Genomic DNA, 115343 nt, shown 5'->3' with positions numbered 1-115343 from the left:
CGCCGAGTAACCCGATTGCAAATACGCGATTGCAAAGAAATTAACATTGGCATTGAGCTTGGGATTATTAAAAATCTCTTGCCCTATACGAAACGTCAGAGGCTCTGACTTGGCGACACCCATCATCGAACTAAGCAGCGTATCGCTGTATGAATTAAAACCAAACAGTGAAACAAAGCTATCCACCGCCCCCAAAAGCGTCGAAGGCACTATGAATGCTCGCCGCACGAAGTAGTCGTTCAGGTAAGAGTAGCCAAAAACCTCATGTTCCATCGCACCCAGCAGCAAAAATGCAATGGCCCCACCAAGGAGCCAGGACAATTTAACGCCTCCATAGCGGCGAAAGTACTGCATGAGAAGATAGATTAACACTAACACCATAAATGGGTATTTCTGGCCAAACGCCCCCCATAGAACCAACGCATTAGCTACGCCCAACAGCACATAGGCACGGGACTTCCGATACACACCCCACGCGAACAAGACGGGGAAAAAAGCCTGAGTCCCGATCGATGCCAAATAGCCAGCTCCCGAGCCTGCCTGAAAGACATCTCGTGCCAGGGCCCTTCGCACATACTGCTCTGAAAAATTAAAAGAAAAGTAACTAGCGCTTTTTAAAAAAATAAACAAAAGAACCAAGACGTTCAGCAGCGCAAGCATAGCCAAACAGTGCCTGCTAAGTGAGTCACTTTGCCTATGTTGACTTTCATAGAACCTGAATTTATTCGCCGATGCGACAATCAGCACCCCAACTAGCACGCCTAGTGAAACGCCCCCCCAAGGCACTGCATCAGGTGCAAACTGATTCGCGGCTTCCAATACCAAAGCATGGGGAACCACCACGAGGAATAACAAAGTGACAATCAGATCACCTGGCCTTTCGACCCTGGTTCCACACAAAAACGAGCAAACGGGAGCCAGAACCGCGAGGTAAATGATCAGCCCGACGCTGACAGGTTTAACAGCCGCCCCCATGTACTCATGCAGAACATATACATAACTGTTGTTTACCCACACCAGGACTAAGAAGTAGGTAAAGAACAGTAAGGCGTTTAAAAACACCGATCTATCGAGTCGGGCTGATAAGTACATGGGCTTACCCTGCAATAACTGCAGAAATCTGCCGAATCGACGCCTCTTCGAGGTAAGGATGCATCGGCAGGCTCATCACCTGTGTCGCAACCTCATCTCCAACCGGCAAGGATACCGCCGCATCTGCGACAGCTGGCTGCTTGTTCAAGGGAATTGGATAATGCACAGCTGTCGGAATACCCGCAGCCTTCAGCTTCGCCTGTACGGCGCCTCTGTCCTGTACAAGCACCGTATACTGGGCATAGGCGCTGATATTTCCCGCAGCGATATATGGCGTTGTCTCAATACCAACGGCTGCCAGTGCTGTGTAATACCACTTCGCGACCTGCTGACGCTGCGAAATCTCCTCCTCGAAAATCTCAAGCTTGGGCAAGAGAATGGCTGCCTGCAGGGTGTCCAGCCGGCTATTTACCCCCACACGAATGTGGTGATAACGACGATCCTGGCCATGCCTCGCGATTTGCCGAATCACGGTCGCCAGGGCCTCATCATTGGTAAAGATCGCTCCACCATCGCCATAGCAGCCCAAAGGCTTGCTTGGGAAGAAGCTGGTACAGGCCACAGTTGTAAGGTTGCACGAGCGCTTGCCTTTGTAGGAGGCACCGAAACTCTGCGCTGCGTCCTCGATTACAGGAATACCGTGTTTGGCCGCGATGGCGTTGATCGCATCGTAATCGGCGCATTGACCATACAGCGAAACCGGTATGATCGCCTTGGTACGCGGAGTAATCGCCGCTTCAAGCAACTGGGGATCAAGATTGTAGGTGCGCGGGTCGATATCCACATAAACCGGCTTCGCGCCCAACAGCGCGACAGTTTCGGCAGTAGCAATGTAGGTAAAGCCCGGGGTAATCACCTCGTCGCCCGGGCCGATACCCAGTGCCATCTGCACAATTTGCAGAGCGTCAGTGCCATTGGCGCAAGTGATGCAGTACTTTGCACCGACGAAAGCAGCCAGGCGCTCCTCCAACTCAGCTACTTCAGGGCCAAGAATGTACTGGCCATGGCTCAAAACACGCTGGATGCCAGCATCGATCTTGTCTTTGATGCGTGCCTGCTGGCTTTTCAGATCAATGAATTCAATCATGCTCAAACATCCATCTTGTTCAGTTGTTTGCCGTTCAGGACGTAGCGCGCCCCGGTGTGCGAGCAGGTGGCTTCGCCTTGCTCGTTCAATTGCAGCTGCTCGCCAAATTCACTCATCCAACCGATCTGCCGAGCAGGCACACCGACCATGAGTGCGTAGGCAGGCACGTCCTTGTTGATGACTGCGCCAGCGCCCACGAAGGCGTACTCGCCAATGGTTATGCCGCACACGATTGTGCAGTTCGCCCCGAGTGTCGCACCTTTCTTGACGAGAGTGTCGCGATACTGGTCCTTGCGCTCAATCAGCGAGCGTGGATTGTAGACATTGGTGAACACCATGCTGGGGCCGCAAAAGACCCCCTCTTCCAATGTCACGTTGTCGTAGACCGATACGTTGTTCTGCACCTTGCAGTGGTCACCAATAACGACCTTGTTGCCCACGAACACGTTCTGACCAAGCGAAACGCCGGCGCCGATCCGAGCGCCCCCACATACATGGACAAAGTGCCAGACCCGGGAGTTTTCCCCGATCTGTGCGCCGTCGTCGACGATGGCACTTGGATGCTGATAGTAATTCATGGTTTCAGACTCACATTGGACTGAGGTTGATCAAAAGCTCGCTGCAATTGCTGCGCCGCGTAGTGGCCATAACGGCTAGCCCCCACTTCGTTGAGGTGGTGGCTGTCACGGTAGATCAACAACCCGTGCTCGTAGGGCGCAGCAGCAAAGAAGCTACTGCTGGAAAAATCTAGAAACCGCGCCCCTGGGGTGCGATCGGCAATTGCCTTGACCTGCTGGTTAGCTGCCTGCCATTCACGATTGAACGTGAGTGGTGCCGACAGCCCCAGTTCGGTAAACCGCCTAACCCGCTGTACGTCTGTCTCGAACATCGGCACCTGGGCAAGCACTACTACATTTTTATGGGCCCCGGCCGTTGTGGTCAGGAAATCAGTCAGCGCCTTGGTGAATGCCTGGCTCTGCATCTGGTACTGCCACATACCAGCAACGATTACTCGGTCTACCTCCGGCAGCGCCTTGGCTACCGCTGCAACCTGGTCACGGCAAGCTTTCTGCGCCCAGGTGGGTAGTCGTTCGATATCAAAACCGGGGATAGGTACACAGCTGCTGGCAGTGAGCACCCGGTATGCAACGCCCTGCTCATTGCCCACCTGATCGAAAAAGTGATTCAGTTGAGCAGCATGACTATCGCCTATGACCAGGGCGGAAACATCAGCGTCTGGCTTGCCTCGTTTGCAGCTACCTATCTGGGTACCATGGCAAATCGTTTCTGGCGCCGCATAGCGGGTCAGTTCTACCGGCAGAGGGTCAACCAGCGATGCATTGATACGCACCGCCCCCCACGCTACCAGCACAACCGCCGCTGCAGCCATCGCCCACTTGGGAGCGTGGCGCACAAAGCCTCTTGCCTTCCTGACGGGTGTCTCTATGAATCGGAAGGACAGCCAAGCCAACGCCACAGAGGCAACCGCAAAGACCAGCAACCAGGCCATCGTCAATTCATGCTGCCCGGTGTAGTACCGAATCAATGCCAAAACCGGCCAATGCCAGAGGTAAAGCGAGTAGGAAATTGCACCAACCCAGACCATCGGCGAGGCAGCGAGCAATGTACTCACAGGGCCGCGGCGAGCAGCAATGATCATCCCTGCCCCAACGCAAGGCACGATCGCCCAGAAGCCCGGAAACTCCTGCTTTTCAATTGCAAGTAGCGCCCACCCCAACATCAGCGCACCGGCTATGCCAAACGCACTGCCGAGTGCCTGAGGCAACTCTCGCTGGCGCATCAGCAACGCAACAACAGCGCCGACCATGAATTCTGGCGCGCGTGCCAGCAGCGAAAAATACATTTCGTCTCGTTGCCCACCGAGGGTTTGGTAGCCAACCCAAGCAAACGCCGCAATGGCCACCAATGAAAAAGCAGGGAGGCGCCAACGCGCGGGGACGCCGATAACCATGATCGGGAAGAAAAGGTAAAACTGCATTTCGATGGCAAGCGACCAGGTATGCAGAAGCGGTAACTCATCGGCCCGCGGCGCAAAATAACTACCAAAGTGGGCGAAATAATGGTTACTGGTAAACCATGCGGAAGATTTCAGGCTATCAAGAAAGAAGGCGAAATCGTCCGGGACGAAAAGTACCGCGGACAGCGCCGCGACCACAAACAGCATCAAAAAATACGCGGGAACAATCCGTTTGATCCGGCTCGCATAAAAGGCAGCCAGATCAACCTTACCGCTACGCTCGGTCAGCAATGCGGTGATGATAAAACCTGAAATAACAAAAAAAACATCGACGCCCACGTAACCGGCTTTCAACCAGCTGTCATTGGCGTGATAGAGCAAAACCGCCAGCACCGCGACCGCGCGCAAGCCTTGAACATCCAAGCGGATGCTACGCTCTACGCGTTGTGCACCCGCATCGTTCGGCTTATTGAAATTATCGTTCGACACGCTGACTGGCGACCCTGGGAAAAATAAAAATGGGTGGCGGCGAGCCACCCGTGTTGCTATCTGCTTTTAACGCGAAAGCGCCATCACGAACGGGTGCCCCTCATTATCCGCCGCTGCAACAACTGGAGCGCTACGAATGGTATTCACGGTTTCGACACAGTGACGCGCATCCTCGATACCGTAACCACGGCCAGCAAGAATTTCTTCATAGCTGGTGGTGTGCAGATCGGTGAAGCCTTCGGAGAATTCCATTTCCTCACCATTGACGGTGATCGAACGGTAGGTTGGCTTCTTGCCCTTCACCGACTCAGGTAGGTCGTTGGCGTCTACAGACAGGAACCAGCGTACGCGTGCTTTCTCGTACTCCAGGTAACCGGCGGCCTTGTGCTCGGAAGTGAAGTGCACAACGTTGCGCTGCAGCTTGCCGAAGATGAAGTGCAGCATGTCGTAGAAGTGCACGCCGATGTTGGTGGCCACACCGAACGACTTGCGTGGGTCACCCTTCCAGCTTTGCAGGTACCACTTGCCGCGCGAGGTGATGTAAGTCAGGTCGACTTCATACTTGTGTGGGTTGTTCTCGCGGGCGACCTTCTCCTTCAGCGCAAGGATTGCCTGGTGATGGCGCAACTGCAGGATGTTGTACAGGCGCTTGCCGGTTTCCTGCTCGACCAATGCCAACTCGTCCAATTGCTGCGGGGTCGGCACCAGCGGCTTTTCGCAAATGACGTCACAGCCCAGGCGCAGGCCCGCGGCAATATGCGGGTGGTGCAGGTAGTTAGGCGAGCAGATCGCAACGTAATCCAGGGCAGTGGCCGGGTTGCGCTTCAAGCCATGGGCATGGTCGAGGAAGAACTCGAACTCGGTGAAGAACTCGCTCTGCGGCGAGATACTGTCGATGATACCTACCGAGTCATTGATATCGTACGCGGAGACCAGACGGTTGCCGGTGTCCTTGATGGCGCGCATGTGGCGAGGGGCGATGTAGCCTGCAGCACCGATGAGAGCAAAGTTTTTCATGAGGCTTCCTTTGAAGACGAATGAATCCGCCTGCCCCCTCGAGGGCCAGGCGGATCAATTTGCTAGCGACGCCGATCAGGCCTTGATGATGTGCGCGGTCGGCGTGCGGTACTTACCGCGGCTGTCGACAATGAGCTTGGCCTTGGCTTCGATCAGGGCATAGTCGAACTTGTCGTGATCGGTGGCCAGAACCACGGCGTCGAAGCTTGCCAGGTTCTCGGCGGTCAGCGGCTCGCTGCTCAGCTCGAAGTGGTGCTCGCGCATCTTCGGGAACACCGGGACGTGTGGGTCGCTGTACGCAACCACGCCACCCTTGGCCTCGATCAGCTCCATGATTTCGACAGATGGCGACTCGCGCATGTCGTCGACGTTCTTCTTGTAGGCGATACCCAGCACCAGTACACGGCTGCCCTTCAGTGCCTTGCCGGCGTCGTTCAGGCCATCCATCAGCTTGCCTAGCACGTACTCAGGCATGGCCTGGTTGACTTCACCGGAAAGCTCGATGAAACGGGTGTGCAGGCCGTATTCGCGCGCCTTCCAGGTCAGGTAGAAGGGGTCGATCGGAATGCAGTGGCCACCAAGGCCCGGGCCCGGGTAGTAAGGGGTGAAGCCGAAAGGCTTGGTCGCTGCAGCATCGACCACTTCGAAAATGTCGATACCCATGCGGTCGGCGACGATTTTCATTTCGTTGACCAGGCCGATGTTCACCGCACGGTGAATGTTCTCCAGCAACTTGGTCATTTCGGCAGCTTTGGTGGAGCTTACCGGTACGACCTGGTCGATAGCCTGCTCGTACAGTGCAATACCCACTTCCAGGCAATTTGGGGTGTGACCGCCAATAACCTTGGGAATGGTGCGGGTTTCGAAGTTCGGGTTGCCTGGGTCTTCACGCTCTGGCGAGTAGACCAGGTAGATGTTCTCACCGACCACCAGGCCGCCTTCCTGCACACGTGGCAGCAGCTCTTCTTCGGTGGTACCTGGGTAGGTGGTGCTTTCCAGCGAAACCACCTGGCCTGCACGCAGGAATGGCTTGATGGCATCGGTGGTGTTGATCACGAAGCTCATGTCAGGCTCGCGATATTTGTTCAGCGGGGTGGGCACGCACAGGATCAGTGCATCGCACTCGCTGGCACGCTTGAAGTCGACGGTAGCCTCAAAGCCGGTTTCGCGCGCCTTGCTGATATTGGCAGCCGGGATGTGCTCGATGTAGCTCTGACCAGCATTGAGTTTATCGACTTTCGATTGATCGATATCAATACCCAGCACATTAAAACCAATGGCGTTATAACGCAGCATCAGCGGCAACCCGACATAACCAAGGCCCACGATACCAATCAAGGCCTGCCGGCTTTTGAACTTTTCTACCACCGCATTCATATCTGTCATGCTTCCCAACTCACCTTGAATATACCTGCCCGTTTCCACGGCTGAACAACGGGTTATTGAACCTTCTTCGATTCATTCGTCAGTCGAGTGAATCCATTCGGCGCCAGCATGCACTGCGCATGCTGTCGAGCAAAAAACGCCCACTTACATTTGCCCGGGGAGCGGCCCGGTGGCTGCCATCAATGAGATGCGCCACAATCATATGCGGTTAGGCTGCGGCAATCCATCGGAGTTTTCCTGGGACCTAGAACCACCAAATGCCACTAAAACAACATCATAGAATTGGGCGCTCAAGCTTGCGCATCTGCCAGCCTGGCAGGGTTCTGCCCTGCCAATTCATCAGGTATGACGCGATGTGCCGAACCCTCGATTGCAAGTACGCGTTGCAGCCTCGCGTGGTCTTTGAACGCACCTCGCAGCAGAGCAATAACCGTTCCGAGCAGCAGACCGCCGATAAATGCGATGAGTACGATGAGTGCTTTACGCGGCTTCAAAGGCTTGCTCGAAGGCACCGCGCGCTGGTCAATATTCACCAGGTGCAGGCCCTCCAGCTGGGTATCGATGGCTTGCAAGCGCGCACGCTCCACGCGAAGCGCTTCAACCCCCTCCAAAAACGCAGCTTCGCTCGCACGGGCCTTGATTGCCTGGACTTTACGGTTGGTCGAAAGCAGAATGAGCTCTTTGCGGATCTGGCCGATTCTCGGCTCGACGAAGTCATCTGACGTACGTTTTCGCAATGCAGCACGCTCAGCCTCAAGCACCTCAGTACCCATAAAGTACAGCGGCACCGGCCTACCGTTTACTTCGGTACGAATGATATTGCCAGTTGCTGCGCCATCATCAGCCATCAGCGAGGGTGTCGAAGGCTTCTTCAAACCGAGGCTTCGCGCAACACTAATAGCCTCATCAAGTTCGGCCAGGCGCGCCTCGCGGCGCAATTTCAACTGAACACGCAAAGCCTTGAGTTCATCATTCAGCTGCGCACGCTTGATTGCATCGGCCTCTTCAAGGCGGGCAATACGGCTCTCGTTTCCAGCCTTGTACTCCGACACCGCAGAGTTCAGCCTCTTGTCCACCTCCGCCAAGCGGTTGGCCAAGATAATCTGCATATCCTTGGACAACTGGCTGCGCTCACGCTCAACGGCATAATCAACGAAATCGTTGAGGATGGCAGCGCCATTCACGCCTTTTTCATAGCGCATCTTCAACCCGACAAAATCGCTTAGCGAATCGCTCTTTTTCGGGTCTGCCAACACTACGCTGAGGCCGTCGCGGTTGAAGTCTTCAAATGCCTGATCGACACTTTGCCCTTCATCCTTGAAAGCATCGATGAGATCTGGCCTGGACCGGAAGAAGTCCAACCGGGTGGTATAGGAATCCAGCGATGCCCCCACTCTCTTGAGCGCTTCAGCCGGAGGCAATGAGTAGATTTTTGACCGATTCAAAGCATCCAACTGGTTCAAGGCAACCGGCCTTAAACTTGTGGACGCTTCATAGACAGGGGTAATGTTGTAGGCAACTGCGGCGCCGACAAGTGCACAGACGCCACCCACAGCAGCGATGAGGAACCGCCTACGCCAGATAGTGCGCAGTACGTTGAAAAGATCGATTTCGCCAGAGCCGGCCATGGAGGGGGGACGCACAACGCTATTCACAAAATTTCCCTGTCTGAAACGGGGTTAACCAAGACAGGCAGGGCAGATCAGCGTGTCGTGCTCGCTCTTCCAGCTTTCCATGTCATCGGCGACGAAAGGCTATTGTTACACCTTCCGCAACCGACAACAACGCTTAACGACGCCTTGCAATCAGGTAAGTTCCCCTCCGTTCGTCGCTTTGCGCCTGCACCAGATATCCCGCCCCAAGGCAACCAACACACCAAGCCCTACTCCCACCAGCGCCGATAGCAACATGATCACGGCTTTTCGCGGCTTGATAGGCTTGTCAGGCTGGGATACGGCGCCATCTTGTTGATACATGGCAACAAGGGAAGGGTCGACCTTCAACGCCCGCAAGAAACTGAGTTTCTCCTGCTTTTCACGCAAATTCCGGATGAATGGATCGTCCGATGAGCGCGCCTCCAGGTTGGCGATTTCTGCCTCCAGCGCCTTGGTGCCGCGCATGTAGGTGAGAGCCCCATTCATGCCAGCGGACACTTCACTGGACAGGGTTTCGGAAATGATCGGCGGCTTTTCCAGGCCAATCGACTGCGCTACGCGCAACGCCTCCTTCAGTTTGGCAATCTGGTCCACGCGCTGATTGCTGGCAGCGGCTCGCGCAGCCTTGATTTGCTGGTCAAGGTTATCAGCCATGATCGATATGTCACTGCGGGTACCGCTCAACAACTCGTTCTTCGCTCGCTCAGCAGCCAACTCTGCGTAATTCGACACCCAGGTCGCCGCAAGACGCGGGTCTTCAAGATTCGCGGTCAGCACGTAGCGATCAGGCATGTCTTTGCTAGCGAGGGCCACTTTCAGCATACCGTTGAACTGAGCATACAGGGCATCACGAGAACCGCCCCGCTCCTCTTCGGTCAGCATGGGCAGGAAGGCGCTGCGAAAGAATTTGTCTCGTACTGCTTCAGACTGAAGGGACTTGAGGTAGATGCTGTACACATCCTTGGCACTCAGTGGCGCCAGGCCCGTCCCCTCACCACGGCCGTAGTTCAGCTGGGCAATCTCGCTCTGGGAAGGAGGCTGTATATACAGCTTCGCTTCATACACCGGCGAAACCATCATCACATACGCCAAACCCAAAGCAATTACCGGTACTGCAACCAGCCCTACCCAGATTTTTTGGCGCCAAACACCCTGCACAAGCTCAATCAGGTCAATCTCGTCGCTACCACTCAGGCGCTCGCGTTCATTGCGCATTTAGTCTTTTTTTCCTTGGGTCTGTCTTATTGCATCATCTCGGGGGCAGGCTTCCAACCTAAGCAACTCAACACCCTTCGAATCAAGCGTAGCGGCTATTCGCCACTCTTTCTGCCACGCTTCTAACTTTACTTCAAGCAGTAGTAGAAAGACCCGCCCCGCAAAAGTTCCTCACTATCTGACAGACCTCAACCTTCCCGCCAGAAGGTCATGTTGCGACTGTGACGCACACCTCATGCCCAGGCTGCGTAAAACTTACGCGCAGCGCGTTCGCAAGCGTTTGCTTCGCCCTTTTCTCGCCATGCACCAACATTATCCGCCGTGCATTGCAGCCGCGCGCGAACGCCACCAACTGCGCCTGATCCGCATGGCCCGAGTAGCCGCCCAAGGTCATCACCTTCGCTCGCACCTCATACATCTGCCCATCCAGATCAATCTGCACAAACCCTTCCGCCCCTTCGCTGGCCTGAATCACCGCCCCCGGAGTGCCCTTGGCCTGATACCCCACAAACATCACCTCATGCCGGGGATCACCGAGCATGGCCTTCAGGTAATTGACGATGCGCCCACCGGAACACATGCCATTGCCTGCAATCACGATCGCGGGGCGCCCGGTACTCTTGAGGTAATTGACTACCTGCTGGTGGCGGGCATGGGTGTCGATACTGATCAGCTGGTCGAACCCGAGCGGATCACGCCCCTCGGCAAGCCGCGCCCTGGCCTCTGCGTTCCAGTACTCGTGCAAGTCGCGGTACACACCGGTGATGCGCTGGGCCAAGGGTGAATCAAGGATGATGGGCAGCTGCGACCAGTCGAGTGAATCGCCTTCAGGGGCCGAGGCGGTCGTGCTGAGCAGCGCCTTGCGGTGGAGGATGGCTTCGAGTTCGTACAACAGCTCCTGGGTGCGACCGAGGCTGAACGCCGGAATGAGGAGAGTGCCCTGGTCAGCCAGGGCGCGATCAATCGCGGCTTCCAGCCGCTGCTGACGGTCGCTGACCGGAGGATGCAGGCGGTCACCGTAAGTGCTTTCCAGCACCAGCACATCTGCACGCTCAGGGGGCTGCACGGGGCGCAGCAACGGGTTGCCACAGGCACCCAGGTCGCCGGAGAACACGTAGCGTGTATTGGCCTCCTCATGCTGCATGTCGCATTCGACATAGGCCGATCCCAGCAGGTGGCCAGCGCGCTGCAAGCGAATGCGACAGGTCAGGCCCGGGCGCTCGACCAGGGTGTGCCACTGCTCGAAAGGCAGCGGCACGATAAGGCCACGGATGAAATCCAGGTACCGCGCCACTTGGACGGGGTCGCTGCTGATGCTGAGCTTGTAGGCGTCTTCCAGCACCAGCGGCAGCAGCCGGGCCGAGGGCTCGCTGCACAGGATGGGGCCGCGGTAGCCGGCTGCCAGCAGCGCCGGGATACGCCCGACATGGTCAAGGTGCACATGGGTGATGACCAGAGCCTGGATGCCCTGCACGTCGAAGCCGAGCGGCGCAGTTTCGGTGCCCGGTGCTGCATCGGCACCCTGCTCCAGGCCGCAGTCCACCAGCAGGCTGACAGAGGGGGCGAGGTGCAGCTGGTGGCAGGAGCCGGTGACGCCGCGGGCGCCACCGTGATGGGAAAGGACGGGATATTCCATGCTGCGCACACTCACCTGGGCCGAAAATGAAGTGCGCTATTACTCCATGAGGGCCGGTGCAGGCATAGGCGAGACTTTCCCAAATGGGCGTAGGAAGATTCCTTAATTGCCGCTCAGTGCTGCCTGGCGGGCTGAAGCCTTGATCTTGCGCTTACTGCGCTGCACGCCGTAGGCACCTAGCAATGGCCCAACGGCGAGGCCGATGACCAAGGCGGCCAGCACCAGCACGGCTACTGGCACCTCAGGCGCGACCCAGCCAAACAGCACCAGAGACACGGCTTGCTGATTCTCCAGCACGAAGAAGAGCACCACAGCCGCCAACAGCAGCACGAACACCGCCGCCAGGGCGCGCTTGAGGTTACGCATCAGATTGCTCCTTGATTGATCAGGCTTCGGCCTCGTCTTCTTCATTGACGCGGTCGCGCAGTTCCTTGCCGGGTTTGAAGTGCGGCACGAACTTGCCTTCGAGGCTGACCGACTGGCCGGTCTTGGGGTTACGGCCTACGCGTGGGGCGCGATAGTGCAGCGAGAAGCTGCCAAAACCGCGAATCTCGATGCGATCGCCGGTAGCCAGGCATTGTGACATCTGTTCAAGCATGGTCTTGATGGCCAGCTCAACGTCCTTGGACGATAGCAGCCCCTGATGGGTGACAATACGTTCGATCAGCTCCGACTTCGTCATATTTTTCCCTTCGTTATCAAGCAGCTAGATCATTGCTTAACCAGTTTGTAGCACGCTGGGAAGGATTTGAACAGGGTGGTTCTTGACTTAATAAAAAAATTCAAGATTGAAGTTTTACGGGAATGGTCTACATGCGAGGGTTGGCAGGGTTGGCTTGATTAGTGACAGGCCGGCAACCACAGGGGCCTGAGGGTATGACTGCGCTCGGTCTCACTGGCGATAAACCCCTTCCGGGGAACCCCCCACGCCACCAGCAGAAGCACAAAAAAAGGGCGACCCGAGGGTCGCCCTTTTTACCGATCAAACAGAACTCAGTTCTGCTTGGCCATTGCTTCGCGCAGCAGCGCAGCCATGGTGGTGTCGGCAGCAGCTTCCGGAGCGTTTTTCAGGCTCTGGATAGCTTCGCGCTCTTCAGCGTCGTCTTTCGATTTGATCGACAGGCTGATAACGCGGGACTTGCGGTCAACGCTGATGATCTTGGCTTCGATCTCTTCGCCTTCCTTCAGAACGTTACGCGCGTCTTCAACGCGGTCACGGCTGATTTCGGAAGCCTTCAGAGTAGCTTCGATGTCGTCGGCCAGGGTGACGATGGCGCCTTTGGCGTCAACTTCTTTCACGATGCCCTTGACGATAGCGCCCTTGTCATTGACAGCAACGAAGTTGGAGAACGGATCGTCTTCCAGCTGCTTGATGCCCAGGGAGATGCGCTCGCGCTCTGGGTCGACCGACAGGATGACGGTTTCCAGCTCGTCGCCCTTCTTGAAACGACGTACGGCTTCTTCGCCGGTTTCGTTCCAGGAGATGTCGGACAGGTGAACCAGACCGTCGATGCCGCCGTCCAGGCCAATGAAGATACCGAAGTCGGTGATCGACTTGATGGTACCGGTGATCTTGTCACCCTTGTTGAACTGGCCGGAGAAGTCTTCCCATGGGTTGGACTTGCACTGCTTGATGCCCAGGGAGATACGACGACGCTCTTCGTCGATGTCCAGAACCATGACTTCCACTTCGTCGCCAACCTGAACGACTTTCGACGGGTGGATGTTCTTGTTGGTCCAGTCCATTTCGGAAACGTGTACCAGACCTTCAACGCCTTCTTCCAGCTCAGCGAAGCAGCCGTAGTCGGTCAGGTTGGTAACGCGAGCCTGTACGCGAGTACCTTCTGGGTAACGGGCAGTGATAGCTACCCACGGATCTTCGCCCATTTGCTTCAGACCCAGCGAAACGCGGTTGCGCTCGCGGTCGAACTTCAGAACGCGTACGTCGACTTCGTCGCCAACGTTAACGATTTCCGATGGGTGCTTGATGCGCTTCCAGGCCATGTCGGTGATGTGCAGCAGGCCGTCGATACCGCCCAGGTCCACGAATGCGCCGTAGTCGGTGAGGTTCTTGACGATACCTTTGACTTGCTGGCCTTCCTGCAGGGTTTCCAGCAGGGCTTCGCGCTCGGCGGAGTTCTCGGCTTCCAGCACGCTGCGACGGGAAACGACAACGTTGTTGCGCTTCTGGTCCAGCTTGATGACCTTGAATTCCAGCTCTTTGCCTTCCAGGTGGGTGGTGTCGCGCACTGGGCGGACATCAACCAGGGAGCCCGGCAGGAACGCACGGATGCCGTTAACGTCGACAGTGAAGCCGCCCTTAACCTTACCGTTGATAACGCCCTTGACCACTTCTTCGGCGGCGAAAGCTGCTTCCAGAACAATCCAGCACTCGGCGCGCTTGGCTTTTTCACGGGACAGTTTGGTTTCGCCAAAGCCGTCTTCGACCGCGTCCAGCGCAACGTGAACTTCGTCACCGACCTTGATGGTCAGTTCGCCAGCTTCGTTGTAGAACTGCTCGAGCGGGATGACACCCTCGGACTTCAGGCCAGCGTGTACGGTAACCCAGTCGCCGTCGATGTCGACAACGATACCGGTGATGATGGCACCCGGCTGAAGATTGAGGGTTTTCAGGCTTTCTTCAAAGAGTTCTGCAAAGCTTTCGCTCATTTTAATTCCTGTAGATTCGGGCGAAACAAACGCCCCTCGCCACATTCCAGACAATGTGGGTCTGTTTTAAGTAAAGGAGGGCCGGCAAGACGTTGACTGGTGAACCTGCCTGCTCTCCTGGTGATCAGAGAAGGTCGCGCTGGGCGATCTCGCTCCTGATACGTTGCAACACCTGCTCGATGGACAACTCGGTAGAGTCCAACTGAATGGCATCTGCCGCTGGCTTCAGCGGGGCCACTGCACGTTGGGTGTCACGCTCATCACGCGCACGAATCTCATCCAGCAGACTCGACAGACTAACATCTTCACCCTTGCCCTTCAACTGCAGGTAGCGCCGACGTGCGCGCTCCTCCGCACTGGCGGTAAGGAAGACCTTCAACGGCGCGTCCGGAAACACCACGGTACCCATGTCGCGGCCGTCGGCGATCAGCCCAGGCAGCTCACGGAACTCGCGCTGGCGAAACAGCAGCGCATCACGCACGGCCGGCAGCGAAGCCACCATTGACGCACCGGCACCGACGGTCTCGGTACGGATGACGTTGCTGACGTCCTCGCCCTCCAGGATGATCTGTTGCAGCTTACCGGGCTCGGCAGCGATGAACTGCACATCCAGATGGGCGGCAAGCCTGGTCAGCAGCTCTTCGTTGGTCAGGTCGACGCCATGGTTGCTGGCGTTGAACGCCAGCAAACGGTACAGCGCGCCGGAGTCCAGCAGCTTCCAGCCCAGCTCGCGGGCCAGCAGGCCGGCGACCGTGCCTTTGCCCGAGCCGCTCGGCCCGTCAATGGTGATGACCGGTGCCTGCGAATTCACGACTTGCCCTCTTCCGCCACGCGGATGCCGACTTCGGCGCACAGTGCCAGGAAGTTCGGGAACGAGGTGGCGACGTTGGCACAGTCATGAATGCGAATCGGCGCGCTGGCGCGCAGCGAGGCCACGCTGAAGGCCATGGCGATGCGGTGGTCACCGTGACCATGCACTTCGCCGCCACCCAACTGGCCGCCGTCGATGATGATGCCGTCCGGGGTCGGCTCGCACTTGATACCCAGGGTGATCAGGCCATCGGCCATGACCTGGATGCGGTCGGATTCCTTCACCCGCAGCTCTTCGGCGCCACGCAGCACGGTACGCCCTTCGGCGCAGGCAGCGGCCACGAACAGTACCGGGAATTCATCGATGGCCAGCGGCACCAGCTCTTCCGGGATATCGATACCTTTCAGCTTGGCACCGCGCACGCGCAGGTCAGCCACCGGCTCGCCACCGACTTCACGCTGGTTTTCCAGGGTGATGTCGCCGCCCATCAGGCGCAGGATGTCGATCACGCCGGTACGGGTCGGGTTGATGCCCACATGTTCCAGCACCAGCTCGGAGCCTTCGGCGATGGACGCGGCCACCAGGAAGAACGCCGCCGAGGAAATGTCGGCCGGCACTTCGATGCGGGTCGCGGTCAGCTTGCCGCCAGATTGCAGCGACGCTACCGGGCCATTGCTCTCGACCGGGTAACCGAAGCCGCGCAGCATGCGCTCGGTATGGTCACGGGTCGGCGCCGGCTCGGTCACGGTGGTCTTGCCTTCGGCATACAGGCCAGCCAGCAACAGGCACGACTTGACCTGGGCGCTAGCCATCGGCAGCGTGTAGGTCAGCCCCTTGAGCTTGTGGCCACCGCGAATGGTCAATGGCGGGCGGCCTTCCGGGCCGGTCTCGACCACCGCGCCCATTTCGCGCAGCGGGTTGGCCACGCGGTTCATCGGCCGCTTGGACAGCGAGGCGTCACCGGTCATGGTCACGTCGAACGGCTGGCCGGCCAGCAGGCCCGACAACAGGCGCATCGAGGTGCCGGAGTTGCCGACGTACAGCGGCCCGGGTGGCGGCTTGAGGCCATGCAGGCCAACGCCATGAATAGTCACGCGGCCGTGGTTGGGGCCTTCGATGACCACACCCATGTCACGGAAGGCCTGCAGGGTCGCCAGCGCGTCCTCACCTTCGAGGAAACCTTCGACCTCGGTAGTGCCTTCGGCCAGCGAGCCGAGCATGATCGAGCGGTGGGAAATCGACTTGTCGCCCGGTACACGGATCCGCCCGTTCAGGCGGCCACCCGGCTGGGCCAGGAAAATCAGATCGTTGGCGTTCATAGCGTCCACATAGGCCCGACGGGCCAGGATTTTACTGAAATGCTCGCGGGCAACCCGTGCGCGGGTGAACACACCCAGCAGCTGGTGCCCGTCCCCTTCAGCGATCGCGTCGCGCAGGGCGTCGAGATCGCTGCGATATGTATCAAGTGTGCGCAGGACAGCGTCGCGGTTGGCGAGGAAGATGTCGTGCCACATGGTCGGGTCGCTGCCGGCGATTCTTGTGAAATCGCGGAAGCCTCCCGCAGCGTACCGGAAGATCTCGAGGTTTTCATTGCGCTTGGCCAACGAATCGACCAAGCCGAAGGCCAGCAAGTGCGGCAGGTGGCTGGTGGCGGCCAGCACTTCGTCGTGGCGCTCGACCGACATGTGCTCCACATCGGCGTCCAGCGCTCGCCACAGGCGGTCGACCAGGGCCAGTGCGGCAGGGTCGGTTTCGGCCAGCGGCGTAAGGATGACCTTGTGCCGACGGAACAAGGCGGCGTTGGAAGCCTCTACTCCGCTCTGCTCGGAGCCGGCGATGGGGTGGCCGGGAACGAAGCGTGGCAGGCGTTCGCCGAAGACCGAACGCGCCTCACGGACGACGTTGCCTTTGGCACTGCCGACGTCGGTGATGATGGCGGCACCCAGGTCGAGCACGGCCAGGCGCGCAAGCACCTTTTCCATGGCCAGGATCGGCACGGCCAGCTGGATGACATCGGCCCCCACGCACGCGGCCGCGAGGTCTTCTTCGCAGCGGTCGACCACGCCCAGGGCCACGGCCTGCTTGCGCGAGGGGGCGTCCAGGTCGACACCGACCACTTCACGGCACAGGCCGCTTTCACGCAGGCCCTTGGCGAACGAGCCACCGATCAGGCCGAGGCCGACCACGACCAGGCGGTTGATGATGGGTGCGGGTTTGGTTTTTGCTGCTTTTACCACTGGTGCGAACCCTGTTCAGAAATCTAGACAGCCTGTGAGGGCCATTGGGGCCGCGGCGCGGCCCTTCGCGGGCTCGCCCGCTCCCACAGAGATCGGCATCACATGCTCACTGAGGGAGCGGGCATGCCCGCGAAGGGCTGCAAGGCAGCCCCAAGGGCCCTGTATCAAAGCACTGCCTTCGGATAAGAGCCCAGCACCTTCAGCGCCACAGCTTCCTGGCTGATCTGCTCGAGTACTGCCTTGATCAGCGGGTCACGGTGGTGACCAACGAAGTCAATGAAGAACACGTAGGTCCACTTGCCGCTGCGCGACGGGCGGGTCTCGATGCGGGTCAGGTCGATGCCGTTCTGGTGGAACGGTACCAGCAGCTCGTGCAGGGCACCGGGCTTGTTGCTCATCGAAACGATGATCGAGGTCTTGTCGTCGCCGGTCGGCGGCACTTCCTGGTTGCCGATCATCAGGAAGCGCGTGGAGTTGTCCGGGCGGTCCTCGATCTTTTCAGCCAGGCGGGTCAACCCGTACAGGTTAGCCGCCATATCGCCGGCGATCGCCGCGGAATTCCACTCGCCCTTGACCCGCTTGGCCGCTTCGGCGTTGCTCGAAACGGCCACGCGCTCAACGTTCGGGTAGTGCGCATCCAGCCACTTGCGGCACTGGGCCAGCGACTGGGCGTGGGAGTAGATGCGGGTGATGCTGTCGGTCTTGGTGCTCTCGCCCACCAGCAGGTGATGGTGGATACGCAGCTCGACTTCGCCGCAGATCACCATGTCGTGCTCGAGGAAGCTGTCCAGGGTGTGGCTTACCGCGCCTTCAGTGGAGTTTTCCACCGGCACCACGCCGAAGTTGACGGCACCGGCCGCCACTTCGCGGAACACTTCGTCGATGGCCGCCATCGGCCGGCTGATCACCGCGTGGCCGAAGTGCTTCATGGCCGCGGCCTGGGTGAAGGTACCCTCAGGGCCGAGGTAGGCGATTTTCAGCGGCTCTTCCAGGGCCAGGCACGACGACATGATCTCGCGGAACAGCCGCGCCATCTCTTCGTTGCCCAAAGGCCCCTTGTTACGCTCCATCACGCGCTTGAGCACCGCAGCTTCACGCTCGGGGCGGTAGAACACCGGCTTCTCGCCTTCTTTCAGCGAGGCGGTCTTGACCCGGGCGACTTCTTCGGCGCAGCGGGCGCGGTCGCTGATCAGCTCGAGAATTTTCTCGTCGAGGCTGTCGATGCGTACGCGCAGCGCCTTGAGTTCCTGTTCGGACATCAGCCGTGCTCCTTCTCGAATTCAGCCATGTAGCCTACCAGCGCTTCAACCGCTTCCAGGCCCAGGGCGTTGTAGATAGAGGCGCGCATGCCGCCCACCGACCGGTGGCCCTTGAGGTTGAGCAGGCCACGGGCGTCGGCGCCGGCGAGGAAGGCCTTGTCCAGGCGCTCGTCAGCCAGGCGGAACGGCACGTTCATCCACGAACGGGCGTTGACGCTGATCGGGTTGGAGTAGAACTCGCTGCTGTCGATAAAGCCGTACAGGCGGTCTTTCTTGGCGCGGTTGCGCTGCTCCATGGCAGCGACGCCACCCTGCTCTTTCAGCCACTCGAAGACCAGGCCCGAGAGGTACCAGGAATAGGTGGCCGGAGTGTTGTACATCGAGCCGTTGTCAGCCGAAACCTTGTAGTCGAGCATGGTCGGGCAGCTGCTGCGGGCATGCCCCAGCAGGTCTTCACGCACAATCACCACCACCAGGCCACTTGGGCCGATGTTCTTCTGCGCGCCGGCGTAGATCAGGCCGAACTGCGACACGTCGATCGGGCGCGAGAGGATGTCAGACGACATGTCGACCACCAGCGGAACGTCACCGGTCTGTGGCACCCAGTCGAACTGCAGACCACCGATGGTCTCGTTGGACGCGTAGTGCACGTAGGCGGCGCCCTTGGTCAGGTTCCAGTCGTTCTGGCCCGGGATGGCCAGGTAGTCGTAGGGCTTGGCGCTGGCAGCGACGTTGACGTTGCCGAAGCGGCGCGCTTCCTCGATGGCCTTTTTCGACCAGATGCCGGTCTCGATGTAGTCGGCGGTGCCGTTTTCCGGCAGCAGGTTCAGCGGGATTTCGGCGAATTGCTGGCTGGCACCGCCCTGCAGGAAGAGCACCTTGTAGTTGGAGGGGACGGACAGCAGGTCACGCAGGTCCTGCTCGGCCTTTTCGGCGATGGCCACGTAATCGTCGCTGCGATGGCTCATTTCCATCACCGACAAGCCCTTGCCGTTCCAGTCCAGCATTTCAGCCTGGGCGCGCTGCAATACAGCATCAGGAAGCGCGGCAGGGCCTGCGCAGAAGTTAAAGGCTCGTTTGCTCACATCCACTCTCGCTCTGCCAAATAGAACTTGTGGGAGCGGGTTCACCCGCGAACAAGGGCAGCCCTTGCCAAGCACCGCGGTGCCTTCTTCGCGGGTGAACCCGCTCCCACAGGGTTTTGCATTGCCCTCTGGGGCTTTGCCATCGCTAGTCAGTCAAACGGGGCGACCTTGGTCGCCCCGTTCGGGTTTTACGCTTGTTTACTCCTGCGGGGCCTCTTCGGCGCCTGCAGCTTCATCATTGTCTGGCGCTTCGGCCTCGACGCCCTCCTCGTCCGCCTCGATGACCTCATCGAGTTCGTCCTCGGACGGTTCCTGGATCCGCTCCAGGCCCACCAGCGTTTCGTCAGCGGCCAGCTTGATCAGGGTCACACCCTGGGTGTTACGGCTCAGGCTGGACACCTCGCCAACCCGGGTACGCACCAGCGTGCCCTGGTCGGAGATCAGCATGATCTCCTCGCCTTCCTGCACCTGGATAGCACCGATCAGCAGGCCATTGCGCCCCTTGGTACCCATGGCGATCACGCCCTGGCCACCGCGCCCACGACGCGGGAACTTGGACAGCGGGGTGCGCTTGCCAAAGCCACGTTCGGAGGCAGTGAGGATCTGCGAACCGGATTCCGGGATCAGCATCGAAATGATCTGCTGGCCTTTGCCCAGCTTCATGCCGCGCACACCACGGGCATTACGGCCCATTTCGCGCACCACGCTCTCGGCGAAGCGGATGACCTTGCCGGCGTCGGAGAACATCATGACTTCCTTGGCGCCGTCGGTGATGGCCGCGGCGATCAGGGTGTCGCCTTCCTTCAGCTTCAAGGCGATCAGGCCATTGGAGCGCGGACGGGCAAACTGCACCAGCGGGGTCTTCTTGACGGTACCCGAAGCGGTTGCCATGAAGATATACGCGCCGGTCGGCTCTGCCACCCACTCTGGGGTATCGCCGTCTTCTTCGTCGACTTCTTCCGCCTCTACCAGCTCACCTTCGAGCACGGTGTCATCGGCGTCTTCCAGCTCTTCTTCAAGGTCGGCGTTCTGCTGCAGCGCCTCAAGGTCGATCTGCAGCATGGCGGTGATGCGCTCACCTTCTTCCAGCGGCAGCAGGTTGACCAGCGGGCGACCACGCGCAGCACGGGACGCTTCAGGGATTTCGTAGGTTTTCTTCCAGTACACCTTGCCCTTGCTGGAGAACAGCAGCAGCGTGGCGTGGCTGTTGGCGACCAGCAGGTGCTCGATGTAGTCCTCGTCCTTCACGCCAGTCGCCGACTTGCCTTTGCCGCCACGGCGCTGGGCCTGGTAAGCGGACAATGGCTGGGTCTTGGCGTAACCGCCGTGGGAGATGGTCACCACACGCTCTTCTTCCGGGATCATGTCGCCGTAGTTGAGGTCGTGGCTGGCATTGAGGATTTCGGTGCGACGGGCATCGCCGTACTCGGCACGAATGGCTTCCAGCTCTTCGCGGATTACTTCCATCAGGCGCTCTGCGCTGCTGAGGATGCGGATCAGCTCACCGATCTGCTCGAGGATTTCCTGGTACTCGGCCAGCAGCTTCTCGTGCTCCAGGCCGGTCAGGCGGTGCAGGCGCAGGTCAAGGATGGCCTGGGCCTGTTCCGGCGACAGGAAGTACTTGCCGTCGTGCAGGCCGTACTGCTCCGGCAGGTCCTGAGGGCGGCAGGAGTCGGCACCGGCGCGCTCGACCATGACCTGCACCGCGCTGGATTCCCACGGCGTGGAAACCAGGGCTTCCTTGGCTTCGGACGGGGTTGGCGAGGCCTTGATCAGGGCAATGACCGGATCGATGTTGGACAGCGCGACTGCCTGGCCTTCAAGGATGTGGCCGCGTTCGCGGGCCTTGCGCAGCTCGAATACGGTGCGACGGGTCACCACTTCACGGCGGTGACGGACGAACGCTTCGAGCAGGTCCTTGAGGTTGAGCAGGCGCGGCCGGCCATCGACCAAGGCCACCACGTTGATACCGAACACGCTCTGCAGCTGGGTTTGCTGGTAGAGGTTATTGAGCACCACCTCCGGCACCTCGCCGCGACGCAGCTCGATGACGATGCGCATGCCGTCCTTGTCGGACTCGTCGCGCAGCTCGGTGATGCCTTCGATCTTCTTCTCTTTGACCAGCTCGGCGATCTTCTCGATCAGGCGGGCCTTGTTCAGCTGGTACGGCAGCTCGGTGATGACGATCTGCTGGCGGCCGCCGACCTTGTCGATGTCTTCGATCTCGGAGCGTGCGCGCATGTAGATGCGGCCGCGGCCGGTACGATAGGCCTCGATGATGCCCTGGCGGCCGTTGATGATGCCGGCAGTCGGGAAGTCTGGCCCAGGGATGAACTGCATCAGCTCATCGATGGTGACTTCCGGGTTGTCGATCAGCGCCAGGCAGCCATCGATGACTTCACCGAGGTTGTGCGGCGGAATGTTGGTTGCCATGCCCACGGCGATACCGCTGGAACCGTTGACCAGCAGGTTGGGGATGCGCGTCGGCATGACCGCCGGGATCTGCTCGGTGCCGTCGTAGTTGGGCACCCAGTCGACAGTTTCCTTGTGCAGATCGGCCAACAGCTCGTGGGCCAGCTTGGTCATGCGCACTTCGGTGTATCGCATGGCCGCGGCGTTGTCGCCGTCCACCGAACCGAAGTTGCCCTGGCCGTCGACCAGCAGGTAACGCAGCGAGAACGGCTGGGCCATACGCACGATGGTGTCGTAGACCGCAGTGTCGCCGTGCGGGTGGTACTTACCGATCACGTCACCGACCACACGGGCGGATTTCTTGTACGGCTTGTTCCAGTCGTTGCCCAGTTCGCTCATCGCATAGAGAACGCGACGATGCACGGGCTTCAAGCCGTCACGCGCATCGGGCAGCGCTCGCCCGACAATCACGCTCATCGCGTAGTCGAGGTAAGACTGTCTCAGTTCGTCTTCGATATTGACCGGGAGGATTTCTTTGGCCAGTTCGCCCATGAGAAGCCTGATTCCTTTTTCTGGTGAAACTTCGCAGCTCCATCAAGGGCCGAACGAAGCTCGCCGCCGCAGCGCATAGGGTGCGACGACTTACGACAAATCAATGAGTTGTGCCATGGATCTGCGCAATGAAGGCCGCCGTGATGGGCGGTCTTGGAAACTGCCGGATGTTATCACAAAGGCGGGGGCGGTGGGGAGATCTGTACGGCAGTGCACGGTCATTGTGGGAGCGGCCTTGTGTCGCGATGGGGCTGCGCAGCAGCCCCGGCAATTTTTGCTTCTTCGCCAGGATCCGGGGGCCGCCTGGCGGCCCTTTCGCGACACAAGGCCGCTCCCACACGGATCGCGCCAGCTTTTAGAAATTGAGCAAGACAGTTGCCCCCACGAGGTGCTTGTTCTATCAGGCTGTCAATGCAACCGCTTGCGGCACATCAACTGGGCCAGCTTGGCGGTATCCGGGCGTTCGACAATGCCGCGCTCGGTCACGATCACGTCGATCAGGTCGGCCGGGGTCACATCGAATACCGGGTTGAACACCTCGACATCGGGCGCCACCCGGGTACCGGCGTAATCCAGCAGCTCATCGGCCTCGCGCACTTCCAGCGGGATATCTTCGCCCGTGGCCAGGTTCAGGTCGATGCTGGTACTCGGCGCCACCACCATGAAGCGCACGCCATGGTGCATGGCGCTGACCGCCAGCTGATAGGTGCCGATCTTGCCGGCCATATCGCCATTGGCGGCAATGCAGTCCGCTCCCACCACCACCCAGGTGATGCCCTTGGTTTTCATCAGGTGAGCCAGCGCCGAATCGGCGCACAGGGTCACCGGAATGCCTTCGTTGGCCAGCTCCCAGGCAGTCAGGCGCGAGCCTTGCAGCCAGGGGCGGGTCTCGCCGGCATACACCCGCTCGACCATGCCCTCCAGGTAACCGGCGCGGATCACCCCCAGCGCCGTGCCAAAGCCACCACTGGCCAGCGCACCGGCATTGCCATAGGTGAGCAGCGTCTGGGCGTTGCCCTGGTGGCGGCGAATCAGCTCGATGCCGTGCTGGGCCATGGTCAGGTTGGCTTCACGGTCGCTTTCGTGGATGGCCACCGCTTCGGCTTCCAGCGCTGCCAGCACGTCTTCGTCCGGGCGCAGGCGCTGCAGGCGCTCGCGCATGCGGTTCAGCGCCCAGAACAGGTTGGCGGCAGTGGGGCGCGCCTCGGCCAAGCTGAGGAAGTCGTCTTCCAGGTCCATTTCCCAGTCGCCGCCTTCGGCCAGCCGCTCTTCCAGGGCCAGCACCAGGCCATAGGCTGCAGCAATACCGATCGCCGAGGCACCGCGCACGGCCATGTCGCGGATCGCTGCAGCGACCTGCGCGACATTGTCGCAGGCCAGCCAACGCTCCTCCGACGGCAACAGGCGCTGGTCGAGCAGGTGCAAGATGCCGCCCTGCCAGCGGATCCCGGTCACCTTCTCCGCCGCCAAAAGTCGCTCGCGCATCGCCTCTCCCCGTCGTTCGGATATCAAAAGCCGGCGATTATAGCGACCCTGGGGCCCGAGCGCTCGGGTATACTCCGACGCAATTTTGCGAAGTTTCAGAGGACTGTTCAATGAGCAACGTCGACCGCGCCGAAATCGCCAAGTTCGAAGCGCTGGCCCACCGCTGGTGGGACCGCGAAAGCGAGTTCAAGCCGCTGCACGAAATCAACCCGCTGCGCGTCAACTGGATCGACGAACGCGCCAGCCTGGCCGGCAAGAAAGTGCTGGACGTAGGCTGCGGCGGCGGCATCCTCAGCGAAGCCATGGCCCTGCGCGGCGCCACGGTCACCGGTATCGACATGGGTGAGGCGCCACTGGCGGTGGCTCAGCTGCACCAGCTGGAGTCCGGCGTGCAGGTAGAGTACCGGCAGATCACCGCCGAAGCCCTGGCCGAGGAAATGCCTGAACAGTTCGACGTGGTCACCTGCCTGGAAATGCTCGAGCACGTGCCCGACCCGTCTTCGGTGATCCGCGCCTGCTACCGCATGGTCAAGCCGGGCGGCCAGGTGTTCTTCTCCACCATCAACCGCAACCCCAAGGCTTACCTGCTGGCCATCGTCGGCGCCGAATACATTCTGAAAATGCTGCCGCGCGGCACCCATGACTTCAAGAAGTTCATCCGCCCGTCCGAGCTGGGTGCCTGGAGCCGCGATGCCGGCCTGCAGGTGAAGGACATCATCGGCCTTACCTACAACCCGCTGACCAAGCACTACAAGCTCAACAGCGACGTCGACGTCAACTACATGATCCAGACACTGCGCGAGGAATGAGCATGCGTTTGCGAGCAGTACTCTTCGACATGGACGGCACCTTGCTCGACACGGCGCCGGACTTCATCGCCATCTGCCAGGCCATGCTCGCCGAGCGCGGCCTGCCGGCCGTCGATGACAAGCTTATCCGCGACGTGATTTCCGGCGGCGCACGCGCCATGGTCGCCGCCACGTTTGCCATGGACCCGGACGCCGAGGGCTTCGAGGCCCTGCGCCTGGAGTTTCTCGAGCGCTACCAGCGCGACTGCGCGGTGCACAGCAAGCTGTTCGACGGCATGGGCGAGCTGCTGGCGGACATCGAGAAAGGCAACCTGCTGTGGGGCGTGGTCACCAACAAGCCGGTGCGCTTCGCCGAGCCGATCATGCAGCAGCTGGGCCTGGCCGAGCGCTCGGCACTGCTGATCTGCCCGGACCACGTGAAGAACAGCAAGCCCGACCCCGAGCCGCTGATCCTGGCCTGCAAGACCCTGGGCCTGGACCCGGCCACGGTGCTGTTCGTCGGCGACGACCTGCGCGACATCGAGTCGGGCCGCGACGCAGGCACCCGCACGGCGGCCGTGCGCTACGGCTATATTCATCCAGAGGACAACCCCAACAATTGGGGTGCCGACGTGGTGGTGGACCACCCGCTGGAACTGCGCAAGGTGATCGACAGCGCGCTGTGCGGCTGCTGATTTGCCATGGCTGGAGCCCGGTTCCACAGGGATCGGCGCCACCCCAATGAACAAGGGAAAATGCTGATGTTCGACTACACCGCCCGCCCCGACCTGCTGCAAGGCCGGGTCATCCTGGTTACCGGTGCCGGCCGCGGCATCGGCGCTGCGGCAGCCAAGGCGTATGCCGCGCTGGGCGCCACCGTGCTGTTGCTGGGCAAGACCGAGGCCAACCTGAACGAGGTCTACGACCAGATCGAAGCTGCCGGGTACCCGCAGCCTGTGGTCATCCCGTTCAACCTGGAAACCGCCCTGCCCCACCAGTACGACGAGCTGGCCGTAATGATCGAGGACCAGTTCGGCCGCCTGGACGGCCTGCTGAACAACGCCTCGATCATCGGCCCGCGCACGCCGCTGGAGCAGCTGTCGGGTGACAACTTCATGCGGGTGATGCACATCAACGTCGACGCCACCTTCATGCTCACCAGTACCCTGCTACCGCTGCTGAAGCTGTCGGAGGATGCCTCGGTGGTGTTCACCAGCAGCAGCGTCGGGCGCAAGGGCCGGGCTTACTGGGGCGCCTATGGCGTGTCGAAGTTCGCCACCGAGGGCTTGATGCAGACCCTGGCCGACGAGCTGGAAGGCGTGGCGCCGGTACGCTCCAACAGCATCAACCCGGGCGCCACGCGCACGGCGATGCGGGCGCAGGCGTACCCGAGCGAGAACCCGCAGAGCAACCCGCTGCCGGAGGACATCATGCCGGTGTACCTGTACCTGATGGGGCCGGACAGCAAAGGGGTGAATGGGCAGGCGTTCAACGCCCAATGATGTTTTGCCTGTACCGGCCCTTTCGCGGGTGAACCCGCTCCCACAGGTAGTGCGCTGCCCTCGTGGGCATTGAAAGCCTGTGGGGGGCGGGCAAGCCCGCGAAGGGGCCGGCACAGGAAAGCGATCAGCCCGCAGCCAACGCGGGTCGCATACGGCCTTGCTGGCGCCCTTCCAGCTGCATGCACCGCTCCAGGAACAGGTACATGCAGTCGTAACTCTTGCAGATCGCCCTGCGCAACTCGGTGCGCAGCCCCAGGGTCGGATTCTCACCGGCCAGGGTACAGATGATCTCCAGCGCTTCCCACGGGTGCGCATCGTCATACTGGGCGTGCATCTTCAACCACTTCATCGCCCGTTTGCGGCCTTCCTCGGGGAAACCCTGCGCATAGGTATCGGTCGAGCACACCACCGCCGACCATTCGCCGGTCGCGCCTTCGATGGCGTAGTTGGTCGCGGCCATTGAAATGGCCAGGTTCTCGGTGGCACACACCCGCCAGCACCAGTCGTTCAGGCCATTCAGCTCGGGTGGCACTTCCTGCGCCTGCAGTTCGTGCAGGTGCACGCCATGGGCCTGGCACCAGTTCACCCAGTAGTCAGCGTGGTTGAGCTCGACCCGGATGTTGCGCATCAGCCAGCGCCGGGCCATGTCTTCGCCCTGATGGCGGCCATAGCGGGTCTTGGTCAGGTTATGCGCCATGTACAGCGAAAACTGCTCGACCACCGGCCAACCACCGATCAGGTACTGACGAATGGTCGACTGCTTCAGCTGGCCATCGCGCAGGCGTGCATAGAACTCATGCTCGACCACCCGGCGCTTGCTCTCGCGGCAGTCCTCAATCAGTTGCTGGGCCCATTGGGGGTAGCTGGCGGGGTCCATCAGTGGCCCGATACGAATGAATGCATCAATCACTTTCAGCTCCTTGATCCATGTGATTTCTAGCTAGCGAAACGTGCCAGGTGCCCGCTGCAACAGAGGCCGGGTGGCGATCCGTTGGCGCTGCAGACTGTCACAGGTGAACACCTGGGGGCGTTCGATCAGGTAGCCCTGGGCGTAGTCCACGCCGATTTCCTGCAGGGCTTGCTCGATCAAGGGTGTTTCGACGAACTCGGCAATGGTGCGCTTACCCATCACATGGCCGATGTGGTTGATGACCTCGACCATGGCCCGGTTGACCGGGTCGTCGAGCATGTCCTTGACGAAACTGCCGTCGATCTTCAGGTAATCCACGGGCAAATGCTTGAGGTAGGCAAACGAGGACATGCCGGCGCAGAAATCATCCAGCGAGAAGCGACAACCCAGCCCTTTCAGCTCGTTGATGAAGCGAATGGCACTGCCCAGGTTGGCGATGGCGCTGGTTTCGGTGATTTCGAAGCAGATCATCCGCGGCGGAATGGCGTATTCGACGAACAGGCGCTGCAGGTACTCGAGGAACTTGTCATCACCGATGCTTGAGCCAGACAGGTTGATCGCGCAGATCGATAGCGGCCCTTCGCGCCCTTCGTCCAAGCACTGGCGGATGACCAGGAACACATTGCGCACCACCCAGCGGTCCAGCGCAGTCATCAGGCCATATCGCTCGGCCGCCGGGATGAAACTGTTGGGCAGAATGGTGCGGCCGCTCTCGTCATGCAGGCGCAGCAGGATTTCGATATGGCCTGGGCCTTCGAAGCTTTTCAGCGGGGCAATTTCCTGGGCATACAGGCAGAAGCGGTTTTCTTCCAGGGCTACATGCAAGCGCTGGATCCAGGCCATTTCGCCGAAGCGCATGGACAGTTCGCTGTCGTCGGCATGGTACACCTGCACGCGGTTGCGGCCCTTCTCCTTGGCCATGTAGCAGGCCATGTCGGCGGCCCGGAGCGAGGTTTCGAGGGTGCCGGGGGCCTGGGCGATGTGCACCAGGCCGACGCTGACGGTGGTGACGAACGGCCGCCCCTTCCACACGAAATGCAGGCTCTGCACCAGCTGGCGCAACTGCTCGGCGATACGCTCGGCCTGGTCCGGCGGGCAGTTTTCCAGCAACACGCCAAACTCGTCCCCGCCCAGCCGGGCCAGGGTATCGCCTTCGCGCAGGCCGGATTGCAGCACGGCGCAGATATGTCGCAGCAGCTCGTCGCCGGCGGCGTGGCCGCAGGTGTCGTTGACCAGCTTGAACTGGTCGAGGTCGAGGAACATCAGCGAGTGGCGCCCAGCCTGGCGCGCCAGGCCATTGAGCGCCTGCTCCAGGCGGTACTCGAACTCGCGGCGGTTGGCCAGCCCGGTCAGGGCGTCGTGGGTGGCCTGCCAGGACAAGTTGGCGATGTACTGGCGCTCCTGGGTCATGTCGTGCAGCACCAGCACGATACCGTTGACCTGGCCGTCGTTGACGATCGGTGAGCCCACCAGGTTGATCGACACCGTGCTGCCGTCCAGGCGCTGGATCAGCCGGGCATGCTCGGCGCCGCCCTTGAGGCTGCCGCTGAGCACCTGCTCGACCAGGCTGCGGCCGTCTTCCTCGGCCTGCTCGTCAACCAGGCTGAACAGCGCCGACAGCGGCAAGCCCTGGGCCTGGGCGGCCTGCCAGTGGGTCAACTGCTCGGCGGCCGGGTTCATGTAGCCGATGCAGCCCTCTACATCGGCGGTGATCACCGCATCGCCGATGGCCCGCAGGGTAATCTGTGCCCGCTCTTTTTCTTCCTGCAGGGCGCTGGCAAAGGCTTGGCGCTGGGCCAACAGCTTGCTGGAACGGCGCCAGGCAATCGCAATCAGGAACATCGCAGTCAGCAGGTTAGTGACCAGCAGCACCCGCAGCAACATGCGTGAGCCTTCGCCCAAGGCATCGCTGAAGGCCTTGGCGGCCGGCGTGACGCCTTCATTGATGGTGACGATGCGGGCCTTCCAGCCGTTGATCGTCTGCGCATCGACTGGGCCGGCGTCGTACCGCTGGCGCATCTCGACGGCCAGTACATCCAGCTTGGCCAGGTAGTCGTCACCGATGCTCCAGTAGTCGATGGCCGTCTGCATGTAGCTGATGCTGCGGAAGTTGCGGTAGAACCAGATGATCCCGTCGACATCGTCAGGGTGGTTGCCCCCCTGCAGGACCGCCTGGCGCGCGGCGTCCAGGTCGGGGCCGGGCTGGTCCAGCACTTCACGTACCCGTTGGTCGCCCAAGGGTACGGTTATGGCCTGGCGATAATGCTGGTAGGTACTTGGGTCGTTGGTTTCGGCGTAAAGGGTGAGGTAATAGATGGCATCTTTCTGGGCCTTGGACCAAAGACTTTCGCCCGCCACATAGGCACGCACGGCCGAGAGCGTATAAAGGCTGAGGCTACCCAGCGCCACCTGGAAGACCACAACGGCGATGAAGGGCCATGTGATGCCAAGCAGCTTCGGCGCTTCGAGTGTGCGATGTCCCTTCATGGAGTCCCTGTCACAGAGCAGATAAGGCGAAGATCGACCCAGACAAGCACAGCGTAGGCCATTTGCCATCGTTGTGGAGGGGATTTTTATGACAAGGAATCGGGGAATTTGTACAGCGTTTGCGCTGGCCATAGCGGGAGCGGGCTTGCCCCAAAACTGACACCGCGGGTGATGGCACGGGCTTCGCCCGTGTTCGCGGGTCAAGCCCGCTCCCACAGGGAATCGCGCTAGATTCTGGAACTTGAGCAAAGCAGTTGTTTCCCCAGGACTGCATCAGCCTCAAGCCCACAGGGATCGCGCTAGATTCTAGAAATTGAGCAAAACAGTTGTTTCCCCAGGCACTGCATCAGCCTCAAGCCCACAGGGATTGCGGTAGATTCTAGAAATTGAGCAAGCCAGTTGTTTCCCCAGGTACTGCATCAGCCTCAAGCCCACAGGGGTTGCGCTAGATTCTAGAAACTGAGCAAGCCAGTTATTTCCCCAGGTCCTGCATCAGCCTCAAACCTGCGGGGTAACCTGTGGGAGCGGGCTTGTCCCGCGAAGCATCCAACACGGTGCATGGCACCGGCTCCGCCGGTGTTCGCGGCTAAAGCCGCTCCCACAGGGATCGCGCTGCAGCCCGCTGATCAGCTCTGCTGCAGGTGCCCATACAGCTTGGCGTATAACCCACCCTCGGCGATCAGCTGCTGATGCCCGCCATCTTCGGCCACGTGCCCGCCATCGAACACCAGCACCCGATCGGCCTGTTTCACCGCCGACAGGCGGTGGGCGATGATCAACGTGGTACGGCCACTGAGGAAGCGCGCCAGGGCCTGGTGCAAGTTGTACTCGGTGGCGGCATCCAGGGCCGAGGTCGCCTCATCGAGGATCACCACCTTGGGCTCCGCCAACACCATGCGGGCAATGGCCAGGCGCTGGCGCTGGCCGCCGGACAAGCGTACCCCAGAGCGCCCGACGATGCTGTCCAGGCCCTGCGGCAAGGCCGTAATGGTGGCATCCAGCTGGGCGATACGCAGCGCCTGCCAGCAAGCCTCGTCACTGCAATCGCGGCCCATGGTCAGGTTGGCGCGCACGGTGTCATTGAACAGCGACGGATGCTGCAGCACCACTGCAACGTTCTCGCGCAGGGTTTCCAGGCCGATTTCCTGCAAGCTGGCACCGCCAAAGCGGATGGTCCCGGCCTGGGCGCTGTACAAGCCCAGCAACAGTTGCACCAACGTGCTCTTGCCACCGCCGCTGGCACCGACGATCGCCACCTTCTCGCCCGGGGCGATCGACAGGTCGAGGTGTTCGAGCACCGGCTCGTCGGCGTAGGCAAAGCGCAGGTCGCGAACCTCGATGCCGACCGTCTCGCGACCGGCGAACGGGTCGCTGGCCGCCGGGTACTGGGGTTCGTCGGCACGGGCCAACAGTTCATTGAGGCGGCTCAGCGCGCCGCCGGCGGCATAGTAGGCATATTGCAGGTTGAGCAACTGCTCGACCGGGCCGATCATGAACCACAGGTAGCTGAACACCGCCAGCATCTGGCCGATCGACAGGTCGGAAAACAGCACTGTAAGCATGGCCGCAGCACGGAAGATGTCGATCCCGAACTGGAACAACAGGCCGCTGGCACGGCCACTGGCATCGCTTTTCCATTGCGAGTCCACGGCGTAGTCGCGCACTTCGCGGGCGCGCAGGCCCAGGCGGCCGAGGAAGTAGCCCTGGCGGTTGCCGGCGCGGATTTCCTGGATGGCATCGAGGGTTTCCGTCAGCGCCTGGGTGAAGCGTGAGGTGCTATCGTTCTCGAGCTTTTTCAGGTGTTTGACACGTTTGCCCAGCTGCACGGTGAAGTAGATCACCAGCGGGTTGAACAGCAGGATCAGCAAGGCCAGCTGCCAGTGCATCCAGATCAGGATGGCCGCCGTGCCGGTCAGGGTCAGCATGGCCACCAGGAAACGGCTGAGGGTTTCGCCAACGAACTTGTCGAGCGTGTCCAGGTCGGTGACCAGGTGGGTGGTTACCGTACCACTGCCCAGGCTTTCGTACTCCTTCAGCGAAATACGCTTGAGCCGCTCGATCAGGCGGATGCGCAGGCGGTAGACGATGTCTTTGGCGAGACCAGCGAACAGCTTGGCCTGGACCACGTTGAACGCCAGCGCAGCCAGCCGTAGGCACAGGGTCAATGCCAGCATCAGGCCGATATAGCCAGCGGCCACCTGCCAGCTGGACGGCAGCAGGTGGTTCATCCATTTCAGCGCAGCATCGCCATGGCCGAGCAGCACTTCGTCCACCAGCAGCGGCAGCAACAGCGGAATGGGCACGCTGCAGCAGGCCGCCAGCACGGCGATGAGGTTGGCGGACCAGAGGTTCTTCTTGTGATGCAGGGCCAGGCGGCGGATTTCCGCCCAGCTCAATCGATCGGCCGCAGTGCTGGGCTTGCCCGGCACCGGGTCGGGTGACCCAGGCACATCAAGCACAAGCGGCCTGCTGCAGCCAGCGGCCGAGCAAGGGCTGCAGGCGCTCCAGTGGCTGGTAGCCATTGGTCAGCAGGGCCAGTTGGCCATTGCGCTCGGCCAGCAGCGTCGGGAAGCCGGCAATACCGAGGTCCTGGGCCCACCCGAAATCAGCGGCGGTAGCTGCACGGATATCGGCACGGGCGAAGGTGTCGGCGAACAGCACACGGTCGAAGCCTGCCTGTTCGGCCAGGTCGACCAGATGCGGCGCGGTGGTCACATCCACACCCTGCTCGTAGAACGCGCGCTGGATCAATGCCAGCAGCGGCCAGACGCCCTCGCCGCCCAGTTCGCGGGCGGTAACCAGGGCGCGGCAGGCCGGTTCTGTGTCGTAGACGAAACCATCGGGCATGGCCCCCTCGAAGCGGAACGGCTGGCCGGTAGCGTCGGCCACCGCCTGCCAGTGTTCGAGGATGTACTTGCGGGTGGCGCTATCAAGCGCGCTGCCGCCAGTGCGCAGCCCGCCCGGCACCAGGTGGGTAGGCACGCCTGCGTCACGCGCCTGGGCGATCAGGGCCTCGGCCACCGGCGCGAAACCCCAGCACCAGGAGCACATCGGGTCCATCACATAGATCAGGCGTGCAGACATGCATCAAGCCTCGGCTTTGTAGTTGTAACCGATCGGGTGCGGCAGGTTGCGGGCCTTGGCCAGCTCGATCTGCTTCTGCCGGTCGATGGCGCTGCGCCGGGTCTTCTCGCTCAGGCTGTCCCAGCAATGCGGGCAGCTGACACCTGGCGAATAGTGCTCGGACGCGCGCTCCTCTGCATTGATCGGGTGGCGGCAGGCGTGGCACTGGTCGTACTCGCCTTCGCTAAGGTCATGGCGCACCGTGACGCGGTTGTCGAAGACGAAGCAGTCGCCGTCCCACAGGCTGTCTTCCTGAGGCACTTCCTCGAAGTATTTCAGGATGCCGCCTTTAAGATGATAGACCGCCTCGAAGCCTTCACCGAGCATGTAGCTCGAAGCTTTTTCGCAGCGAATGCCGCCGGTGCAGAACATGGCCACCTTCTTGTGCTTGCTGGGGTCGAAGTTGGCCTTGATGTACTCCGGGAACTCGCGGAAGGTTTCGGTCTTCGGGTCGATGGCGCCCTTGAAGGTGCCGATGGCCACTTCGTAATCGTTGCGGGTGTCGATAAGCAACACTTCCGGGTCGCTGATCAGGGCGTTCCAGTCCTGGGGCTCGACGTAGGTGCCGACTGCCTGGTTGGGGTCTACGCCCGGCACGCCGAGGGTGACGATTTCTTTCTTCAGCTTGACCTTGGTGCGGTAGAACGGCTGTTCGTCGCAATACGACTCTTTATGGTCGACATCGACCAGGCGCGGGTCGTTGCGCAACCAGGCCAGCAGGCCATCGATGCCTTCGCGGGTGGCCGATACGGTGCCGTTGATGCCCTCGTGGGCCAGCAGCAGGGTGCCTTTGACGTTGTTGTCGAGCATGGCCTTGAGCAGTGGCTCACGCAGCTCGACGTAGTCTTCCAGGGTGACGAATTTGTACAGCGCCGCGACGACGATGGCTTGGGACATGAAGCAGGTTCTCCAGGTGGTTGCCCTCGTAAGGGGCGGACCGGGTTACACAATGAACAAAGGGCCGCTGCGCGCCCCATCGCCGGCAAGCCGGCGCCCACGGGTGGAGTACCTGTGGAAGCTGGCTTGCCAGTGATGGGCTGCACAGCAGCCCCCTTTGGGATGAAGCGGATTCTACCAGAACAACAAAAAGGTTTCAGTGCCCGCCGCCGGCGCACACTGGGGAGGCCGGTGCAACGCCGACCTTGGCCCACTCTTCGGCGGTGTAGGTATGAATGGCCAGGGCATGGATCTGGCCCATCAGCTCACCCATGGTGGCGTACACCTTCTGGTGGCGCTTGACGCTGTTCAACCCGGCAAACTGCTCGCAGACGATCACTGCCTTGTAGTGGGTCTCCTGACCACGACTGTGCATGTGGCTTTCGTTGAGCACTTGCAGGTGTTGCGGCGCCAGCGTCGCCAGCTGCTGTTCGATACGCTGTTGCATGGTCATTGCGGCGTACTCACTTCTTCGCCGGGGCGGCGGCCTTGCCGGCGTTAGGGTCCAGCTCCTTTGTCATGTCTTCCAGCAGCTTGTTCACCACCGGTACTGCGGGCTCCAGGCTCTGCTGGGTCAGCTGCGCCGACTGCTGGGTGACCTTGGGCATTTCACGCAGCACTTTCTTGCCCAGCGGCGACTCGTAGAACTTGACCAGGTCCTTCAGCTCCTGCTCGGTGAAGGTCTGGGTGTACAGGTCGACCATCTTCGGCTTCAGCTTGTTCCAGCCGATGGCGTTGTCCAGGGCGGCATTGGCCTTGGCCTGGTAGCTTTCCAGCACCGGCTGCTTGGTGGCCGGGGCCTTGGTCTGGGCGAAGCGTTGGGCGAACATCTGCTGCACTTGCATGTACACCGGGGTGCCCAGCTTGTCGGCGTTGGCCAGGGTCAGGAATTTCTCGGCAGCAGCATTGTGGCTGGCAGTGGCAGCGAGTACCTGGCCGCTGGCGCAAACCAGTGCAACGGCGGCACAAAGGACACGGAGACGGGTCATTGCATTTCCTTCAACAAGAGGGAGGCGGGTACCTCAGAGTAGAGCATTCTGCGCCGTGGTGGCGATGTGCTCAAGTGGCACGACGAGCGATGGAACCGCTCCGTCGAATGAGGGCCTAAACTGCGATTTCGAACTACACAGGAGTGCGTACAGAATGAGCCGTATCGAGACAGACAGCCTGGGCCCGGTCGAAGTTCCTGAGGACGCCTACTGGGGTGCGCAGACCCAGCGTTCATTGATCAACTTCGCCATTGGCAAGGAACGCATGCCCCTTGCGGTGCTGCACGCCCTGGCGCTGATCAAGAAGGCCGCGGCACGCGTCAACGACCGCAATGGCGACCTGCCGGCCGACATCGCCCGGCTGATCGAACAGGCCGCCGACGAAGTGCTGGCTGGCCGGCACGATGACCAGTTCCCGTTGGTCGTCTGGCAGACCGGCAGCGGCACCCAGAGCAACATGAACGTCAACGAAGTGATCGCCGGGCGCGCCAACGAACTGGCCGGCAAGGGACGTGGCGGCAAGGCGCCAGTGCACCCGAACGACCACGTCAACCGCTCGCAGAGCTCCAACGACTGTTTCCCCACTGCCATGCACATTGCTGCTGCACAGGCGGTGCATGAAAAATTGCTGCCGGCGATTGCCGAGCTGTCCTCGGGGCTGGCCGAACTGTCGGCACGTCACAACAAACTGGTCAAAACCGGCCGCACGCACATGATGGACGCCACGCCGATCACCTTCGGCCAGGAAGTGTCGGCCTTCGTCGCCCAGCTCGACTACGCCCAGCGCGCCATCCGTGCCACCCTGCCAGCGGTGTGCGAACTGGCCCAGGGTGGCACCGCCGTAGGTACTGGGCTGAACGCCCCGCATGGTTTCGCCGAGGCCATCGCCGCCGAGCTGGCGGCAGAGTCAGGTTTGCCGTTCGTCACCGCGCCCAACAAGTTTGCAGCGCTGGCCGGCCACGAACCGCTCACCAGCCTGGCGGGCGCCCTGAAAACCCTGGCCGTGGCCTTGATGAAAATTGCCAACGACCTGCGCCTGCTGGGTTCCGGCCCGCGCGCCGGCCTGGCCGAGGTGCGCCTGCCGGCCAACGAGCCCGGCAGCTCGATCATGCCGGGCAAGGTCAACCCCACCCAGTGCGAAGCGCTGTCGATGCTGGCCTGCCAGGTGCTGGGCAATGACGCGGCCATTGGCTTTGCCGCCAGCCAAGGGCATTTGCAGCTGAACGTGTTCAAGCCGGTGATCATTCACAACCTGTTGCAGTCGGTCGAGTTGCTGGCTGATGGTTGCCGCAACTTCCAGCAGCATTGTGTGGCGGGCATCGAGCCGGATGCCGAGCAGATGGCCGCGCACCTGGAGCGGGGTTTGATGCTGGTGACGGCGTTGAACCCGCATATCGGCTATGACAAGGCGGCGGAAATTGCCAAGAAGGCGTATAGCGAGGGCAAGACCTTGCGCGAGGCCGCATTGGAGCTGAAGTACCTGACCAATGAACAGTTCGATCAGTGGGTACGGCCGGAGAACATGCTGGCGCCTGGGGGCAAAGGCTAGATTCCCCCATGAGCCGCCCAGGTTGCCTCATCGCCTCGGCACCGCACCACGGGCGGCTCACAGTTTATCGGGTAGAGGTGCCTATCGCTCTGGCACTCAAGAGATCGGGTCATCCCCGGTACGAGGATAAGCATGGGTCAGACTTTCCCACATGTAATGAAAATCGCCTTGCGTCGGCCGATGTCTTTGCACAAATGCGCGAGTTTCCGGCAAAGCGTGCCCCAAACGGACCGCATAGTGGGTATAACCAATTTCAAATGTCCATTGAGCACTCAACTGGATGCCGTGGTATCGCTCACAAATGTCTGGCATCAATGCAATGTTTTCATACCGAGAATGAAACTCCATCGTCTGCATCATTCGCGCCATGGCTTGCGTTTCTTCATCCCTGTACAGATCGATCCCCTGCAATAACGCCGTTTCAGCCACATTGATAGTAGCCGCCAGACCATAAGCGGTGTGGGCGAAGTCCCGACAGCTCTCAACGTTCATCCCCTCGATGTATCGGTATGGACTACCCCACTGTTGATTGACCTCTTCGTCAGTCGGCACCCGGGTCCAATTGGGCAGTAGTCTGGGACGCGCCCCATCGCTTTCCAGATAAATGGACGCCACGATATGGTCTTTCCATAACTGGATACTCCTGGCGAAGATTTCGTGATTGTCGGTAAAAATCGCTATATATAAAAGTGCCTCAATACCTGTGGAGCGCCAATTGCCAGGCACGGTATCCCACTTCCACCCGTCACCATAGAAGAGCTCCTCTATGATCGGTTGAAACTGCGTTTCCAACATCCCTCTGAATCGCGCCTTACCTTCAGTCGTCCAGCCAGACGCAGTATGAGCAAGGATTTCCGCAGCACTGATGAATAAGCACGCTGCCCACGATGCCTGAAGGCGTGCATTTTCGCCGATATGTCCTCCGGTAAATTCTCGAGACCATGCGTCAAGGATTTTGATGGCAGTAGCTGCATATTCCTTGTCATCCTTGATCACCCAGAGCAATGCCTGCGCATAAGCAGCCTGACCATCTCGGGTTTGATCAGTACACCCACAATCCGGCTGGCTATAAGCTCCGCAATCTACTACATCGCGCGGCTTCGGAACCCAGTTTTTATCTGCTCTTTTCAAGTAATCATTCAGTACTTTTTCACTGGCACTCTTCCAAGGCTCACGGTGTAGATTATGACGAACGAATTGCTCAAGGTAATTCACATTGACCTTTATACCGGGATGCACAAAATTATGTACCTTCATATTGTTTACCCTGCTTGACCTTTAGGCACATTGGATTCAAATGGCAAAAGACTCGCAACTGGTAAAAATACTAGGCAATTCCTCGGATGATCAGGCGCGCTGATGTTTCCCGAGGTACTGCATCAGCCTCAAGCCTGCGGGTTACCTGTGGGAGCGGGCTTGTCCCGCGAAGCATCCAACACGGTGTATGGCACGGGCTTCGCCCGTGTTCGCGGGACAAGCCCGCTCCCACAGTGACCGAGCTAGATTCTAGATAATGAGCAAGGCAGTTCTCCCACAGGCTTAGTGAACCTGAGCCAATCGCGCCTTGCGCGTGCGCCAACTGGCCAGCAGCGATGGCCCCAGCGCCACCAGCGCCGAACCGAACACCACTGTGACCGCCCCCACATAGCCAAGGGCATTGATGTCCTCGGCATGCACATACTCAGGCCACACCAGTGACGCCACTGCCACCGCAACGAAGGTCACCAGCGGGGTCAGCGCCAGCGTGGCACTCACCCGCGACGCCTCCCAATGCGCCAGCGCTTCGGCAAACGCGCCATAGGCCACCAGAGTGTTCAGGCAGCAGGCCAGCAGCAACCAGCCCTGCACCGGGGTCAGTTGCAATGCCTCCAGTGGGTGCACCCAAGGCGTGAGCAGCGCAGCGCAACTGAGGTAGATCACCATCATCACCTGCTGTGAGTGCCACACGGTCAGCAGTTGCTTCTGGCTGAGGGCGTAAAACACCCAGATGCTGGTGGCCAGCAGAATGGTTAGCACGCCGGTGGTGTAGGCACTCAGTGAAGTCAGCAGCTCTTCGAGGCGCTGGTTGAAGAACAGGCCAAAACCCGCCAGCAAAATCAGCAGGCCTACGCCCTGCCCCAGGCTGAAGCGCTCGCGGAACACGAACACGCTGGCCACCAGCAACAGCACCGGGCCGACCTGTACCACCAGTTGCGCGGTACCGGGGCTAAGCAGGTTGAGGCCGATCAGGTACAGCACGTAGTTGCCCATCAGGCCAAGTACGGCCACCACGACCAGGCCCTTGCCCTTGGGTGCCAGCTGGGTGAACGACGGCAAGCGTCGCTTGGCTGCCAGCCAGGCGAACAGCAGGCCACCGGAAACCAGCAGGCGGTACCAGGTGACGGTAATGGGGTCGACCACTTGCAGCACCTGCTTGAGCTTGATCGGCAAGATCCCCCACAGCAATGCAGTGAGAAGTGCCAGGAACAGGCCATAGGTCCAGCGGCCGGAAGTGGTGTGCATAGTTTCCTCGATCAAGCCCGTGGTGGGAATGATTGAATTCTACGGGCTTGGGGGACTGTTACGGGGAACCGTACCGAGAAAAGAATTCATCCAATCATTCTTGTAGGGCATGGGCTGAGATTCTTTGCGCCTGTGAGATCGTGCGCCGCGCGGGCGGCGCTGGATCTCACAGGCGCAAAAGATCCCGAGCCAAGCACTCAGCCTATTTCCTGTCCTTGGCAAACGCTGCCTCCAGCGCTTCATTGATGGTGCGCAGCACCTTCACCCGCGCCCAGCGCTTGTCATTGGCCTCCACCAGCGTCCATGGCGCAATCTCGCTGCTGGTGCGGTCGACCATGTCACCCACGGCCTGGGTGTAGTCATCCCACTTGTCGCGGTTGCGCCAGTCATCCTCGGTGATCTTGTAGCGCTTGAACGGGATCTGCTCACGCTCCTGAAAACGCTCGAGCTGGGTCTGCTGGTCGATCGCCAGCCAGAACTTCACCACCACAACACCCGCATTCACCAACTGCTCTTCAAAGTCGTTGATCTCGCTGTAGGCGCGCATCCAGTCGGCCGGGGTGCAGAAGCCTTCCACCCGCTCCACCAGCACCCGGCCATACCAGGAACGGTCGAAGATAGTGAACTTGCCGCGCGCCGGAATGTGCCGCCAGAACCGCCACAGGTATGGCTGCGCGCGTTCTTCTTCAGTCGGTGCGGCAATCGGCACGATGCGGTACTGGCGCGGGTCCAGCGCTGCGGCCACGCGGCGGATGGCACCGCCCTTGCCGGCGGCATCGTTGCCTTCGAACACCGCCACCAGCGCATGCCGGCGCATGCGTTTGTCACGCAGCAGCCCTGCCAGGCGCGCCTGTTCGGTTACCAGTTGCTCCTGGTAATCGGCCTTGTCCAGACGCAGGGTCATGTCCAGGGCCCCGAGCAGGCTGCGGTCGTCGATACTGCGGCCCAGCGGGGCCACGTTACCTTGGTGCTTGCCCTTGGGGTTGTTGGCCAGCGCGGCCTGCAGGCTTTCCAGCAGGATGCGACCCACCGCCAGGCTGCGGTAGTTCGGGTCGACCCCCTCAATGATATGCCATGGCGCATAATCGCGGCTGGTGCGGCGCAGCACACGCTCGCCAAAGCGTACGAAGCGGTCGTAGGTTTCTGACTGCTGCCAGTCTAGCGGGCTGATCTTCCAGCTGTGCAGCGGGTCGTCCTTGAGCGATTTCAGGCGGGCCTTCATCTGCTTCTTGGACAAGTGGAACCAGAACTTGATGATCAGCGCGCCTTCGTCGCACAACATCTGCTCCAGGCGTTCAGCGCCGGTGATGGCCTGGTCGAGTACGGCATCCTTGAACAGCCTGTGCACCCGCCCCTGCAGCATCTGGCTGTACCAGTTGCCGAAGAACACGCCCATCCGCCCCTTCGGTGGCAACGCCCGCCAATAGCGCCAGGCCGGCGGCCGGGCCAGTTCTTCGTCGGTCTGCTGGTCGAAGGTGAGCACGTCGATCATGCGCGGGTCCATCCACTCGTTGAGCAGCTTGACCGTCTCACCCTTGCCGGCGCCTTCGACGCCGTTGATCAGCACGATTACCGGAAAACGCGCCTGCTGTTTGAGTTCGTACTGGGCTTCGAGCAGGGCCTCGCGCAAAGCGGGTACCTCGGCGTCGTAAGCCTCCTTGTCGATGCTGTGGCCGATTTCGGCGGATTCGAACATGCACTGGCTCCTTCAATGGATAAGCAAGACTAGCGGATTTCATTTCTGTCTGTACCGACCTCTTCGTGGGAAAACCCGCTCCCACAGGGGGTGCGGATGGCATAAAATCGCGCCATCCGCTGCAATCGAGCCCACCATGTCCACCCTCCTCCAGCACGCCCAGATCGACTGGGACGACCAGGGCCGCCCCCACTCGCGGCAGTACGACGACGTCTATTTCGCAGTCAATGAAGGCATCGAAGAAACCAAGCATGTGTTTCTTGGCCAGACCCGTCTGGCCGAGCGCTTTGCCGACCTGGCAGCGCACGCCAGCCTGGTGATCGGTGAAACCGGTTTTGGCACCGGGATGAACTTTTTCTGTGCCTGGCAGCTTTTTGAACAGCACGCACACAGCGATGCCCGCCTGCACTTCGTCAGTGTCGAGAAGTACCCCCTTGGCCACGCCGACATGGCCCGTGCCGTGCGCCTGTGGCCTGAGCTTGCCGCCTACAGCGAGCCCCTGCTGGCGCAGTACGTGGCAGTGCATCCGGGCTTCCAGCAATTCACCTTTGCTGAGGGGCGGGTCACCCTTACCCTGCTGATTGGCGATGTCCTGGAGCAGTTACCGCAACTGGATGCACAGGTTGACGTGTGGTTCCTCGACGGCTTCGCCCCAGCCAAGAACCCCGACATGTGGACCCCGGAGCTGTTCGCGCAGCTGGCGCGGCTGTCACACCCGGGCACGGTGCTGGGCACCTTCACCACCACCGGCTGGGTCCGTCGCAGTTTGGTAGAAGCCGGTTTTGCCATGAAAAAAGTGCCAGGCATCGGTAAGAAGTGGGAGGTGATGAGTGGTGCCTACATCGGCCCCCAGCCCGACCCTGGCGCCCCTTGGTACGCGCGCCCGCCTGCTGCACAGCACCGGCGAGAGGCACTGGTGATCGGTGCCGGGCTTGCCGGTAGCGCCAGCGCCGCCAGCCTGGCCCGGCGCGGTTGGCAGGTGACCGTGCTCGAGCGTCACGGCGCGCCAGCACAGGAAGCGTCGGGTAACCCGCAAGGGGTGCTGTACCTCAAGCTGTCGGCCCATGGTACTGCGCTGTCGCAGATGATTCTGTCCGGCTTCGGCTACACCCGGCGCCAACTGCAGCACTTGCAGCGCGGCCGCGACTGGGATGCCTGCGGGGTGCTGCAACTGGCCTTCGACAGCAAGGAGGCCGAGCGCCAGGGCAAACTGGCTGCCGCTTTCGACCACGACTTGCTGCATGCGCTGACGCGCGCCGAGGCCGAAGCCATCGCCGGGGTGGCATTACCTGGCGGCGGGCTGTTCTACCCCGAAGGTGGCTGGGTGCACCCGCCGGCGCTGTGCCAGCAACAGTTGCAGCACTCAGGTATCCGCCTGGTGACCCATCAGGAAGTCATCGAGCTGCGCAAGGTCGAGGAACGCTGGCAGGCCTGGGCGGGCGGGCAGCTGTTGGCCAGCGCACCTGTGGTGATCCTCGCCGGGGCTGCCGAGGTGCGGCGCTTCGAGCCCTGTGCAGGGTTGCCGCTCAAGCGCATACGTGGACAGATCACCCGCTTGCCGGCCACCGCCAGCAGCCGGGCGCTGCGCACCGTGGTGTGCGCGGAGGGCTACGTGGCACCGCCGCGGGGTGATGAACATACCTTGGGGGCGAGCTTTGATTTCCACAGCCAAGACCTGGCGCCGACGGTGGCCGAGCACCAGGGCAACCTGGCGTTGCTGGATGAGATTTCCACTGACCTGGCCCAGCGCCTGGGCGTGGCGGAGCTGAGCCCTGAGCAATTGCAAGGGCGCGCGGCGTTCCGTTGTACCAGCCCGGATTATCTGCCGATCGTCGGGCCGGTGGCTGATGCGCAGGCGTTTGCCGAAGCTTATGCCGTTTTGGGCCGGGATGCCCGGCAGGTGCCGGATGTGCCCTGCCCTTGGCTGGATGGGTTGTATGTGAACAGCGGACACGGGTCGCGCGGGTTGATCACGGCGCCTTTGAGCGGGGAGCTGATGGCCGCCTGGGTCTGCGGCGAGCCGCTGCCGGTGCCGCGGGAGGTGGCGCAGGCGTGTCATCCGAACCGGTTTGCCTTGCGCCGGTTGATTCGGGGGAAGTGATTGCTTCGGGCGTATGTCATTGGATTTATTGCGCCCGGAAGATCGAGCGCCGCGCGGGCGGCGCTCGATTTCTGCAACACCACAAAACCCCAGACAATAACCTGCCACCTCACCTCCATATAACAGATTGTTCTAAAACTCTCACAAAGCACACAGGTCAGTTCCTTAAGGTGCCCTAATCCGGGGCATCACCTCCCCAACGGAAAAACCGGTAAGGACTTATGTGCGGATTAGCAGGAGAGTTGCGTTTCACCCCCATCGACCAAGCCCCTCGCCCAGCCGACCTGGCTGCGGTAGAGCGCATCACCCATCACCTGGCCCCGCGTGGCCCGGATGCCTGGGGCTTCCATAGCCAGGGGCCGATTGCCCTTGGCCACCGGCGATTGAAGATCATGGACCTGTCCGACGGCTCGGCGCAGCCGATGGTCGACAACACCCTGGGCCTGTCGCTGGCCTTCAACGGCGCCATCTACAACTTCCCCGAGCTGCGCCAGGAGCTGCAAGACCTGGGCTACCAGTTTTGGTCCGATGGCGACACCGAGGTGCTGCTCAAGGGCTACCACGCCTGGGGCGCGGCGCTGCTGCCCAAACTCAACGGCATGTTTGCCCTGGCCATCTGGGAGCGCGATAACCAGCGCCTGTTCCTGGCACGCGACCGCCTCGGCGTCAAACCCTTGTACCTGTCGCGCAACGGCGAGCGCTTGCGTTTCGCCTCGACCTTGCCAGCGCTGCTGAAGGGCGGGGACATCGACCCGATGCTCGACCCCGTGGCACTCAACCACTACCTGAACTTCCACGCCGTGGTACCGGCACCACGCACCCTGCTGGCCAATGTGCAGAAGCTGGAGCCCGGCACCTGGATGCGCATCGACCGCCATGGCGAAGTGGAACGCCAGACCTGGTGGCAGCTGAAGTACGGCCCCAACCCGGACGAGCGTGAACTTGACCTGGAAGGCTGGACCACCCGCGTACTCGATGCCACCCGCGACGCCGTGGCCATCCGCCAACGGGCAGCCGTCGATGTGGGTGTGTTGCTGTCCGGCGGCGTCGATTCCAGCCTGCTGGTCGGTTTGCTGCGCGAAGTGGGTGTTGACGACCTGTCGACCTTCTCCATCGGCTTCGAAGATGCCGGCGGCGAGCGTGGCGACGAGTTCCAGTATTCGGACCTGATCGCCAAACACTACGGCACCCGTCACCACCAGTTGCGCATTGCCGAACACGAAATCATCGACCAGCTGCCGGCCGCCTTCCGTGCCATGAGCGAACCGATGGTCAGCCACGACTGCATCGCCTTCTACCTGCTGTCGCGGGAAGTGGCCAAGCACTGCAAGGGCGTGCAGAGCGGCCAGGGTGCCGACGAGCTGTTCGCCGGCTACCACTGGTACCCGCAGGTGGACGGCGCCGACGATGCGTTTGCCGCCTACCGCGATGCCTTCTTCGACCGCAGCCACGCCGAGTACCGGGACACCGTACAGGCGCCGTGGCTGCTGGAGTCCGACGCTGCCGGCGATTTCGTCCGTGAGCACTTCGCCCGCCCCGGCGCGCCGGATGCGGTGGACAAGGCCCTGCGCCTGGACAGCACGGTGATGTTGGTCGACGACCCGGTCAAGCGAGTGGACAACATGACCATGGCTTGGGGCCTGGAGGCACGTACGCCCTTCCTCGACTACCGCCTGGTGGAGCTGTCGGCGCGCATCCCGGCGCGCTTCAAGCTGCCGGATGGGGGCAAACAGGTGCTCAAGCAGGCGGCGCGACGGGTGATCCCGCATGAGGTGATCGACCGCAAGAAAGGCTACTTCCCGGTGCCGGGCCTGAAGCACCTGGAGGGCGCTACCCTGGGTTGGGTGCGCGAGCTGCTGACCGACCCCAGCCAGGACCGTGGGCTGTTCAACCCAGCCATGATCGACCGCCTGCTGAGCAACCCGCACGGCCAGCTGACGCCGCTGCGCGGGTCCAAGCTGTGGCAACTGGCCGCGCTCAACCTGTGGCTGAGCGAACAAGGAATCTGACCCATGAAAGCCCACGAAATCGCTTACGGTCAGCGCCTGCTGCGCGGCCAGACGCCGTCCTACGAGCGCCTGCAGGCGCGCCTGGCCGGCGATGGCAGCCAGCCACACGATCAGCCGCGGGCCGTACACTGCGGCTGGGGCCGGTTGCTGATCGGCCACACCTACCCCGACCCGGCCAGCCTGGCGACCGACTTGCTCGACGAATGCCCCGGGGAACGCGACATCGCCCTGTATGTGGCAGCTCCGCAGCAGGTGCTGGCCCAGGCCCCGCAGCAACTGTTCCTCGACCCCTCCGACACCCTGCGCCTGTGGTTCACCGACTACCGCCCGGCGCAGCGGGTATTTCGCGGCTTTCGCGTGCGGCGGGCGCAGAACCCCGCCGACTGGCAGGCGATCAACACCCTGTACCAGGCGCGCGGCATGCTGCCGGTCGATGCCGAGCTGCTCACCCCGCGCCACCAGGGCGGCCCGGTGTATTGGCTGGCGGAAGACGAAGACAGCGGCGCGGTTATCGGCAGCGTCATGGGCCTGAACCATGCCAAGGCATTCGACGACCCGGAACATGGCAGTAGCCTGTGGTGCCTGGCAGTGGACCCGCACTGCACCCGCCCCGGTGTGGGTGAAGTGCTGGTGCGCCACCTGATCGAGCACTTCATGAGCCGCGGCCTGGCCTACCTCGACCTGTCGGTGCTGCACGACAACCGCCAGGCCAAGCGCCTGTACCAGAAGCTGGGCTTTCGCAACCTGCCCACCTTTGCGGTCAAGCGCAAGAACGGCATCAATGAGCAGTTGTTTCTTGGCCCCGGGCCGCAAGCTGATCTCAACCCTTACGCACGCATCATCGTCGACGAGGCGCTGCGCCGCGGCATCGAGGTTCACGTGGATGATGCCGCTGGCGGCCTGTTTACGCTAAGCCTGGGTGGTCGGCGCATTCGCTGCCGCGAATCGCTCAGCGACCTGACCAGTGCCGTGACCATGACCCTGTGCCAAGACAAGCGCCTCACCCAGCATGCCCTGCACAACGCTGGACTGCAGGTGCCGGCACAGCAGCTGGCGGGCAATGCCGACGACAACCTGGCGTTTCTCGACGAGCATGGCGCAGTGGTGGTGAAGCCGGTCGATGGCGAGCAAGGCCAGGGGGTGGCAGTGAACCTGACCTGCATCGACGAAATTACCCAGGCGGTTGCCCACGCCCGCCAGTTCGACAGCCGCGTGCTGCTGGAAAGCTTCCATGCCGGGTTCGACCTGCGCGTTGTGGTGATCGGTTATGAAGTGGTAGCCGCCGCCATCCGCCACCCGGCGCAGGTAGTGGGTGACGGCAAGCACAGCGTGCGCCAGTTGATCGAAGCACAAAGCCGCCGACGCCAGGCTGCCACAGGCGGCGAAAGCCGTATTCCGCTGGATGATGAAACCGAGCGCACCCTGCGTGCGGCGGGCTTTGGCTATGACGACGTGTTGCCGACCGGGCAACGCCTGGCGGTAAGGCGCACAGCCAACCTGCACACCGGTGGCACCTTGGAAGACGTGACCGAACGCCTGCACCCGGTGCTGGCCGACGCGGCCGTGCGGGCTGCGCGGGCGCTGGAAATTCCGGTGGTGGGGCTGGACTTCATGGTGCGCGATGCCCAGCAGCCGGAGTACGTGATCATCGAAGCGAACGAGCGTGCCGGGTTGGCCAACCACGAACCGCAGCCCACGGCCGAGCGTTTTATCGACCTGCTGTTTCCCCATAGCCGGCCGTTGGCCTGACAACTGCTCGGCTTTTTGTGGGAGCGGCCTTGTGTCGCGAATGGGGTGCGAAGCGCCCCTAGGATCTCAGCTTCGCTGCCGATATTGCCGGGGCCGCTTTGCGGCCCTTTCGCGACACAAGGCCGCTCCCACAAGGACTGCGAAATTTTAACCCGACCGGAGGCCTGGACATGTCCGAACGACTCCCCGAACCCGATCTCGACTACCTCAAACGCGTGCTGCTGGAAATGCTCGCCATCCCCAGCCCCACCGGCTTCACCGACACCATCGTGCGCTACGTGGCCGAACGCCTGGATGAGTTGGGCATCCCCTTCGAGCTGACCCGCCGCGGCACCATCCGCGCCACGCTGAAGGGCCGGCAGACCTCGCCCGACCGCGCCGTGTCGGCCCACCTCGACACCATCGGCGCCAGCGTGCGCCAGTTGCAGGACAACGGCCGCCTGGCGCTGGCACCGGTGGGTTGCTGGTCCAGCCGCTTTGCCGAAGGTAGCCGGGTCAGCGTATTCACCGATACCGGCGTGTTCCGAGGCAGCGTGCTGCCGCTGATGGCCAGCGGGCATGCCTTCAATACCGCCATCGATCAGATGCCGGTGAGCTGGGAGCATGTGGAAGTGCGCCTGGATGCCTACTGCGCCACCCGCGCCGACTGTGAGGCACTGGGTATCAGCATTGGTGACTTTGTCGCCTTCGACCCGTTGCCAGAGTTTACCGAAAGCGGCCATATCAGCGCCCGCCACCTGGACGACAAGGCCGGGGTTGCGGCATTGCTGGCGGCGCTGAAGGCTGTAGTGGAAAGCGGCCGCCAGCCGCTGATCGACTGCCACCCGCTGTTCACCATCACCGAGGAAACCGGCTCGGGCGCAGCCGGCGCGCTGCCTTGGGATGTCAGCGAGTTCGTCGGCATCGACATTGCCCCGGTGGCACCCGGCCAGGCGTCCAGCGAGCATGCGGTGAGCGTGGCCATGCAGGACTCGTCCGGGCCTTACGACTACCACCTGTCCCGGCATTTGCTGAAGCTGGCCGGCGACCACGATTTACCGGTGCGCCGTGACCTGTTTCGCTACTACTTCAGCGATGCCCATTCGGCAGTGACTGCGGGGCATGATATTCGGACTGCGCTGGTCGCGTTCGGGTGCGATGCCACGCACGGTTACGAACGCACGCATATCGACAGCCTGGCGGCGCTGAGCCGGTTGTTGTCGGCGTACCTGCTAAGCCCGCCTGTGTTTGCCAGTGATTCGCAGCCGGCCAATGCATCGTTGGAACGCTTCAGCCACCAGCTGGAGCACGATGCGCAGATGGAGAGCGACACGCGGGTGCCAGCAGTGGACAGCCTGGTGGGTAACAAGGGCTGAGGGCTTCGGGGCCGCCCATGCGGCCCCAAATTCCCCAAGGTTTCGCGTAGCATGCCTGCACCCATACCCAAGACGCCGCCCACCATGCTGATCCCCTACGACCAACTGCAAGCAGAAACCCTGACCCGCCTGATCGAGGACTTCGTTACCCGCGACGGCACCGACAATGGGGACGACACCCCGCTGGAAACCCGCGTGCTGCGGGTACGCCAGGCATTGGCCAAGGGGCAGGCGTTCATTTTGTTCGACCCAGAGAGCCAGCAGTGCCAGTTGCTGGCCAAGCACGATGTGCCCCGCGAACTGCTCGACTAGCCGGCCCGGCCCCATCGCGGACAAGACTGCGTAGGGAGGCTGCAGGCAACATCAGGCCTCGCCTCGCTTGGCCTCCTTGATACGCTTGTACACCTCCGCCCGGTGCACCGGCACCGTGCGCGGGGCGTCTACGCCAAAACGCACCACACCGTCCCGGACATCCGCCACCATGATGCGGATGTTATCGCCAATCACGATGATTTCCCCCACTTCGCGCCCGATTACCAACATGTTCCGATCCTCCTGCCAAAGGGAAAACCGGAGACTGCCTGCCAGGCATTCGGCTACTCAATAGCTCCCCTGCAATTCAGAAGGGCCCTACATTTCAGGGTAACTTGCCCTACAGACTATTCCTCGTGAATGGGGCTGAGCGCGCATTTTCCCCAGCATATCGGCCTTGCGCTGCGAAGAGGCCGGTACCCGCGATACACCAATGGAATCTTTCGCAAGCGGCGCCGGTCCGATTTATCAAGAGGCCTGCAATTCGAGGCCCTTGCCCCTCAACCACGCAAGGACTCCACCATGACCACGATCCTTATCATCATCCTGATTCTGCTGCTGATCGGTGGCTTACCGGTCTTCCCCCACTCGCGTAGCTGGGGCTATGGCCCATCCGGCATTATTGGCGTGGTATTGGTGATTCTGCTGGTCTTGCTGTTGCTCGGGATGATATGACCCGATGCGGACAGCCACTTCAGGCAACTGCTGAAGGTGCATGGCAAGCGGGTAGCAACACCCGCTTGTCATGCTAAAGGTCCGCATCGAACACGATCGTCACCACGGCCTGATACTCGGTACCGGGCAACATATCCTGATCCGGGGTGTGGCCGCGAGGGTACACATGAAAATGCAACTGCCCTTGGCTACCGGTCACACCTTCAGGCGGGACTTCCAGGCTCATGGCGTTCCCAGCCCCGCCAAAGGCCATTGCCTGCCGGTTGAGCGAGCGACCATGGTAGGTAACACCCGGCAAGGTCATTGCCATCGACAGCGGTAGGTCATGGCCTTTGGCCGACCGTAGATTGCACGTGCTTCCCAACCCGGTGCTGCACAGGGCCCAAACCCGGAATGGCCCGCTGGCAGTCAGGCTGAACGCCACGTCCTTTTCCAGTTTGTCTGCCCTGCCCTGCCCTCGGCTAACTTGCCCACGAGCCTGAGGCGGCGCCAGCGCCACCTGCTCGGAACCCGGCTCAAAACGCACCTCAAGGTCATGCACCACTTCAAGTGTAACGTTGATCGCGACTGAATCTGCGGTGAGCGCGGCGACCGTTCGGCTCGAGCCAAGGCCTATCTCCCTGTCAGGGCCTACCGAATAGACCACCCGCCCACGGTATACGCCCGACTTCAAGCTCGCCGGCAAAGGCGTCTTCAGCCGGTAACCCAGCGTAAGGTGGCTGACATGGTGAATGCGTGCACTCGCAGCGTTGAGGTTGGCCCAACAGCCACTGCTGGCCACCGACCACAGGAACAACCGATGCGCCGCGCTCGCCAACGCAACCTGGCAACCACTCGAGTCCAGGCCCGTGCGCGCCGCAAGCGTGGGCGCCCCATCTTCCGAACTCACTGTGCCGCCCAGGTGGGTAATGGCAAAGTCCATGCTGACCTGCTCACCGGTCTGATCACGGACCATCAGCAGCGGCGTCGGCTGAACAGGTGCCGAGAGGTAGAAACCATCGGCGCCTTCGCCATCGACTGTTTTGGAATATTCAACATTCACATCCAGCAGGCTCTGCAGTGGATCAGCACAAAGCTGCGGCAGCTGGGTGCAAACAGGGGACGACCGGGGTGTCAGGTTTTCGAACTGCCGGGTGTCGCCGCGGTAACGCAGGTCAAGGGTGATCTCACCAGCCTGCGCCCACGATGCACCAAAGCCGCCGACCAGCAGCGCCAGCATTGCACATTTACCAACCATGCCTGGACCTCTCACCCTGCCTTCAAATCGATGGCTTTGCGCGCATCGCCTTCCACCAGCTCGAAGCGGTATTCGACACCGGTTTTTTCGATGAACTCGCGCGTGCGCCCAGGGCGAAGATGGTGCTTGGCCGGGTGATCACAGTCGTCGTCGCCCCGCACACAGGTCTGGACATTGTCGAGCAGCACCGTGGCATTGCCCGCGTTGCGCACGGTCCACTTTCCACCCGCTCGCTCGATCGAGGTCTGATACTGCGTGGCAGCAGGCTTGGCGATCAGGATGGTGCCGTAGCCGGCCAGAAACTGCACACCGGCATTGAGTTCATTGCGGTAAGCCTCAAGTTCCGCATCGTCCAGTGCAAAGCTGTCATCCTGCTCCGGTAGCACTGGCACGAAACGCAGCCGGTAGTAACGCTCTTGAGCCCGCTCACCGCGATACAGCAACCGGACTGCCTGCATGCCACGTGCCGGGATGATCATCCGCGCAGGGCTGGCAACAACGCTGCGCTGGTCGAACGGCAACTCATCGACGTCTACTTCACGCGGCTCGCCTTCGCCGTCGTACACCAGCTCCAGCACGCTGACCTTGACGAACGCGGTACTGTCCCCACGGTTGTAGATGCGTTTGGCATAGGTGCCCTTGCCCGGCTCGAGGTAGTCATACAAGGCCCCGACATCCAGCTGTGGCCCGGCCTTGGCAAACCCTGGCAGCAGCAGCACAACGAACAACAAACGTGATAAGTAAAATGTGAACCTATGCATCTTCAACCTCTGTTTGCACAACATCCAATCCTGGCCCGGGATCAGGCCCTCTAAAGCGACAGGCTGAAAGCCGGTTCAGCCCATACGCGGTACACAGCGCTGATCACCGACGATCAGCAAGTCATCGTCGCGGTCAAAGTTGTCCGGCGGTAATGTCAGAAGGCAGCTGCCTGCCGTGCCATGGCGAATTTCCAGGGTGGGCCGTGCCTCACTCATTTCGACGCTGAAATAGCCGTCCACTTCGACCACCGTGCGGCCGGCGTCATTGATCACATGTGCGCCTTGCAGCGGCTGGCCTTGGCCGTCGAGCAGCCGGCCAAACACTGTGACCGTTCGCATGACTTTCACCGCGTGATAGCCCACCCCACCGCGATTGAGGTGATAGTCGACAGCAAGGGGCTGGATCTGCGCTGGCGGCATGTCCTTCGCGTCGAAGTCGAAGCGCACATGACCAGACTTGAATGCCGTCACCGGCACGATATTGCGCCCGGGGCGGAGCATTGCACTCATGCCCTGGCCATCGTTGGCGCGTAGCTTCACACCTTGCAGGTCGGTTTCGACATCGATGATCAGGCCGGCATCGAGCGGCAGGTTTTGGCCCCCCATGGCCAGCTTCCCGGCGCCCAGCGCCAAGGTGCTTTCCAGGTTGAGGCCACCGCTGAGGTTATCGTTGAACGATGAAGTCTGGGCATAGGCATCGCCCTGCAATGCCTGGCTGCGAAAGCGCCCATTGGCGGCCAGGCTGGTGCCATAGCCGTCGAGCGTTGCGCTGCCCCCCAGGCTATGCACTGGGCCCAGGTCGACGTCCTGCCTGTACCACAGCGAAGCGTACGGGTCGTTACCCCCCTCACGCGAGGCGCGGCTACCGACATCGACCCCAAGCTGCTTGCCGTCGCGCTCGAGCTTCATGCTGACAGCGAGGTTAATGCCGCGGCTGCGGACACCGGCACTGCTGCGCGTGCCGGGCCTGTCGAACAGTGACAGGCGAACACTGCTCTGATGCCCCCGCAGTTTTCCGTAGAACGCCCAGCTGAGGTCGGCTCCCAGCCCGCTGGCCGAGCCCGCACTGTGTTCCAGGCGCAGTGTCGCTGAACTGCGCGAGGTTACCCGCTGGTTGATCGAAAACGCGGTGCGGCTGCGCACCTGCCGCTGTGAACGATCGTCGCGTTCCTGACCGCTGGGCTCAAGCCAGGTCTGGTTATGACTCAGCAACAACGAGCCCGTGGGGTGGGTATAGGTCAACTGCAGATCACCGCCATTGCCCAGACCTTGGGTTTGATTGAGGCTGGCGTACAGCTTGAAGCGCTCATGGACATCCCAGTCCAGCGAGGTACCCAATTGCAGGTCAGCGCCGACCTGTTGCATCGACAACCCCAGCACCGCAGCCGGGTGCAGCAGATAATTGGTAAGGGCCCCGAGCGCCAGGCCCTGTTCGCGATGGCTATCCCAGTTACTCAGCAACTCGAGCTGCTGGCCCAGGTACAGGTTGTAGCGCCAGCGGCTATCGAGGTTCTGCCAGCGGCTGGGCTTGTAGATGGACACTTCGCTACGCGAGGTCTCCAGGCCGTCTTCGAGCAAGCGCAGCTCCACATCGTAGATGCCGCCGGGCAACACCCGCGTGTCGAGTGCCTGTAAACCGGGCTGTACCGGCTGACTGTTGATCAGCGAGCCATTGCGATAGATTTCGACGATACCCGGGCGGTTCGGCGTGACGTAGACAGGGATGGCGCTGGCTTGGCCATTGTCGACCAGCAGGCTGTCACTGCTGCCCAGCATCAAGCCAAGCGTGCTGTCAGGGCGACGCCCCAGGAGCGTTGGCTGGCGCACCAGGCCTTCTGCGCCAGTAGAGAAGTAGCCCAGCCGAAAGAAGTGCTCTTCGTGCATGCGCTCTGCGTAAAGCTGGTTCATGCGGTAACGCACATCGCCTTGCTCAGCTGGACTGCGATCAACGCGTGCCTCGGCCAGCGTGGTCCAGTCATGCAGATTGCCCTGGCCGAGCAGGCCGATTCTGCCCGAGGTCTGTTCACCATCATTCACCAGATTCAGTTGATTACGCAGCAGCAACCCGGTGCTGCCCTGCTCTGGGAGACGGTGATAGCGCGCGTCCTGCTCCAGTTTCTCGGCATTGGAGGTGAGCAGCGACAGCTGCGAATTGGCCAGGCTGTAATGGATAGCCTGCAACCCGTCCGGGCAGTTTTGCAGGCAGTCGCCCAGCATGCGCCCGCCCTCCAGCCGTTGAAGCCATAACTGGCGCACTGTGGCGGGCTCTGTGCTCTGCTCGGTGTCGGTAAATGCCAGTAATTGCACACGGTTATCACGGCTCAGCACGACCATGGCATCACCCAGGTAGCGCTGATCCAGCTCGACTCGCACTGCAAGTGGCACCTCGAAAAAGTGCGCCTCGAAGTCGTCGGGCAAACGCCCGAACGTGTTCAGGCCGTTAGCATCAGGCTCGCGTTCAGCCAACACTTCGAAAGGGATGAGGCAAGCAGCACCCAGCAACCAAGCAGCGAGTGCACGGCCGGGTGCAGCAAACTGGAACATGATTCAATCCACATCAACACCTGCCCCACCGCTGGACAACATCCGACAGGGTGGAGGCAGGCGGCACTGCATCGATCAAAGGCTGGTGGAGGACGTCTCAAACAACACTTTCACGACCCCGTTATAATCACCCTTCACAAAACCGCCCTCAGGCTTTACAGCTTCAAAGGCAATAGGCAGTTCTTTCCCGCCTTTGGCATCTTCGGCGTCCATGACCTCCTGAGGCGCGAGCGACAACGGCTTATCCCCTACCGTAATGACCAGCGCAATCTTCTGGTCAACGTTACTCTGCTCTTGCAACTCTGCGGTTTGCAGCAACTTCGCCTGAATGGCGCCGACATCACTCTGGGCCATGAAATTTTCAGTCACTTTCGTGAATTGCTCGGCCTGCGGCTGATACTCAAGCGTCACGCCGTCTCGAACCCAATCACCGACAGGTTCCACGGAAAAGTCATTGCCGGGAATGACGGCCGTTACAGAAATGTCATGGCTGATCGGTTCAGGGGCGGAGGCGACAGCGGCACCGGCAAACATCGCAAAGAATGGAATAGCCAATACAGAGGATTTCATATCAAATTTCCTTCAACGGTTGCACATTATCAATAACAGGCGCGCGGGAGCGCCCGTGCAGAACGACTATCAGGGCGCACCCGTTTCGAACATCAGAGTGGCGTGGGTTGTGTAAGTACCTGGCAGGCGAACCGTGGATGCCTCTGCCATGGGATAAAACCTGAATTCAATGGTTTTTCCTTCAGCGGCTTCAGCAGCACTGACGATTTCAACCGGCGTGGTACCCATGACAAGGCGATTCAGCGAGATATAGTAACGGCGCTGAAATTCAGCACCGCCGACCCGTTTAAACCGGTAGAAGGGACTGTCCGTTTTCGCGTAAATAGGCCCGTAGGTACTTTTTACAAACACATCTTTCTTGATTTGTTTGAAGACGAGCCGGCTCGGGTCATATTCCGCCCGAAGTTCGTCGTGCCACCAATTATCCACCGAGGTCACTTGAAATTCAGGTGTCGAAACGACAGCCTGAACACTGACGTCCTGAGGTATTTCCTTGGCCCCTGCGGCCCCCGCCGTCAGCAGCAGGGCGCAGGCGGTAAAACAACGTAACTTCATTGAGCAGTCCCCAAATGTGCCGGCATTTATCGATGCCCGTATGACAGGCGGGAACTTTACGAGTAGGGCATCAATGCGTATGTAGGTGTTTTCTGAGTGACTGCGGAAATGAAAACGCCCCGACGATCGGGGCGTTCTTGGATGCTGCGGCTTGATGCATCAGCTGGCTTGGTCTTGTCGGGAGCAGGCCTTCCCCCCCTGCCCCGGGTCAGTGCTTCTGCAGAACATTCATCGCGAAGGGGCCTTCGCGCGCATTTTTACCGCCATCTCGGCCATCTCGTCGTACAGCCGCTCAGGCGCCTGACGTTTCAGCTGCCAAGCCTGGCGCCCGGCCTCATGGGGCAGAATCAGGAACTCGCCCGCGGCGACCTGCTGGTGGATGTACCCGGCAATGTCGGCGGCGCTGATCGGCGAACCTTCCAGCAGCTTGCCTACCTGCGCCTTCATCGCCGGGTTCGGTCCGCGGAACGAGTCCAGCAGGTTGGTCTGGAAGAATGACGGGCACACCACGTGCACCGACACCTCCTGCTGGCGTAACTCCACCAGCAGGCTTTCCGAAAGCGCCAGCACGCCAGCCTTGGCGACGTTGTAGTTGCTCATGCCAGGGCCCTGCATCAGAGCGGCCATCGATGCGACGTTGATGATCCGGCCCTTGCTGCGCTCCAGCAGCGGCAAAAAGGCCTTGCAGCCCTTGACCACGCCCATCAGGTTGACCGCGATCTGCCAGTCCCAGTCTTCCAGGGACAGTTCGGCGAAAAAACCGCCAGACGCAACGCCAGCGTTGTTGACGATCACGTCGATGCCACCGAACTGCTCGGTGCATGCCTGGGCCAGGGCGGTGAGCTGGCTGTAATCGCGCACATCGCAGCGCTGGATGAAGCCATCGCCGCCGGCGGCACGGGCCAGTTCCAGGGTTTCGCGCAGGGCGTTTTCGTTGACATCGGCCAGCGCCAGGCGCCAGCCCTCGCGCGCCCAGCGCAGGGCGATCTCGCGACCGAGGCCGGACCCGGCGCCGGTGATCATGATGCGGTTATGCATGGTGGCTGGCCTTGTTCTGGCAGGTAGTGCAGCGAGTCTAATCAAGGCCAGGGGGGCGGGGAGGATTCATCAAGGTAGTGAATGGGCAGACATGACTGTGTGGTCAGTACCGCCCGGGCGGCGGGGAGCATGCTCCGCGAGGTAGCGGGCAAGCCAGCGGTCCAGGCGCCGCATGGTCTCCTCCAGCGCTCTGGCTGCCTGGCGCACCTGTGACGCATCCGCTGGCCGTTGCGTACATTGCGCTTCAAGCCGTTCACATGACGCCACCAACGCTTGTGCCCGCACAATGCGTGCGCCGCCTTTCACCCTGTGCGCCACTTCAACGAGCGCCGAGGGGTTGTCGCTCGAGTATCTGAGCTGTGCCAGATCCGCCAGGTTACTGCTGGCCAGATCGGCCAGCAGGGCCACCAACACAGCCTGGTCATCGCAAACCAGCTTACGCAAATGGGCCAGATCAACGGCAGGCAGTTGCTCGCCTGGCTCGCGGCTGACGTACTGGAAAGCTTGCAACGTTTGCATGAGGGTATCCAGGTTCAGCGGCTTGAACAGGCAGTGGTCCATACCCGCAAGCCTCGCGCGACGGCGCTCCTCTTGCAGGGCACTGGCGGTGAGCCCCACCACCCGACAGCGCGGCCTGGCCCGGCGCCGTTCGTGTTCGCGGATCGCCCGGGCCAAGGCAAAACCGCCAAGCCTGGGCATGTTGCAATCGCTGATGACGACGTCGAACGTTTGCTGCAACCACAGGCGCAAGGCCTGGTCGCCGTCTTCGGCAACCTGCACCTGGTGACCGAGAAACGCCAATTGGTGCGCGAGTAGCAAGCGGTTGGCCGGGTAGTCATCGACCACCAGCACGCGCAGGGCAGCCAGCCTGGCAGGGTCGCCCGGCGGTGTTGGCGGCTTGGCCAGCACCGGCCGGGCTGCCAGCGCCAGGTCCAGGCGGATTTCAATCCGCGTACCTTGGCCCAGCACGCTGTGCAAACGTAATTGCCCGCCAAGCATTTCACACAAGCTGCGGCTGATGCCCAGCCCCAGCCCGGCACTGCTGCGTGGTGACTGGCGCTGATTGCTGGCCTGGCGAAAAGGCTGCCCGAGGCTTTCCAGCTCGGCCTGGGCAATGCCTATGCCGGTGTCTGCGACTTCGAGCAATACACTTGCCCGCCCGGCTGCAGCCTGCATATTCAGGCTGACCAGGACCTTGCCCTGCGCGGTGAACTTGACTGCATTGCTGACCAGGTTGGCCAGCACCTGCTTGAAACGCACCGGGTCAAGCATCACCCAGTTTTCCACCGCCCCCTTGCACACCATGTCCAGGGCCAGCCCCTTGCCGCGTGCCTGTTGCTCGAACAGCTGAACCACCCGGGCGACTTGCTCGCGCAGGCTCACCGGCACCAGTGCCAGCTGCAAATGGCCGGTTTCGATGCGTGTGATGTCGAGCACATCGCCGATCAACTCCTGCAGCCCGATAGCAGCATCCGCCGCCACTTCGATGGCCAGATGGTCCAGTTCGCCCTGCCCTGCCTTGCGTCGGGCAAGCTCCAACATGCCCAGCACGGCATGCAGCGGCGTGCGGATTTCATGGCTCATGGCCGCGAGAAACTGCGTCTTGGCCTGGTTGGCCGCCTCGGCCTCGCGCTTAGCACGATGCAGTTGCACCTGCATCCGCCGCAGGTAGCGAACCCACAGCAGGGCCAGCAACAGCAGGCTGCATGCCAAGGCGATGCCCGCCAGCATGCGCCCGCCATAACGGCGCCATAACCCGTCGCCAACGATCATCGGGTTACGCCAGCGTCGCAGCATGGTCTCCATTTCTGCCGGGGGCAGCGCAAGCAAGGCTTTGTCGAGAATACCCAGCAGCTCTTCGTCGGCATGGCTACTGGCAAAGGCGAAGTGCATCGGGGGCAGCGCCAGGCTGGCAGCGATACGCAGCCTGCCGGGAAAGTGACGTGCAACCAGCGAGCACGCCTGGTCCAGTGGCAGCACTGCGGCGCCCGCCTTGCCTTGCTCCAGCGCCTGCAGGGCAGCCAATGGATGAGGCACGAGCCGCTGACGGATCCCCGGGTAAGACTTGGCCAGCGTCTGCGCCTGGGCGCTGCCACGCACCAGCGCCAGCGGCCGCCTGCCCAGCTGCGCCAAGCTGCTGGGGGCCACCGTCTCGTTGCGCGTTACCAGGACCAGCGGCAAGCTCAGAAAACTGCGGCTGAAACGCAGTTGCCTGGCGTGTGCCGGGCTGTACACCAGCCCGGCAATCAGATCGGCCTGGCCCTGGCGCACTTGCTCGATCATGTGCTGTATGTCTGTGCCCCCCTGCACTTCGAAGTGCAAGCCGGTGAGGCGGCTGATGCGTTGCAGCAAGTCCATGCTCAAGCCGCGCACCTGGCCATGCTCATCGCGGTAGCTCAACGGGAGCTGGTGCTCACCGAGCAACACCTTGACCACGGGGTTTTCCGCTATCCAGCGCTGCTGGGCTTCGCTGAGTTCAACCAGGCCGGGTTTGACGGGGCTGGCAGGCTGTGGGCTCCAGTGCCCGCGAATGCGGGCATGTTGCTGTTCGGTCAGGCCTTGCAACACGGCATCGACCAACCTGGGTAATGGGCCGCCGCCCCCGAGCATGGCAAAGCCCAGGGGCTGGGCTGCAAAATCGGGCTGGTCGACCCATTCCAGGCCTGGCAGTTGCCCTCGGGCCAACAGATAGCGGCTGCTCAGGGCATTGCCTAGAAACAACTCGGCTTCGCCAAGCTGTAACGCCGCCAAGGCGCTGTAGGGGGTGGGGTGCAGCTGGATCCGTGCGTTGGGATAGTTGTGCTGAAGCAGGGCCAACGGCCGATACCCCTCGACCGCCAGCAGCCGAGGGCTTGCGCTGTTGCCACTGACGAACCGCTCACTGGCCAGCAGCAGTGGCTGGTCAACGATGTACGGGCTGGACAGGCGCAGCTTGGCGTCCTGCGCCTGCTGTGCTGTTACCGAGCTGACCAGGTCGATAGTCCCCTTGCGCAAGGCCGCGAAAGCAGCGTCGTAGCCCTCGAACAGCCGCAGGCGTACTTCCAGGCCCAGCTTCTCGGCCAGCACACTGGCGTACTCGGCGCTGATGCCTTCATAGGCCTGGCCGGTGCCGAGCATGTCGAAGGGCGGGTTGTCGCGGCCGATTACCCCCAGGTTCAAATGGCGCTTCTCCCACAGCCAGCGCAGGTCGGCGGGGGCCAGCGCCAGCGCAGGCCCCGTTTCCACCCCCCGGGTGTAGAGCTGCGGTGCGGCCAAAACGGGTAGCGGGTTCAGGCAATACAGCAGCCACAGCAGCAGGACGCGGATTGGCACGGGTAGCGACTAGATAAGCGCATTGCGACGGGCGAAGTCCGCCAGGTCGATCAACGAGTTGACCCGCAGTTTTTCCATGAGCCGGGTTTTGTAGGTGCTGATGGTCTTGTTGCTTAGCAGCATGGCCTCGCCGATCGCCTTGTTGCTCAGCCCGCGGGCGAGCTGCTGCAGGATCATCAGCTCACGGTCGGTCAGTGAGGCGATGCATTGCGCGTCGGTGAACTTCAGGTCCTGCTTGTGCACCGAACTCAGCGCCACTTCAGGGAAGTACGTATAACCCGACAACGTTGCGCGCACCGCCTTGCCAAGCTCGTCCAGCTCATCGGTCTTGGCCACGAAGCCCATTGCACCGGCCTGCATGCAGCGTAGCGAATACGCCTCAGGCAATTGCGACGTCAGCACCAGAACCTTGGGCGGCTGCGTCATGGCCTTGATGCGGGCGATGACCTCAAGCCCATCGAGCCCGGGCATGGCGATATCGAGGATGACCAGGTCCGGGCCCAACTCACGCGCCAGCCGCACCGCGTCAATACCATTATCTGCCTGGCCGACGACATCGAGCCGTTCCTTGCGCAGCAGCATGCACACGGTGGCTCGGATGAACGGATGGTCGTCAACCACCACGACTTTGTACATAAGTTAACCTCGCGCATCATGGCGGTGGGCTAAAGCTCAGCGTCGAAAACGACGGTGACCTGGCCGGCATAGGTGGCGCCAGGGTGTCGAAGCATGGCCTGCACGTCGTTGCGCTCCACCTGGAAACGCAACTGGCCAGGGCGGTTGAGCGTGGGCATCGCCGATTCGAATGCCAACGCAGCCGCCTGCCCGCTAGGCAACGCCAGTTGCTGAACCGGCCGGCCCTGGTACTCGATACCTCCGGGCAAGGTAATGGCCACGTTCACAGGCACTTCATGACTGGCGTCGTTACGGATACCGCACGTACCTGCCGTGTAGTGCTGGCACAACTTGTAGGCTTTGAATGGGCCGGTTGACCATAGCCGGAACGGCAGGTCACGGTAGATGAGCCCGGGGGGCTGGCCACCGCCCAGCCAGGCCTGCCAGCCACCCTTGGGCTCAAGCACGGCGCGCTCCGAGCCAGGCGGGAACTCGAAGATGAAAGCGTGCTGCACATCCAGTTCGAAGTTGATCACCAACGTATCGCCGCTCAGGCCGGTGACGTTGTTGCCGAAATCAAAGTCGCCCCCAGGGCCTAGGGTGTAAGTGAGGCTGCCGCGGTACATACCGGCGCGCAGGCGATACGGCGGGGGGATGTCCAGCTCGAAGGAAATGCCCGTGTCCAGTACCGTGGTGGTAGCCACATGGTCATCAGCCCCAAATGAATAACTGATCGTGCAAGGGGTCGGGCTCTGCGGGTCGACCACCCTGGTGTGGTATCTGTACCGGCTTTGGTTGCCGCCGCCACTCTTGCCACGACAACCGCCTACCCAGGTGCCGTTGAGGGGGTTGTAAGGGCTACCCAGCAAAGCTTCCTGGCTGATGGAGCGCACCTCGAAGGTCATCTGCCTGGGCTCACCCGTCTGTTGGTGGCGTACCTCCACTTCACGACGCCCCGGCAGTTTCACGAAATATCGATCGCGCAGGTCGGGGGCACGGTTGATGCTTGTCTTCTGGTAGGTAATTGGCAGGCTTACGGTGCCGGTACTGGCGCACATGGTAGGCCAGACACTGCAAAATTCAGCAGGCGGCGTGGTGTTTTCGAAGCGCCCCGACCCACCGCCACGGTATTGCGCCGAAAGCGTCACCTCCAGCGCGCTGGCCAAGGGAGCGAATGCCAGCAAACCTGCGACCAGCCCGACGCGTAAGTGACGGATGCGGGCCAAGCGCCCTGTGCTGCTACTCATCCTTCCACCACCATGCGCTTGCGCGCTTCGCCTTCATGCAATTCAAACTGATGGACCTTTGCCGCCTGCCCTTCGAATTGCCGTGTCCGCCCCGGCAACACATGATGTTTGGTGGCAGTCTCGCAGGCTACGCCAGCCGCCTGGCACTGCCGGAACTGATCCAGCACGACAGTGGCATTGCCCTGGTTGCTGACCGTAAGGCTACCGTCCTTGCGCTGCACGGGCGTCTGAAACCGGGTTTCGCCAGGCCGAACGAACAGCAACGTGCCGTAGCCGGCCAGCAAGTTGACCCCAACCTTCAGGCTATCGCGGTACCGCTCGGCCTCTCCCTCGTCCACGGCAAACCCATCACCCAGCTCGGGCAGGACCGGGACGAAGCGCAAGCGGAAATAGCGTTCTGTATCGCGCTGCCCGCGGTACACCAGGCGCACCGCCTGCATGCCCTGGGCCGGCACGATCAGCCGCGCCGGGCTGGCCACCAGGCCGCGCTGCTCCAACGGCAGGCCCTCGGTGTCGACCTCGCGGGCATTGCCATCGGTGTCGTACACCAGCTCAGCGACACTGACCTTGACGAACGCCGTGGTATCACCGCCGTTGCGCACCCGCTTGAGCAAGGTGCTTTTGCCGGAATCCAGGTAATCGTACAACGCGCCGACATTAAGCTCGGGCGCCCCAATGGCTGCCAGCGGGGTAACCAGAAAGGCCAGAGCAAGCAGACGATGGATATTCACGTTTGAAGGTTCCTTGGATAAGTACAGCGATTGGCATACCGTAAAGCGGGAACAATCGCAGGATGTGTAGGAGCCGTCTGAAACGACGGTAGGGCCGCTCTGTTACTGACCCTGAGCTAGCTCTCAACACGCTCACCCCCGTTATCAGCGGCCTTGGCCAGGCTTGCCGGCGTGCAACGCTGGTCGCCAGCCAACAGCACATCGTCTTCACGTACCAGCTGTGTAAGATTCAGCGTTAACAGGCATACGACCTGCCCTTGCTGACGCACCTCCAGGCTGGGTGTGGACTCGCTCATTTCCACGGCGAAGAACCCATCAGCCTCACTGACACTGCGACTGGCGTGGTTGATCACCTGCGCGCCCCGCAGCGGGCGACCCTGGCTGTCGAGCAGGCGGCCGATGACGGTGAGCGTGCGCAATACCCGCAGCTGGCGGTAGCCAATGCCGCCACGGTTCAGGTGGTAGTCCACACTGGAAGGCTGAATCACCGCTGCGGTGGCTTGCGCGCCTTCAAGGTCGAATTGCACATGGCCGGCCTTGTAGGCGGCCACCGGGACCAGGTTGCGCCCAGGCCGCAGATTGGCAGTACCGCCATGGCGGTCGTCAGCGCGTAGTTTCAAGCCTTCGATATCGGTTTCGACATCGACGATCAGCCCAGCCTGGTGCGGCAGGTACTGGCCGCTCACGGCCGCCTTGCCAGCCCCGACAGCCAGCATGCTTTCCAGGTTGAGGCCGCCGCTGAACTCACCGTTGTAGGAAGACCGCTGGAAATAGGCATCACCGTGCAGCTGCTGGCTCTCGAACTGCGTATCGCCACCCAGGCCGGCACCATAGCGGTCGGCGCTGGCGGTCAGGCCAACGCTGCGCAGCGGGCCCAGGTCGACGTCCTGCTGATAGGCCACTGCGGCATTGAGGTCGCGCCCGCCATCGCGCGCTGTGCGGCTGCCGACGCTGGCCGACAGGCGCCGGCCACTCGTGCCGCCCAAGCTCATGCTCAGGCTCAGGTTGACGCCGCGGCTGCGGGCCTCACCGGTACCCGCGTTGCCCGGTCGGTCGAACAGCGACAGGCGCCAGTTGGCCTGCGACCCCAGCAGCTGGCCGAAGTACGACCAGCCCAAATCCACCCCCGTACCGGCGCTGGCCCCACTGCTGTGTGATACACGCACGCTGGCGGTATTGCGCGGGTCGAGGCGATGGTTGTAAGACACCGACGTCTGGGTTTGCCGCGCCTGCCAGTGGCTCGGCTGACGGTCATCACGCAGTGATTCGGGGCGGGTCAGCCAGGTGCTGCTCTGGCTGGCCACCAATGAGCTGTTTTCACCGGTGTGGATCAATTGCAGGTCGTAGCCATTGCCGTAGCCCTGGGCCCGGAACAGGTTGCCGTACAGTTTGAAGCGGTCGAGCACATCCCAGTCCAGCGACGTGCCGTATTGCAGGGTTTGGTCGATGCGCTGCGCCGAGACGCCGACGATAGCCCGTGGGTGCACCAGGTAATTGGCCAGCACGCCTGCCGCCAGGCTGTCATCTGCGTCGCGCTGCCAGTTGCTCAACAGGCTGCTCTGCCGCCCCAGGTACAGGTTGTAGCGCCAGGGGGCATCGGTGCTGCGCCAGTTGCTGGGCTTGTAAATGAATGCCTGGCTGCGCGAGGTCACCTGGCCGTCCTCGACCAGGCGGATTTCCACTTCATAGATGCCCCCGGGTAACACTTTGCTGTCCAGCGTTTGCAGGCCTGGCTGCACTGGCTGGCTATTGATCAGTACGCCGTTGCGGTAGATTTCCGCCACGGCGGGGCGGTTGGGCGTGACATAGATGGGCGTCGCGCTGGGCGCACCATTGTCGATGGCCAGGCTGTCGCTGCTGCCGAACATCAGGCCCAGGGTGGTATCGGGGCTGGCCCCCATCAGCCGTGGCTGGCGGGTCAGGCCTTGGGCACTGGGGGTGAAATAGCCCAGGCGATAAAAGTGGTCCTGCGCCAGTCGCTCACCGTACAACTGGTCAACCCGGTAGCGCGTGCCCTGTTGACTGTCGCTGCCACGGTCGAGCTGGCCATCGGCCAGGGTCGTCCAGTTACCCAAGCTGCCCTGCCCTTGCAATGCATAGCGGCCGCTGGTGACTCGGCCATCATTGACCAGGTTGAGTTGGTTACGCACCAGCAGGCCGTAGCTGCCCTGTTCGGGAAGCCGGTGATAACGCTCGCCTGCCGTTGACGCTTCGGCCTGGTCGGTAAGCAGTGACAACTGCGAATTGGCCAAGCTGTAGTGCACTGCGCGCAGGCCATCTGGGCAGTTTGCCTGGCAATCACCCAGCGGGCGCCCTTCGACCAGGCGTTCGCGCCAGCGCCGCCTCAGGCTTTCTGGCTCACGGCTGTCGACGGTTTCGGTGAATTCCAGCAGTTGCACGCGCTGATCCCGGCTGAGCACGACCATGGCATCCCCCAGATAGCGGCCGTCCAGGTCTACCCTCACGGCCAACGGCACTTCATAAAAGTGCGCTTCAAACTCACTGGGCAGACCTTCGATGCTACCCAGCGCCGCGGTCGCAGCATGACCCGTCAGGGGTACTGCGGCCAGGCAGGCTGCCAACGGCAAGCTCAGGTACAGCGCGGAAAGGGGAAATTGTAGGGTCATGGGCGTCGCTTGCGGGCAATACCTGCCCGCCCTGCGGCAAGCGCCGAGGGCAGGAACAGGCAACAACGGATGAACGATGGGGGGGTGAATCAAGGCGTGCCAGTTTCGAAGATCATGCTCACCAGGCCTTGGTAGTTGCCTGGCTCATAACCCGCGGCGGGGGCTGGCTGGGCTGCAATTTCGAAGCCGACGATCGCCCCCGGTGCGGCCTGGGTGGCGCTGACCACTTCGACTGGAGTGGTCTGCAACACGGTGTCGCCAACCTTCACATCCAGGCCAATGTTGTGGGAACCGCTGGCAATGACGGCGGGCGAGACCAGGTAGGCATTGATAGCGCCAACGGTGCTCTTGACCTGCAGCTCCTTGCGGACCGGGTCGAGCTTGGCCTGATTGGGGTTCCAACCCAGCTCTTGCGGGTCGTTCATCCAGTTGCCGCCCACCGGCTCGACGAAGAACGCATCGGTCGGCACCTGGGCAGTGACCTGCACTTGCTTTTCGATCGGGTCCAAGGCGTGGGCGGCACCGGCAAACAGCATGGCCAGAGGGAGGGCAAGCAGCATACGTTTCACGATCAAATCTCCTTGAGGGAATCACTGGCTGAGGGGCGACTGCCCGATCAGTAGTGGCGATTATTCGTGAACGCTGGCGATTGGAAGTTAGGACCGTTCCGAGCGGATTTAGGAAATTTCCCAAGGGATGCAGTTTGCCAGTATTGCCGGGCCGGCCCCGGAAAGCACAACGCCCCGGCTGGCGGGGCGTTGTGCGTTTCAGCGCATCAAGGCTACTGGATCAGTGGGAAACCGCCCCGCTGGCACCCAGGCCAGTTTGCGAACGCACGAACTGCGGGAAGAACTTCGCACGCTCGTCATCCGCTGCGGTGGACTTGTCGGTAATCGAGAAGAACCAGATGCTGACGAAGGCAATCGCCATCGAGAACAGTGCCGGGTACTCGTACGGGTAGATCGGTTTCTCGTGGCCGAGAATCTGCACCCAGATGGTCGGGCCGAGGATCATCAGCGTTACCGCACTCACCAGGCCCAGCCAGCCGCCGATCATGGCGCCGCGGGTGGTCAGTTTCTTCCAGTACATCGAAAGCAGCAGGACCGGGAAGTTGCAGCTGGCGGCAATGGAGAACGCCAGGCCGACCATGAAGGCGATGTTCTGCTTCTCGAACAGGATACCCAGGCCGATCGCCAGCACGCCAAGGGCGACGGTGGTGATCTTCGACACGCGGATCTCGTCCTTGTCGTTGGCCTTGCCTTTACGCCAGACACTGGCGTAAAGGTCGTGGGACACCGCCGAAGCACCGGCCAGGGTCAGGCCGGCAACCACCGCCAGGATGGTGGCGAAGGCCACAGCCGAGATGAAGCCGAGGAACACGCTGCCACCCACCGCATTGGCCAGGTGCACCGCCGCCATGTTGTTGCCACCCAGCAGGGCACCGGCGGCGTCCTTGAAGGCCGGGTTGGTGCTGACCAGCAAGATGGCGCCAAAGCCGATGATGAAGGTGAGGATGTAGAAGTAGCCGATGAAGCCGGTGGCGTACAGCACGCTCTTGCGCGCTTCCTTGGCGTCACTGACGGTGAAGAAGCGCATCAGGATGTGCGGCAGGCCGGCTGTGCCGAACATCAGCGCCAGGCCCAGCGAGAAGGCCGAGATCGGGTCCTTGACCAGGCCGCCCGGGCTCATGATCGCTTCGCCCTTGGCGTGTACCTTGATCGCTTCGGAGAACAGGGTGTTGAAGTCGAAGCCGACGTGCTTCATCACCATCAGCGCCATGAAGCTGGCACCCGACAGCAGCAGTACCGCCTTGATGATCTGTACCCAAGTGGTGGCCAGCATGCCGCCGAACAGCACGTACAGGCACATCAGGATACCCACCAGGATCACCGCCACGTGGTAATCCAGGCCGAACAGCAGCTCGATCAGCTTGCCGGCACCGACCATCTGCGCGATCAGGTAGAACGCCACCACCACCAACGAACCGGAGGCCGACAGGGTGCGGATTTGCTTTTGCCCGAGGCGGTACGAGGCAACGTCGGCAAAGGTGTACTTGCCCAGGTTGCGCAGGCGTTCGGCGATCAGGAACAGAATGATCGGCCAGCCCACCAGGAAGCCGATCGAGTAGATCAGGCCGTCGTAGCCAGAGGTGAACACCAGTGCGGAAATGCCCAGGAACGAGGCGGCCGACATGTAGTCGCCGGCAATTGCCAGGCCGTTCTGGAAGCCGGTGATCTTGCCACCGGCAGCGTAGTAGTCCGATGCCGACTTGTTGCGCTTGGAGGCCCAGTAGGTGATGCCGAGGGTAAAGGCGACGAAGGCCACGAACATGGCGATGGCGGAAACGTTCAGCGGTTGTTTCTGCACCTCGCCGGTCAGGGCATCGGCGGCCCACACGGCGGGTGCAAAGGCTCCGCAGGCCAGGACGGCCAGGGCTTTGGCGTGGCGGATCATTGTTGCGCCTCCTTCAGGATGGCCTTGTTCAGCTCATCGAATTCGCCGTTGGCGCGGCGCACGTAGATGGCGGTCAGGACGAATGCCGAAACGATCAGACCGACGCCCAGGGGGATACCCCAGGTGATCGATGACTCAGGGCTGAGCTTGGCGCCGAGCACTTGAGGACCGTAGGCGATAAGGAGGATGAAAGCGCAGTACAGGCCGAGCATGATCGCCGAGAGGATCCAGGCGAAGCGTTCGCGTTTGCTGACCAGCTCCTTGAAGCGGGGGCTGTTTTGTATCGAGAGGTAAATGCTGTCGTTCATTGTTTTTGTCCTAGCAGCACAGGTAGGGGATGGAACCCACACCCTTACTTTATGCTGCCGATGAACGCCAACCAGACGACCTTAGTCTTAGATGCAACGGTGTTTTACCGATTGCGTAACAAAGAAAAGATTGGGCCAGGGCGGGAAAGGGACCGGCTTCGGTTTAGCGGTCGGGCATAAAACGAGCGCCGCGCGGGCGGCGCTCGATCCAACTGGCGCTAAAAAACCAACGGCAAACGCCCTCAGTTACTTGCCAGTCCACTCCTTCACGCGATCAGGGTGCTTGGCCACCCAGTCCTTGGCTGCCGCGTCAGGCTTGGCGCCTTCCTGGATCGCCAACATCACTTCACCGATCTCGTCCTTCGACTGCCAGCTGAACTTCTTCAGGAACTCGGCCACTTCCGGCGCCTTGGTCGCCAGTTCCTTGCTGCCGATGCTGTTTACGGTTTCCGCCGCGCCATACACCCCTTTCGGGTCTTCGAGGAACTTCAGCTTCCACTTGGCGAACATCCAGTGCGGCACCCAGCCGGTCACCGCAATCGACTGCTGCTTGGCATAGGCACGGCCCAGTTCTGCGGTCATTGCCGCACCCGAACTTGCCTGCAACTTGTAACCGGTCAGGTCGTAGTCCTTGATCGCCTGGTCAGTCTTGAGCATTACGCCCGAGCCTGCGTCGATGCCGACGATCTTCTGCTTGAAGCTGGTGTCGGTCTTGAGGTCGGCGATGCTCGCCGCCTTGACGTACTCGGGGACGATAAGGCCGATCTTGGCATCCTTGAAGTTGGCGCCGTAGTCGACCACGTTGTCCTTGTTCTTGGTCCAGTACTCGCCATGGGTCACCGGCAACCAGGCCGACAACATGGCATCGAGCTTGCCGGTGGCCACGCCCTGCCACATGATCCCGGTGGCCACGGCCTGAAGCTTCACGTCGTAGCCGAGTTTCTGCTTGATCACTTCGGCGGCCACGTTGGTGGTCGCCACGCTATCGGCCCAACCATCCACGTAACCGATGCTGACTTCCTTGGCCATTGCCTGTGCTGCGCTCATTGCCAGTACCAGGGCGGTACCTACACCCAGGAAACGTCGCATTTTTTTCAAAGTTGCCATCAAAGCATCCCCTCGTCAGGTCTTGGAGATTGCATCATCTTCCTGCAACACCGGGCGACCTGATCCAGCTGCGACCTGTACCCGCCCCATATGCGACAGCACTGTGCCATTAGCGCCATCGGCCTACAGCGGTCTACGTGATCCTTGCATGCCAAAGCTTTGGCGCCGGGCTACTATCTACCCTTTTGCGCCTGACGATGGACCGCCCGATGCCCAGTTCTGCCCGCCTGCTGCTGCCGTTGTACCTGCTTGCCTGCCTGTTGGCCCTGCTCGGCCTGGGGGCGCTCTGGTACGGGCTTGGCAAGCCGGTACACCTGCCCGACGCGGCCAGCCCCACGCACAAGTTGCAGTGCGCCTCGTACACCCCGTTCGACAAGGACCAGTCACCCTACGACCAGCCGTTTCGCCTGCGCCCGCAACGCATGGACGCCGACCTGGCGCTGCTCGCCGAGCGATTCCAGTGCATACGTACCTATTCCATGAGCGGTCTTGAGGCCATTCCGGCGCTGGCGCGCAAGCATGGCCTGAAGGTGATGCTTGGGGCCTGGGTGAACAGCCACCCGGCCGATACCGACAGAGAGATCGACCTGCTGATCGCTGCTGCCAACGCCAACCCCGATGTTGTCAGCGCGGTGATCGTCGGCAACGAGACCCTGCTACGCAAGGAAGTTACCGGTGCACATCTGGCCAAACTTATCGCCCGGGTGAAAAGCCAGGTAAAGGTGCCGGTGACCTACGCGGATGTCTGGGAGTTCTGGCTGCAACACCCGCAGATAGCCCCGGCGGTGGACTTCCTGACCATCCACCTGCTGCCCTACTGGGAAGACGACCCACGCGGCATCGACGATGCCCTGGCGCATGTCGCCGATGTACGCCAGGTGTTCGGCACGCGCTTTGCGCCCAAGGACATCCTGATCGGCGAGACCGGCTGGCCCAGCGAAGGCCGCCAGCGCGAGACAGCGGTGCCCAGCCGGGTCAATGAGGCACGCTTCATTCGGGGCTTCGTGGCCATGGCCGAGCGCAACGGCTGGCACTACAACCTGATCGAGGCGTTCGACCAGCCATGGAAACGTGCCAATGAGGGCGCGGTGGGGGGCTACTGGGGGCTGTATGACGCCGACCGGCAGGACAAGGGCGTGCTCGAAGGGCCGGTGAGCAACCTGCACTACTGGCCGCAGTGGTTGCTGGCCAGTGCCCTGCTGATGCTCGTCATGCTGGTGCTGGCCGGGCGCCCTGCCACACCGCTGGCGGCTGTGCTGCTGCCGTTGCTGGCAGCGTTTGGCGCAGGTTGCCTGGGCTTGTGGGGCGAATTGATGCGTACCCATGCGCGTTTTGCCGGGGAATGGCTGTGGGCGCTGGCGCTGGCCGGGTTGAACCTGCTGGTGCTGGCGCATGCCCTGTTGGCGCTGGCGCGCCGGGCGGGCTGGCGTGAGCGGCTGTTCGCCTGGCTACAGGCACGGGCTGGCTGGCTGCTGCTGGCGGCGGGCTTCGCCGCAGCGGTAAGCATGCTGGCCATGGTGTTCGACCCGCGTTACCGCAGCTTCCCCAGCGCAGCGCTGGCATTGCCGGCGCTGGTCTATGTGCTGTGGCCGGTGCGCGCACGGCGGGCGGAGGTGGCGTTGCTGGCGTTTATCGTCGGGGCCGGGGTGGCGCCGCAATTGTTTGTCGAAGGGCTGGAGAACCGGCAGGCCTGGGGCTGGGCGGTGGTGAGTGTGCTGATGACGGCTGCGTTGTGGCGGAGTTTGCGGATGCGCAAGGTTTGAGATCCGGGGGCCGCTATGCGCCCCATCGCAGGTGTGTGCAGCGCTTTCTGTGGGGGATTCTATGGTTCCTGGCAATGGGATCAGGGTTGCCAGGTGCTCGCCATGGCATCTTCAGCGCCTGTGAGATCGAGCGCCGCGCGGGCGGCGCTCGATCTCATAGGCGCTGCATACTTTGTGGCCAACACCTATCAGCCTTGATGCGATTGAGGGATCTTGAGCGGAGATCGTGTGAACTTTCAAGGCCCCTATCAGATTCGCCATGGGTCACCTGACCAACCGCAACCCCGCCAGCACCAGCGCAAACACTGCAATGCTGGCGGTGTACAGCACCAGCGCCGGCACCGCGAACACCAGGGCCAGCACCGCCAGCCACCAGCTAGCGCGGCCGGGAGCCACCTGCGCCAGCAGCGCCAGGCCCAGCCCACCCCAGGCCAGCACCTGGTGGTGAATGCCCAGCCCCAACAGCGAGCGCACCTCGCACTGCCAATAGGCCGCCGGCGACGTGCACAACCCTACCCACTGCCCGTCTTCCATCAGCCCATAACGCACGCCATAACTGGCCGCGAGCCACAGCCCGACAAACAGCACCAGCAGTGCAACCGGCAGCGAACGAGACATCCTGTTCTCCAATAGCGGTAATCGAAAGCATCCATGATCGCTTATGGGCTGTTGTAAGGCAAAATCACAACCCTGCAGCTATGTTGCAGATAACAAGCACACCAAAGGCCACCGCGACTGGCAACTTTGCCCGGTCGGCTGTGGTCCTAGCCTGCACACTGCTCGACCTTGCGTTCTTTTGGGGGATTACATGCTTCGATCTTTGCGCCTCGCTGCCCTGCTCGGCAGCCTGCTCATGGCTGTGGCCGCTTCTGCGCGGGATATCGACGCGGCAAGCTACGGCTACCCCTTGACCAACCCGTTCGAGGCGACCATCGCCACCACGCCGCCCGAGCAACGCCCGACCCTGCCCGGCGACGACGAAATCAACCAGTCCGACTACAGCCTGAACCTGCGCCCGGAGCGCGAGTTCACCCTGCCCGACAACTTCTGGGCAGTGAAGAAGCTCAAGTACCGCCTGGCCCGCCAGGACCGTGAGGCGCCGCTGATCTTCATCATCGCCGGCACCGGTGCCCCCTACACCAGCACCATCAACGAATACCTGAAGAAGCTGTTCTACCAGGCCGGCTTCCACGTGGTGCAACTGTCGTCGCCCACCAGCTACGACTTCATGAGCGCCGCCTCGCGCTTCGCCACCCCCGGCATCAGCCAGGAAGACGCCGAAGACATGTACCGGGTCATGCAGGCCGTGCGTGCCCAGCACCCCCGCCTGCCGGTCAGTGATTTCTACCTCACCGGCTACAGCCTGGGTGCGCTTGATGCCGCCTTCGTCAGCCACCTGGACGAAACCCGCCGCAGCTTCAACTTCAAGCGCGTGCTGCTGCTGAACCCGCCGGTCAACCTTTACACCTCGATCAACAACCTCGACAAATTGGTACAAACCCAGGTCAAGGGCATCGACCGCAGCACCACCTTCTACGAGCTGATGCTGGAAAAGCTCACCCGCTACTTCCAGGACAAGGGCTACATCGACCTCAATGACGCCTTGCTGTACGACTTCCAGCAGTCCAGGCAGCACCTGTCCAATGAACAGATGGCCATGCTCATCGGCACCTCGTTCCGCTTTTCGGCGGCCGACATCGCCTTTACATCCGACCTGATCAACCGCCGCGGCCTGATCATTCCGCCGAAGTTCCCGATCACCGAGGGCAGCAGCCTCACGCCGTTCTTCAAGCGCGCCCTGCAGTGCGACTTCGACTGCTACATGACCGAGCAGGTGATCCCGATGTGGCGCGCCCGCACTGACGGCAACAGCATCCTGCAACTGGTCAACCAGGTGAGCCTGTATGCCTTGGAGGACTACCTGCGCAGCAGCGACAAGATCGCCGTGATGCACAACGCCGACGACGTCATCCTCGGCCCTGGCGATATCGGTTTCCTGCGCAAGGTGTTCGGTGACCGCCTGACGCTTTACCCCCATGGCGGCCATTGCGGCAACCTCAACTACCGCGTCAACAGTGACGCCATGCTGGAGTTCTTCCGTGGTTAACAAACTCCTCTTCGCCACTGCCCTGCTTGCCGCCGGCCACGCCCTGGCCGCCGAAACCGCCCCACGGGCAAGCGTTGTCGAAGCCGACCCGCAGGTGGTCGGCACCGCCCCGCTGGTGCCTGAAGCCGATGGGTTCATCGACCCGCTGCGCGAGCTCAAATTCAACCCGGGGCTGGACCAGCGCGAGTTCGAGCGCTCCACCCTGGAGGCGCTGAACGTGTACGACCCGCTGGAGTCGATCAACCGGCGCATCTACCACTTCAACTACCGGCTGGACCAGTGGGTGCTGCTGCCGCTGGTAAGCGGCTACCAGTACGTAACACCGCGCTTCGTGCGCACCGGGGTGAGCAACTTCTTCAACAACCTTGGCGATGTGCCGAACCTGTTCAACAGTGTGTTGCAGTTGAAGGCCAAGCGCTCGGCAGAGATCACCGCACGGCTGATGTTCAACACCATCATCGGGGTGGGTGGGCTGTGGGATCCGGCGACCAGCATGGGCCTGCCACGGCAGAGCGAAGACTTTGGCCAGACCCTGGGCTTTTACGGCGTGCCGAACGGCCCGTACCTGATGCTGCCGGTGCTGGGGCCATCGAACCTGCGTGATACCACCGGGTTGGTGGTGGACTATGCGGGTGAGCAGGCGGTCAACTACCTGAACGTGGCAGAAGCCAGCACCGACCACCCGGAGATCTTCGCCCTGCGCGTGGTGGACAAGCGCTACACCACCAACTTCCGCTACGGCCAGCTGAACTCGCCGTTCGAGTACGAGAAGGTGCGGTACGTGTACACCCAGGCGCGCAAGTTGCAGATAGCCGAGTAAACCTGCTTCGGCCTGGGGGTTTGGCTTGCTGGAGTTGAGGCCGGAACCGGCGGCATCAAACCCCCAGGAATTGGCACAACTCGCGCTTCTTCGCCAAAGCGTCCCGCCGCCCCAGGTCGATCAGTTCGCTGCAATAACTTGCCTCGAAAAGCAAATAGCTCAACACCCCCGCCCCGCTGGTACGCGTTGCCCCCGGCCCACGCAGGAACAGGCGCAGCGCTGCCGGCAACTCGCGCCGGTGCCGCGCGGCAATCTCGTCCAGCGGCTGGCTGGGCGCAACCACCAGCACCTCGATCGGCGCCAGGCCCAGGCGCCGTGCATCCAGGTGCGCCGGCAACAGCCGGCTGAGGTGATTGAGCCGCTGCAATAGCTCGATGTCATCTTCCAGGCTATCGATGAAAGTGCTGTTGAGCATGTGCCCACCAATCTGCGCCAGGCTCGGTTGCTGCCCGCTGAACACGCGCTGGGTGGGCAACGGTGGCGCCGGCCGCTGCGGGTTGCCGCTGACGCCGACCACCAGCACCCGGCTGGCGCCCAGGTGCAGGGCCGGGCTGATCGGTGCCGACTGGCGGACCGCACCGTCACCGTAATACTCGTCGCCCAACTGTACCGGGGCGAACAACAGCGGGATCGCCGCGCTGGCCAGCAGGTGGTCGATGGTCAACGCGGTGGGCACGCCGATGCGACGGTGGCGCAACCAGGCTTCGATGGTGCCGCGGCCTTGGTAGAAAGTTACCGCCTGGCCAGACTCGTAACCGAAAGCGGTCACCGCTACGGCGCGCAACTGGTCGGCCGCCAGGGAACGGGCGATGCCATCCAGGTTCAGGTGCGCCTCCAGCAAACCGCGCAACGGGCTGCTGTCGAGCAAGGCCACCGGTGCCTGGCCGCCCAGGCCGAGCAGGTTGTGGCTGACGAAGCGGCTGGCCTGACGCACCACCCCTGGCCAGTCGCTACGGATCACAAGGTGGCTGCTAAAGTTCTGCCAGAAGGCCGTAAGCCGTTGCACGGTCTGGTTGAACTGGCTGGCGCCGCTGGCCAGGGTTACGGCGTTGATGGCCCCGGCGGAGGTGCCGACGATGACCGGAAACGGGTTGCGGGCGCCCGCGGGCAGCAGCTCGGCGATGCCGGCCAGCACGCCGACCTGATAGGCGGCGCGGGCACCACCGCCAGAAAGGATAAGACCGGTTACCGGGGGTGGTGCCATGGCGTCCTTCCTGGGGTTGAGGTGCCTACATGCCCGACCGCTTCGCGGGCCCATCCGCTACCACGGGCCCCGCAACATTCAGAACCCGTGGTAATCCTGTGACAGCGGGTTTACCCGCGAAGCAGCCAGACCGGCTGACACAGGGTTCAGCGCTTTTTCTTGTCATACAGCCGCGGCGCCCCTTCGGGCCGCGACTTGAACCGGCGGTGCGCCCACAGGTACTGCTCGGGGCACTCGCGCAACACACGTTCGACCCACTGGTTGATGCGCAGGCAGTCAGCTTCTTCGCTCTCGCCGGGGAAATCCGCCAGCGGCGGGTGGATGACCAGACGATAGCCGCTGCCATCCTCCAGGCGCTTCTGGGTGAACGGAATCACCTGCGCCTTGCCCAGCCGGGCAAACTTGGTGGTAGCGGTGACCGTCGCCGCCGGGATGCCGAACAACGGTACGAAGATGCTCTGCTTGGCGCCGTAGTCCTGGTCCGGTGCGTACCAGATCGCCCGACCAGAGCGCAGCAGCTTGAGCATGCCACGCACGTCCTCGCGCTCCACCGCCAGCGAATCAAGGTTATGGCGTTCGCGGCCGCTGCGCTGGATGAAGTCGAACAGCGCGTTACCGTGCTCGCGGTACATGCCGTCGATGGTGTGCTGCTGGCCAAGCAGCGCGGCGCCGATTTCCAGGGTGGTGAAATGCACCGCCATGAGGATCGCGCCCTGCCCCGCCTGCTGGGCGGCCTGCAGGTGCTCCAGCCCTTCGATGTGGGCCAGGCGCGCCAGCCTGGCCTTGGGCCACCACCAGCTCATGGCCATTTCGAAGAAGGCGATGCCGGTGGAGGCAAAGTTGGCCTTGAGCAAACGCTGCCGTTCGTCGATCGACAGCTCCGGGAAGCACAGTTCGAGATTGCGCGCGGCGATGCGCCGCCGCTCGCCGGCGAAGTGATACATCAGCGCGCCCAGCGCGGCACCGATTTTCAACAGCACCCGGTACGGCAGCTGGACCACCAGCCACAGCAGGCCCAGGCCCAGCCACAGGCCCCAGAACCTGGGATGAAGGTAATAGCGACGAAAACGCGGGCGTTCCATTGAAGCATCCGGAAAGACAAAGGCCGCGCATTCTACAACGGATCAGTGCATGTTGCGGGCAACCGGTGTTCTCGTTATAAGTCAGGGCACTTTTTTCGCAACAAGCCGTCTATGCAGACCATGAGCCCAAACCACACACCCGACACCGCCTCCGTGTTCCAGCTCAAGGGCAGCATGCTCGCCATCACGGTACTGGAACTGGCGCGCAATGACCTTGAAGCCCTCGACCGCCAGCTGGCGGCCAAAGTCGCCCAGGCACCTAACTTTTTCAGCAACACGCCGCTGGTGCTGGCGCTGGACAAGTTGCCGGCCGACGAAGGGGCAATCGACCTGCCCGGCTTGATGCGGATCTGCCGCCACCACGGCCTGCGTACCCTGGCCATCCGCGCCAACCGCATCGAGGACATCGCCGCCGCCATCGCCATCGACCTGCCGGTGCTGCCACCGTCCGGCGCCCGTGAGCGACCGCTGGAGCCTGAACCCGAAGTGGTGCGCAAACCGCAACCGGCACCGGCGCCAGCCCCGGCCGCCGAACCCGAAGTTCGCCCGACCCGCATCATTACCGCGCCGGTACGGGGTGGCCAGCAAATCTACGCCCAGGGTGGCGACCTGATCGTTACCGCCTCGGTCAGCCCGGGTGCGGAACTTCTCGCCGATGGCAACATCCATGTGTACGGCCCCATGCGCGGCCGCGCCCTGGCCGGCATCAAGGGCAATACCAAGGCGCGTATCTTCTGCCAGCAGATGACCGCCGAAATGGTTTCCATCGCCGGCCAGTACAAGGTCTGCGAAGACCTGCGCCGCGACCCGCTGTGGGGGACCGGCGTGCAAGTCAGCCTGTCTGGTGACGTGTTGAACATCACCCGTCTTTAACGGATACTTGCCAGCATTTTTAGAGCAACTTTTTCACTGTTGCCGTTATTTAAGCTATTTCAGTTATTTGCAGGGACCCGTGTCCCGACTATTTTAGGGGTGAAACACCTTGGCCAAGATTCTCGTGGTTACTTCCGGCAAGGGGGGTGTGGGCAAGACCACCACCAGCGCCGCCATTGGTACCGGCCTCGCACTGCGCGGCCACAAGACCGTCATCGTCGACTTCGACGTGGGCTTGCGTAACCTCGACCTGATCATGGGCTGCGAGCGCCGCGTGGTGTATGACTTCGTCAACGTGGTCAACGGCGAAGCCAACCTGCAGCAGGCCCTGATCAAGGACAAGCGCCTCGAGAACCTGTACGTGCTGGCCGCCAGCCAGACCCGTGACAAGGACGCGCTGACCCAGGAAGGCGTGGAAAAAGTACTGATGGACCTGAAAAAGGACTTCGAGTACGTCATCTGCGACTCCCCGGCCGGTATCGAAAAAGGCGCGCACCTGGCGATGTACTTCGCCGATGAAGCGATTGTCGTGACCAACCCGGAGGTGTCTTCGGTACGTGACTCCGACCGCATGCTGGGTATCCTGTCGAGCAAATCGCGCCGCTCCGAGAACGGCGAAGAGCCGATCAAGGAACACCTGCTGATCACCCGCTACCATCCCGAGCGCGTGGTGAAGGGCGAGATGCTCAGCGTCGCCGACGTCGAAGAAATCCTGTCGATCAAGCTCAAAGGCGTCATTCCGGAGTCCCAGGCTGTGCTCAAGGCGTCCAACCAGGGTATCCCGGTCATCCTCGATGACCAGAGCGACGCCGGGCAGGCCTACAGCGACGCCGTCGATCGCCTGCTGGGCAAAGAGAAGCCAATGCGCTTCATCGATGTACAGAAGAAAGGATTCTTCGAGCGCATTTTCGGGAGCAAATAAACCATGAACCTTTTTGACTTCTTTCGTGGCAGGCAGAAACAGACCAGCGCGTCGGTAGCGAAAGAGCGTCTACAGATCATCGTGGCGCACGAGCGCGGCCAGCGCAGCGAGCCGGACTACCTGCCGGCACTGCAGAAAGAGCTGCTGGAAGTGATCCGCAAGTATGTGAACATCGGCAATGACGACGTGCATATCGAGCTGGAAAACCAGGGCAGCTGCTCGATTCTGGAGCTGAACATCACCCTGCCGGATCGCTGATCCGCGCCAAAAGCCGGGGCTGCCTTGCAGCCCTTTCGCCACAGAAGGCCGCTCCCACAAGGGTTACTCATGACCCTGTGAGAGCGGCCTTGTGTTGCGAAAGGGGGGCAAAGCGGCCCCAGCGTTTTCTGCTATTTTCGTGAGAACTGCAATGCCGCTGTCGAATGTCCAGATCCTCTTCGAAGACGCCGCCATCCTGGTGATCAACAAACCGACCCTGCTGCTGTCGGTGCCTGGCCGCGCCGAGGACAACAAGGACTGCCTGATCACCCGCCTGCAGGAAAACGGCTACCCGGATGCACTGATCGTGCACCGCCTGGACTGGGAAACCTCCGGCATCATCCTGCTGGCGCGCGATGCCGACAGCCACCGCGAACTGTCACGCCAGTTCCATGACCGCGAGACCGAAAAGGCCTACACCGCATTGTGCTGGGGCCAGCCGACACTGGACAGCGGCAGCATCGATTTGCCGCTGCGTTACGACCCGCCCACCAAACCGCGACACGTCGTGGACCATGAGCAGGGCAAGCATGCCCTGACCTTCTGGCGGATCGTCGAGCGTTGTGGGGATCACTGCCGGGTCGAGCTGACGCCGATCACCGGCCGCTCGCACCAGTTGCGCGTGCACATGCTGTCGATCGGCCACCCGCTGCTGGGTGACCGGCTGTATGCCAACCCCGAAGCGCTGGCTGCCCATGAGCGGCTGTGCCTGCATGCCTCCATGTTGAGCTTTACCCACCCAGTGTCCGGGGAGCGGTTGAAGTTCGAGTGCCCGGCACCGTTCTGATCTTGCAGGGTCGGTACCGGCCTCTTCGCGGCTAAAGCCCCACAGTGATTGCGCTTGATTATAGAAACTGAGCAAGCCAGTTGTTTCCCCCACGTACTGCATCAGCCTCAAGCCAGCGGGGGTACCTGTGGGAGCGGGCTTGCCCCGCGAAGAATTCAACACGGTGCATGGCACGGGCTTCGCCCGTGTTCGCGGGACAAGCCCGCTCCCACAGTCCAATTGCGCTAGATTCTAGAAATTGAGCAAGCCAGTTGTTTCTCCAGGTACTGCATCAGCCTCAAGCCTGCGGGGTACCTGTGGGAGCGGGCTTGCCCCGCGAAGAATCCAACACGGTGGATGGCACGGGCTTCGCCCGTGTTCGCGGGACAAGCCCGCTCCCACAGTCCAATTGCGCTAGATTCTAGAAATTGAGCACGCCAGTTGTTTCTCCAGGTACTGCATCAGCCTCAAGCCCACAGGGATCGCGCTAGATTCTAGAAATCGAGCAAGCCAGTTGTTTCCCCAGGTACTGCATCAGCCTCAAGCCTGCGGGGTTGGACTGTGGGAGCGGGCTTGCCCCGCGAAGAATCCAACATGGTGCATGGCACCGGCTCCGCCGGTGTTCTCGGCTGAAGCCACTCCCACAGGGACCGCGCTGCTCTCAGGGGCTGTGCAATACCTGTGGGAGTGGCTATAGCCACGACACAAATTGTCGACATTGTGCGTTAAACTCGCGCCACTGCTGTCTGGAGTGAGCTATGCGCGACGCACTGAATTCTGGCCTTATCGACTTCCTCAAGGCCTCCCCAACGCCCTTCCACGCCACCGCCAGCCTGGCCCAGCGCCTGGAGGCGGCCGGCTACCAGCGCCTTGACGAGCGCGACAGCTGGCTCACCGAGCTTGGCGGCCGCTACTACGTCACCCGTAACGATTCTTCGATCATCGCCATTCAGTTGGGCAAGCAAGACCCGCTGCTCAACGGTATTCGCATGGTCGGCGCGCACACCGACAGCCCGTGCCTGCGGGTCAAGCCGCAGCCCGAGCTGCAGCGCCATGGCTTCCTGCAACTGGGGGTGGAAGTCTATGGCGGCGCCCTGCTGGCACCGTGGTTCGACCGCGATCTGTCGCTGGCCGGGCGCGTCACCTACCGCCGTGACGGCAAGGTCGAAAGCCAGCTGATCGACTTCAAGCTGCCGATCGCGATCATCCCCAACCTGGCGATCCACTTGAACCGCACCGCCAACGAAGGCTGGCAGATCAATCCGCAGAACGAATTGCCGCCCATCCTCGCCCAGGTGGCTGGTGACGAACGCGTCGACTTCCGCGCCCTGCTCACCGAACAACTGGCCCGCGAACACGAACTGATCGCCGACGTGGTGCTGGACTACGAACTGAGCTTCTACGACACCCAGAGTGCCGCCCTGATCGGCCTGAACGGTGACTTCATCGCCGGCGCCCGCCTGGACAACCTGCTGTCGTGCTATGCCGGCCTGCAAGCGCTGCTGGCCGCCGATAGCCATGAAACCTGCGTGCTGGTGTGCAACGACCACGAAGAAGTCGGCAGCTGCTCGGCCTGCGGTGCCGATGGCCCGATGCTGGAGCAGACCTTGCAGCGCTTGCTGCCAGACGGCGACGCCTACGTGCGTACCATCCAGCGCTCGCTGATGGTGTCGGCCGACAATGCCCACGGGGTGCACCCCAACTACGCCGACAAGCACGACGGCAACCACGGCCCCAAGCTCAACGCGGGGCCGGTGATCAAGGTGAACAACAACCAGCGCTACGCCACCAATAGTGAAACCGCCGGGTTCTTCCGCCACCTGTGCATGGCCGAGGAAGTGCCGGTGCAAAGCTTTGTGGTGCGCAGCGACATGGGCTGTGGCTCGACCATCGGGCCGATCACGGCAAGCCACCTGGGCGTGCGCACGGTGGATATCGGCTTGCCGACCTTTGCCATGCATTCCATTCGCGAGCTGTGCGGCAGCCATGACCTGGCGCACCTGGTGAAGGTGCTGACCGCCTTCTACCGTAGCCGCGAGCTGCCTTGATGTAGCCAGGCCGGCCTCTTCGCGGGCCAGCCCGCGAAGAGGCCAAACCTGCTCAAGGTCAATCCCGCTTCGCTTGCAAAGGGCTATGCTTATTACATGGCCCCACTGCAAAAGGATTGCTGTCCATGTCCCCGTTTCTGTCGCTGTTCGTGCCGGTGTTCCTGTTCCTGTTGCTGCTGACCATTGGCTTCAGCATGCGCGAACGCAATATTGGGGTACTGATGATGTGGATCGGCACCTTGGGCATTTTTGGCCTCACCTGCTGGAAGATCCTCGAGAAACTGCCGACGTAAACCTCTACACTCGGTCAATCGTTTGACCTGAGGTAGATTTGCCAGTGCCTGCCCTCCTGCGTTACCTGTTCCTGCTGCTGTTGCTGTTCATCCCACCGACCCAGGCGGCCGGCCTGCCGAGCCTGCTGGGCGGTAGTGCGCCCGCACAACCAGAGGCCACCGAGCCGCTGGGCAAGTCGCTGGACGAGGTGATCAAGAACCTCGAAAACGACCAGCAACGGGCCAAGCTGCTGGCGGACCTGAAAAAGCTGCGCGACGCCACCAAACAGTCACAACCCAGTGTCGAACAGGGCGTGCTCGGCCTGATCGGCGGCGCCCTGCATGACTTCGAGAAACAGTTCAGCGGCGACGCCAGCCCGTTCCACCGCTGGGCCGCGGAAATCGAGCTGGCGCAAACCGAACTGACCGAACTGATGGTACCGGTGCACCAGTGGCCGGCCATCCTGTTCGGCTTTGCCGCAGTGATTGCCGTGTGGAGCATGCTGGCCTATGCCTTCAACTGGGTCGGGCACCGGATACGCCTGCGCTTCGGCCTGAGCGAAGAATTGCCACAGCACCCGCGCACCTGGGATCTGGTGCGCTTTGCCTTGCGCAAGCTGGGCCCGTGGCTGGTAGCGCTGGTGTTCACCGTGTACCTGAGCTTCGTACTGCCACCGTCGCTGGGTAAATCACTGGCCATGGTGCTGGCCTACGCCCTGGTGGTCGGCACCTGCTTCTCGGCCATCTGTGTCATCGCCTTCTCGTTGCTCGATGGCCCGCACCGCCATCGCGCCCTGCACATCCTGCGCCACCAGGCGTTCCGCCCGCTGTGGCTGATCGGCAGCTTCGCCGCATTTGGCGAGGCGATGAGCGACCCGCGCATGCTGGTGGCTCTCGGCACCCACCTTGCCCACGCCCTCGCGACCCTGGCCAACGTCATCGCCGCGCTGTGCACCGGGTTGTTCATCCTGCGCTTCCGCCGTCCGATCGCCCACCTGATCCGCAACCAGCCGTTGTCGCGGCGCCTGACGCGGCGCACGCTCAGCGACACCATCGAGATTCTCGGCAGCTTCTGGTTCATCCCGGCGCTGATCCTGGTGGCGATCTCGCTGTTTGCCACCTTCGTGTCTGCCGGCGACACCAGCACCGCGCTGCGCCAGTCGCTGATGTGCACCGTGCTGGTGGTGGTGTGCATGGTGCTCAACGGCCTGGTACGCCGCCACGCAGCCAACCCCAAGCGCGCCAGCAAACGCCAGGCGGTGTACGCCGAGCGCCTGCGCAACTTCGGCTACCTGCTGGTGCACCTGCTCATCTGGCTGCTGTTCATCGAGCTAGGCTTGCGCGTATGGGGCCTGTCGATGATCAGCTTCGCCGAAGGCGACGGCCACGACATCAGCGTGCGCCTGCTGGGCCTGGCCGGGACGCTGATCGTCGCCTGGCTGGTGTGGATCCTCGCCGACACCGCCGTGCACCATGCCCTGGTGCGCTCGCGCCGGGGCTTGGCCAATGCCCGCGCGCAAACCATGATGCCGTTGATCCGCAACGTGATGTTCGTGGTCATTTTCATCATTGCGGTAATCGTCGCCCTGGCCAACATGGGCATGAACGTCACCCCGCTGCTGGCCGGTGCCGGCGTGATCGGCCTGGCCATCGGTTTTGGCGCACAGTCGCTGGTGGCCGACCTGATCACCGGGCTGTTCATCATCATCGAGGACTCGCTGGCCATAGACGACTATGTGGATGTGGGCGGCCACCTTGGCACGGTGGAGGGGCTGACCATTCGCACCGTGCGCCTGCGCGATATCGACGGCATCGTGCATACCATCCCATTCAGCGAGATCAAGAGCATCAAGAACTACTCGCGCGAGTTCGGCTACGCGATCTTCCGCGTCGCGATCCCGCACAGCATGAACATCGACCAGGCCATCACGCTGATTCGCGAGGTGGGGCAGAAACTGCGCAACGACCCGCTGATGCGCCGCAACATCTGGTCGCCGCTGGAGTTGCAGGGGGTGGAAAGTTTCGAGTCAGGGTCGGCGATCTTGCGGGCGCGGTTCAAGACAGCGCCGATCAAGCAATGGGAAGTGTCGCGGGCATTCAACCTGGCGCTGAAGCGGCAGCTGGACGAGGCTGGGCTGGACCTGGCGACGCCGCGGCTGTCGGTGCAGGTGGTGACCGCCGGGGGTGGCGGGATGGCAGAAACCGGTTCATCCAGCTAGGGCCCTGTCGCGGGCAACCCCTGGGAAGCAATCGTCGCGCTAGCCCACCTGGGCGCGGATGCGGATTGCATCATGCCGCCAAAACTCCAGGTCACAGTCGATCAGGTGCCCATGCTGGTCACTGTTGACCCGGGTGATGTGCAACCCCGGGCTGCCCGCCGACATTTTGAGTGCACTGGCTGCCGCCACCGGCAATGCCGTGGGCAAAATCTCGAAGCACACCTGCCCATAGCGGATGCCGTACACCCGCCCATAGATCTCGGTCAGCGACTGCGCCAGGTCCTGTTCGAGAATATCCGGAAAATACCGGGGGTTGAGGTAATGCTCGGCGTACAGCACCGCTCGCCCATCGATACGGCGTAACCGGCAGATCTGCACCACACTCGACAACGCCGGCAACTGCAGGCGCGCACAGATGGCCGCCGAGGCTGGCTGCAGCCGCGCCGACAACAGCTCGGTGCTGGCCACTCGCCCCTGTTCACGCACCATGGCATGGAAGTGGCTGCGCTGGATCAGGTCGTAGGTCAGCCGCTGCGGTGCAACAAACCAACCGCGGCGTTCTTCGCGGTAGATCAAGCCTTGGGCTTCCAACTGCACCAGCGCCTCGCGCAGGGTAATGCGGGTGGTATCGAACACCTCGCTGAGCCGGCGCTCGGCCGGCAGCTTGCCGCCCGGCGCCAGCAGGCCGTGCTCGATCTGCTCCTGCAAGGCATGGCAGATGGCTGTTACCGCACGCGGTGGCGTCGACTGCATCAAAAGGTTACCTATCTGGACTAGTCCAGCCCCACGAAGGGGCCTGTGAAGATTAGTGCAGCCTAGGCAGGGCTGATGAACATCCTGTGACAAAGGCCAGCAGCAAGCACTGCCAAAAACGCGCCAGCCCAGCAGAACCGGGCCAGTCAGGTGGTCTACGCTGTAGTCTCAGGGCCGTTTCAGGTGTAGCCCTACATCAAATTGTCACGCAAGCGGCCTACCTTGGCTCAAGCTTTGCTGACCTAGACCAACGGTCACCAGACAACCGCTTCACTCAAAACAACGATCGCTAAAGGCACCCATACCAAGGAGCTTCGGATGAAAAAGTTGTTCATGGCGTCACTGCTCGGCTCGGCCATCACCTTGTGCACCTCGGCCATGGCCGCCGGCCCTGATCTCAAGGCTTTGGAAGACGCCGCCCGCAAGGAAGGTACCGTCAACAGCGTGGGCATGCCTGATGCCTGGGCCAACTGGAAAGGCACATGGGAAGACCTTGCCAGCAAATATGGCCTCAAGCACAGCGACACCGACATGACCTCGGCCCAGGAGCTGGCCAAGTTCGAGGCAGAGAAGGACAACGCCAGCGCCGACATTGGCGATGTGGGTGCCGCCTTCGGCCCGATCGCGGTGACCAAGGGCGTGAGCCAGCCGTACAAGCCAAGCACGTGGGACCAGGTGCCGGAGTGGGCCAAGGACAAGGATGGCCACTGGGCGCTGGCCTATACCGGCACCATCGCCTTCATTATCAACAAGGACCTGGTCAAGGAAGAAGAACGGCCGAAAACCTGGCATGACCTGGAAAAAGGCAAGTACAAGGTTGCCATCGGTGACGTCGGTACCGCCGCCCAGGCTGCCAACGGCGTGCTGGCTGCGGCCATTGCCTACAAAGGTGATGAAACCAACGTAGCACCAGGCCTGCAGCTGTTCACCAAGCTGGCCCAGCAGAAGCGCCTGTCGCTGGCCAACCCGACCATCCAGACCTTGGAAAAAGGTGAAGTGGAAGTCGGCGTGGTCTGGGACTTCAACGGCCTGAGCTACCGTGAACAGATCGACCCCAAGCGCTTTGAAGTGCTGATCCCCTCCGATGGTTCGGTGATCTCCGGCTATACCACGGTCATCAACAAGTACGCCAAGCACCCCAACGCGGCCAAGCTGACCCGGGAATACATCTTCAGCGATGCCGGGCAGATCAACCTGGCCAAGGGGCATGCTCGGCCAATCCGTGCCGAGCACCTGAAGCTGCCGGCGGATGTGCAGGCCAAGTTGCTGCCTAACGAACAGTACGGTGCAGCCCAGCCGATCAAGAATGCCGAAGCCTGGGAAGCCACTTCGAAGAAACTGCCGCAGATGTGGCAGGAGCAGGTGATCATCGAGATGGAGTAACAGGCCAGCTTGTCTAGTGCCTGGACGGGCCCTTTCGCGGGGTAAACCCGCTCCCACAGGGACAGCACAGGTCTTGAGCCTTGTGCAGTACGTGTGGGAGCGGGTTCACCCGCGAAGAAGCCAACGCGGTTTATGACTGGAGCCACCATGCAACACAACGTCATCCTGGTCTTGCTCGACGGCCTCAACTACCAGGTCGCCCACCACGCCATGGGCCACCTGCACGCCTACGTCGAGGCCGACCGCGCCGCGCTGTACCGCGTGGAATGCGAACTGCCATCGCTGTCGCGGCCGCTGTACGAGTGCATCCTCACCGGCGTACCCCCCATCGACAGTGGCATCGTGCACAACAACGTCAACCGCCTGTCCAACCAGCGCAGCGTCTTCCACTACGCGCGCGAGGCCAACCTGGGCACTGCAGCGGCGGCCTATCACTGGATGAGCGAACTGTACAACCGCTCGCCCTTCGACCCGCAGCGCGACCGCCATACCCACGCGCCCAAGCTGCCGATCCAGCACGGGCTGTTTTACTGGGACGACCGTTACCCCGATTCGCACCTGCTGGCCGACGGCGAATACCTGCGCCGCCGCCATGCACCGAACTTCCTGCTGGTACACCCGATGAGCATCGACGACGTCGGCCATCACCATGGCCTGGACAGCAGCCAGTACCGCAACGCCGCGCGCAGCGTCGATATCCTGCTGGCTGACTACCTGCCGGGTTGGCTCGAGGAGGGCTACCAGGTACTGGTGACCGCCGACCATGGCATGAACAACGACCGCTCGCACAACGGCCTGCTGGCTGAAGAACGTGAAGTGCCGTTGTTCGTGTTTGGCGACGCCTTCAGCCTCGACCCGGCAGCCAAGCCACTGCAGACCGAGCTGTGCGGGACCATCTGCGAACTGCTGGGCGCTGCCCACGACAAGACGGTGTGCCGGGAGTTGCTCAAGTGAACCGTGGCCGCTACCTGGCCCTGCTCTGCCTGCTGCCGTTCGCCGTGTTCTTCGTCATCTTCCAGGTCGCGCCACTGGGCTGGGTGGCGATCAACAGCCTGCAATCGGATGCCGGTTGGGGCGTGGCCAACTTCAGCAAGGTGTTCGCCTCGAAGTTTTACCTGCAGGCGCTGCAACGCAGCCTGGAGATCAGCTTCTGGTCGAGCCTGTTCGGCATCATCATCGCCACCCTCGGTGCCTATTCGCTGCGTCAGGTGGATTCCAGACTGCGCGATTTCGTCAGCGCCTTCGCCAACATGACCAGTAACTTTGCCGGGGTGCCGCTGGCCTTTGCCTTCATCATCCTGCTCGGTTTCAACGGCGCGCTGACCCTGCTGCTGAAGCAGGTCGGCCTGCTGGAAGACTTCAGCATCTATTCCAAGAGCGGCCTGATTCTGGTGTACACCTACTTCCAGATCCCGTTGGGCGTGTTGCTGCTGTACCCGGCGTTCGACGCCCTGCGTGAAGACTGGCGCGAATCGGCCGCGCTGCTGGGCGCCAACCACTGGCAATTCTGGCGGCACATCGGCCTGCCAGTGCTGACCCCGGCCCTGCTTGGCACCTTCGTCATCCTGCTGGCCAACGCCCTGGGCGCCTACGCCACCGTGTACGCGTTGACCACCGGCAACTTCAACGTACTGCCGATCCGCATCGCTGGCCTGGTGGCCGGTGACATCAGCCTCGACCCCAACCTGGCCAGCGCCCTGGCGATGGTACTGGTCGGGCTGATGACGCTGGTCACGGTGGTGCACCAATGGCTACTGAAACGGAGCTACCATGCGCGCTGACACCCGTTCCGGCGGCTGGTACCACCGCGCCGTGGTCTACCTGCTGTTCCTGATCCTGCTGCTGCCTCTGGCCGGCACCCTGCTCTACTCGCTGGCCACCAGCTGGTCAGCCAGCCTGCTGCCCAGCGGCCTGACCTTCAAGTGGTACATCGCACTGTGGAGCGAGCCACGCTTCCTCGCCGCCTTCGGCCAGTCGCTGCTGGTGTGCGTGGGCGCGCTGCTGCTGTCGGTGGTGCTGATCCTGCCGCTGCTGTTCGTGGTCCACTACCACTTCCCCAGGCTCGACGCGCTGATGAACATCCTCATCCTGTTGCCGTTCGCGGTACCGCCGGTGGTGTCGTCGGTGGGTCTGCTGCAGCTGTATGGGAGCGGGCCGATGGCCATGGTCGGCACGCCGTGGATCCTGATTGGCTGCTACTTCACCATTGCCCTGCCGTTCATGTACCGGGCCATTACCAACAACCTGCAGGCCATCAACCTGCGCGACCTGATGGACGCCGCCCAGCTGCTCGGCGCCAGCACCTGGCAGGCCGCATTGCTGGTGGTGCTGCCAAACCTGCGCAAGGGCCTGATGGTGGCACTGCTGCTGTCGTTCTCGTTCCTGTTCGGCGAGTTCGTGTTCGCCAACCTGCTGGTCGGCACCCGCTACGAGACCCTGCAGGTGTACCTGAACAACATGCGCAACAGCAGCGGCCACTTCAACAGCGCACTGGTTATCTCTTACTTCGCCTTCGTGCTGGTACTGACCTGGGTCGCCAACCGCCTGAACAAGGACAAGACCTGACATGAGCTTCGTCAGCGTACAGAAACTGCACAAGAGCTATGCCGGCAGCCCGGTGTTCGAGAGCATCGACTGCCACATCGACCGCGGCGAGTTCGTGACCCTGCTCGGCCCCTCGGGCTGCGGCAAGTCCACCCTGCTGCGCTGCATTGCCGGGCTGACCCCGGTGGACAGCGGGCAGATCCTGCTGGACGGCCACGACATCGTGCCGCTGAGCCCGCAAAAGCGTGGCATCGGCATGGTGTTCCAGAGCTACGCGCTGTTCCCCAACATGACCGTGGAGCAGAACGTCGCCTTCGGCCTGCGCATGCAGAAGGTTAAGGCCGACGAAAGCCAGCTGCGGGTGCGCGAGGCACTGGAGCTGGTGGAGCTGGGCAAGTTTGCCGGGCGCTACCCGCACCAGTTGTCAGGCGGCCAGTGCCAGCGCGTGGCCCTGGCCCGCTCGCTGGTCACTCGCCCGCGCCTGTTGCTGCTCGACGAGCCGCTGTCGGCGCTGGATGCGCGCATTCGCAAGCACCTGCGCGAGCAGATTCGCGCCATCCAGCGCGACTTGGGGCTGACCACCATCTTCGTCACCCACGACCAGGAAGAGGCACTGACCATGTCCGACCGCATCTTCCTGATGAACCAGGGGCGCATTGTCCAGAGCGGCGATGCCGAAACCCTCTACACCGCGCCGGTGGACCTGTTTGCCGCCGGCTTCATCGGCAACTACAACCTGCTCGACGCCGACAGCGCCAGCCGCCTGCTGCAACGCCCGGTGGCCAGCCGCCTGGCGATCCGCCCGGAGTCGATCAGCCTGGGCCTCGACGGCGAACTGGACGCCGAGGTACGCAGCCATAGCCTGCTGGGCAACGTGATCCGCTACCGGGTGCAGGTGCGCGGCGTGGAACTGGTGGTCGACGTGCTCAACCGCTCGCCAGCCGACCTGCATGCTGACGGGCAGCGGGTAAGCTTGTCGATCGACCCCACGGCGCTACGCGAAGTGGCTTAAGGAGATTCATCACGATGGCACTGGCAATTTTCGATCTGGACGAAACCCTGATCCACGGCGACTGCGCGTCGCTGTGGAGCGAGCAGATGGCCCGGCTGGGCTGGGTCGATGGCAAGGAGTTCCTGCGCCGCGACCACGAACTGATGGAGGCTTACGGCAAGGGTCACCTGCGGATGGAGGAGTACATGGCCTTCAGCCTGGAGCCTATCGCCGGGCGCACCCTGGAAGAGGTCGAGCACCTGGTCGAACCGTGGGTTGAAGAGGTGATCGAGCCGATCATCTACGGTGACGCCTGCCGTTACATCGCCAAGCACCGCAAGCGCGGCGACCGTATCCTGATCATTTCTGCTTCTGGCACGCACCTGGTCGGGCCGATTGCAGCGCGGCTGGGGGTAGATGAGTACCTGGCGATCGAGCTGGAGGCGGTGAATGGGGTGTACACCGGCAAGACCCGTGGGGTACTGACCTACCGCGAAGGCAAGATCACCCGTTTGCTGGAATGGCTGGACCAGGAGCAGGAGAATCTGGAGGGGGCGAGTTTCTATTCCGACTCGCGCAACGACTTGCCGTTGTTACTGAAGGTGGATCACCCGCACGTTGTGAACCCCGATGCGGTGTTGCGCGAGCATGCCGAGACCAACGGCTGGCCGATTCTCAGCTGGAACTGAAGATTCGTGTGGCCCTTTCGCGGGCAAAGCCGCGAAAGGGCCAGGCCTGCTTACACCAGGCTTGGGTCTATGACCATGACCAGCTTGCCCGACACCTGATTGGTCTCAAGCTCGGCATACGCGGCCTGGGCAAACTCCACCGGGTAGGTATCGACCAGTTGCGGCGACAGGCGCCCTTCGGCGAACAGCGGCCACACCTGCTGCTGCAACTCGCGGAGCAGCTCGGCCTTGAAGCTGTCATCGCGGTTACGCAGGGTGGAGCCGGTGATTTCCAGGCGTTTGCCCAGCACCTGCGCCAGGTCCAGTTCGAACTTGCGCCCGCCCATCAGGCCGATGATCACCCAGCGCCCATCACGCGCCAGCAGCCTGAGGTTGAGTTCACCGTAGCTGGCCCCTACCGGGTCGAGAATCACATCGAACGGGCCGAACCCTTCCAGTGCTTCGAGGTTTGCGTTACGTACCACGCCACCCGCTGCACCCAGTGCTTCGCAGTAGGCCAGCCGGTCCTGCGAACCGACGCTGACCCACACCGGGCTGCCAAAGGCCTTGCACAGCTGGATGGCAGCCGAGCCCACGCCACTGGCACCCGCGTGTACCAACACTTTCTCACCCGCCTTCACCGCACCCAGCTGGAAGATGTTCAGCCAGGCGGTGGCATACACTTCCGGCAACCCTGCCGCTTCATGCAGGCTCAGGCCCTCCGGCACCGGCAACACATGGCGGGCATCGACCACCACTTCCTCGGCCATGGCGCCGCTGGCCAGCAGCGCGCACACGCGGTCGCCCACGCGCCAGTCGGCACCAGCCCCCACCTCTGCGATCACCCCGGCACACTCCAGGCCCATGTAAGGGCTGGCGCCTGGCGGTGGTGGGTACAAACCTTTCATCTGCAGCAGATCGGCGCGGTTCAGCCCGGCTGCAGCCACGCGAATGCGCACTTGGCCCGCGTCACAGGCCGGGCGTTCCGCCTCGACCCAGGCCACATGTCCGTCAACGCCTTGCAATGCCTTCACAGTGCCTCCATAGTTGAATCATATGACCGAGCCTGGGATCGTTGTGCCCAGGCTTTTTGCAGTATGCGCCCGGCTCCCCTGGAACCGGCGAACGGAATAGACGGCCTACTATGCGTGATCAAATGCCCCCACGTCGAATCAGCATGAAGCATTTCCTTCCAAGCACCGCGCTGGCCCTGATGGTTGGCCTGGGCAGCCTCACGCTCGGCGGCAATGCGGCGGCCGCCAACAAGTGGGACAGCCTGCAGCCGGACCGCGACGAGATCGTCGCCAGCCTCAACGTGGTGGAACTGCTCAAGCGCCACCACTACAGCAAGCCGCCGCTGGACGACGCCCGTTCGGTCATCATCTACGACAGCTACATCAAGCTGCTGGACCCGGCGCGCAGCTACTTCACCGCGGCCGACATTGCCGAATTCGACAAGTGGAAAACGCAATTCGACGATTTTCTCAAGAGCGGCAACCTTGACCCGGGCTTCACCATCTACAAACGCTACCTCGACCGCGTCAAGCAGCGCCTGGACTTTGCCCTGGCCGAGCTGAACAAGGGCGTGGACAAGATCGATTTCAACACCAAGGAAACCTTGCTGATCGACCGCAAGGATGCTCCGTGGCTGAAGAATCAGGCCGAGCTCGACGACCTGTGGCGCAAACGCGTCAAGGACGAAGTGCTGCGCCAGAAGATCGCCGGCAAGGAACCCAAGCAGATCCAGGAAACCCTGACCAAGCGCTACAAGAACCAACTGGCGCGCCTGGACCAGACCCGTGCCGAGGATATCTTCCAGGCCTACATCAACACGTTTGCCCAGTCCTACGACCCGCACACCAACTACCTGTCGCCGGACAACGCGGAAAACTTCGACATCAACATGAGCCTGTCGCTGGAAGGTATCGGCGCCGTGCTGCAAAGCGACAACGACCAGGTCAAGATCGTGCGCCTGGTGCCGGCAGGCCCGGCAGCCAAGACCAAGCAGGTGGCTCCGGCCGACAAGATCATCGGTGTGGCCCAGGGCAACAAGGAAATGGTCGACGTGGTCGGCTGGCGCCTGGACGAAGTGGTCAAGCTGATCCGCGGCCCGAAAGGCTCGGTGGTGCGCCTGGAAATCATCCCGGCCAGCAATGCGCCAAGCGACCAGACCAGCAAGATCGTCTCGATCACCCGTGAAGCAGTGAAGCTCGAAGAGCAAGCGGCGAAAAAGTCGGTGCTCAAGCTCAAGCAGGACGGGCGTGACTACAAACTGGGCATCATCGAGATCCCGGCCTTCTACCTCGACTTCAAGGCCTACCGCGCCGGTGACCCGGAGTACAAGAGCACCACGCGTGACGTGAAGAAGCTGCTCACCGAACTGCAAAAAGAGAAAGTCGACGGCGTGGTCATCGACCTGCGCAACAACGGCGGTGGCTCGCTGCAGGAAGCCACCGAACTGACCAGCCTGTTCATCGAGAAAGGCCCGACTGTACTGGTGCGCAACAGCGACGGCCGTGTCGACGTGCTTGAAGACGAAAACCCAGGCGCCTTCTACAAAGGCCCGCTGGCGCTGCTGGTCAACCGCCTGTCCGCCTCGGCGTCGGAGATCTTTGCCGGCGCCATGCAGGACTACCACCGCGCGCTGATCATCGGTGGTCAGACCTTCGGCAAAGGCACCGTGCAGACCATCCAGCCGCTCAACCATGGCGAACTGAAGCTGACCCTGGCCAAGTTCTACCGGGTTTCCGGGCAGAGCACCCAGCACCAGGGCGTGCTGCCGGACATCGACTACCCGTCGATCATCGACACCAAGGAAATCGGCGAGAGCGCACTGCCAGAAGCCATGCCATGGGACACCATCCGCCCGGTGGTCAAGCCGGCAGCCGACCCGTTCAAGCCGTTCCTGGCCCAGCTGAGGGCGCAGCATGAGGCACGTAGCGACAAGGATGCCGAGTTCACCTACATCCGCGACCGCCTGGCCCTGACCAAAAAGCTGATGGACGAGAAGACTGTCAGCCTCAACGAGCAGGACCGCCGCGCGCGCCACGATGACATCGAGGCCAAGCAACTGGCGCTGGAAAACATTCGCCGCAAGGCCAAGGGTGAAGAGCCGCTCAAGGAGTTGAAGAAGGAAGACGAAGACGCGCTGCCGACCGAGGATGAAAACACCAAGCCGGAAGACGACGCCTACCTGTCGGAAACCGGTCGCATCCTGATCGACTACCTCAGCGCCAGCACCAAGGTGGCCAAGAAGTAAGGCACCAAGTGCGATGATGGCAGATTAATGTGACCTGTCATCAAACAGTCATCGCGCTGTCGTGAAATACGGGGGCCGGGCATGCAGATGCCCGGCCCTTTCATTTTCAGGAATACGTCATGACCGTTGCCGAACAGCTCGATGCCTTGGGTGCCATCCTGGCTCAACCCAGTATTCACAGCCTGTTTCAGCCGATCATGTGCCTGAGCGAACAACGGGTGTTCGGCCATGAGGCGTTGAGCCGTGGTCCGTCCAACAGCCCCCTGCATGCGCCGCTGAACCTGTTCACCATCGCTCGACAGGCGGGCCGCCTGACCGAGCTGGAGGCAGCCTGCCGAGAAAGCGCCTGCCGCCGCTTCAGCGAGCAACAGCTGCAGGGCAAGTTGTTTCTCAACATCTCTCCGGAGTCGCTGCTGGAACCCCACTACCCGTCCGGCCTCACCCTCAAACTGCTCGAACAGGTCGGCTTGCCGCCCAGCCGGGTGGTGATCGAACTGACCGAGCACACCCCGACCGACGACTTCCAGCTGTTATCCAACGCCCTGCACCATTATCGCGACATGGGTTTCTCGATTGCCATCGACGACCTGGGCGCGGGTTATTCCAGCCTGCGCCTATGGTCGGAACTTCGCCCCGAATACGTGAAGATCGACCGGCACTTCATCGATGGCATTCACCGCGACCCGCTCAAGCGCGAGTTCGTGGGTTCGATCTTGCAGATTGCCCGGGCGTCGAAGGCCCGAGTGATTGCCGAAGGCATCGAGTTGGTCGAAGAGCTGGTGGTGCTGAAAGAGATGGGCGTGGACCTGGTGCAGGGGTACCTGCTGGGGCGGCCACAGGAGCTGGGGGTGCGTGAGAGCCGGCCATTGCCCATGCTGATGAACATACCGCCGGCCGAGCAGCCGACGGTGCGGCTCAATGCCACGATCGGGCAGTTGCTGGAGTTGTTTGGCCGCCATCAGCACCTGGATGCATTGGAGGTTGTTGACGCTGATGGCAGGGCTTGTGGGCTGATTCACAGGGATGCGCTGCCGGTCATGGCCCTATCGCCGGCCAGCAGGATTCCGCCGTTACGGCACGGGGCTGGCCTGCCGGCAACAGCGCCGTGACAGGCTAGGAGTCAGGCCGTTTCGGGGTAGCTGTACTCGAACACCCGCACCACCTCTGAGGCATGCCACGACGCCGCCTCCATGCCATCCACCGGACCAGAAAAACGCCCCAGGCGCTCCACGCATTCGAAAAAGCCGGTGCGCGGCAAACGGCTAGCGCCCTGGCTGATCACCAGCGAGCTGCGCAGGGGCTGCTCGGCACGGGCATCCAGCACCGCCAGGTATTCCAGCGCGGCAGTCAGTGTCTGCATGGCCGGGCTGGGCAGTTGCAAGCGCTCGATCAGCGCTCGGTAGGTCAGCAGGTGACGTTGACGACGGGCCAGGTCAAGCTCGCCCAGCAGGTTATCCCAATGCTGACGGCTGATCCTGACCTGGCTCATGATGGCTCGCTCCAGCCAGCCACCCCAAGGTGCCAGGCCAAGGCACGGCGGATAGCCGCATCGGGCTGGCGTTCGCCCGATTCGATCATGGCCAGATACGCCGGGCTTACCCCGACATTGCGCGCCAGTTGCTCGGGTGCGATGCCCTTGGCCTGGCGAATTTGGCCAACCTCACTGAACGCCGGCAACGGCGCTGCGGCAGTCGCAGCCGGCTCGCTGGCAACCGCCTCGGCGGGTGCCTGGCCGGCTGCCTTGAGCAGCGCTTGATACTGTTCCCAGGGAACAACGGCGTACTCGGGTTGACCGTCCCGGCTGATGACCTGAATACCCATTACAAACCCCTTTAAAAAGGATTACAGCATGTAATCCGTAGGCATAACCCTTATGCCAATTATATTACCAACTCTGGGGTCTGTGCAGTTGCGCTGCAGTTGTGCTCGGTTTTACGGGGTATTGCGTTCGAGCCGCAGCGCTTCCGGGGTATCGGGCAGGCGCTCGACCACCCGCAGTCGCTCGGGCGCCTGGCTGTCGCGCCAGGCCTTGAAGCGCGCCAGTTCGTCGGCCACGGTCTTCAACACCCAGCCCAGCACCGCGATGTCATCGAGGAAACCCACACCCAGCAACCAGTCGGGGATGGCATCGATGGGGCTGACGAAATACAGCAGGCCAGCGACGATGGTGACCAGCGCCTTAGGGCTGATGGCGCGGTATTCGCCACGCCACCAGGCCAGGCACAGGGACTGCAACAGCTTCACGTCTTCACGCAATTGGCCAAGGCGCGGGCCTTTGCGCGCCACGGCGAACAGCAATGCCGGCAATCGGCCGCGACTGAGCAGGCGCTCGGCCAGCGGCAGGAAACGGGCGAAATTCCAGGGTGCGCTCATGGAGCCTCCGAGAGGGAAAAGGTTATCCACATTTATTGTGGATAACCTTGTGAACAGGGCGAAGATTCTGACCCGGGGTGCCTGCCGGGCAAGGGCCCCGGTCAGATCGGGCGTTTTTTACACAGTCGTTTCACGCGGCAGCTACCTGCAGCGCAAACGATTTGCGTCAGCAGCGTCCTGCTTCTTCACATTGCCTTTGCTGGGACAGTACCAGCACTTGCAGGTTCGTCCAATCGCCCAAACAAAAACGCCCCGTCAGGACGGGGCGCTTTCAACAATCAGCCAGTTACTTGGCAGGTGCTTCAGCTGGGGCTTCAGCAGGTGCTTCGGCCGGGGCCGCGGCTTCCGGCTCGCCGCCCTGCAGCTGGGCCGGGTCCTTGATGGCGATCAGTTCCAGGTCGAACACCAGTACCGAGTTGGCCGGGATCAGCGGGCTTGGGCTTTGCGCGCCGTAGGCCAGTTCAGCCGGGATGAACAGCTTGTACTTCTCGCCAACGTGCATCAGTTGCAGGCCTTCGACCCAACCCGGGATGACGCCGCTGACCGGCAGGTCGATCGGGCTGCCGCGCTCGACCGAGCTGTCGAATACCTTGCCATCGATCAGCTTGCCTTCGTAGTGAACAGTGACTACGTCGGTCGGCTTGGGCTGCGGGCCGTCGGCCTTCTTGACCACTTCGTACTGCAGGCCCGAGGCGGTGGTGACCACGCCTGGCTTTTTGGCGTTTTCTTCGAGGAACTTCTTGCCAGCCGAAGCGGCTTCTTCACTGGCCTTGGCCAGGCGTTCTTCGGCACGCTTCTGCAGCGCGGTGAAGGCTTCTACCAGCTCTTCGTCCTTGAGGCGCTGTTCTTTCTTGCCAACGGCGTCTTCGATGCCGAGGGCGACTGCTTTCGAATCAAGGTCTTCCATGCCTTCCTGAGCCAGGCTCTTGCCCATGTTCAGGCCGATACCGTAGGAGGCTTTCTGTGCCGGAGTCTTCAGCTCGGGGCTGCTGGCTTGTTGATCACAGCCAGCCAGTACCAGGCCTACCAGGGCAACCGCAGCCGCCAAACGATGCTGTTTCATGCTATTTCCTTGTTCATGCGCCATAAGGGCAATCAGGGTAAAGCCGCGAGCTTAGCAGGCGGCCATGACCAATGGCTACCGGCATAGGAGCGGGTTTTCGTAAGGAAGTTCAGTAGTTAAAAGCTTCTTCATCGAAGCTTTGCAGCCAATGGCCAGTATTGACCCTTCGTGCCGTGTTTGCAGGGCGTTTGTGGCTTTTTATTTCTGCGGGTTCTGAAGCAGGTAAAGTGAGCCCAAAAGCCTCAAGGATACCGGCCATCCCGATATTCCCCCGCCACCTCCCGCAGCACCTCACCCACCCACTGCCCCGGCAAACTCAACGGCAAGGCCGCATTGCGGCAAATCCCCACCGACCCTCCCGGCTCACGCACGCCAAGGTCAAGCTCAGCCAACTCGCCCCGGCGCAAATCGAGCAGCACCGCATCCCGTGGGGCCACCCACAGCCCATCGCTGCCCAGCAGGTACCGCCGGCTCAGCGCCAGCGACAAGGTCTCCAGGCGCTGCGCCGGCATCTGGATGCCGCACTGCACGAACAGGCTGTCAGCGTGCTGGCGAATGGTGGTGCCGGGCGGTGGCAGCACCAGCGGATACTGCCCTACCCGCTGCCGCTCTACAGGAGCGCTCCCCAGCAAAGGATGGCCTGGGCGCACGACCAGGGCCATGGACTCGCTGTACAGGTGCTCGAACGACAACCCCTGGATCTGCGGGCTGTCGGTCATGCGCCCAACCACCAGTTCCAGTTCACCCAGGTGCAACTGGCTCAGCAACTGCGCACTGACCCCGGTCACCACGCTGATCACCAACGCCTCGTGGCGCTGATGCAGGCGGCACAGCACCTCTGGCATCAGCAACCCCTCGACCGTCGACAGCACGCCAATGCGCACCTGCGACGGCGCCCGCGCTTCACCGCGCAGGCTGCTGACGCCATCACGCAGCGCCTGCACGCTGGGCCCGGCATAACGCATGAAGCGGGTGCCGGCCGGGGTCAGCTCGACACCCTGGCGGCTGCGCTCGAACAGGCGCGTCTCGAGCAGGTCTTCAAGCTCCTTGAGGGTCTTGGAAATCGCCGGCTGGCTGATCGACAGGATATCGGCCGCCCTGGCCAGGCTGCCCTGCCGGGCAATCTCCAGGAAGCACAGCAGGTGACGGTACTTGATGCGGGTGTCGAGGTTCATGGCAGCAAGCTTAACGCATCGCTACCTGCGGCGTATCCGGGTCGCGCTGCTGGCGGCGAAATTGCCCGGGCGGCAGGCCATGGATCTGCCGGAAGCGCCGGGAAAAGTAGGCTTCATCAGCAAAGCCACAGAGCCGCGCCACCTCGCCCACCGGGCGGCTGCCATTGAGCAGGTAGTTGCGCGCGGTGTGCATGCGCCGCTCCAGCACCAGCTCGCTGAAAGTCTTGCCAATTTCCTTGCGCAGCCAGTGGGTCAGGTAGGTGGGCGACAGGTAGGTGGCGGCGGCGACCTTTTGCAGGTTCAGGTCGGGGTCATCGATATGCCGGCGCAGGTATTCACTCATGCGACCCAGCGCGGCCCGGCGGCTGAGCTGGGCAGCGTTGCTGTCGGCCAGTTCGCGCAGCGGCTCGGCGTACAGGCCGCAGACCTGGCCGATCAGCTGCAGCAACAGGCCCTTGAGCATTTCGCGGGTACCAAAGCGGCGGTTGGCATCCAGTTCACGCAAGCGATCGAGGATTTGCCGCGCCTCGGCAAAGTCGGCGTCACCCAGGCAAAAGTCGAGATGCTCCTGAAAGCGGAACGGTGACAGCTCCGGCGCCTGCAGGATCGACACTTCTTCCAGGTCCATCGGGTCGCAGGCCAGGTGCGGCAGCAGGAACGTCTGGGAGAAATTGATCACCACGAAGTCGCTGTCCGCCGGATGTGGGATCACGTGCACCCGGTGCGGCAGGATGAAAGCCAGGGTGTTGCGCCTGAACGGGCGCTGCACGCTGCCGATGTGTTGCACCGTGTCGCCGCCTAAATTGACCTGGATCTGAAAATACTCGTGACGGTGCGGCGCGGTCTCGGCGGGGCGCCCGCGCTGGTCGCGGATGTAGAAATCCATCAGCTCGCTGCGCTGCTGCATGACGTAGGTCGGAACCTCGCGCTTGGGGGGCATTGGGTTGGCTCCAGTCTTCAAGGATGGCGCTGTCTGGCCCCTTCACGGGCAAGGCCGCGAAGAGACCAGGGGCAGGCACAGCAGGTTGTACGATGTCTAAAGTCATCAAATTAAACCTGTCTGCAAAAACTCGCGCAACCCTAACCGTCCACAACCCGCTGAGAATGCGACATACAGCTGAAAATACGCGCAAAACCCCACCTTCTGATTTTCTTGGACAGCACAGCCCTCCCCCGCCTCCAGCGAAAAAAACGGTCTAAAACCGCCGTTGCATTCAATACGTCATACGACCACTGTAGGAACGGGACTGCAGCCCAACCTCTACCAACAACAACAAACGAGGTCGACTCATGTCGAGCACGCCTACCCCCCGCGCCGCGTCGTCGTACGCGCTGGACGCGGCCCCTGCCCAGCGCCTGCCCTCCCGCCGCCGCTGGTTCATGCTGTCGCTGCTGCTGGTGGCGACCATCATCAACTACGTCGACCGGGTGAACATTTCCATCGCAGCGCCGTTCATGGCCAAGGACCTGGGCCTGGACAAGGTCGAGATGGGCCTGATCTTCTCCGCCTTCGCCTGGACCTACGCATTGGCACTGGTGCCGGCCGGCTTCATCGCCGACCGTTTCGGCTCGCGCCTGACCTACGGCGTGTCGCTGATCAGCTGGTCGGCAGTCACCGTGGCCCAGGGCCTGGCCAGCGGCTTCGCCTCACTGTTCGGCCTGCGCCTGGCGGTCGGCGCCATGGAGGCCCCGGCTTTCCCGGCCAACAGCCGTGCGGTCACGGTGTGGTTCCCCGCCCGCGAGCGCGGGATGGCCAGCAGCATCTACGTATGTGGCCAGTACCTGGGCACCGCGCTGTTCACCGGCGCGCTGCTGTGGCTGGCGACCACCTATGACTGGCGCCACGTGTTCTACAGCACCGGCATGGTGGGCATCCTGTTCGGCGTCGTGTGGCTGGTGCTGTACCGCGACCCGCTGAACTGCAAGAAGGTCAGCAAGGAGGAACTGGCCTACATCGAGAACGGCGGTGGCCTGGTGAAGAGCAGCCAGCAACGTACCCGCTTCGACTGGCGGCAGGTTGCCGAACTGTTCCGCTATCGCCAGGTCTGGGCGATCTGCCTGGGCAAGTTCGCCAGCACCTCGGCACTGTACTTCTTCCTTACCTGGTTCCCCACCTACCTGATCGAAGAACGCCAGCTGACGCTGATCAAGGTCGGCATCTTCGCGGTCATGCCGTTCATTGGTGCCACGGTCGGCATCCTCCTGGCGGGCATTGTCTCCGACCTGCTGATCCGCAAGGGCTACTCGCTGTCGTTTGCCCGCAAGCTGCCGCTGGTGGTGGGCTCGATGCTGGGGATGTCGATCGTGCTGGTGAACTTCACCGACTCCAATGTGCTGTGCATCGCCGTGCTGACCCTGGCGTTCTTCGCCCAGGGCATCGCCTCGTCGTCGTGGGCTGCCGTGTCGGAAGTGGCGCCAAAGGAGCTGATCGGCCTGACCGGCGGCATCACCAGCCTGGCGGCGAACATCGGCGGCATCGTCACACCGATCGTGATCGGCGCCATCGTGCACGCCAGTGGCTCGTTCGCCATGGCGTTCTGGTTCATCGGCGGCGTGGCGTTGATGGGCACGCTGTCTTACTCGCTGCTGCTTGGGAAGCTGTATCGCATCGAGCTGAAAACAACTGCTTGAGATTGCACTGCCTGTGCTGGCGATTGGGCCGGTACAGGTTACTTGGATAATCCAACCCAACCCCGCTTTCGTCCAACTTTGCCGGCCAGCCGCTGGATACGCTGGCCACTCCAGTACGGAGGATCCACCCATGACCTACCTGTTCAACCCGCCGGCCATCGTCAGCCTGCCGATCCGCGGCAGCGATGCGCGCTTCCCCGTCGGCCGGGTGTTCTGCCTCGGCCGCAACTACCCGTGGCCGGAATCCTACGGCGCGGCGCCGCAGGAGCCGGTGTTTTTCATGAAGCCGGCGAGCAACGTCGTCGAGGCATCGGGCGAGCTGCCCTTCCCGCCGCAGACCGAGGAGTTCTGCCATGAAATCGAGCTGGTCGCGGCCATTGCCAAGGGCGGTGCCGACATTGCCCCGGAACACGCCCTGGAGCACGTGTTCGGCTTTGCCGCCGGCCTGGACATGACCCGTCGCGATCACCAGCGCAAGGCCAAGGCCGAGGGCCTGCTGTGGGAAGGCGCCAAGGTGTTCGAGGCTTCGGCACCGATGACCGCCATCGTCCCCGCCAGCGAATGCGACTGGCCGCTGGATACGTCGCTGTGGCTGCAGGTCAATGGCGAGGAGCGCCAGCGTGCCCACCTGAGCCAGCAGACCTGGGCATTGGCCGAAGTGATCAGCCGGCTGTCACGCCAGCTGCCGCTGCGCCCGGGCGACCTGATCATGACCGGCAGCCCGCCCGGCGTGGCCCCGCTGAAACCGGGAGACACGATACACGCCGGCATCGACGGTATCGGCGAACTGCACCTGCGTGTCGGCCCCCGCCCTGCCGGGCAAACAGCCAACGCAGCCTGAACCTGACGGAGACCCGACATGACCCAGAACAAGAAAATCGCCCTGGTCACCGGTGCCGGTAGCGGCATCGGCCGCGCCGTCGCCCTCGCCCTGCTGGATGACGGCTTCAGCCTGGTGCTCGCCGGGCGCCGCGCCGAACCCCTGCAAGCCGTGGTTGCACAGGCGCTGGCAGCAGGCGGTGAGGCGCTGGCCGTGCCCACCGATGTACGCGACGAGCAGAGCGTCGCGCAGCTGTTCGCCACCATCGAAGAAGTGCACGGCCGGCTCGATGTGATCTTCAACAATGCCGGCATCAACGCGCCCGCCATGCCGGTCGACGAGCTGCCGCTGGAGAACTGGCGCAACGTCATCGCCACCAATGTCGACGGGGTGTTCCTGTGCGCCCGCGCTGCCTTCGGCCTGATGCGCCGCCAGCAACCGCAAGGTGGGCGAATCATCAACAACGGCTCGATCTCGGCGCACACCCCACGCCCGTTCACTGCCCCCTACACGGCCAGCAAGCATGCGGTGCTTGGCCTGACCAAGGCGCTGGCGCTGGATGGCCGGCCGTACAACATCGTGTGTAGCCAGGTGGACATCGGCAACGCCCTGACCGAGTTGTCCGAGCGCATGACCCGGGGGGTACGCCAGGCCAATGGCGAGATCGCAGCCGAGCCGATGCTGGACGTGCGCCATGTGGCCGATGCGGTGCGCTACATCGCGGCGCTGCCGCTGGACGCCAACGTACTGAACATGACCGTGATGGCCAGCAACATGCCGTTCGTTGGCCGTGGCTGATCCCTGTTTATGATGGAGTGACCGATGAAACCCGAAGTCCTGCAACTGAGCCCTATCCTGATCCCGCAGATCCGTGAGCGCCTGGAACAGCTGTTCACCGTGCACCGCTACTACGAACAGGCCGACAAGGAGGCCTACGTCAGCCAGCATGCCGGCACTATTCGCGGCGTGATCACCGGCGGCCACACCGGTATCAGCCAGGCGCTGATGGCACGCTTGCCCCACCTTGAAGTGATCGCGGTCAATGGTGTCGGTACCGACGCGGTAGACCTGGCCTATGCTCGCGATCGTGGCATCCAGGTAACGGCAACCATCGGTGCCCTCACCGAGGACGTCGCCGATCTTGCGATTGGCCTGCTGATCGGCTTGTGCCGGGGTATCTGCACCGGTGACCGCTTCGTTCGCGCCGGCCATTGGGCCACCAGTGCCACGCCGCTGGCACCGTTGCCACTGGCCCGGCAGGTGTCGGGCATGCGCGTGGGCATCGTCGGCATGGGGCGCGTCGGCCGCGCAGTCGCGCAGCGGGCGGCAGCGTTCGGGTGCCCGATTCGCTACACCGACCTGCAAGCGCTGGACGTGCCTTACGGCTTTGAGGCAGACCTGCTGCAGCTGGCCAAGGACAGTGATGCACTGATCCTGGCGGCGGCGGCCGACAAGGGCGAGGCGCTGATCGATCGCCAAGTGCTGCGGGCGTTAGGTGCAGAGGGATACTTGATCAACATCGCACGCGGCAAGCTGGTGGATGAGCCGGCATTGATCGCGGCCCTGCAGGCTGGGGAGATCGCTGGCGCGGCGCTGGATGTGTTTGCCGACGAACCCCGCGCGCCCGAGGCATTGTTCGAGCGTGAGGATGTGGTGCTGCAGCCGCATCGAGCCAGCGCCACGGTGCAGACCCGCACGCGCATGGGCGAGATGGTGGTGGCCAGCCTGGTGGATGTATTTGCCGGGCGCACGCCGCAGGGCTTGGTGATCTAGCCGGCTGGTGCCGACCTGTTCGCGGGCTTGCCCCCGCGAAGCATCCAACACGGTGTATGGCACCGGCTCCGCCGGTGTTCGCGGGACAAGCCCGCTCCCACAGGGATCACGCTAGATTCTAGAAATTGAGCAAGCCAGTTGTTTCCCCAGGTACTGCATCAGCCTCAAGCCCACAGAGGTCGCGCTAGATTCAAGAAATTGAGCAAGCCAGTTGTTTCCCCGGGTACTGCATCAGCCTCAAGCCTGCGGGGTACTTGTGGGAGCGGGCTTGTCCCGCGAAGAATCCAACACGGTGCATGGCACCGGCTCCGCCGGTGTTCGCGGGACAAGCCCGCTCCCACAGGGGATTGCGCTAGATTCTAGAAATTGAGCAAGCCAGTTGTTTCCCCGGGTACTGCATCAGCCTCAAGCCCACAGGGGGCGCGCTAGATTCAAGAAATTGAGCAAGCCAGTTGTTTCCCCAGGTACTGCATCAGCCTCAAGCCCACAGGGGGCGCGCTAGATTCAAGAAATTGAGCAAGCCAGTTGTTTCCCCAGGTACTGCATCAGCCTCAAGCCCACAGGGGTCGCGCTAGATTCAAGAAATTGAGCAAGCCAGTTGTTTCCCCAGATACTGCATCAGCCGCAAGCCTGCGGGGTACTTGTGGGAGCGGGCTTGTCCCGCGAAGAATCCAACATGGTGCATGGCCCGGGCTGCGCCCGTGTTCGCGGGACAAGCCCGCTCCCACAGGGATTGCGCTAGATGCTTAAATTGAGCAAGCCAGTTAATTCCCCAGGTGCTGCATCAGCCTCAAGCCTGCGGGGTACCTGTGGGAGCGCGCTAGATGCTCATGCCCGCGTAGTGGGGGGCAGGCGGCAAATGGTGATCAGGCCACAGCCAGCTCCACGGCCTCCCCCTTCAACCGCACCGGCCACACCCGCAACCTCTGCCCGGCATCCTCCAGGCACTCCCCACTCAGCAGGCTGAAGTGCTGCTTGTAGAGCGGCGCTGCCACCACCAACTCACCTTGCACGCTGCCCACCAGCCCGCGACCGATGATGTTGGCGCCGGAGCGTGGGTCGCGGTTGTCCACCGCATACAGCGGCTGAGCCTGACCAGGCAGGTAGAACAGCGCCACCTGGGCGCCGTCGAGCCACACCACCACCCCGGAGTCGGCCACCAGATCGTGCGCCTGGCATACCGCCTGCCAGTTTTCTTGAGTGTTCACAGCAGCATTGGCCAGGTTCATCAGACAGCCTCCTCGACAGTTGGGATCAGGTGCAGCGGCGCCGCTGGCCGGCGTTGTTCGCGTTCACGCACGAAGTGCACGTCCGGGTCAGCGCGGCGATCGTTGACAAAGGTACGGAAGCGCTTGAGCTTCTCGGGGTCGTTGAGGGCGTTGGCCCATTCGCATTCATACTGGTCGACCACATGCTGCATCTGGCTTTCCAGCTCGCTGGCCAGCCCCAGGCTGTCGTCGATCACGACCTGCTTCAGGTAGTCCAGGCCGCCTTCAAGGTTCTCGCGCCACACCGAGGTGCGCTGCAACTTGTCGGCCGTACGGATGTAGAACATCAGGACGCGGTCGATCAGGCGTACCAGCGTTTCGTCGTCAAGGTCGGTGGCGAACAGTTCGGCATGCCGCGGGCGCATGCCGCCGTTACCGCACACGTACAGGTTCCAACCCTTGTCGGTAGCGATGACGCCAATGTCCTTGCTTTGCGCCTCGGCACACTCGCGGGTGCACCCAGACACCGCGAACTTGAGCTTGTGCGGGCTGCGCAGGCCCTTGTAGCGATCTTCCAGGCGCAGGGCCATGGCGACGCTGTCTTGTACGCCGTAACGGCACCAGGTGCTACCCACGCACGATTTCACCGTACGGGTCGACTTGCCGTAGGCATGGCCGGTTTCGAAGCCGGCCTCGATCAGTTCGCCCCAGATCAGCGGCAGCTCGTGCAACTGGGCACCGAACAGGTCGATGCGCTGGCCGCCGGTGATCTTGGTGTACAGGTCGTATTTCTTGGCGACCTGGCCGATGACGATGAGCTTGTCCGGGGTGATTTCACCCCCCGGGATGCGTGGCACCACCGAGTAGGTACCGTTTTTCTGCATGTTGGCCATGAACGTGTCGTTGGTGTCCTGCAGCGGTACCAGCGCCGGGTCCATGATCGGCTGGTTCCAGCATGAAGCGAGGATATTGCCCACCGCCGGCTTGCAGATGTCACAGCCTGTGTGGCCTTTGCCATGACGTTCGAGCAGCTCGCTGAACGTGCGGATGCCTTCTACCCGCACCAGCCCGTACAGCTCCTGACGGGTGTAGGCGAAGTGCTCGCACAGGCTCTTGTCCACTGCCACACCGCGGGCGCTCAGTTCGTGCTCGAAGACCTGCTTGAGCAGGGCCGCGCAACCGCCACAACCGGTCGCGGCCTTGGTGCAACCTTTGACGGCGGCCAGGTCGCTGCAGCCGTTGTCAATTGCGGCGCATACCGCGCCCTTGCTGACGTTGTGGCAGGAGCAGATGGTCGCGCTGTCGGGCAGCGCATCAGCACCCAAGGCCGGCGCGCCGCTGCCTTGCGGCAGGATCAGCGCTGCCGGGTCGGCCGGCAGGGCGATGCCGTTCTGGGCGTACTGCAGCAGGGCGTCGTAATAGCTGTTGTCTCCGACCAGCACCGCGCCGAGCACGTGCTTGCCGCTGGCATCCACCACCAGCCGGCGGTAGGCACTGTTGGCTTCGTCGATGAAGCGGTAGCTGCGCGAACCCGGCGTGGCACCATGGGCATCGCCGATCGAGCCAACATCCACGCCCAGCAGCTTGAGCTTGGTCGACATGTCTGCACCGGTGAAGGCCACTGCCGCCTCGCCCATCAGCAAGGCCGCCAGATTGCGCGCCATGCTGTAGCCTGGCGCGACCAGGCCGAACACGCTGCCGTTCCACGAAGCGCACTCGCCGATGGCAAAGATGCGCGGGTCGCTGCTGCGGCAGTGGTTATCGATCACCACGCCACCGCGTGTGGCGATATCAAGGCCGCAGGCACGGCCCAGGGCGTCCTGCGGGCGGATACCGGCAGAGAATACGATCAGGTCGGTTTCCAGGTGCTCGCCGCCGTCGAAGTTCATGCGGTAACGGTAGGCCTCGCCTTCGCTGATCGACTGGGTCGCGCGTGACAGGTGCACCCCCACACCCAACGCTTCGATCTGCGCCTTGAGCGCAGCACCGCCCTCGGCGTCCAGCTGCACCGGCATCAGCCGTGGGGCAAACTCCACCACGTGGGCCTCCAGGCCCAATGACTTGAGGGCGTTGGCCGCTTCCAGGCCAAGCAGGCCACCGCCGACCACCACGCCACGGCGGGCACTGGCTGCAGCCGCCCGAATGCCATCGAGGTCGTCCAGCGTGCGGTAGACCAGGCGGGCGTTACCGCTGGAGCCTTCGATCGGCGGCACGAAGGGGTAGGAGCCGGTGGCCAGCACCAGCTGGTCGTAGCCATAGCGGCCTTCGGCAGTGACCACCTCACAGCGTTCGCGATCGATTTCCAGCACCGCCTCACCGAGGTGCAGGTGCACACCGCTGGTGGTGTAGAAATCGTGTTCACACAGGGCCAGGGTTTCGGCACAGCTGCCGCCGAAGTATTCGGACAGGTGCACGCGGTCGTAGGCGCGTTGGCGTTCTTCGCCGAACACCCTCACTTCGAAGCGCTGCAGGGCGCCGCGGCTGACCAGTTGTTCGACGCAATGGTGGCCGACCATGCCGTTGCCGACGATGACCAGTCGCTCTCGTTGCCCGCTGCTCGCTGTTGCCTTCATAAGCCGATCCTCGATCAAAAAAAAAGCGCCTGGAGCCGAAGCTCCAGGCGCCTTTGCCTGTATTCATCACGGTGTGCCCCTGGGTTGATCGCCGTTGATCAGCGGGGCTTGTTGTATCGAAGATAAAGCAGGGACTGTGCCAGTTGCTTTACCTGTATCGGTCTCTTCGCGGGTGAACCCGCTCCCACAAGGGTTTGCATCGGTCTTCAGGCTTGCACGGTGCCTGTGAGAGCGGGTTCACCCGCGAAGAAGCCCCCGCAGGCATGCACATTCACAGTGCACCTCAGCCCATCCCGGTGCACTCAATACACATCCCGGCGATAACGTTTGGCCTTGCTCAAACGTTCGACATATGCAGCCGCCTGCACTGCATCCATCCCGCCATGCTCAGCCACGATTGCGCGCAACGCCGCATCCACATCCTTCGCCATGCGCTGCGCATCGCCACAGACATAGAAATACGCCCCCGCCTCCAACCACTGCCACAGCTGCGCGCCCTGCTCGAGCATGCGTTGCTGCACATAGACCTTTTGCGCCTGGTCGCGCGAGAACGCCGTATCGAGCCGCAAGTGGCCTGCTTTTTCCCAAGCCTGCAACTGGTCCCGGTAATAAAAGTCGGTGGCGGCGTACTGCTCGCCAAAGAACAGCCAGTTACCGCCTGTGGCCCCCCGTGCCTCACGTTCTTCCAGGAAGGCGCGGAACGGCGCAATACCGGTGCCAGGGCCGACCATGATCACCGGCAGGCTGTCGTCCTCCGGCAGGCGAAAGTGCTTCGTCGCCTGCGGAAAAATCGCCACTTTCAGCGCCTGCGCACGGTCGGCAAGGAAGCTTGAGCACACCCCTTTGCGTACCCCGTAACGCACCGTGGATACCGTGAGGTGCACCTGATCCGGGTTCACCAGCGGGCTGGAACTGATCGAGTAGAGCCGTGGCTGCAACGGCTTGAGCAGGTCGAGCCAGCTGGCCAGGGGCAGTTGCTGAGGGAAGGCGCGCAGCACATCGACCAGTTGCCGTCCCCACAACCAGTCCTGCAGTTCAGCCTTGCACTCGGGTTGCAGCAGCCGTTGCAGGTCAGGTGCGCTGCGGGCGAACACCTGCAGCTGCTGCGGGGTGACCTTGGCGATTTCAAGATGCGCCTGCAGGGCTTCGGCCAGAGGCATGGCGGGCTGGCCTTTCAGCTCGACCATGGCCTGGCCATCAAGCTGTATCAGTGCCAGCAGTTCATTGACCAGCGCCGGGCAGTTGCGCGGCCAAACGCCCAAGGCGTCACCGGCGGCGTAGGTCAAGCCGCTGCCCTTCAGGTCGAAGACCAGCTGGCGGGTTTCCTTGCTGGCACCGGGGCCGTTGAGCAGGCGGTTTTCCAGTAGGCTGGCAGCCCAGGGCTGCTGCTTGCTGAAGGCTGCCACGGGCGCAAATTCAGGCGCCTGCTGCGGCGCCGCGCTGGCCAGCGTGGGCAGCAACGCGTCGAGCCAGCCGGCGAAGGCTTGGTCGAAGTCCGGCTCGCAGTCCACCCGTTGCAACAGGCGCCGCCCACCCAGCTCGGCCAGACGCTGGTCAAGCTTACGTCCAAAGCCGCAGAACTGGTCGTAGCTGGAGTCGCCCAGGGCCAGCACGGCATAGGGCAGTTCGGCGCAATGGCCGCCCTCCTCGGCCTGCAACGCCTGCCAGAACGTCGCCGCGCTGTCGGGAGCATCGCCGTCACCAAAGGTGCTGGCAATCAACACTACGCTGGCAGCACCCTGCAATTGGCGCGGGGTGACCGCCTCCATACAGCTGAGCTGCACGTCGAGGCCAGCACTGCGCAAGCGCTCCGCACAGCGCTCAGCCAGCAGTTCACCATTGCCCGTCTGCGAGGCCCACAGCACGTGGTGCCTTGGGGCGGGCAAGGCTGCGCCGGGCAGTGCCGCAGGCTGGGCGAACAGCCCGGCCAGCAGCCCGTCGACAAACAGCCGGTGGTGGGCGACCAGCGGTGCAGTGGCCGGCAGGCTGGGCACCCCCTCGGCGCGCGCCTGGTCCAGGCCCAACAGAAAACCTTGCAGGTAATGGCGTTCTTCGTCGGCCAGCACCGGGGCCGGCAATGTGTCCAGGCCAAGCAGGCGGGACAGGGTGGCAGTCGGCATGCTGGCGGGCTCCGGCGTAGCAGTATTCAGGTCCAGGGCATCGATGCGCTCACCGGCGACCCGCTCCAGGGCCACGGCGCAGTGCTTGAAGGCGGGTTGCAACGACAGCGGGTCGACGGCGTCACAGGTCACGGCATTGATTGCCAGCTGATCGCCGATCAGGTCGTTCCAATGAAAAGGTGCAAAGCAGTTGCCAGGCATCACCCGATCACTGACGCGCACCGGCAGCACGGCTTGGCCGCGGCGCGAGCGAATGGCCACCTGGTCTTTTTCGGCCAGACCCAACCGGGCCGCATCTTCTGGATGCACTTCAACGAAGGGGCCTGGCTCCAGCTTGTTCAGCGCCGGCACCTTGCTGGTCTTGGTCAGGGTGTGCCACTGGTGCTGCACGCGGCCGGTGTTCAGCACCATGGGGAAGGTCTCATCCGGCAATTCAGCGGCAGGTAACCAAGGCCGCGCGAAGAAGCGCGCCTTGCCACTGGCCGTCGGGAAGGCCAGCGCTGGGCGCTCACCTTGGGCATCGAGCAGTAACGCCTGGCTGCTGCCATCGTTGATGTAGCGCAGCGGACTGCGGGCGTGTTCGCGGCCCGGTGCGCTGGGCCACTGGTGCGGTTGCTGGCGCAGTTCGGCATAACCGATGCCGCGCAGGTCATAGCCCGTGGCCGGGTTATGAAAGCGGCGGATTTCCTCGTACACGGCTTCGGCGTCGGGGTAGTCGAAAGCGTCGCCATAACCCATGGCGCAGGCCACACGGGCAATGATCTGCCAGTCAGGCAGGCTCTGCCCTGGCGGCTCGACGGCGCGTGGCATCAGGGTAAGGTTGCGCTCGCTGTTGATCATCACGCCCTCGCCTTCCGCCCACAGCGCAGCGGGCAGGAGAATGTCGGCATACCGGTTGGTTTCGGTATCGAGGAAGGCGTCCTGGGTAATGACCAGCTCGGCCTGGCGCAGGCCGTCGATCACTTGCTGGCGGTTGGCGACACTGGCCACCGGGTTGCTGCAGATGATCCAGCAGGCTTTCACTTCGCCGGCTTTCATCTGACCGAACAGCGCCACCGTACCGTCACCGCCTTCACTGCGCAGGCTGCCCGGCGCCAACTGCCATTGTTGCTCGACGAAGGCGCGGTCGGCGGCCACCAGGGCCGAGCGCTGGCCTGGCAGGCCCGGGCCCATGTAACCCATCTCGCGGCCACCCATGGCATTGGGCTGGCCAGTCAGCGAGAACGGCCCGCTGCCGGGGCGGCAGATGGCACCGGTGGCCAGGTGCAGGTTGCAGATCGCGTTGCTGTGCCAGGTGCCGTGGATGCTCTGGTTCAGGCCCATGGTCCAGCAACTCATCCAGTTGCCGGCGCTGCCGATCCATTCGGCCGCCTTGATGATATCGGCCTCGGCCAGCCCGGTGATGGCGGCCACACGCCCGGGGCTGTAGTCGTCGAGGAAGGCTGGCAGGTCATCCCAGCCTTCGGTGTGGCGGGCGATGAAGGCAGGGTTGGTGTGGCCGTTGATGTGCAGCAGATGCAACAAGCCGTTGAGCAAGGCCATGTCAGTGCCCGGGCGTACCTGCAGGAACAGGTCGGCTTTGTCGGCGGTGGCGCTGCGCCGTGGGTCGACGACGATCAGCTTCGCACCGGCCTTCACCCGGTCGAGCAGGCGCAGGAACAGGATGGGGTGGCAGTCGGCCATGTTGGCGCCGATCACCAGAAACACGTCGGCATGCTCGAAATCCTGATAGCTGCCGGGCGGGCCGTCGGCACCCAGCGACAGCTTGTAGCCGCTGCTGGCGCTGGCCATGCACAGCCGCGAATTGGACTCGATGTGGCGGGTGCGGATAAAGCCCTTGGCCAGTTTGTTGGCCAGGTACTGGGCCTCGAGTGACATCTGCCCGGACACGTACAGCGCCACGGCGTCGGGCCCATGTTGGTCGATGATGGCACGCAGGCGCGCGGCGCTGTCGGCGATGGCCTGGTCCATGCTCGCGCGCACCGGCTGCTGGCTGCGGTGCGGGCGCACATAGGCATCCTCCATACGCCCGGCGGCCGTCAGCGGCACATGTGCGGTGAGGCCTTTGGTGCACAGCCGGCCGAAGTTGCTGGGGTGCTGCTTGTCGCCGCTGATCTTGCCGACCTTGCCATCGGCAACGCTCATGACGATGCCGCAACCGACGCCGCAGTAGGGGCAGACACTGCGTACTTCGCTATTGGCCATGGGCGGGCTCCTGTAGGAACGCAAAAAGGCGCCGGCTGCCCCGGCATGCTGATGCAAGCGGGACAACACGGCGCCTTTGTCGTGAAGTTGTGTGGGCTGTCGACGTTGATAGCCCGGGATTGAGGTGGATGAGCAATTAGTGGGCCAGCTGACCGGCCCCTTCGCGGGTAAACCCGCTCCCACAGGGATCTCACAGGGCCTGAGGGTGGTGATGGACCTGTGGAGTGGGCCTGGCCCGCGAAGAGGCCGGTACAGATTACGCACCATGCGGTGGCAACCTCACGGTCCCTGGCGCTATGCTGGGGCAATTTTCAGCATGAGCAACTACCCTCCCCCCATGTCCCAGGTGATCCTCAAGACCCCCGCTCAACTCGACCTGATGCGCCGCGCCGGCCAGCTGCTGGCCCAGGTATTCGCCGAACTCGACAGGTTCATCCGCCCCGGCGTGACCACCATGCAGATCAACGACCATGCCGAGGCGTTCATCGTCGAAACGCTCAGGGCGCGGCCGGCGAGCAAAGGGCAGTATGGTTTTCCCTACTCGCTGAATACCTCTGTGGACCACGTGGTGTGCCACGGCATGCCCAAGGTTGACGAGGTGCTTCAGGAGGGCTCGATCGTCAACGTCGACATCACCCTGGAACAGGGCGGGTACATTGCCGACTCTTCGAAGATGTACAGCATCGGCAAGGTCAGCGATGAAGCCCGGCGCCTGGTCGACACCACCTATGAGGCGTTGTGGAAAGGCATCGAGCAGGTGCGCCCTGGGGCAACGCTGGGTGATATCGGCCATGCCGTGCAGGCCCATGCCGAGGCAGCTGGCTACAGCGTGGTGCGCGAATACTGCGGGCATGGCATTGGCCAACAGATGCATGAAGCGCCAGAGGTGCTGCACATCGGCCAGCGCGGCATGGGCATGAAGCTGAAACCGGGGATGGTGTTTACCATCGAGCCGATGATCAACCAGGGTGGCCGCGGCACGCGCGAGTTGAAGGATGGCTGGACGGTGATCACCCGGGACCACAGCTTGTCCGCGCAGTGGGAACATACCGTGGCAGTGACCGAGGGTGGGTACGAGGTGCTGACATTGCGGGAGGAGGAACGTCGTGGCTGAAGCTGCGGCAAACGCCTGCAGGTATGGGTACAACATTCAGGCACAAAAAAAGCGACCCTAAGGTCGCTTTCTTTGTTACTTCCGGGTGTTCAGTGGGCCCTGGAAGTGGAATATGGCGCAGCGGACGGGACTCGAACCCGCGACCCCCGGCGTGACAGGCCGGTATTCTAACCGACTGAACTACCGCTGCGCTATACATCGAGTGGTGGGTGATGACGGGATCGAACCGCCGACCCTCTGCTTGTAAGGCAGATGCTCTCCCGGCTGAGCTAATCACCCTTCGTCTCGGTGTGGCGCGCATTCTACGTACGCCCCCACAGCCTGGCAAGCATTTTTTAAACTTTTTTCAAAAAAAACCTCTGGCCTTTCAAGGACCTAGCGTTACCGGGCGTTTTATTTCGGCATAAACAACTGCTGGCCCTCTGACAGGGTTGGCCTCAGAGCGCTGCTCGGAGAATAATGCCCGCCTTATGCATTAAGGAGAGATTGCCCCTCATGTGGTTCAAGAACCTGCTGACCTACCGCCTGACCCAGGAAGTACCGTTCGAGCCTGAAGCGCTGGAAGCCGCCCTGGCCAGCAAGCCGGCCCGCCCTTGCGCCAGCCAGGAGCTGACCACCTATGGGTTCGTCGCACCGTTCGGCAAAGGCGAAGACGCTCCCCTGGTGCACGTCAGCGGCGAATACCTGCTGATTGCCGCCCGTAAAGAAGAACGCATCCTGCCGAGCAGCGTGGTCAACGACGCGGTCAAGGAAAAGGTCGAAGAGATCGAGACCGAGCAGATGCGCAAGGTCTATAAAAAGGAACGCGACCAGATCAAGGACGAGATCATCCAGGCCTTCCTGCCGCGTGCATTCATCCGCCGCTCGATGATCTTCGCTGCCATTGCCCCGCGTCAGGGCGTGATCCTGGTCAACTCGGCCAGCGCCAAGCGTGCCGAAGACCTGTTGTCGACCCTGCGTGAAGTGATGGGCTCGCTGCCGGTACGCCCGGCCACGGTAAAAATCGCGCCGGTTGCCACCATGACCGATTGGGTCAAGTCGCAGCAGGCTGCCGAAGGTTTCTACGTGCTGGACGAATGCGAACTGCGCGACACCGCCGAAGACGGTGGCATCGTGCGTTGCAAGCGCCAGGACCTGACCAGCGAGGAAATCCAGCTGCACCTGAGCACTGGCAAGGTGGTCACCCAGCTGGCCTTGGCCTGGCAAGACAAGCTGTCGTTCATTCTTGACGACAAAATGGTGATCAAGCGCCTGAAGTTCGAAGAGTTGCTGCAGGAGCAGGCCGAGCAGGATGGTGGTGATGAGGCTGCGCAGCAGTTCGATGCCAGCTTCCAGCTGATGATGATGACCTTCGCCGAATTCCTGCCGGTGCTGTTCGAGGCGCTGGGTGGCGAGGAGATTCCGCAAGGGGTCTGAGGTAATGGATGAACCGCTGCAGGCCTGAACGGTGTTGTTCGCCTGCACGGCCCTAGTGCCTCGAAACGCTTCAAGTCATAACTAAAAAAGGAATTGCCCCCCATGCGTGCCCTCGCCGCCCTCAGCCGCTTCGTCGGTAATACCTTCGCCCTTTGGGTGCTGGTGTTCGCCGTGCTGGCCTTTCTGCAACCGCAATGGTTCATCGCCCTCAAGGTGGCCATCGTGCCGCTGCTGGGGCTGGTGATGTTCGGCATGGGCCTTACCCTCAAGCTCGACGACTTCGCCGCCCTCGCCCGCCAGCCCTGGCGGGTGATGCTGGGGGTGGTCGCACACTTCGTGATCATGCCGGGTATGGCGTGGCTGCTGTGCCAACTGTTCCACCTGCCCGCGGAAATTGCCGTGGGCGTTATTTTGGTTGGCTGCTGCCCGAGTGGCACCGCGTCGAACGTGATGGTGTGGCTGTCGCGTGGCGACCTGGCGCTGGCAGTGGCCATCGCCGCCGTCACTACCCTGCTGGCGCCACTGCTCACCCCTGCGCTGATCTGGTTCCTGGCCTCGGCCTGGTTACCGGTGTCCTTCATGGACATGTTCTGGTCGATCCTGCAGTTGGTGATGTTGCCGATTGTGCTCGGCGTGCTGGCCCAGCGCTTGCTCGGTGCTCGCGTGCAGGCAGCGGTGCAGGTGCTGCCGCTGGTATCGGTGGTGAGCATCGTGATGATCGTGTGTGCAGTGGTGGCGGCCAGCCAGGCGAAGATTGCCGAGTCGGGGCTGCTGATCATGGCGGTGGTGATGCTGCACAACAGCTTTGGCTATCTGCTTGGGTTCCTGACCGGCAAGCTGTGCAAGCTGCCGCTGGCCCAGCGCAAGTCGCTGGCGCTGGAGGTGGGCATGCAGAACTCCGGGTTGGGGGCGGCACTGGCGGCGGCGCACTTCTCGCCGCTGGCGGCGGTGCCAAGTGCGTTGTTCAGCGTTTGGCACAATATTTCCGGGGCGTTACTGTCGACCTGGTTTCGGCGGATGGATGAGCCTGAGCCTGTGCCTGAGACTGAAGGGATCGAACCGGCCAAGCATTGATATCTGCCTCTTAGGGCCTCTTCGCGGGTGAACCCGCTCCCACAGGGATTGCACATGTATCAAGCCGTGTGCAGTCGCTGTGGGAGCGGGTTCACCCGCGAAGAGGGCCGCACAGGCTTGCCCTGAAACCTTCAGGTGTGCACTATATTGCCCACTGTGAGGACGACCTCACGACGCACCGCGTGACCATTCCGGGGACGGCCCCATCATTCAAACGATGGAGACACTCTTATGTCCTGGATCATCCTGTTCTTCGCCGGCCTGTTCGAGGTCGGCTGGGCCGTTGGCCTGAAATACACCGACGGCTTCAGCAAACCGATTCCCACCGTACTCACCGTCGGCGCCATGGTCATCAGCCTGGGCCTGCTGGGGCTGGCCATGAAAGAGCTACCGCTGGGCACCGCCTATGCCATCTGGACGGGTGTTGGCGCGGTCGGCACAGTCATCGCTGGGATCATCCTGTTCGGCGAGTCCATGGCCCTGGTACGGCTGGTCAGTGTGGCGCTGATCGTCTGCGGCCTTATCGGCCTGAAAGTCAGCGCCAGCTGACCACGCCCGTTTAACGCAGGTCGCCGCGCAGGCGGCTGACCTGCTCACGCAGCAGCTCAGGCTGCGCGACCTCCACCGGAATGGCGGCGCCCGCCACGATGGTTACCCGCGACCACAGGCGCTTGAAAAAGCCCTTGGCCGGGTCACGGCTGAAGAAACTGCCCCACAAGCCCTGCAGGGCCAGCGGGATCACCGGTACCGGCGTTTCTTCGAGGATGCGGTTGACACCGCCTTTGAACACATCGATCTCGCCATCGCCCGTCAACTTGCCCTCCGGGAAGATGCACACCAGCTCACCCTCGGCCAGGTATTCGGCTATGCGCGCGAAAGCCCGCTCGTAGGTGCCCGGGTCCTCGTTGCGCCCGGCAATCGGGATGGCACCGGCTGTGCGGAAGACGAAGTTGAGTACCGGCAGGTTGTAGATCTTGTAATACATGACAAAGCGAATCGGCCGGCGGATGGCGCCGCCCAGCAGCAGGGCATCGACGAACGACACGTGGTTGCACACCAGCAGTGCCGCGCCTTCGTCGGGGATGCGCTCAAGGTCGCGATGCTGCACCCGGTACATCGAATGGCTGAGCAACCAGATCAGGAAGCGCATGGTGAACTCGGGCACGATCCTGAAAATATAGGCATTGACCGCAATGTTCAGTAGCGACACCACCAGAAACAGCTGCGGGATGCTCAGCTCGGCCACGCCCAGCAGGATGATGGTGAGCACCGCTGACACCACCATGAACAAGGCATTGAGGATGTTGTTGGCTGCAATGACCCGGGCACGCTGGTCTTGGGCCGTGCGCGCCTGGATCAGGGCATACAGCGGGACGATATAGAAGCCGCCGAATACACCCAGGCCAACGATCGACAGCAGTATCCACCAGGCCTGGCTCAGGCCCAGCAACGCCAGCCAGTCGTGCGGCGTCGCCGCAGCCGGTACATCGCCGGAGTGCCACCACCACAGCAGGCCGAACAGGGTCAGGCCGAACGAGCCGAACGGCACCAGGCCGATTTCCACCTTGCGCCCGCTCAGGCGTTCGCACAGCAGCGACCCCAGCGCGATCCCCACCGAGAACAGCGTCAGCACCAGCGTTACCACTGTGCCGTCACCGTGCAGCCAGTCCTTGGCGTAGGCAGGAATCTGCGTCAGGTAGATGGCACCAACAAACCAGAACCACGAGTTGCCGACGATCGAACGCGATACCGCAGGCGGCTGGCCGAGGCCCATGCGCAGGATCGCCCACGACTGCTTGAAGATGTTCCAGTCCAGCGGCATGTTCGGCGAAGCGGCAGCCGCGCGCGGGATCCAGCGGCTGGCCAGGTAGCCGAGCACTGCAGTGCCTACCACCCCGCCAGCCACCACCGTGGCGTAGCTATCGGCCGACATCATCACCCCGGCGCCGATGGTGCCGGCGAGGATGGCAAGGAAGGTACCGGTTTCTACCAGCCCGTTGCCGCCGACCAG

General features: G+C 62.3%; 95 protein-coding genes and 2 tRNA genes (2 of these 97 only partly in view). 36 read left to right on the top strand and 61 right to left on the bottom strand.

The features are described 5' to 3' along the window. From OO258_RS15980 to mtnA, 18 genes are all read right to left on the bottom strand, one after another. Positions 1-1092 carry the 5' portion of a hypothetical protein gene (locus OO258_RS15980; protein ID WP_266031503.1) on the bottom strand. Its footprint begins 228 nt before the window's first position, so 1092 of the gene's 1320 nt are visible here — the first part of the coding sequence; it begins with the start codon at positions 1090-1092; the stop codon falls past the left edge of the window. 4 nt (positions 1093-1096) lie between these two features. Beyond that, a complete protein-coding gene (locus tag OO258_RS15975) occupies positions 1097-2179 on the bottom strand; it encodes a DegT/DnrJ/EryC1/StrS family aminotransferase (RefSeq protein ID WP_266031501.1) in 1083 nt (360 codons plus the stop codon). A 2-nt stretch (positions 2180-2181) separates the two neighbouring features. Continuing rightward, a complete protein-coding gene (gene wbpD / locus OO258_RS15970; protein WP_266031499.1) occupies positions 2182-2757 on the bottom strand; it encodes a UDP-2-acetamido-3-amino-2,3-dideoxy-D-glucuronate N-acetyltransferase in 576 nt (191 codons plus the stop codon). Continuing rightward, on the bottom strand, positions 2754-4646 hold the full coding sequence (locus tag OO258_RS15965; RefSeq protein WP_266031497.1) for an acyltransferase family protein: 1893 nt from the start codon (positions 4644-4646) through the stop codon (positions 2754-2756). The genes wbpD and OO258_RS15965 overlap by 4 nt, the downstream gene beginning before the upstream one ends. A 66-nt stretch (positions 4647-4712) precedes the next feature. After that, entirely contained in the window at positions 4713-5663 is a 951-nt protein-coding gene (gene wbpB, locus OO258_RS15960; protein ID WP_266031495.1) for a UDP-N-acetyl-2-amino-2-deoxy-D-glucuronate oxidase, read from the bottom strand. A gap of 75 nt (positions 5664-5738) precedes the next feature. Further along, positions 5739-7049 carry a UDP-N-acetyl-D-glucosamine 6-dehydrogenase gene (gene wbpA, locus OO258_RS15955; protein WP_266031493.1) on the bottom strand — a complete coding sequence of 437 codons (1311 nt, stop codon included), beginning with the start codon at positions 7047-7049 and terminating at the stop codon, positions 5739-5741. A gap of 290 nt (positions 7050-7339) precedes the next feature. Next, positions 7340-8704: a Wzz/FepE/Etk N-terminal domain-containing protein gene (locus tag OO258_RS15950; protein ID WP_266031491.1), complete on the bottom strand. Its 1365-nt coding sequence runs from the start codon at positions 8702-8704 to the stop codon at positions 7340-7342. 150 nt (positions 8705-8854) lie between these two features. Further along, positions 8855-9919 (bottom strand): LPS O-antigen chain length determinant protein WzzB, encoded by a 1065-nt coding sequence (locus tag OO258_RS15945; protein WP_266031489.1) that lies wholly within the window; start codon positions 9917-9919, stop codon positions 8855-8857. Between the two features lie 208 nt (positions 9920-10127). After that, a complete protein-coding gene (locus OO258_RS15940) occupies positions 10128-11555 on the bottom strand; it encodes an MBL fold metallo-hydrolase RNA specificity domain-containing protein (RefSeq protein WP_266031487.1) in 1428 nt (475 codons plus the stop codon). Positions 11556-11657: 102 nt separating this feature from the next. Then, entirely contained in the window at positions 11658-11921 is a 264-nt protein-coding gene (locus tag OO258_RS15935; RefSeq protein WP_110747749.1) for a lipopolysaccharide assembly protein LapA domain-containing protein, read from the bottom strand. A 19-nt stretch (positions 11922-11940) separates the two neighbouring features. Next, positions 11941-12237 (bottom strand): integration host factor subunit beta, encoded by a 297-nt coding sequence (gene ihfB, locus OO258_RS15930; protein WP_003252675.1) that lies wholly within the window; start codon positions 12235-12237, stop codon positions 11941-11943. A gap of 311 nt (positions 12238-12548) precedes the next feature. Further along, on the bottom strand, positions 12549-14225 hold the full coding sequence (gene rpsA / locus OO258_RS15925) for a 30S ribosomal protein S1 (protein WP_003252673.1): 1677 nt from the start codon (positions 14223-14225) through the stop codon (positions 12549-12551). Between the two features lie 124 nt (positions 14226-14349). Next, positions 14350-15036, bottom strand: a complete 687-nt coding sequence (cmk, locus tag OO258_RS15920) for a (d)CMP kinase (RefSeq protein WP_266031484.1) — start codon at positions 15034-15036, stop codon at positions 14350-14352. Then, positions 15033-17240: a bifunctional prephenate dehydrogenase/3-phosphoshikimate 1-carboxyvinyltransferase gene (locus OO258_RS15915; RefSeq protein WP_266031540.1), complete on the bottom strand. Its 2208-nt coding sequence runs from the start codon at positions 17238-17240 to the stop codon at positions 15033-15035. Before OO258_RS15915 ends, cmk begins: the two co-directional genes overlap by 4 nt. 197 nt (positions 17241-17437) lie before the next feature. Further along, entirely contained in the window at positions 17438-18532 is a 1095-nt protein-coding gene (gene pheA, locus OO258_RS15910) for a prephenate dehydratase (protein WP_110745550.1), read from the bottom strand. Further along, positions 18532-19617: a 3-phosphoserine/phosphohydroxythreonine transaminase gene (gene serC, locus OO258_RS15905; RefSeq protein WP_266031482.1), complete on the bottom strand. Its 1086-nt coding sequence runs from the start codon at positions 19615-19617 to the stop codon at positions 18532-18534. Before serC ends, pheA begins: the two co-directional genes overlap by 1 nt. A gap of 198 nt (positions 19618-19815) precedes the next feature. Continuing rightward, entirely contained in the window at positions 19816-22581 is a 2766-nt protein-coding gene (gene gyrA, locus OO258_RS15900) for a DNA gyrase subunit A (protein WP_266031480.1), read from the bottom strand. Positions 22582-22989: 408 nt separating this feature from the next. Then, on the bottom strand, positions 22990-24066 hold the full coding sequence (gene mtnA / locus OO258_RS15895) for an S-methyl-5-thioribose-1-phosphate isomerase (RefSeq protein ID WP_110745552.1): 1077 nt from the start codon (positions 24064-24066) through the stop codon (positions 22990-22992). 110 nt (positions 24067-24176) lie between these two features. Between mtnA and ubiG the strand changes: the two genes are divergently transcribed. From ubiG to OO258_RS15880, 3 genes are all read left to right on the top strand, one after another. After that, positions 24177-24875, top strand: coding sequence for a bifunctional 2-polyprenyl-6-hydroxyphenol methylase/3-demethylubiquinol 3-O-methyltransferase UbiG (gene ubiG / locus OO258_RS15890; protein WP_012271034.1), 699 nt, complete (start codon positions 24177-24179; stop codon positions 24873-24875). Between the two features lie 2 nt (positions 24876-24877). Then, positions 24878-25549 (top strand): N-acetylmuramic acid 6-phosphate phosphatase MupP, encoded by a 672-nt coding sequence (gene mupP / locus OO258_RS15885; RefSeq protein WP_266031479.1) that lies wholly within the window; start codon positions 24878-24880, stop codon positions 25547-25549. A gap of 66 nt (positions 25550-25615) precedes the next feature. Next, complete coding sequence (locus tag OO258_RS15880) at positions 25616-26356, top strand: YciK family oxidoreductase (RefSeq protein WP_266031477.1); 741 nt, start codon at positions 25616-25618, stop codon at positions 26354-26356. A 124-nt stretch (positions 26357-26480) separates the two neighbouring features. On the opposite strand, the gene OO258_RS15875 is transcribed toward OO258_RS15880, so the two are convergent. The 7 genes from OO258_RS15875 to OO258_RS15845 all read right to left on the bottom strand — a co-directional run bounded on the left by OO258_RS15875 (position 26481) and on the right by OO258_RS15845 (position 34801). After that, positions 26481-27266 carry a TenA family transcriptional regulator gene (locus OO258_RS15875; RefSeq protein ID WP_110745554.1) on the bottom strand — a complete coding sequence of 262 codons (786 nt, stop codon included), beginning with the start codon at positions 27264-27266 and terminating at the stop codon, positions 26481-26483. A 30-nt stretch (positions 27267-27296) separates the two neighbouring features. Then, positions 27297-29753, bottom strand: coding sequence for an EAL domain-containing protein (locus tag OO258_RS15870; RefSeq protein WP_110745555.1), 2457 nt, complete (start codon positions 29751-29753; stop codon positions 27297-27299). A 626-nt stretch (positions 29754-30379) separates the two neighbouring features. Continuing rightward, positions 30380-32212, bottom strand: coding sequence for an ABC transporter ATP-binding protein (locus OO258_RS15865; protein WP_266031475.1), 1833 nt, complete (start codon positions 32210-32212; stop codon positions 30380-30382). Then, entirely contained in the window at positions 32205-32837 is a 633-nt protein-coding gene (locus tag OO258_RS15860) for a DsbA family protein (RefSeq protein WP_266031473.1), read from the bottom strand. Before OO258_RS15860 ends, OO258_RS15865 begins: the two co-directional genes overlap by 8 nt. Before the next feature lie 3 nt (positions 32838-32840). Then, a complete protein-coding gene (locus OO258_RS15855; protein ID WP_266031472.1) occupies positions 32841-33773 on the bottom strand; it encodes a rhodanese-related sulfurtransferase in 933 nt (310 codons plus the stop codon). 196 nt (positions 33774-33969) lie between these two features. Beyond that, positions 33970-34266 carry a BolA family protein gene (locus OO258_RS15850; protein ID WP_266031470.1) on the bottom strand — a complete coding sequence of 99 codons (297 nt, stop codon included), beginning with the start codon at positions 34264-34266 and terminating at the stop codon, positions 33970-33972. A 10-nt stretch (positions 34267-34276) separates the two neighbouring features. After that, entirely contained in the window at positions 34277-34801 is a 525-nt protein-coding gene (locus OO258_RS15845; RefSeq protein ID WP_266031468.1) for a DUF2059 domain-containing protein, read from the bottom strand. Positions 34802-34955: 154 nt separating this feature from the next. Between OO258_RS15845 and OO258_RS15840 the strand changes: the two genes are divergently transcribed. Beyond that, positions 34956-36350: a class II fumarate hydratase gene (locus tag OO258_RS15840; RefSeq protein ID WP_266031466.1), complete on the top strand. Its 1395-nt coding sequence runs from the start codon at positions 34956-34958 to the stop codon at positions 36348-36350. A gap of 96 nt (positions 36351-36446) precedes the next feature. Here OO258_RS15840 and OO258_RS15835 read toward each other — a convergent pair whose 3' ends face one another. From OO258_RS15835 to pap, 3 genes are all read right to left on the bottom strand, one after another. Next, positions 36447-37607, bottom strand: a complete 1161-nt coding sequence (locus OO258_RS15835) for an alginate lyase family protein (protein WP_266031464.1) — start codon at positions 37605-37607, stop codon at positions 36447-36449. 282 nt (positions 37608-37889) lie between these two features. Further along, positions 37890-38852 carry a DMT family transporter gene (locus OO258_RS15830; protein ID WP_266031461.1) on the bottom strand — a complete coding sequence of 321 codons (963 nt, stop codon included), beginning with the start codon at positions 38850-38852 and terminating at the stop codon, positions 37890-37892. Positions 38853-39054: 202 nt separating this feature from the next. Next, on the bottom strand, positions 39055-40548 hold the full coding sequence (pap, locus tag OO258_RS15825) for a polyphosphate:AMP phosphotransferase (RefSeq protein ID WP_266031459.1): 1494 nt from the start codon (positions 40546-40548) through the stop codon (positions 39055-39057). Positions 40549-40684: 136 nt separating this feature from the next. Between pap and mnmC the strand changes: the two genes are divergently transcribed. From mnmC to OO258_RS15800, 5 genes are all read left to right on the top strand, one after another. After that, on the top strand, positions 40685-42649 hold the full coding sequence (mnmC, locus tag OO258_RS15820) for a bifunctional tRNA (5-methylaminomethyl-2-thiouridine)(34)-methyltransferase MnmD/FAD-dependent 5-carboxymethylaminomethyl-2-thiouridine(34) oxidoreductase MnmC (RefSeq protein ID WP_266031456.1): 1965 nt from the start codon (positions 40685-40687) through the stop codon (positions 42647-42649). 221 nt (positions 42650-42870) lie between these two features. Continuing rightward, a complete protein-coding gene (locus OO258_RS15815) occupies positions 42871-44658 on the top strand; it encodes an N-acetylglutaminylglutamine amidotransferase (protein ID WP_266031454.1) in 1788 nt (595 codons plus the stop codon). Positions 44659-44661: 3 nt separating this feature from the next. Continuing rightward, the gene (gene ngg, locus OO258_RS15810; RefSeq protein ID WP_110745566.1) at positions 44662-46407 is read left to right on the top strand and encodes an N-acetylglutaminylglutamine synthetase; all 1746 of its coding nucleotides are present in this window, start codon (positions 44662-44664) and stop codon (positions 46405-46407) included. A 170-nt stretch (positions 46408-46577) separates the two neighbouring features. Beyond that, a complete protein-coding gene (locus OO258_RS15805) occupies positions 46578-47762 on the top strand; it encodes an osmoprotectant NAGGN system M42 family peptidase (protein WP_003252630.1) in 1185 nt (394 codons plus the stop codon). Between the two features lie 84 nt (positions 47763-47846). Beyond that, the gene (locus tag OO258_RS15800) at positions 47847-48074 is read left to right on the top strand and encodes a YheU family protein (RefSeq protein ID WP_013971435.1); all 228 of its coding nucleotides are present in this window, start codon (positions 47847-47849) and stop codon (positions 48072-48074) included. Positions 48075-48125: 51 nt separating this feature from the next. Here the strand turns inward: OO258_RS15800 and csrA are convergent, their stop codons facing one another. After that, entirely contained in the window at positions 48126-48305 is a 180-nt protein-coding gene (csrA, locus tag OO258_RS15795) for a carbon storage regulator CsrA (protein WP_266031450.1), read from the bottom strand. Positions 48306-48596: 291 nt separating this feature from the next. On the opposite strand from csrA, the gene OO258_RS15790 reads away from it, so the two are divergent. After that, positions 48597-48749 carry a DUF3309 family protein gene (locus OO258_RS15790; RefSeq protein ID WP_003252624.1) on the top strand — a complete coding sequence of 51 codons (153 nt, stop codon included), beginning with the start codon at positions 48597-48599 and terminating at the stop codon, positions 48747-48749. A gap of 73 nt (positions 48750-48822) precedes the next feature. On the opposite strand, the gene OO258_RS15785 is transcribed toward OO258_RS15790, so the two are convergent. The 15 genes from OO258_RS15785 to OO258_RS15715 form a co-directional block, all read right to left on the bottom strand. After that, on the bottom strand, positions 48823-49986 hold the full coding sequence (locus OO258_RS15785; RefSeq protein ID WP_266031449.1) for a hypothetical protein: 1164 nt from the start codon (positions 49984-49986) through the stop codon (positions 48823-48825). 11 nt (positions 49987-49997) lie between these two features. Further along, the gene (locus OO258_RS15780; RefSeq protein ID WP_266031447.1) at positions 49998-50771 is read right to left on the bottom strand and encodes a molecular chaperone; all 774 of its coding nucleotides are present in this window, start codon (positions 50769-50771) and stop codon (positions 49998-50000) included. Between the two features lie 51 nt (positions 50772-50822). Next, on the bottom strand, positions 50823-53291 hold the full coding sequence (locus OO258_RS15775) for a CS1-pili formation C-terminal domain-containing protein (RefSeq protein ID WP_266031445.1): 2469 nt from the start codon (positions 53289-53291) through the stop codon (positions 50823-50825). A gap of 75 nt (positions 53292-53366) precedes the next feature. Continuing rightward, positions 53367-53861, bottom strand: a complete 495-nt coding sequence (locus OO258_RS15770) for a CS1 type fimbrial major subunit (protein WP_266031444.1) — start codon at positions 53859-53861, stop codon at positions 53367-53369. A gap of 69 nt (positions 53862-53930) precedes the next feature. Further along, positions 53931-54416 carry a hypothetical protein gene (locus OO258_RS15765; RefSeq protein WP_266031442.1) on the bottom strand — a complete coding sequence of 162 codons (486 nt, stop codon included), beginning with the start codon at positions 54414-54416 and terminating at the stop codon, positions 53931-53933. A 228-nt stretch (positions 54417-54644) separates the two neighbouring features. Next, on the bottom strand, positions 54645-55454 hold the full coding sequence (locus OO258_RS15760) for an SDR family oxidoreductase (RefSeq protein WP_266031440.1): 810 nt from the start codon (positions 55452-55454) through the stop codon (positions 54645-54647). Positions 55455-55523: 69 nt separating this feature from the next. Further along, positions 55524-58766 carry a transporter substrate-binding domain-containing protein gene (locus tag OO258_RS15755; RefSeq protein WP_266031438.1) on the bottom strand — a complete coding sequence of 1081 codons (3243 nt, stop codon included), beginning with the start codon at positions 58764-58766 and terminating at the stop codon, positions 55524-55526. Between the two features lie 9 nt (positions 58767-58775). After that, positions 58776-59402, bottom strand: coding sequence for a response regulator transcription factor (locus OO258_RS15750; RefSeq protein ID WP_003252604.1), 627 nt, complete (start codon positions 59400-59402; stop codon positions 58776-58778). Positions 59403-59431: 29 nt separating this feature from the next. Further along, positions 59432-60628 (bottom strand): hypothetical protein, encoded by a 1197-nt coding sequence (locus OO258_RS15745; RefSeq protein WP_266031437.1) that lies wholly within the window; start codon positions 60626-60628, stop codon positions 59432-59434. Continuing rightward, the gene (locus OO258_RS15740; protein WP_266031435.1) at positions 60625-61359 is read right to left on the bottom strand and encodes a molecular chaperone; all 735 of its coding nucleotides are present in this window, start codon (positions 61357-61359) and stop codon (positions 60625-60627) included. The genes OO258_RS15745 and OO258_RS15740 overlap by 4 nt, the downstream gene beginning before the upstream one ends. A gap of 116 nt (positions 61360-61475) precedes the next feature. Then, on the bottom strand, positions 61476-63986 hold the full coding sequence (locus tag OO258_RS15735) for a CS1-pili formation C-terminal domain-containing protein (protein ID WP_266031433.1): 2511 nt from the start codon (positions 63984-63986) through the stop codon (positions 61476-61478). 89 nt (positions 63987-64075) lie between these two features. Then, on the bottom strand, positions 64076-64555 hold the full coding sequence (locus OO258_RS15730) for a CS1 type fimbrial major subunit (protein WP_033725791.1): 480 nt from the start codon (positions 64553-64555) through the stop codon (positions 64076-64078). A 220-nt stretch (positions 64556-64775) separates the two neighbouring features. Further along, positions 64776-66440: a cation acetate symporter gene (locus OO258_RS15725; RefSeq protein WP_110745574.1), complete on the bottom strand. Its 1665-nt coding sequence runs from the start codon at positions 66438-66440 to the stop codon at positions 64776-64778. Further along, positions 66437-66748 (bottom strand): DUF485 domain-containing protein, encoded by a 312-nt coding sequence (locus OO258_RS15720; protein WP_110745575.1) that lies wholly within the window; start codon positions 66746-66748, stop codon positions 66437-66439. Before OO258_RS15720 ends, OO258_RS15725 begins: the two co-directional genes overlap by 4 nt. 246 nt (positions 66749-66994) lie before the next feature. Then, positions 66995-67855, bottom strand: a complete 861-nt coding sequence (locus OO258_RS15715; protein ID WP_110745576.1) for a glycine betaine ABC transporter substrate-binding protein — start codon at positions 67853-67855, stop codon at positions 66995-66997. Positions 67856-68052: 197 nt separating this feature from the next. Between OO258_RS15715 and OO258_RS15710 the strand changes: the two genes are divergently transcribed. Then, positions 68053-69618, top strand: a complete 1566-nt coding sequence (locus OO258_RS15710; RefSeq protein ID WP_266031429.1) for a beta (1-6) glucans synthase — start codon at positions 68053-68055, stop codon at positions 69616-69618. 264 nt (positions 69619-69882) lie between these two features. On the opposite strand, the gene OO258_RS15705 is transcribed toward OO258_RS15710, so the two are convergent. Next, positions 69883-70236, bottom strand: coding sequence for a hypothetical protein (locus OO258_RS15705; RefSeq protein WP_266031427.1), 354 nt, complete (start codon positions 70234-70236; stop codon positions 69883-69885). 190 nt (positions 70237-70426) lie between these two features. On the opposite strand from OO258_RS15705, the gene OO258_RS15700 reads away from it, so the two are divergent. Both OO258_RS15700 and OO258_RS15695 read left to right on the top strand, forming a co-directional pair. After that, positions 70427-71725: a serine/threonine protein kinase gene (locus OO258_RS15700; protein WP_266031425.1), complete on the top strand. Its 1299-nt coding sequence runs from the start codon at positions 70427-70429 to the stop codon at positions 71723-71725. Further along, on the top strand, positions 71718-72545 hold the full coding sequence (locus OO258_RS15695; RefSeq protein ID WP_266031424.1) for a VacJ family lipoprotein: 828 nt from the start codon (positions 71718-71720) through the stop codon (positions 72543-72545). Before OO258_RS15700 ends, OO258_RS15695 begins: the two co-directional genes overlap by 8 nt. A gap of 55 nt (positions 72546-72600) precedes the next feature. Here the strand turns inward: OO258_RS15695 and OO258_RS15690 are convergent, their stop codons facing one another. Together OO258_RS15690 and OO258_RS15685 are read right to left on the bottom strand one after the other, a co-directional pair. Beyond that, on the bottom strand, positions 72601-73749 hold the full coding sequence (locus tag OO258_RS15690; protein WP_266031422.1) for a patatin-like phospholipase family protein: 1149 nt from the start codon (positions 73747-73749) through the stop codon (positions 72601-72603). 146 nt (positions 73750-73895) lie between these two features. Further along, positions 73896-74831 carry a lipid A biosynthesis lauroyl acyltransferase gene (locus tag OO258_RS15685; RefSeq protein WP_266031420.1) on the bottom strand — a complete coding sequence of 312 codons (936 nt, stop codon included), beginning with the start codon at positions 74829-74831 and terminating at the stop codon, positions 73896-73898. 111 nt (positions 74832-74942) lie between these two features. On the opposite strand from OO258_RS15685, the gene minC reads away from it, so the two are divergent. The 7 genes from minC (at position 74943) to OO258_RS15650 (ending at position 82189) form a co-directional block, all read left to right on the top strand. Continuing rightward, positions 74943-75704, top strand: a complete 762-nt coding sequence (gene minC, locus OO258_RS15680) for a septum site-determining protein MinC (RefSeq protein WP_110745583.1) — start codon at positions 74943-74945, stop codon at positions 75702-75704. 109 nt (positions 75705-75813) lie between these two features. Next, entirely contained in the window at positions 75814-76626 is an 813-nt protein-coding gene (gene minD / locus OO258_RS15675) for a septum site-determining protein MinD (RefSeq protein ID WP_003252574.1), read from the top strand. A 3-nt stretch (positions 76627-76629) separates the two neighbouring features. Next, positions 76630-76884, top strand: a complete 255-nt coding sequence (minE, locus tag OO258_RS15670; RefSeq protein ID WP_003252572.1) for a cell division topological specificity factor MinE — start codon at positions 76630-76632, stop codon at positions 76882-76884. Positions 76885-77035: 151 nt separating this feature from the next. After that, positions 77036-77671 carry an RluA family pseudouridine synthase gene (locus tag OO258_RS15665; RefSeq protein ID WP_266031418.1) on the top strand — a complete coding sequence of 212 codons (636 nt, stop codon included), beginning with the start codon at positions 77036-77038 and terminating at the stop codon, positions 77669-77671. A gap of 737 nt (positions 77672-78408) precedes the next feature. Further along, positions 78409-79698 (top strand): M18 family aminopeptidase, encoded by a 1290-nt coding sequence (locus tag OO258_RS15660; RefSeq protein ID WP_266031416.1) that lies wholly within the window; start codon positions 78409-78411, stop codon positions 79696-79698. A gap of 125 nt (positions 79699-79823) precedes the next feature. After that, positions 79824-79991 carry a hypothetical protein gene (locus OO258_RS15655; RefSeq protein WP_012271002.1) on the top strand — a complete coding sequence of 56 codons (168 nt, stop codon included), beginning with the start codon at positions 79824-79826 and terminating at the stop codon, positions 79989-79991. Between the two features lie 44 nt (positions 79992-80035). Continuing rightward, entirely contained in the window at positions 80036-82189 is a 2154-nt protein-coding gene (locus OO258_RS15650) for a mechanosensitive ion channel family protein (protein WP_110745627.1), read from the top strand. 39 nt (positions 82190-82228) lie between these two features. Here OO258_RS15650 and OO258_RS15645 read toward each other — a convergent pair whose 3' ends face one another. Further along, a complete protein-coding gene (locus OO258_RS15645) occupies positions 82229-82942 on the bottom strand; it encodes a UTRA domain-containing protein (protein WP_266031412.1) in 714 nt (237 codons plus the stop codon). Positions 82943-83260: 318 nt separating this feature from the next. Here OO258_RS15645 and OO258_RS15640 point away from each other — a divergent pair, with 318 nt between their 5' ends. From OO258_RS15640 to OO258_RS15615, 6 genes are all read left to right on the top strand, one after another. Further along, positions 83261-84325, top strand: a complete 1065-nt coding sequence (locus OO258_RS15640; protein WP_266031411.1) for an ABC transporter substrate-binding protein — start codon at positions 83261-83263, stop codon at positions 84323-84325. 147 nt (positions 84326-84472) lie between these two features. Further along, the gene (locus OO258_RS15635; protein WP_110745588.1) at positions 84473-85279 is read left to right on the top strand and encodes an alkaline phosphatase family protein; all 807 of its coding nucleotides are present in this window, start codon (positions 84473-84475) and stop codon (positions 85277-85279) included. Beyond that, positions 85276-86106: an ABC transporter permease gene (locus OO258_RS15630; protein ID WP_266031410.1), complete on the top strand. Its 831-nt coding sequence runs from the start codon at positions 85276-85278 to the stop codon at positions 86104-86106. The genes OO258_RS15635 and OO258_RS15630 overlap by 4 nt, the downstream gene beginning before the upstream one ends. After that, a complete protein-coding gene (locus OO258_RS15625; RefSeq protein WP_110745590.1) occupies positions 86096-86890 on the top strand; it encodes an ABC transporter permease in 795 nt (264 codons plus the stop codon). Before OO258_RS15630 ends, OO258_RS15625 begins: the two co-directional genes overlap by 11 nt. Position 86891: 1 nt before the next feature. Beyond that, positions 86892-87881: an ABC transporter ATP-binding protein gene (locus OO258_RS15620; RefSeq protein ID WP_266031409.1), complete on the top strand. Its 990-nt coding sequence runs from the start codon at positions 86892-86894 to the stop codon at positions 87879-87881. A 14-nt stretch (positions 87882-87895) separates the two neighbouring features. Then, positions 87896-88549 carry an HAD family hydrolase gene (locus tag OO258_RS15615; RefSeq protein WP_266031408.1) on the top strand — a complete coding sequence of 218 codons (654 nt, stop codon included), beginning with the start codon at positions 87896-87898 and terminating at the stop codon, positions 88547-88549. A gap of 50 nt (positions 88550-88599) precedes the next feature. On the opposite strand, the gene OO258_RS15610 is transcribed toward OO258_RS15615, so the two are convergent. Beyond that, the gene (locus tag OO258_RS15610) at positions 88600-89562 is read right to left on the bottom strand and encodes an NAD(P)H-quinone oxidoreductase (protein WP_266031407.1); all 963 of its coding nucleotides are present in this window, start codon (positions 89560-89562) and stop codon (positions 88600-88602) included. Between the two features lie 143 nt (positions 89563-89705). Between OO258_RS15610 and OO258_RS15605 the strand changes: the two genes are divergently transcribed. Both OO258_RS15605 and OO258_RS15600 read left to right on the top strand, forming a co-directional pair. After that, positions 89706-91787, top strand: a complete 2082-nt coding sequence (locus tag OO258_RS15605; RefSeq protein WP_177410756.1) for a carboxy terminal-processing peptidase — start codon at positions 89706-89708, stop codon at positions 91785-91787. Positions 91788-91906: 119 nt separating this feature from the next. Next, a complete protein-coding gene (locus OO258_RS15600) occupies positions 91907-92896 on the top strand; it encodes an EAL domain-containing protein (protein WP_266031406.1) in 990 nt (329 codons plus the stop codon). Positions 92897-92907: 11 nt separating this feature from the next. Here the strand turns inward: OO258_RS15600 and OO258_RS15595 are convergent, their stop codons facing one another. The 6 genes from OO258_RS15595 to OO258_RS15570 form a co-directional block, all read right to left on the bottom strand. Further along, positions 92908-93276 carry a hypothetical protein gene (locus OO258_RS15595; RefSeq protein ID WP_013971408.1) on the bottom strand — a complete coding sequence of 123 codons (369 nt, stop codon included), beginning with the start codon at positions 93274-93276 and terminating at the stop codon, positions 92908-92910. Further along, positions 93273-93608, bottom strand: a complete 336-nt coding sequence (locus tag OO258_RS15590) for a helix-turn-helix domain-containing protein (RefSeq protein ID WP_266031405.1) — start codon at positions 93606-93608, stop codon at positions 93273-93275. The genes OO258_RS15595 and OO258_RS15590 overlap by 4 nt, the downstream gene beginning before the upstream one ends. A gap of 111 nt (positions 93609-93719) precedes the next feature. Beyond that, positions 93720-94160: a YkvA family protein gene (locus OO258_RS15585; protein ID WP_110745597.1), complete on the bottom strand. Its 441-nt coding sequence runs from the start codon at positions 94158-94160 to the stop codon at positions 93720-93722. Positions 94161-94446: 286 nt separating this feature from the next. After that, positions 94447-95223: an FKBP-type peptidyl-prolyl cis-trans isomerase gene (locus OO258_RS15580; protein WP_266031404.1), complete on the bottom strand. Its 777-nt coding sequence runs from the start codon at positions 95221-95223 to the stop codon at positions 94447-94449. Between the two features lie 242 nt (positions 95224-95465). Beyond that, positions 95466-96398, bottom strand: coding sequence for a pca operon transcription factor PcaQ (gene pcaQ, locus OO258_RS15575; protein WP_266031403.1), 933 nt, complete (start codon positions 96396-96398; stop codon positions 95466-95468). 10 nt (positions 96399-96408) lie between these two features. Beyond that, on the bottom strand, positions 96409-97338 hold the full coding sequence (locus tag OO258_RS15570; protein ID WP_110745600.1) for a helix-turn-helix transcriptional regulator: 930 nt from the start codon (positions 97336-97338) through the stop codon (positions 96409-96411). Between the two features lie 350 nt (positions 97339-97688). Between OO258_RS15570 and OO258_RS15565 the strand changes: the two genes are divergently transcribed. From OO258_RS15565 to OO258_RS15550, 4 genes are all read left to right on the top strand, one after another. Further along, positions 97689-99029: an MFS transporter gene (locus OO258_RS15565; RefSeq protein WP_266031402.1), complete on the top strand. Its 1341-nt coding sequence runs from the start codon at positions 97689-97691 to the stop codon at positions 99027-99029. Positions 99030-99159: 130 nt separating this feature from the next. After that, positions 99160-99870 carry a fumarylacetoacetate hydrolase family protein gene (locus tag OO258_RS15560; RefSeq protein WP_266031401.1) on the top strand — a complete coding sequence of 237 codons (711 nt, stop codon included), beginning with the start codon at positions 99160-99162 and terminating at the stop codon, positions 99868-99870. 18 nt (positions 99871-99888) lie between these two features. Then, the gene (locus tag OO258_RS15555) at positions 99889-100647 is read left to right on the top strand and encodes an SDR family oxidoreductase (protein ID WP_266031400.1); all 759 of its coding nucleotides are present in this window, start codon (positions 99889-99891) and stop codon (positions 100645-100647) included. A gap of 24 nt (positions 100648-100671) precedes the next feature. After that, the gene (locus tag OO258_RS15550) at positions 100672-101622 is read left to right on the top strand and encodes a 2-hydroxyacid dehydrogenase (RefSeq protein WP_266031399.1); all 951 of its coding nucleotides are present in this window, start codon (positions 100672-100674) and stop codon (positions 101620-101622) included. Positions 101623-102488: 866 nt separating this feature from the next. On the opposite strand, the gene nirD is transcribed toward OO258_RS15550, so the two are convergent. The 3 genes from nirD to OO258_RS15535 form a co-directional block, all read right to left on the bottom strand. Next, positions 102489-102851 carry a nitrite reductase small subunit NirD gene (gene nirD, locus OO258_RS15545; RefSeq protein ID WP_266031398.1) on the bottom strand — a complete coding sequence of 121 codons (363 nt, stop codon included), beginning with the start codon at positions 102849-102851 and terminating at the stop codon, positions 102489-102491. Continuing rightward, positions 102851-105403 carry a nitrite reductase large subunit NirB gene (nirB, locus tag OO258_RS15540; RefSeq protein ID WP_266031397.1) on the bottom strand — a complete coding sequence of 851 codons (2553 nt, stop codon included), beginning with the start codon at positions 105401-105403 and terminating at the stop codon, positions 102851-102853. Before nirB ends, nirD begins: the two co-directional genes overlap by 1 nt. A gap of 302 nt (positions 105404-105705) precedes the next feature. Then, the gene (locus tag OO258_RS15535) at positions 105706-109728 is read right to left on the bottom strand and encodes a bifunctional nitrate reductase/sulfite reductase flavoprotein subunit alpha (protein WP_266031395.1); all 4023 of its coding nucleotides are present in this window, start codon (positions 109726-109728) and stop codon (positions 105706-105708) included. A 316-nt stretch (positions 109729-110044) separates the two neighbouring features. Here OO258_RS15535 and map point away from each other — a divergent pair, with 316 nt between their 5' ends. Next, a complete protein-coding gene (gene map / locus OO258_RS15530) occupies positions 110045-110842 on the top strand; it encodes a type I methionyl aminopeptidase (RefSeq protein ID WP_416309210.1) in 798 nt (265 codons plus the stop codon). A 113-nt stretch (positions 110843-110955) separates the two neighbouring features. Here map and OO258_RS15525 read toward each other — a convergent pair. Together OO258_RS15525 and OO258_RS15520 are read right to left on the bottom strand one after the other, a co-directional pair. Continuing rightward, a tRNA-Asp gene (locus tag OO258_RS15525) sits at positions 110956-111032 on the bottom strand. A 13-nt stretch (positions 111033-111045) separates the two neighbouring features. After that, a tRNA-Val gene (locus OO258_RS15520) sits at positions 111046-111121 on the bottom strand. Between the two features lie 216 nt (positions 111122-111337). Between OO258_RS15520 and rdgC the strand changes: the two genes are divergently transcribed. The 3 genes from rdgC to sugE all read left to right on the top strand — a co-directional run bounded on the left by rdgC (position 111338) and on the right by sugE (position 113881). Next, positions 111338-112258 carry a recombination-associated protein RdgC gene (rdgC, locus tag OO258_RS15515; protein WP_110745610.1) on the top strand — a complete coding sequence of 307 codons (921 nt, stop codon included), beginning with the start codon at positions 111338-111340 and terminating at the stop codon, positions 112256-112258. Positions 112259-112360: 102 nt separating this feature from the next. Then, on the top strand, positions 112361-113332 hold the full coding sequence (locus tag OO258_RS15510; protein ID WP_266031391.1) for a bile acid:sodium symporter family protein: 972 nt from the start codon (positions 112361-112363) through the stop codon (positions 113330-113332). Positions 113333-113563: 231 nt separating this feature from the next. Continuing rightward, positions 113564-113881, top strand: a complete 318-nt coding sequence (sugE, locus tag OO258_RS15505) for a quaternary ammonium compound efflux SMR transporter SugE (protein WP_019470182.1) — start codon at positions 113564-113566, stop codon at positions 113879-113881. 10 nt (positions 113882-113891) lie between these two features. On the opposite strand, the gene OO258_RS15500 is transcribed toward sugE, so the two are convergent. Further along, positions 113892-115343 carry the 3' portion of an MFS transporter gene (locus OO258_RS15500; RefSeq protein ID WP_266031390.1) on the bottom strand. It continues 426 nt past the right edge of the window, so 1452 of the gene's 1878 nt are visible here — the last part of the coding sequence; the start codon falls outside the window, past its right edge — the gene reads right to left on this strand; its stop codon occupies positions 113892-113894.

The sequence above is a fragment of the Pseudomonas sp. DCB_BI genome (assembly GCF_026240995.1).
Lineage (GTDB): Bacteria > Pseudomonadota > Gammaproteobacteria > Pseudomonadales > Pseudomonadaceae > Aquipseudomonas.
This window is presented reverse-complemented; position numbering and strand designations above follow the sequence as displayed.

What these genes read in the sequence shown, in the direction of transcription:
- ihfB (WP_003252675.1), bottom strand. Translation starts at nt 12,237, where the DNA reads ATGACGAAGTCGGAGCTGATCGAACGTATTGTCACCCATCAGGGGCTG.
- OO258_RS15590 (WP_266031405.1), bottom strand. Translation starts at nt 93,608, where the DNA reads ATGGGTATTCAGGTCATCAGCCGGGACGGTCAACCCGAGTACGCCGTT.
- wbpB (WP_266031495.1), bottom strand. Translation starts at nt 5,663, where the DNA reads ATGAAAAACTTTGCTCTCATCGGTGCTGCAGGCTACATCGCCCCTCGC.
- mupP (WP_266031479.1), top strand. Translation starts at nt 24,878, where the DNA reads ATGCGTTTGCGAGCAGTACTCTTCGACATGGACGGCACCTTGCTCGAC.
- OO258_RS15935 (WP_110747749.1), bottom strand. Translation starts at nt 11,921, where the DNA reads ATGCGTAACCTCAAGCGCGCCCTGGCGGCGGTGTTCGTGCTGCTGTTG.
- OO258_RS15815 (WP_266031454.1), top strand. Translation starts at nt 42,871, where the DNA reads ATGTGCGGATTAGCAGGAGAGTTGCGTTTCACCCCCATCGACCAAGCC.
- OO258_RS15945 (WP_266031489.1), bottom strand. Translation starts at nt 9,919, where the DNA reads ATGCGCAATGAACGCGAGCGCCTGAGTGGTAGCGACGAGATTGACCTG.
- OO258_RS15880 (WP_266031477.1), top strand. Translation starts at nt 25,616, where the DNA reads ATGTTCGACTACACCGCCCGCCCCGACCTGCTGCAAGGCCGGGTCATC.
- OO258_RS15580 (WP_266031404.1), bottom strand. Translation starts at nt 95,223, where the DNA reads ATGAAACAGCATCGTTTGGCGGCTGCGGTTGCCCTGGTAGGCCTGGTA.
- OO258_RS15720 (WP_110745575.1), bottom strand. Translation starts at nt 66,748, where the DNA reads ATGAACGACAGCATTTACCTCTCGATACAAAACAGCCCCCGCTTCAAG.
- OO258_RS15665 (WP_266031418.1), top strand. Translation starts at nt 77,036, where the DNA reads ATGCCGCTGTCGAATGTCCAGATCCTCTTCGAAGACGCCGCCATCCTG.
- OO258_RS15835 (WP_266031464.1), bottom strand. Translation starts at nt 37,607, where the DNA reads ATGAAGGTACATAATTTTGTGCATCCCGGTATAAAGGTCAATGTGAAT.
- OO258_RS15550 (WP_266031399.1), top strand. Translation starts at nt 100,672, where the DNA reads ATGAAACCCGAAGTCCTGCAACTGAGCCCTATCCTGATCCCGCAGATC.
- rdgC (WP_110745610.1), top strand. Translation starts at nt 111,338, where the DNA reads ATGTGGTTCAAGAACCTGCTGACCTACCGCCTGACCCAGGAAGTACCG.
- OO258_RS15800 (WP_013971435.1), top strand. Translation starts at nt 47,847, where the DNA reads ATGCTGATCCCCTACGACCAACTGCAAGCAGAAACCCTGACCCGCCTG.
- map (WP_416309210.1), top strand. Translation starts at nt 110,045, where the DNA reads ATGAGCAACTACCCTCCCCCCATGTCCCAGGTGATCCTCAAGACCCCC.
- nirD (WP_266031398.1), bottom strand. Translation starts at nt 102,851, where the DNA reads ATGAACCTGGCCAATGCTGCTGTGAACACTCAAGAAAACTGGCAGGCG.
- OO258_RS15565 (WP_266031402.1), top strand. Translation starts at nt 97,689, where the DNA reads ATGTCGAGCACGCCTACCCCCCGCGCCGCGTCGTCGTACGCGCTGGAC.
- gyrA (WP_266031480.1), bottom strand. Translation starts at nt 22,581, where the DNA reads ATGGGCGAACTGGCCAAAGAAATCCTCCCGGTCAATATCGAAGACGAA.
- OO258_RS15715 (WP_110745576.1), bottom strand. Translation starts at nt 67,855, where the DNA reads ATGGCAACTTTGAAAAAAATGCGACGTTTCCTGGGTGTAGGTACCGCC.
- pcaQ (WP_266031403.1), bottom strand. Translation starts at nt 96,398, where the DNA reads ATGAACCTCGACACCCGCATCAAGTACCGTCACCTGCTGTGCTTCCTG.
- OO258_RS15645 (WP_266031412.1), bottom strand. Translation starts at nt 82,942, where the DNA reads ATGCAGTCGACGCCACCGCGTGCGGTAACAGCCATCTGCCATGCCTTG.
- OO258_RS15860 (WP_266031473.1), bottom strand. Translation starts at nt 32,837, where the DNA reads ATGTCTGCACGCCTGATCTATGTGATGGACCCGATGTGCTCCTGGTGC.
- OO258_RS15660 (WP_266031416.1), top strand. Translation starts at nt 78,409, where the DNA reads ATGCGCGACGCACTGAATTCTGGCCTTATCGACTTCCTCAAGGCCTCC.
- OO258_RS15845 (WP_266031468.1), bottom strand. Translation starts at nt 34,801, where the DNA reads ATGACCCGTCTCCGTGTCCTTTGTGCCGCCGTTGCACTGGTTTGCGCC.
- minC (WP_110745583.1), top strand. Translation starts at nt 74,943, where the DNA reads ATGCAGACCATGAGCCCAAACCACACACCCGACACCGCCTCCGTGTTC.
- csrA (WP_266031450.1), bottom strand. Translation starts at nt 48,305, where the DNA reads ATGTTGGTAATCGGGCGCGAAGTGGGGGAAATCATCGTGATTGGCGAT.
- OO258_RS15555 (WP_266031400.1), top strand. Translation starts at nt 99,889, where the DNA reads ATGACCCAGAACAAGAAAATCGCCCTGGTCACCGGTGCCGGTAGCGGC.
- OO258_RS15625 (WP_110745590.1), top strand. Translation starts at nt 86,096, where the DNA reads ATGCGCGCTGACACCCGTTCCGGCGGCTGGTACCACCGCGCCGTGGTC.
- OO258_RS15975 (WP_266031501.1), bottom strand. Translation starts at nt 2,179, where the DNA reads ATGATTGAATTCATTGATCTGAAAAGCCAGCAGGCACGCATCAAAGAC.
- mtnA (WP_110745552.1), bottom strand. Translation starts at nt 24,066, where the DNA reads ATGCGCGAGCGACTTTTGGCGGCGGAGAAGGTGACCGGGATCCGCTGG.
- OO258_RS15635 (WP_110745588.1), top strand. Translation starts at nt 84,473, where the DNA reads ATGCAACACAACGTCATCCTGGTCTTGCTCGACGGCCTCAACTACCAG.
- OO258_RS15725 (WP_110745574.1), bottom strand. Translation starts at nt 66,440, where the DNA reads ATGATCCGCCACGCCAAAGCCCTGGCCGTCCTGGCCTGCGGAGCCTTT.
- OO258_RS15735 (WP_266031433.1), bottom strand. Translation starts at nt 63,986, where the DNA reads ATGACCCTACAATTTCCCCTTTCCGCGCTGTACCTGAGCTTGCCGTTG.
- wbpA (WP_266031493.1), bottom strand. Translation starts at nt 7,049, where the DNA reads ATGACAGATATGAATGCGGTGGTAGAAAAGTTCAAAAGCCGGCAGGCC.
- OO258_RS15765 (WP_266031442.1), bottom strand. Translation starts at nt 54,416, where the DNA reads ATGAAGTTACGTTGTTTTACCGCCTGCGCCCTGCTGCTGACGGCGGGG.
- OO258_RS15745 (WP_266031437.1), bottom strand. Translation starts at nt 60,628, where the DNA reads ATGAGTAGCAGCACAGGGCGCTTGGCCCGCATCCGTCACTTACGCGTC.
- OO258_RS15775 (WP_266031445.1), bottom strand. Translation starts at nt 53,291, where the DNA reads ATGTTCCAGTTTGCTGCACCCGGCCGTGCACTCGCTGCTTGGTTGCTG.
- OO258_RS15840 (WP_266031466.1), top strand. Translation starts at nt 34,956, where the DNA reads ATGAGCCGTATCGAGACAGACAGCCTGGGCCCGGTCGAAGTTCCTGAG.
- OO258_RS15830 (WP_266031461.1), bottom strand. Translation starts at nt 38,852, where the DNA reads ATGCACACCACTTCCGGCCGCTGGACCTATGGCCTGTTCCTGGCACTT.
- OO258_RS15685 (WP_266031420.1), bottom strand. Translation starts at nt 74,831, where the DNA reads ATGGAACGCCCGCGTTTTCGTCGCTATTACCTTCATCCCAGGTTCTGG.
- ngg (WP_110745566.1), top strand. Translation starts at nt 44,662, where the DNA reads ATGAAAGCCCACGAAATCGCTTACGGTCAGCGCCTGCTGCGCGGCCAG.
- OO258_RS15600 (WP_266031406.1), top strand. Translation starts at nt 91,907, where the DNA reads ATGACCGTTGCCGAACAGCTCGATGCCTTGGGTGCCATCCTGGCTCAA.
- OO258_RS15780 (WP_266031447.1), bottom strand. Translation starts at nt 50,771, where the DNA reads ATGTTGTGCAAACAGAGGTTGAAGATGCATAGGTTCACATTTTACTTA.
- OO258_RS15760 (WP_266031440.1), bottom strand. Translation starts at nt 55,454, where the DNA reads ATGCATAACCGCATCATGATCACCGGCGCCGGGTCCGGCCTCGGTCGC.
- sugE (WP_019470182.1), top strand. Translation starts at nt 113,564, where the DNA reads ATGTCCTGGATCATCCTGTTCTTCGCCGGCCTGTTCGAGGTCGGCTGG.
- OO258_RS15770 (WP_266031444.1), bottom strand. Translation starts at nt 53,861, where the DNA reads ATGAAATCCTCTGTATTGGCTATTCCATTCTTTGCGATGTTTGCCGGT.
- OO258_RS15570 (WP_110745600.1), bottom strand. Translation starts at nt 97,338, where the DNA reads ATGCCCCCCAAGCGCGAGGTTCCGACCTACGTCATGCAGCAGCGCAGC.
- OO258_RS15585 (WP_110745597.1), bottom strand. Translation starts at nt 94,160, where the DNA reads ATGAGCGCACCCTGGAATTTCGCCCGTTTCCTGCCGCTGGCCGAGCGC.
- nirB (WP_266031397.1), bottom strand. Translation starts at nt 105,403, where the DNA reads ATGAAGGCAACAGCGAGCAGCGGGCAACGAGAGCGACTGGTCATCGTC.
- OO258_RS15710 (WP_266031429.1), top strand. Translation starts at nt 68,053, where the DNA reads ATGGACCGCCCGATGCCCAGTTCTGCCCGCCTGCTGCTGCCGTTGTAC.
- pap (WP_266031459.1), bottom strand. Translation starts at nt 40,548, where the DNA reads ATGTTCGAATCCGCCGAAATCGGCCACAGCATCGACAAGGAGGCTTAC.
- OO258_RS15535 (WP_266031395.1), bottom strand. Translation starts at nt 109,728, where the DNA reads ATGGCCAATAGCGAAGTACGCAGTGTCTGCCCCTACTGCGGCGTCGGT.
- minE (WP_003252572.1), top strand. Translation starts at nt 76,630, where the DNA reads ATGAACCTTTTTGACTTCTTTCGTGGCAGGCAGAAACAGACCAGCGCG.
- OO258_RS15620 (WP_266031409.1), top strand. Translation starts at nt 86,892, where the DNA reads ATGAGCTTCGTCAGCGTACAGAAACTGCACAAGAGCTATGCCGGCAGC.
- pheA (WP_110745550.1), bottom strand. Translation starts at nt 18,532, where the DNA reads ATGTCCGAACAGGAACTCAAGGCGCTGCGCGTACGCATCGACAGCCTC.
- OO258_RS15790 (WP_003252624.1), top strand. Translation starts at nt 48,597, where the DNA reads ATGACCACGATCCTTATCATCATCCTGATTCTGCTGCTGATCGGTGGC.
- OO258_RS15785 (WP_266031449.1), bottom strand. Translation starts at nt 49,986, where the DNA reads ATGGTTGGTAAATGTGCAATGCTGGCGCTGCTGGTCGGCGGCTTTGGT.
- OO258_RS15690 (WP_266031422.1), bottom strand. Translation starts at nt 73,749, where the DNA reads ATGGCACCACCCCCGGTAACCGGTCTTATCCTTTCTGGCGGTGGTGCC.
- OO258_RS15870 (WP_110745555.1), bottom strand. Translation starts at nt 29,753, where the DNA reads ATGAAGGGACATCGCACACTCGAAGCGCCGAAGCTGCTTGGCATCACA.
- rpsA (WP_003252673.1), bottom strand. Translation starts at nt 14,225, where the DNA reads ATGAGCGAAAGCTTTGCAGAACTCTTTGAAGAAAGCCTGAAAACCCTC.
- OO258_RS15615 (WP_266031408.1), top strand. Translation starts at nt 87,896, where the DNA reads ATGGCACTGGCAATTTTCGATCTGGACGAAACCCTGATCCACGGCGAC.
- OO258_RS15855 (WP_266031472.1), bottom strand. Translation starts at nt 33,773, where the DNA reads ATGTCCCAAGCCATCGTCGTCGCGGCGCTGTACAAATTCGTCACCCTG.
- OO258_RS15700 (WP_266031425.1), top strand. Translation starts at nt 70,427, where the DNA reads ATGCTTCGATCTTTGCGCCTCGCTGCCCTGCTCGGCAGCCTGCTCATG.
- OO258_RS15605 (WP_177410756.1), top strand. Translation starts at nt 89,706, where the DNA reads ATGAAGCATTTCCTTCCAAGCACCGCGCTGGCCCTGATGGTTGGCCTG.
- OO258_RS15940 (WP_266031487.1), bottom strand. Translation starts at nt 11,555, where the DNA reads ATGGAATATCCCGTCCTTTCCCATCACGGTGGCGCCCGCGGCGTCACC.
- OO258_RS15750 (WP_003252604.1), bottom strand. Translation starts at nt 59,402, where the DNA reads ATGTACAAAGTCGTGGTGGTTGACGACCATCCGTTCATCCGAGCCACC.
- OO258_RS15655 (WP_012271002.1), top strand. Translation starts at nt 79,824, where the DNA reads ATGTCCCCGTTTCTGTCGCTGTTCGTGCCGGTGTTCCTGTTCCTGTTG.
- OO258_RS15510 (WP_266031391.1), top strand. Translation starts at nt 112,361, where the DNA reads ATGCGTGCCCTCGCCGCCCTCAGCCGCTTCGTCGGTAATACCTTCGCC.
- OO258_RS15805 (WP_003252630.1), top strand. Translation starts at nt 46,578, where the DNA reads ATGTCCGAACGACTCCCCGAACCCGATCTCGACTACCTCAAACGCGTG.
- OO258_RS15850 (WP_266031470.1), bottom strand. Translation starts at nt 34,266, where the DNA reads ATGACCATGCAACAGCGTATCGAACAGCAGCTGGCGACGCTGGCGCCG.
- OO258_RS15560 (WP_266031401.1), top strand. Translation starts at nt 99,160, where the DNA reads ATGACCTACCTGTTCAACCCGCCGGCCATCGTCAGCCTGCCGATCCGC.
- wbpD (WP_266031499.1), bottom strand. Translation starts at nt 2,757, where the DNA reads ATGAATTACTATCAGCATCCAAGTGCCATCGTCGACGACGGCGCACAG.
- ubiG (WP_012271034.1), top strand. Translation starts at nt 24,177, where the DNA reads ATGAGCAACGTCGACCGCGCCGAAATCGCCAAGTTCGAAGCGCTGGCC.
- mnmC (WP_266031456.1), top strand. Translation starts at nt 40,685, where the DNA reads ATGTCCACCCTCCTCCAGCACGCCCAGATCGACTGGGACGACCAGGGC.
- OO258_RS15705 (WP_266031427.1), bottom strand. Translation starts at nt 70,236, where the DNA reads ATGTCTCGTTCGCTGCCGGTTGCACTGCTGGTGCTGTTTGTCGGGCTG.
- OO258_RS15640 (WP_266031411.1), top strand. Translation starts at nt 83,261, where the DNA reads ATGAAAAAGTTGTTCATGGCGTCACTGCTCGGCTCGGCCATCACCTTG.
- OO258_RS15595 (WP_013971408.1), bottom strand. Translation starts at nt 93,276, where the DNA reads ATGAGCCAGGTCAGGATCAGCCGTCAGCATTGGGATAACCTGCTGGGC.